General features: G+C 69.3%; 85 protein-coding genes, 2 tRNA genes and 1 other RNA gene. 53 read left to right on the top strand and 35 right to left on the bottom strand.

Annotation, left to right across the window (positions count from 1 at the left end; translation table 11 throughout):
* Window positions 1-85: 85 nt before the first annotated feature.
* The 9 genes from ABH936_RS13075 to ABH936_RS13035 form a co-directional block, all read right to left on the bottom strand.
* Window positions 86-823, bottom strand: coding sequence for a PD-(D/E)XK nuclease-like domain-containing protein (locus tag ABH936_RS13075; protein ID WP_404603454.1), 738 nt, complete (start codon window positions 821-823; stop codon window positions 86-88).
* A 174-nt stretch (window positions 824-997) separates the two neighbouring features.
* Window positions 998-1,204, bottom strand: coding sequence for a hypothetical protein (locus tag ABH936_RS13070; protein WP_404603452.1), 207 nt, complete (start codon window positions 1,202-1,204; stop codon window positions 998-1,000).
* Between the two features lie 2 nt (window positions 1,205-1,206).
* Window positions 1,207-1,350: a hypothetical protein gene (locus ABH936_RS13065; protein ID WP_404603451.1), complete on the bottom strand. Its 144-nt coding sequence runs from the start codon at window positions 1,348-1,350 to the stop codon at window positions 1,207-1,209.
* Window positions 1,351-1,360: 10 nt separating this feature from the next.
* Window positions 1,361-1,486, bottom strand: coding sequence for a hypothetical protein (locus ABH936_RS13060; protein WP_404603450.1), 126 nt, complete (start codon window positions 1,484-1,486; stop codon window positions 1,361-1,363).
* A gap of 91 nt (window positions 1,487-1,577) precedes the next feature.
* Window positions 1,578-1,835 carry a hypothetical protein gene (locus ABH936_RS13055; RefSeq protein WP_404603449.1) on the bottom strand — a complete coding sequence of 86 codons (258 nt, stop codon included), beginning with the start codon at window positions 1,833-1,835 and terminating at the stop codon, window positions 1,578-1,580.
* On the bottom strand, window positions 1,832-2,074 hold the full coding sequence (locus tag ABH936_RS13050) for a helix-turn-helix domain-containing protein (RefSeq protein WP_074040729.1): 243 nt from the start codon (window positions 2,072-2,074) through the stop codon (window positions 1,832-1,834). Before ABH936_RS13050 ends, ABH936_RS13055 begins: the two co-directional genes overlap by 4 nt.
* Window positions 2,067-2,420 (bottom strand): hypothetical protein, encoded by a 354-nt coding sequence (locus ABH936_RS13045; protein ID WP_404603448.1) that lies wholly within the window; start codon window positions 2,418-2,420, stop codon window positions 2,067-2,069. The genes ABH936_RS13050 and ABH936_RS13045 overlap by 8 nt, the downstream gene beginning before the upstream one ends.
* Before the next feature lies 1 nt (window position 2,421).
* A complete protein-coding gene (locus ABH936_RS13040) occupies window positions 2,422-3,270 on the bottom strand; it encodes a hypothetical protein (protein ID WP_074040727.1) in 849 nt (282 codons plus the stop codon).
* A 14-nt stretch (window positions 3,271-3,284) separates the two neighbouring features.
* Complete coding sequence (locus ABH936_RS13035; protein ID WP_404603447.1) at window positions 3,285-4,091, bottom strand: ParB N-terminal domain-containing protein; 807 nt, start codon at window positions 4,089-4,091, stop codon at window positions 3,285-3,287.
* Between the two features lie 101 nt (window positions 4,092-4,192).
* On the opposite strand from ABH936_RS13035, the gene ABH936_RS13030 reads away from it, so the two are divergent.
* The gene (locus tag ABH936_RS13030) at window positions 4,193-4,474 is read left to right on the top strand and encodes a hypothetical protein (protein WP_404603446.1); all 282 of its coding nucleotides are present in this window, start codon (window positions 4,193-4,195) and stop codon (window positions 4,472-4,474) included.
* A gap of 47 nt (window positions 4,475-4,521) precedes the next feature.
* On the opposite strand, the gene ABH936_RS13025 is transcribed toward ABH936_RS13030, so the two are convergent.
* Window positions 4,522-4,764: a helix-turn-helix domain-containing protein gene (locus ABH936_RS13025; protein WP_404603445.1), complete on the bottom strand. Its 243-nt coding sequence runs from the start codon at window positions 4,762-4,764 to the stop codon at window positions 4,522-4,524.
* A 111-nt stretch (window positions 4,765-4,875) separates the two neighbouring features.
* On the opposite strand from ABH936_RS13025, the gene ABH936_RS13020 reads away from it, so the two are divergent.
* Window positions 4,876-5,277 (top strand): helix-turn-helix domain-containing protein, encoded by a 402-nt coding sequence (locus ABH936_RS13020; RefSeq protein WP_404603444.1) that lies wholly within the window; start codon window positions 4,876-4,878, stop codon window positions 5,275-5,277.
* Window positions 5,274-5,651, top strand: a complete 378-nt coding sequence (locus tag ABH936_RS13015; protein ID WP_404603443.1) for an ImmA/IrrE family metallo-endopeptidase — start codon at window positions 5,274-5,276, stop codon at window positions 5,649-5,651. The genes ABH936_RS13020 and ABH936_RS13015 overlap by 4 nt, the downstream gene beginning before the upstream one ends.
* A gap of 71 nt (window positions 5,652-5,722) precedes the next feature.
* On the opposite strand, the gene ABH936_RS13010 is transcribed toward ABH936_RS13015, so the two are convergent.
* Window positions 5,723-6,184: a hypothetical protein gene (locus ABH936_RS13010; RefSeq protein WP_404603442.1), complete on the bottom strand. Its 462-nt coding sequence runs from the start codon at window positions 6,182-6,184 to the stop codon at window positions 5,723-5,725.
* A 169-nt stretch (window positions 6,185-6,353) separates the two neighbouring features.
* Between ABH936_RS13010 and ABH936_RS13005 the strand changes: the two genes are divergently transcribed.
* The 3 genes from ABH936_RS13005 (at window position 6,354) to ABH936_RS12995 (ending at window position 8,089) form a co-directional block, all read left to right on the top strand.
* A tRNA-Ile gene (locus tag ABH936_RS13005) sits at window positions 6,354-6,427 on the top strand.
* Window positions 6,428-6,639: 212 nt separating this feature from the next.
* Window positions 6,640-7,362 carry a potassium channel family protein gene (locus tag ABH936_RS13000; RefSeq protein ID WP_404603456.1) on the top strand — a complete coding sequence of 241 codons (723 nt, stop codon included), beginning with the start codon at window positions 6,640-6,642 and terminating at the stop codon, window positions 7,360-7,362.
* Between the two features lie 217 nt (window positions 7,363-7,579).
* A complete protein-coding gene (locus ABH936_RS12995; protein ID WP_404603441.1) occupies window positions 7,580-8,089 on the top strand; it encodes a DUF3145 domain-containing protein in 510 nt (169 codons plus the stop codon).
* 74 nt (window positions 8,090-8,163) lie between these two features.
* On the opposite strand, the gene ABH936_RS12990 is transcribed toward ABH936_RS12995, so the two are convergent.
* The 7 genes from ABH936_RS12990 to aceE all read right to left on the bottom strand — a co-directional run bounded on the left by ABH936_RS12990 (window position 8,164) and on the right by aceE (window position 17,896).
* A complete protein-coding gene (locus ABH936_RS12990) occupies window positions 8,164-9,582 on the bottom strand; it encodes an acyl-CoA carboxylase subunit beta (RefSeq protein WP_006944206.1) in 1,419 nt (472 codons plus the stop codon).
* On the bottom strand, window positions 9,579-10,832 hold the full coding sequence (gene fabF / locus ABH936_RS12985) for a beta-ketoacyl-ACP synthase II (protein ID WP_006944307.1): 1,254 nt from the start codon (window positions 10,830-10,832) through the stop codon (window positions 9,579-9,581). The genes ABH936_RS12990 and fabF overlap by 4 nt, the downstream gene beginning before the upstream one ends.
* A gap of 89 nt (window positions 10,833-10,921) precedes the next feature.
* Window positions 10,922-11,170 (bottom strand): acyl carrier protein, encoded by a 249-nt coding sequence (locus ABH936_RS12980; RefSeq protein ID WP_006944284.1) that lies wholly within the window; start codon window positions 11,168-11,170, stop codon window positions 10,922-10,924.
* A 116-nt stretch (window positions 11,171-11,286) separates the two neighbouring features.
* Window positions 11,287-12,270, bottom strand: a complete 984-nt coding sequence (locus tag ABH936_RS12975; RefSeq protein WP_404603440.1) for a beta-ketoacyl-ACP synthase III — start codon at window positions 12,268-12,270, stop codon at window positions 11,287-11,289.
* Window positions 12,267-13,433, bottom strand: a complete 1,167-nt coding sequence (locus tag ABH936_RS12970; protein WP_338127080.1) for an acyltransferase domain-containing protein — start codon at window positions 13,431-13,433, stop codon at window positions 12,267-12,269. Before ABH936_RS12970 ends, ABH936_RS12975 begins: the two co-directional genes overlap by 4 nt.
* A gap of 96 nt (window positions 13,434-13,529) precedes the next feature.
* On the bottom strand, window positions 13,530-14,828 hold the full coding sequence (locus ABH936_RS12965; RefSeq protein WP_404603439.1) for a PucR family transcriptional regulator: 1,299 nt from the start codon (window positions 14,826-14,828) through the stop codon (window positions 13,530-13,532).
* Between the two features lie 305 nt (window positions 14,829-15,133).
* Entirely contained in the window at window positions 15,134-17,896 is a 2,763-nt protein-coding gene (aceE, locus tag ABH936_RS12960; protein ID WP_241725475.1) for a pyruvate dehydrogenase (acetyl-transferring), homodimeric type, read from the bottom strand.
* Window positions 17,897-18,195: 299 nt separating this feature from the next.
* Here aceE and ABH936_RS12955 point away from each other — a divergent pair, with 299 nt between their 5' ends.
* From ABH936_RS12955 to ABH936_RS12925, 7 genes are all read left to right on the top strand, one after another.
* A complete protein-coding gene (locus ABH936_RS12955; RefSeq protein ID WP_006944308.1) occupies window positions 18,196-18,615 on the top strand; it encodes a DUF3052 domain-containing protein in 420 nt (139 codons plus the stop codon).
* A gap of 34 nt (window positions 18,616-18,649) precedes the next feature.
* On the top strand, window positions 18,650-19,111 hold the full coding sequence (locus ABH936_RS12950) for a peroxiredoxin (protein ID WP_241725474.1): 462 nt from the start codon (window positions 18,650-18,652) through the stop codon (window positions 19,109-19,111).
* 103 nt (window positions 19,112-19,214) lie between these two features.
* Window positions 19,215-19,287: transfer RNA gene (locus tag ABH936_RS12945), tRNA-Val, on the top strand.
* A 1-nt stretch (window position 19,288) separates the two neighbouring features.
* Window positions 19,289-20,140, top strand: coding sequence for a Nif3-like dinuclear metal center hexameric protein (locus ABH936_RS12940; protein WP_241725473.1), 852 nt, complete (start codon window positions 19,289-19,291; stop codon window positions 20,138-20,140).
* Window positions 20,137-20,874, top strand: coding sequence for a zinc ribbon domain-containing protein (locus ABH936_RS12935; protein ID WP_241725472.1), 738 nt, complete (start codon window positions 20,137-20,139; stop codon window positions 20,872-20,874). The genes ABH936_RS12940 and ABH936_RS12935 overlap by 4 nt, the downstream gene beginning before the upstream one ends.
* 96 nt (window positions 20,875-20,970) lie before the next feature.
* Window positions 20,971-22,212, top strand: coding sequence for a bifunctional RNase H/acid phosphatase (locus tag ABH936_RS12930; RefSeq protein WP_404603438.1), 1,242 nt, complete (start codon window positions 20,971-20,973; stop codon window positions 22,210-22,212).
* Window positions 22,213-22,339: 127 nt separating this feature from the next.
* The gene (locus tag ABH936_RS12925) at window positions 22,340-23,539 is read left to right on the top strand and encodes an O-succinylhomoserine sulfhydrylase (protein ID WP_404603437.1); all 1,200 of its coding nucleotides are present in this window, start codon (window positions 22,340-22,342) and stop codon (window positions 23,537-23,539) included.
* A 67-nt stretch (window positions 23,540-23,606) separates the two neighbouring features.
* Here ABH936_RS12925 and ABH936_RS12920 read toward each other — a convergent pair whose 3' ends face one another.
* Together ABH936_RS12920 and ABH936_RS12915 are read right to left on the bottom strand one after the other, a co-directional pair.
* Window positions 23,607-24,725 carry an SLC13 family permease gene (locus ABH936_RS12920; protein ID WP_404603436.1) on the bottom strand — a complete coding sequence of 373 codons (1,119 nt, stop codon included), beginning with the start codon at window positions 24,723-24,725 and terminating at the stop codon, window positions 23,607-23,609.
* Window positions 24,726-24,761: 36 nt separating this feature from the next.
* Complete coding sequence (locus ABH936_RS12915) at window positions 24,762-25,508, bottom strand: YaaA family protein (protein WP_259879369.1); 747 nt, start codon at window positions 25,506-25,508, stop codon at window positions 24,762-24,764.
* A gap of 137 nt (window positions 25,509-25,645) precedes the next feature.
* Here ABH936_RS12915 and ABH936_RS12910 point away from each other — a divergent pair, with 137 nt between their 5' ends.
* Window positions 25,646-27,127: an RNB domain-containing ribonuclease gene (locus ABH936_RS12910; RefSeq protein WP_404603435.1), complete on the top strand. Its 1,482-nt coding sequence runs from the start codon at window positions 25,646-25,648 to the stop codon at window positions 27,125-27,127.
* A 148-nt stretch (window positions 27,128-27,275) separates the two neighbouring features.
* Window positions 27,276-27,646, top strand: an RNA gene (gene rnpB / locus ABH936_RS12905) — RNase P RNA component class A.
* Between the two features lie 92 nt (window positions 27,647-27,738).
* On the opposite strand, the gene ABH936_RS12900 is transcribed toward rnpB, so the two are convergent.
* On the bottom strand, window positions 27,739-27,876 hold the full coding sequence (locus ABH936_RS12900; protein WP_404603434.1) for a hypothetical protein: 138 nt from the start codon (window positions 27,874-27,876) through the stop codon (window positions 27,739-27,741).
* A gap of 96 nt (window positions 27,877-27,972) precedes the next feature.
* On the opposite strand from ABH936_RS12900, the gene ABH936_RS12895 reads away from it, so the two are divergent.
* Window positions 27,973-29,217, top strand: a complete 1,245-nt coding sequence (locus ABH936_RS12895) for an MFS transporter (RefSeq protein ID WP_404603433.1) — start codon at window positions 27,973-27,975, stop codon at window positions 29,215-29,217.
* Window positions 29,218-29,271: 54 nt separating this feature from the next.
* Here the strand turns inward: ABH936_RS12895 and ABH936_RS12890 are convergent, their stop codons facing one another.
* Window positions 29,272-30,732: a GuaB1 family IMP dehydrogenase-related protein gene (locus tag ABH936_RS12890; protein WP_006944164.1), complete on the bottom strand. Its 1,461-nt coding sequence runs from the start codon at window positions 30,730-30,732 to the stop codon at window positions 29,272-29,274.
* 187 nt (window positions 30,733-30,919) lie between these two features.
* On the opposite strand from ABH936_RS12890, the gene ABH936_RS12885 reads away from it, so the two are divergent.
* Both ABH936_RS12885 and ABH936_RS12880 read left to right on the top strand, forming a co-directional pair.
* Window positions 30,920-31,576, top strand: coding sequence for an MBL fold metallo-hydrolase (locus ABH936_RS12885; protein WP_404603432.1), 657 nt, complete (start codon window positions 30,920-30,922; stop codon window positions 31,574-31,576).
* Between the two features lie 284 nt (window positions 31,577-31,860).
* Entirely contained in the window at window positions 31,861-33,054 is a 1,194-nt protein-coding gene (locus ABH936_RS12880; protein ID WP_239303722.1) for a peptidoglycan bridge formation glycyltransferase FemA/FemB family protein, read from the top strand.
* A 509-nt stretch (window positions 33,055-33,563) separates the two neighbouring features.
* Here ABH936_RS12880 and ABH936_RS12875 read toward each other — a convergent pair.
* The 7 genes from ABH936_RS12875 to map all read right to left on the bottom strand — a co-directional run bounded on the left by ABH936_RS12875 (window position 33,564) and on the right by map (window position 39,421).
* Window positions 33,564-34,043, bottom strand: a complete 480-nt coding sequence (locus ABH936_RS12875; protein WP_239303720.1) for a hypothetical protein — start codon at window positions 34,041-34,043, stop codon at window positions 33,564-33,566.
* A 7-nt stretch (window positions 34,044-34,050) separates the two neighbouring features.
* Window positions 34,051-34,530: a hypothetical protein gene (locus tag ABH936_RS12870; protein ID WP_239303718.1), complete on the bottom strand. Its 480-nt coding sequence runs from the start codon at window positions 34,528-34,530 to the stop codon at window positions 34,051-34,053.
* A 278-nt stretch (window positions 34,531-34,808) separates the two neighbouring features.
* Window positions 34,809-35,603: a class I SAM-dependent methyltransferase gene (locus tag ABH936_RS12865; protein ID WP_239303716.1), complete on the bottom strand. Its 795-nt coding sequence runs from the start codon at window positions 35,601-35,603 to the stop codon at window positions 34,809-34,811.
* On the bottom strand, window positions 35,600-36,328 hold the full coding sequence (locus ABH936_RS12860) for a 4a-hydroxytetrahydrobiopterin dehydratase (protein ID WP_239303714.1): 729 nt from the start codon (window positions 36,326-36,328) through the stop codon (window positions 35,600-35,602). The genes ABH936_RS12865 and ABH936_RS12860 overlap by 4 nt, the downstream gene beginning before the upstream one ends.
* 222 nt (window positions 36,329-36,550) lie before the next feature.
* A complete protein-coding gene (locus ABH936_RS12855) occupies window positions 36,551-37,162 on the bottom strand; it encodes an Lrp/AsnC family transcriptional regulator (protein ID WP_038571076.1) in 612 nt (203 codons plus the stop codon).
* A gap of 463 nt (window positions 37,163-37,625) precedes the next feature.
* Window positions 37,626-38,390 carry a polyphosphate--glucose phosphotransferase gene (ppgK, locus tag ABH936_RS12850; protein ID WP_006944296.1) on the bottom strand — a complete coding sequence of 255 codons (765 nt, stop codon included), beginning with the start codon at window positions 38,388-38,390 and terminating at the stop codon, window positions 37,626-37,628.
* A 143-nt stretch (window positions 38,391-38,533) separates the two neighbouring features.
* On the bottom strand, window positions 38,534-39,421 hold the full coding sequence (gene map, locus ABH936_RS12845) for a type I methionyl aminopeptidase (protein ID WP_239303710.1): 888 nt from the start codon (window positions 39,419-39,421) through the stop codon (window positions 38,534-38,536).
* 81 nt (window positions 39,422-39,502) lie between these two features.
* Between map and ABH936_RS12840 the strand changes: the two genes are divergently transcribed.
* Window positions 39,503-39,682, top strand: coding sequence for a methionine aminopeptidase (locus ABH936_RS12840; RefSeq protein WP_239303708.1), 180 nt, complete (start codon window positions 39,503-39,505; stop codon window positions 39,680-39,682).
* 191 nt (window positions 39,683-39,873) lie between these two features.
* Window positions 39,874-41,136, top strand: a complete 1,263-nt coding sequence (locus tag ABH936_RS12835; protein ID WP_404603430.1) for an MFS transporter — start codon at window positions 39,874-39,876, stop codon at window positions 41,134-41,136.
* A 45-nt stretch (window positions 41,137-41,181) separates the two neighbouring features.
* Here ABH936_RS12835 and panB read toward each other — a convergent pair whose 3' ends face one another.
* Window positions 41,182-42,018, bottom strand: a complete 837-nt coding sequence (gene panB, locus ABH936_RS12830; protein WP_239303704.1) for a 3-methyl-2-oxobutanoate hydroxymethyltransferase — start codon at window positions 42,016-42,018, stop codon at window positions 41,182-41,184.
* 211 nt (window positions 42,019-42,229) lie between these two features.
* Between panB and ABH936_RS12825 the strand changes: the two genes are divergently transcribed.
* The 10 genes from ABH936_RS12825 to ABH936_RS12780 all read left to right on the top strand — a co-directional run bounded on the left by ABH936_RS12825 (window position 42,230) and on the right by ABH936_RS12780 (window position 54,925).
* Window positions 42,230-44,521 carry an immune inhibitor A domain-containing protein gene (locus ABH936_RS12825; protein WP_404603429.1) on the top strand — a complete coding sequence of 764 codons (2,292 nt, stop codon included), beginning with the start codon at window positions 42,230-42,232 and terminating at the stop codon, window positions 44,519-44,521.
* 99 nt (window positions 44,522-44,620) lie between these two features.
* Window positions 44,621-45,955: a type I glutamate--ammonia ligase gene (glnA, locus tag ABH936_RS12820; protein WP_074040717.1), complete on the top strand. Its 1,335-nt coding sequence runs from the start codon at window positions 44,621-44,623 to the stop codon at window positions 45,953-45,955.
* Complete coding sequence (locus ABH936_RS12815) at window positions 45,952-48,942, top strand: bifunctional [glutamine synthetase] adenylyltransferase/[glutamine synthetase]-adenylyl-L-tyrosine phosphorylase (protein ID WP_404603428.1); 2,991 nt, start codon at window positions 45,952-45,954, stop codon at window positions 48,940-48,942. Before glnA ends, ABH936_RS12815 begins: the two co-directional genes overlap by 4 nt.
* Window positions 48,943-48,985: 43 nt before the next feature.
* Window positions 48,986-50,365 carry a histidinol dehydrogenase gene (gene hisD / locus ABH936_RS12810; protein ID WP_038568593.1) on the top strand — a complete coding sequence of 460 codons (1,380 nt, stop codon included), beginning with the start codon at window positions 48,986-48,988 and terminating at the stop codon, window positions 50,363-50,365.
* Window positions 50,362-51,492 (top strand): histidinol-phosphate transaminase, encoded by a 1,131-nt coding sequence (locus ABH936_RS12805; RefSeq protein ID WP_038568590.1) that lies wholly within the window; start codon window positions 50,362-50,364, stop codon window positions 51,490-51,492. Before hisD ends, ABH936_RS12805 begins: the two co-directional genes overlap by 4 nt.
* Complete coding sequence (gene hisB / locus ABH936_RS12800; protein ID WP_051805944.1) at window positions 51,489-52,130, top strand: imidazoleglycerol-phosphate dehydratase HisB; 642 nt, start codon at window positions 51,489-51,491, stop codon at window positions 52,128-52,130. The genes ABH936_RS12805 and hisB overlap by 4 nt, the downstream gene beginning before the upstream one ends.
* 3 nt (window positions 52,131-52,133) lie before the next feature.
* Window positions 52,134-52,787 (top strand): hypothetical protein, encoded by a 654-nt coding sequence (locus ABH936_RS12795; protein ID WP_051805941.1) that lies wholly within the window; start codon window positions 52,134-52,136, stop codon window positions 52,785-52,787.
* Window positions 52,784-53,404: an imidazole glycerol phosphate synthase subunit HisH gene (gene hisH, locus ABH936_RS12790; RefSeq protein WP_038568589.1), complete on the top strand. Its 621-nt coding sequence runs from the start codon at window positions 52,784-52,786 to the stop codon at window positions 53,402-53,404. The genes ABH936_RS12795 and hisH overlap by 4 nt, the downstream gene beginning before the upstream one ends.
* Before the next feature lie 43 nt (window positions 53,405-53,447).
* Complete coding sequence (gene priA, locus ABH936_RS12785; RefSeq protein ID WP_038568587.1) at window positions 53,448-54,188, top strand: bifunctional 1-(5-phosphoribosyl)-5-((5-phosphoribosylamino)methylideneamino)imidazole-4-carboxamide isomerase/phosphoribosylanthranilate isomerase PriA; 741 nt, start codon at window positions 53,448-53,450, stop codon at window positions 54,186-54,188.
* Entirely contained in the window at window positions 54,185-54,925 is a 741-nt protein-coding gene (locus ABH936_RS12780) for an SseB family protein (RefSeq protein ID WP_038568585.1), read from the top strand. Before priA ends, ABH936_RS12780 begins: the two co-directional genes overlap by 4 nt.
* 134 nt (window positions 54,926-55,059) lie before the next feature.
* Here the strand turns inward: ABH936_RS12780 and ABH936_RS12775 are convergent, their stop codons facing one another.
* The 5 genes from ABH936_RS12775 to ABH936_RS12755 form a co-directional block, all read right to left on the bottom strand.
* Entirely contained in the window at window positions 55,060-55,353 is a 294-nt protein-coding gene (locus ABH936_RS12775) for a DUF3349 domain-containing protein (protein ID WP_038568583.1), read from the bottom strand.
* Between the two features lie 4 nt (window positions 55,354-55,357).
* Window positions 55,358-55,651, bottom strand: coding sequence for a hypothetical protein (locus tag ABH936_RS12770; protein WP_404603427.1), 294 nt, complete (start codon window positions 55,649-55,651; stop codon window positions 55,358-55,360).
* Window positions 55,648-56,916 carry an inorganic phosphate transporter gene (locus ABH936_RS12765; protein ID WP_038568580.1) on the bottom strand — a complete coding sequence of 423 codons (1,269 nt, stop codon included), beginning with the start codon at window positions 56,914-56,916 and terminating at the stop codon, window positions 55,648-55,650. The genes ABH936_RS12770 and ABH936_RS12765 overlap by 4 nt, the downstream gene beginning before the upstream one ends.
* A gap of 298 nt (window positions 56,917-57,214) precedes the next feature.
* A complete protein-coding gene (gene lpdA, locus ABH936_RS12760) occupies window positions 57,215-58,615 on the bottom strand; it encodes a dihydrolipoyl dehydrogenase (protein WP_038568578.1) in 1,401 nt (466 codons plus the stop codon).
* A 115-nt stretch (window positions 58,616-58,730) separates the two neighbouring features.
* Window positions 58,731-59,696, bottom strand: coding sequence for a sugar-binding transcriptional regulator (locus ABH936_RS12755; RefSeq protein ID WP_051805940.1), 966 nt, complete (start codon window positions 59,694-59,696; stop codon window positions 58,731-58,733).
* Between the two features lie 132 nt (window positions 59,697-59,828).
* Here ABH936_RS12755 and ABH936_RS12750 point away from each other — a divergent pair, with 132 nt between their 5' ends.
* The 23 genes from ABH936_RS12750 (at window position 59,829) to tyrS (ending at window position 84,865) form a co-directional block, all read left to right on the top strand.
* Window positions 59,829-61,202 carry an ABC transporter substrate-binding protein gene (locus ABH936_RS12750; protein ID WP_404603426.1) on the top strand — a complete coding sequence of 458 codons (1,374 nt, stop codon included), beginning with the start codon at window positions 59,829-59,831 and terminating at the stop codon, window positions 61,200-61,202.
* Between the two features lie 104 nt (window positions 61,203-61,306).
* Window positions 61,307-62,185, top strand: coding sequence for a carbohydrate ABC transporter permease (locus ABH936_RS12745; protein WP_404603455.1), 879 nt, complete (start codon window positions 61,307-61,309; stop codon window positions 62,183-62,185).
* Entirely contained in the window at window positions 62,185-63,072 is an 888-nt protein-coding gene (locus ABH936_RS12740; protein ID WP_404603424.1) for a carbohydrate ABC transporter permease, read from the top strand. Before ABH936_RS12745 ends, ABH936_RS12740 begins: the two co-directional genes overlap by 1 nt.
* Window positions 63,072-64,568 (top strand): mannitol dehydrogenase family protein, encoded by a 1,497-nt coding sequence (locus ABH936_RS12735; RefSeq protein WP_404603423.1) that lies wholly within the window; start codon window positions 63,072-63,074, stop codon window positions 64,566-64,568. The genes ABH936_RS12740 and ABH936_RS12735 overlap by 1 nt, the downstream gene beginning before the upstream one ends.
* A gap of 152 nt (window positions 64,569-64,720) precedes the next feature.
* Window positions 64,721-65,737 (top strand): NAD(P)-dependent alcohol dehydrogenase, encoded by a 1,017-nt coding sequence (locus ABH936_RS12730; RefSeq protein ID WP_404603422.1) that lies wholly within the window; start codon window positions 64,721-64,723, stop codon window positions 65,735-65,737.
* 65 nt (window positions 65,738-65,802) lie between these two features.
* Window positions 65,803-67,215: a xylulokinase gene (locus ABH936_RS12725; RefSeq protein ID WP_144694460.1), complete on the top strand. Its 1,413-nt coding sequence runs from the start codon at window positions 65,803-65,805 to the stop codon at window positions 67,213-67,215.
* A 72-nt stretch (window positions 67,216-67,287) separates the two neighbouring features.
* Window positions 67,288-68,532 carry an MFS transporter gene (locus ABH936_RS12720; protein ID WP_144694458.1) on the top strand — a complete coding sequence of 415 codons (1,245 nt, stop codon included), beginning with the start codon at window positions 67,288-67,290 and terminating at the stop codon, window positions 68,530-68,532.
* 281 nt (window positions 68,533-68,813) lie between these two features.
* Window positions 68,814-69,497: a translation initiation factor IF-3 gene (infC, locus tag ABH936_RS12715; protein WP_338810909.1), complete on the top strand. Its 684-nt coding sequence runs from the start codon at window positions 68,814-68,816 to the stop codon at window positions 69,495-69,497.
* A 106-nt stretch (window positions 69,498-69,603) separates the two neighbouring features.
* A complete protein-coding gene (rpmI, locus tag ABH936_RS12710) occupies window positions 69,604-69,798 on the top strand; it encodes a 50S ribosomal protein L35 (RefSeq protein WP_006944255.1) in 195 nt (64 codons plus the stop codon).
* A 69-nt stretch (window positions 69,799-69,867) separates the two neighbouring features.
* Window positions 69,868-70,242, top strand: coding sequence for a 50S ribosomal protein L20 (rplT, locus tag ABH936_RS12705; RefSeq protein WP_038568564.1), 375 nt, complete (start codon window positions 69,868-69,870; stop codon window positions 70,240-70,242).
* A gap of 55 nt (window positions 70,243-70,297) precedes the next feature.
* Complete coding sequence (locus tag ABH936_RS12700; RefSeq protein ID WP_038568562.1) at window positions 70,298-71,110, top strand: RNA methyltransferase; 813 nt, start codon at window positions 70,298-70,300, stop codon at window positions 71,108-71,110.
* Window positions 71,111-71,172: 62 nt separating this feature from the next.
* Window positions 71,173-72,270: a phenylalanine--tRNA ligase subunit alpha gene (gene pheS, locus ABH936_RS12695; protein ID WP_038568560.1), complete on the top strand. Its 1,098-nt coding sequence runs from the start codon at window positions 71,173-71,175 to the stop codon at window positions 72,268-72,270.
* Between the two features lie 4 nt (window positions 72,271-72,274).
* Window positions 72,275-74,806 carry a phenylalanine--tRNA ligase subunit beta gene (gene pheT, locus ABH936_RS12690; RefSeq protein WP_038568558.1) on the top strand — a complete coding sequence of 844 codons (2,532 nt, stop codon included), beginning with the start codon at window positions 72,275-72,277 and terminating at the stop codon, window positions 74,804-74,806.
* Window positions 74,807-74,913: 107 nt separating this feature from the next.
* A complete protein-coding gene (argC, locus tag ABH936_RS12685) occupies window positions 74,914-75,960 on the top strand; it encodes an N-acetyl-gamma-glutamyl-phosphate reductase (protein ID WP_006944230.1) in 1,047 nt (348 codons plus the stop codon).
* Complete coding sequence (locus tag ABH936_RS12680; protein ID WP_006944305.1) at window positions 75,960-76,370, top strand: ACT domain-containing protein; 411 nt, start codon at window positions 75,960-75,962, stop codon at window positions 76,368-76,370. The genes argC and ABH936_RS12680 overlap by 1 nt, the downstream gene beginning before the upstream one ends.
* Entirely contained in the window at window positions 76,367-77,518 is a 1,152-nt protein-coding gene (argJ, locus tag ABH936_RS12675; RefSeq protein ID WP_038568556.1) for a bifunctional glutamate N-acetyltransferase/amino-acid acetyltransferase ArgJ, read from the top strand. The genes ABH936_RS12680 and argJ overlap by 4 nt, the downstream gene beginning before the upstream one ends.
* Entirely contained in the window at window positions 77,515-78,447 is a 933-nt protein-coding gene (argB, locus tag ABH936_RS12670) for an acetylglutamate kinase (protein WP_038568554.1), read from the top strand. The genes argJ and argB overlap by 4 nt, the downstream gene beginning before the upstream one ends.
* Window positions 78,444-79,685 carry an acetylornithine transaminase gene (locus ABH936_RS12665; protein ID WP_081873675.1) on the top strand — a complete coding sequence of 414 codons (1,242 nt, stop codon included), beginning with the start codon at window positions 78,444-78,446 and terminating at the stop codon, window positions 79,683-79,685. Before argB ends, ABH936_RS12665 begins: the two co-directional genes overlap by 4 nt.
* A complete protein-coding gene (gene argF / locus ABH936_RS12660; protein ID WP_006944188.1) occupies window positions 79,682-80,614 on the top strand; it encodes an ornithine carbamoyltransferase in 933 nt (310 codons plus the stop codon). Before ABH936_RS12665 ends, argF begins: the two co-directional genes overlap by 4 nt.
* Window positions 80,611-81,192, top strand: a complete 582-nt coding sequence (locus ABH936_RS12655; RefSeq protein WP_038568552.1) for an arginine repressor — start codon at window positions 80,611-80,613, stop codon at window positions 81,190-81,192. Before argF ends, ABH936_RS12655 begins: the two co-directional genes overlap by 4 nt.
* An 80-nt stretch (window positions 81,193-81,272) precedes the next feature.
* Window positions 81,273-82,706 carry an argininosuccinate lyase gene (gene argH, locus ABH936_RS12650; RefSeq protein ID WP_038568550.1) on the top strand — a complete coding sequence of 478 codons (1,434 nt, stop codon included), beginning with the start codon at window positions 81,273-81,275 and terminating at the stop codon, window positions 82,704-82,706.
* A 140-nt stretch (window positions 82,707-82,846) separates the two neighbouring features.
* Window positions 82,847-83,485, top strand: a complete 639-nt coding sequence (locus ABH936_RS12645; protein WP_038568548.1) for a DNA-3-methyladenine glycosylase — start codon at window positions 82,847-82,849, stop codon at window positions 83,483-83,485.
* Window positions 83,486-83,602: 117 nt separating this feature from the next.
* Window positions 83,603-84,865, top strand: coding sequence for a tyrosine--tRNA ligase (gene tyrS / locus ABH936_RS12640; protein ID WP_038568546.1), 1,263 nt, complete (start codon window positions 83,603-83,605; stop codon window positions 84,863-84,865).
* Window positions 84,866-85,258: the final 393 nt, after the last annotated feature.

Below are 85,258 nucleotides of genomic sequence, written 5' to 3'. Positions count from 1 at the left end.
GGAGTAGTTCTTCCTGGCCATGGTTCTTCGATCATCTCGCTTCCCCAGCACCAGGTGCTGGATTCAGCGTGTCCAAGAACCGGGGTCAGGCCCCTTCGGCGTAGAGGCGGATAGCCTTCTCGTTCATCGCGCGGCCCCACTCGACCACTTCGGAGTCGTTGAGAACTTCGGCTACGGATACGAGGTGAGGCTCCGCCTTCTCTGCGTAGATCAGGTAGAAGTCAGCGCCCGGCTTCCCATTAGCAGCGAGGAGGTCGATGTACCACGCGACCTGCATTCCGTAGCGGAACTTCACCATCGACATGTCGACGGCGTCTGGTGCCGCGCTGGCAGCCGTCTTGACGTCGACGACGACTGGGGTTCCGTCGACTTTTCCGGTGAGCCAGTCGGCGCGTCCGCGGAGGACGACCCCGGTCGCCTCATGGATGGCGTAGAGCGATGACTCGGCCTGGCCTCGATAGAGGAGCTTGCAAGCGTCCGGGTGCGCCTTCACCGCGCCTGCGAGTGCGACGGCGCGTTCGTGCTCGGCGGTGAGGATGGGCGCGACGCCGTCAGCGTGGGCCTGCTCCTTCGCCTCACGGGCATCCTTCGATCGCCACGAGTCGAAGTCAAGGACGCGATACCCGGCGCCCTTTCCGAGGATGAGTTCGTGAGCGACGTGCCCGAAGTCGTACTCGTCCTTGTGCACCGGGTTGTCCTGCTGCCATCGGTAGCGGGCGGGGCAGTCGAGGAGAACCTTCGCGCCGCTGACGGAGAGGCTGCGACGGTCGCCGTGGTAGTCGCTCTCGGGCACATCGTGAATGCCGCTGGTGTGCTGGATCATGCTGCGACTCCTGTCCGCTCGAAGAGGCGTGCGAGGTCGTGGCGGCCGGCGCGCCGTAGGGCGCGGCTCATCGCGGCGAGGTCATGTCGAGGCGCTGGGCGATGCGCCAGGGATGCTCACCGGTGGAGAGCATGAAGTCGACGTCCTCGATGAGGATGTGGGGTCTGTCGTCGCTCATGCGGCGCTCCTTTCGGGGTAGGCGAGGACGGTGCAGGTGGCGTGGGTGCCGAGGCCGTCGCGGGTGTAGCGGGTGGCGGCGACGGGGTGGACGCCGATGGAGTCGAGGAAGCGGCGGACGCTTGGCTCGCTGTCGCGGGCGGTGGCGGTGAGGTCGCGTGTGTCGCCGGGGCGGTGTGGGATGCGGACGTGGAGGGTGAACATGGTCAGTCCTTGAGGTGGCGCGGCTGGTATGCGGATGCTTCGGCGGGGCGCGTGGGTTGGCAGGCGTGGCCGAGCTTCCAGCGCAGCGCGGGGATGATGGGGGCTGTGTGCGCGGTGCGGCATGTCGCGCAGGTGACGGTGATCATTCGGTGCCTCCTAGTCGCAGTCGCGGTAGTCGTCGGGGTCTGGGTGGTCGGCGTCGGGGCGCTCATCGAGCCAGTCGGTCAGCGCGTCGTATTCGGCGGGGTGGTGGTCTGCGGGGCCGAACTCGCGGGGGCTCATTCGTGCCACCACCAGTCGCCGAGCGCGTCGAGTCCGGCCATGAGCCCGAAGATGAGGGCGGGGGAGGCGAGGGCGAGCCACGCGTCGATGGTCATGAGTCGTACTCCGTGCAGTCCTGGCACAGTCCGGCGGCGACGGTCGGCGTGTGCTGGCAGACGGTGCACGGGATCTCGCTGTCGGCCATCATCTGCAGGGCGCGGGAGTGCGCGACGGTGACGGATGCGGGGTCGACGAGGAGTGTCATCGCCTCGAGCTGTTCACGTGTCACGAGCACGTCGCGCCCGTTCAGGTCGAGCAGGAGCTTTGCGGTGCCCTTGTCGTCGACGACGCTCATGCTGGGGGTTGTCATGACGCACGCTCCAGTTCGGCGCGGTTCGGGGTGCCGTACTGGCGGCGCCACTCGAACAAGTCCTCGCACGTGATCGACCACTTCGTGCCGGGATGCTGCACCGCCGGCAGCTCGCCCGACTTGATCGCCGCGAAGATCACCCGCTCCGACGCCGCGTGACACTCGGCCGCGTCCTGGATGCTGTGCAGCGCCTTCCCGCACGGGCTGACAAACGGCTCCTGGGTCTTCTGCTTAGGCACTGGGGGTCTCCTTGATGACGGTGAGATGGCGGCGCTGCAGCTGCTTCGAGCAGTCGGGGCAGGTCGTCCACCAGTAGGTCGTTGCGGTTTCGGGGCTGACGAGGCCGAACCGCTTGCTCTGCGGCATGTCAATGCCGCACACGGTGGCGGTGGGCATGTCGGCGACGGCGAGGCCGCATCGTTGGCATCGCTCGTTCCGGCACCCGAGGCCCTCGTCGAGAAGCTCGGGCGGGCAGTCGCACTGGTCCATCCACAGCTCGGGGTGCTTGCCGGCCCACTCGACGTCGGCTTCGCGCGCTTGCTGCTCGCACTGCTCGGCGAACTCGGTGGGGGTGAGGGCGCCCATGTCAGATCGCCTCGGGGAATGCTTCGCCGGACTTGTGGCGCAGGATCTTGATCTTCTTGCCCTGGCGCCACGCGTTCCATGCCTTGATGAACCAGGCGAGGACTTCGCGCTGCTCACCGGACAGGCGCGTCGATCCTTCGACGGACAGTCGGTTGCGCAGGACGAGGATCGGGTCGCCCGCGTCGAGGCCTGCTCCGGTGCGCAGGAGCTGGAAGAACAGGTCTGCGTCCTTGCGGCTTTTCTGCGAGAACATGTAGTGCGCGAGGCCGAGGGTTGAGGCGGCGCAGCGCACGCCGTGACCGTTGCGCACGTGCTCGGCCATGGCGGCGGAGTCCTTCACCTCGGGGTGCGCTTCGAGGTAGGCCTGCATTTCGCGTTTGGTGGGTGCGAAGCTGTTGTTGTGCAGGTTGCCGCGTTCGAGCATGACGGCGCGTCGCAGGATGCTGGCGGTCGTCTTTGCCTTGTAGCCTTCCCCGGACAGTTCGAGGACGTTCGCCATGGTGCGTTTGCGGCCGTCGTCCATGGTGTCCTGGGTGGAGTTGGGCAGGTTCCACACGATGCCGAGGTCGAGGCTGATGCCGGATTTGACGATCGCGGCGAGGCGGTGTTGTCCGTCGAGGAGTGTTCCGTCGGCGGCGAAGCGGATGTTGTCGCCGTTGTAGACGAACGTGCCGTTGCTCATGTCGCGGGCGAGTCGGTTGATGTGGCGCTCGCTCATGTTGCGGTTGTTGTTGTTGCGGTGGTCGAGGACGCTTTGCGCCCAGTCGGGTGTGGCGACGATGAAGCCTTGCTGGGGGCCGATGACTTTGGCGCGCTTCCAGGTGACGGGGTTCATGGCGTAGCTGGACATGGGTAGACTGCCTTTCAGATTTCAGGGATGGAATCGATGACCTGGTGGAGCAGGTCGCTTGCTCGGAGAAGGTCGCTGCGGTTCGCTGTGGCGACCTTTTCCGCGTTCTGGGGGAATCGGTCGTCTTGGGTGAGGCGTCCGAGTCGTTCGGTGACCTTTGTGAGGTCGTAGGTGGCGCGCCAGAATGCGTCGGGTAGGGGCGCGCGGCGCGGCGTCTGCGGTTCGGGGCGCGTGTACTGCTTGCCGTCGGGGCTGGAAGCCGAGTGGGCTGGGGCAGGGTCTGCGTCTGGCGTATCGAACCCGGCGTCCGCGAGCGCGGTGTCGAGGTCAGCCTGGTCGGTGACGTAGTCGGTGACGTAGTCGGCGGCGGGGGTGGGCCGCGTCGCGGGGCGCTCACGTCCATCGGCGGAGAGGCGCGTCTCCGACTGGCTAATTTCGCCAGTCGACTCAAGGGAGTCGCGGATCGTTCCGACCGTGGTGTGGTGCGCCCCGACGCGCTCGGCGTGCTGCCGGTTCGAGAGCTGCGGGTCAGCCATCAGCGACTTCGCGATGACCTCGCGCTTCTGCTCGCGGTTGAGGTGGCGCCGGTCGAGGTTGAGGCTGCAGGCGAGGGTGCGCTTGCCCGTCTCGTCGAGGTCGCGTGCCGTGTTGCGAGGGCACGGCAGACCGAGGCGGTCGGCGATCTCCTTGCGGTGGTGCCCGTCGATGACCGAGCCGTTCTCGTCGACAACGATGGGCACCTGAATGCCGTGCTCGCGGATCGACTTCTCGAGCGACGTGTACTCGTCGTCCGAGAGGCGGGGGAGGAACTGGTACAGCATCAGGCGTCACCGCCCGGTGTTGCGTCGCGGGAGCCGCCCGACGCGGCTCCCGCTCCGCTACCTTCAGGAGTTCCACCACCTGAAGAAATGGAGGCCGTGTCATGGATGACACGAGCAATCTGGCCGATCTCGTCATCACTGAGCAGAAGCGACTGCTCGAGGCGTTCGATGCGCTGCGGGATTCTGATGAGTTGTCGCGACGCATGAAGGAGGCGGCGAGGGATGCGGGCAACGACCCGGTGACGAGCGGTCTCGTCGCGATTAGCGCCGCAGTCATGCCCATGATCATTGAGTGTGTGCAGTCCATCGTGAACACTCAGGAACTCTTGGCTGCCGCGTTGAGGAGCGGCGCGCTGAGCGCAGAGCAGAGCCTTCCGCAGTGACCTGTCCATGACCGCCCAGGCCTGGCCCTTGCGCTGGGGCTGGGCGCTCATGCCGTGGCCTTCATCTCGTCGGCGTCGCCGAGCATGAGTGCCTGAAACGTCGTGTCGGTCGCAGCGGCCCAGGCGATCAGTTCGCTCGTGGTGAAGTCCGTCTCGGCGTTCTCTTTGCGGCGGACAGATCGGGGGGCGATGCGCGTCTTGCGGGAAAGCTCTTCTTGGGTGAGTCCGGACCGCTTTCGAGCGAGTCGTGCTCGCTCAGCGATGGCCCGCACCTGCTGTTCGGTGTCCATGTGGACTATCAAAGCGTCCGCATGGACGCTTGTCAACACGCGGGTGCGAATCTGCGAAAATTGTCCGTTACTAATACTCTAGGTGTCCGCAATGGCCTGTATAGTGTCCACATGGACAAGTTGAAACGCCCCACCGACTACGAGTCGGCGTGGAACACAGCCCTAGCTCAGACACTCCTTGCCTGCCGCACCAGCGCGGGCCTCACGCAGCCCGGGTTGGCCGAGGCTGTTGGGATCGAGAAGCAGTCTGTTCGTCGCTACGAGAAGGAAGAGCGCAGTATTCCGGTGCCAAACCTGCTCGCAATGATCGAGGCGATGGATTTGACTGTTGAAGACTTCATGGCCCTGGCCAAGGTGCGCGCCGAGGTGGAGATGCGTCGCAAACAACGCGACGAGCTCGCAGCTCGCCGCGACAAGGCGGGGTTGTCGGTGCCGCCTCGTAACCTCAGGGCTGTTGCCGACTCGAACGTCGGCGCAGACGAAGAGGTTGAGGGGCGACAGGAGGAGCCGTGATCGAGATCGCCGAGTTGGTGCTACGTGCCGAGGCGATGGGGGTGCGAGTCGAGTGGGGGCGTGATCTGCCGGTGCCAGCCGAGTACGACCACGCGCGGCGCGTCATCCGCATGGCTGACGGGCGCGGCGACTGCGTCACGCGATGCAGCCTCGCGCACGAGCTCGGGCACGCCGCGCTGATGCACGAGCCGGGCGGTGACTACCTGGCGCAGGAGCGCAGCGCCAACATGTACGCAGCGAAGCTACTGATCAGCGAGGACGCCTACCGTCGCGCCGAGCGCATCGTCGGGCACGACCCGCGCGCCCTGGCGAAGGAGCTCGACGTCACGCTCGTGATGATCGCCGCATGGAGGATGTGCCACAGGGCCGCGTGACGTTGCGATAGCGACATAGAGACGCGAAAGCGCCCCCGACCTCGAGGTCGGGGGCGCGGCTGTGGGTGGGGTCAGTCGCCGAGAGTGAGCGCGGGGCCCTTCTTGAGGTCGTCGAGCGTGTACGTGGGGCCGTCGCGGTGGCCGATCTTCACCTTGTAGTACTTCGCGGACGGGTCAACGTCCTTGACGGTGAAGGTGAAGCGGCAGTCGTTGCCGTAGTTGCCGTCGCTCTGCAGTTCGCCGGCGCTGAGGTTGCCCAGGCCCATCGTCTTGCCGCCGTCGTCGGTGATGGTGACCTGGCCGCCGCTCTGGATGTCGCTGAATCCTCCGCTGCCGTCGCACTTGTCGCCCTTGGCGGCTTCGGTGCCGTTACTGCCGGAGATGTATTGGGTCTGGTCTTCGATTCCGCTACTGTCGCCGACTTCGGCGTGCAGCGTCATGCTGCCGTTGACCTCGACGGTCTTCGGCTTGTCGTCACCGCAGGCGGCGAGGGCGAGCAGGGGCAGGGCTGCGAGCGCGGCGAGCTTCTTCATGCGCTCAGGGTACGGCTCGGGTGCGTTGCGGGGTGGGTTCGGTGGGCGCCGTTTCGGTAACATCTCCGCATAACGCCGCATAGCGTCCCGCGTAAAGACCAACAGATAGACAACAGCGGTACGCTACAGGCGTAGTTGGTGAGGCGAATTCCGTTGTCTCGCAACGTAAGGGGCGGTAGCTCAGCTGGTCAGAGCAGGGGACTCATAATCCCTGGGTCGCGGGTTCAAGCCCCGCCCGCCCTACTCGGACGTCGTCACGCCGTCACGCCGAGGACGTCGTCATCTCGAGGCGAGCCGCCTTGTCGCAGGGCGTATGTCGGCGGCCGTCGGTGCGCGAGGGTGCGCCTCCCTACGATGGGCGCATGAGCAACGCGCCGTGGGTGAGCACCGGCCCGGCATCATCCGGTGAAGGCGCGCGGGAGTAGTGGCAGGAGACGACGCGCGTCCCTCTCGGCATCCTGGCGCTCGTCTTCATCGCCTCGTATGCCGCACCCATTCTCCGGCCGAGCCTGCCGACCGATGTCATCCTGACGTTCCATGCACTCAACGTCATCACCTACCTCGCGTTCGTCGGTGACTACTTCGCGCGCCTCCACCTTTCCCGCGACCGTCGCGGCTTCCTGCGCCACTCCGGGCTTGACGTGCTCGTCCTCGTCCCGCCCGCGCTGCAACCGCTGCGCACGATGCAGCTCATCGCCCTGCTGCGGCTGCTCGACAAGCGCCTCGGACGCACGCTGCGCGGCCGCATCGTCGCCTACCTCGGGTTCGCGACGCTGACGGTGCTGTTGCTCGGCGCACTCGCCGTCCTCGACGCCGAACGCAAGGCGCCGGGCGCCAACATCCACACCTTCGGCGACGCCCTGTGGTGGGCGACGACGACGATCACGACGGTCGGCTACGGCGAGCACCACCCCGTGACGCCGAGCGGACGTGTCGTCGCCGCCTGCCTCATGTTCAGCGGCATCGCGCTGCTCAGTGTCGTCACGGGTTCGGTGGCCTCATGGATCCTCGATCGCGTCCGCGAGGAGGACGGCGAGGTCGCCGCCGACGACCGCATGCGCGACGAGGTCGAAGCACTCACCCATGAGATCCGAGCCCTGCGCGCCGACGTCGCGGAACTACGGGGCCGGACGGCGTCGCACCGGGCCGCAGCGCCCGAGAGCGACGACACCCTCTGAGCGGGCACTGCGAGACAGCTCGCCCGGACACGCGGCGTGTCGCTCCCACGGGGTGAGCACCGCATGCGCCAGAGTGACAGGTTGATTCTTCGCCACGCCGCACGGGTGCTGGCCTGCAGCGTCGCCATCGTGCACAATGGCGGCACACATCATCGGATTCCTGGGTGTGGCTGAGGTCGTTGGGGAAGACGTCCCTCGCGAACACCAGGAGGTTCGGATGTCGATGACTCGCGTCATGACGCGCGGGGTGGTTTTCGTGCACTCCACCCCCGCTGCGCTGTGCCCTCACATCGAGTGGGCGCTCGAGAGCGTCCTCGGCGCCGACGTCAACCTCGAGTGGACGCAGCAGCCCGTCGCGCCGGGCCTCGTGCGCACCGAGTTCAGCTGGAGCGGCGAACCAGGCAGCGGCGCAAAGCTCGCGAGCGCGCTGCGCGGCTGGGATCAGGTGCGCTACGAAGTCACCGAAGAACCCTCACCCGGCAACGACGGCTCACGCTGGTCGCACACCCCGAACCTCGGCATCCACCACACGTGGACGTCGGCGAGCGGCGACGCCGTCGTCAGCGAAGACCGCCTGCGCAGCGCCCTCGTCGCGAGCCAGGGCGACCCTGAGGAGTTCCGGGCCGAGATGGCCGAGCTGCTCGGCACCGCCTGGGACCAGGAGCTCGAGCCCTTCCGCTACGCCGGCGACGGCGCTCCCGTGCGCTGGCTGCACCGCGTCGGCTGACGCACCACACACGTCGAAGGCCGCTTGCTCTCTGGGGGAGCAAGCGGCCTTCGTCATGCCGGGCGGGCGTCAGATCACAGTGGGATGTTGCCGTGCTGCCCGCGACGCGCGGGTGCGGCGGCCAGTGCCGAAGCGAGCGCTCCGCGCGTCTCGGCCGGCTCGACGACCTCGTCGACGACACCGATCTCCTGGGCGCGTTCCAGTCCACCCGCGAGCACGGCATGCTCGGCGGCTAGTTCCTCCTCGACCCGGGGACGCGCGGCCTCGTCGACCTCCGCGAGCCGGCGACGGTGCAGGATGCGCACGGCAGCGACGTGACCCATGACGGCGACCTCCGCGCTCGGCCACGCGAACACGCGCGTCGCGCCGAGGGAGCGGCTGTTCATCGCGATGTACGCGCCTCCGTACGTCTTGCGCGTCACGAGCGTCACGCGCGGCACGACCGCCTCGGCGAAGGCGTGCAGCAGCTTCGCGCCGCGGCGCACCACGCCGTCCCACTCCTGACCGACACCGGGAAGGTAGCCGGGGACGTCGACGAGCACGACGAGGGGGATGCCGAACGCGTCGCACATGCGCACGAAACGGGACGTCTTCTCCGCGGCGGGGGAGTCGAGGCACCCGCCGAGACGCATCGGATTGTTCGCGATGACGCCGACGGTGCGCCCGCCGAGGCGCCCGAGCGAGGTGACGATGTTGGGCGCCCACTTCGCGTGCAGCTCGACCTGCTCACCCGCATCGTCGAACAGGTCGTCGACGAGGGGGTGCACGTCGTAGGCGCGCTTCGGGTTCTCGGGGAACGTGGCGCCGAGGTCGCGCTCTTCGAGCGATCCGAGGTCGAACTCGCCCTGATTCGCCATGAGCGAGGCGAGCAGACGGCCTCGCTCGAAGGCCTCATCCTCTGTGGCCGTGACGACGTGGACCACGCCCGAGCGTCGACCGTGCGGTTCGGGCCCGCCGAGGCGTGCGGCGTCGACGTTCTCGCCCGTCACCGAGCGCACGACGTCGGGGCCCGTCACGAAGATGCGGCCCTGATCGGCCATGATGACCACGTCCGTCAGCGCCGGCCCGTAGGCGGCACCACCGGCGGCGGCGCCGATGACCACGGAGATCTGCGGGATCTTGCCCGACGCCCGCGTCATGATGGCGAACACCTCGCCGACGGCATGCAGGCTGACGACGCCCTCGGCCAGTCGCGCACCGCCGGAGTGCCACAGCCCGATGACGGGCAGGTTCTCGGCGAGGGCGATCTCGTAGGCCTCGACGATCGCCTTGCACCCCTCGACACCCATCGCGCCGCCCTGCACCCGCGCGTCGGAGCAGAACACGACGACGGGCGTGCCGTCGGCGGTGCCGCGAGCGGAGACGAAGCCGGAGCGCTCGACCTCGGCGATGACGTCGACGCTGCCGGCGTCGAGGAAGTTCTCGAGGCGGCGATACGGGTCGCGCGGGTCGACGTCGGCCTCGGCCGGCGCGGTGGCGGTGAGGGCGTTCATGAGGCGCTCCGAATCGTGAGGGCGACGTTGTGGCCGCCGAAGCCGAACGAGTTGTTGAGGGCCGCGATGTCGCCCTCGGGCAGCGTGCGGGCCTCGCTGCGCACGACGTCGAGGTCGATGGCGGGGTCGAGGTCGTCGATGTTGATGGCCGCCGGAACGAGGCGGTGGTGCACCGACAGCACCGTGATGACGGCCTCCAGCGCGCCCGCAGCGCCGAGCAGGTGACCCGTCATCGACTTCGTCGCGGCCACCGCCATGTGGTCGGCGTCGGCGCCGAACGCGGCGCGGATCGCGTTCGCCTCGGCGACGTCACCGACGGGCGTCGAGGTTGCGTGGGCGTTGATGTGGCAGATGTCGGCGGGCGTCAGACCGGCGGCATCGACGGCCTGACGCATCGCCCGCTTGGCACCGGCACCCTCGGGTTCGGGCGCGGTGATGTGGTGGGCGTCGGCGGACATGCCGATGCTCGCGAGCTCGGCGTAGATCCGCGTGCCGCGCGCCTTCGCGTGCTCCTCGGACTCGAGCACGACGACCGCAGCACCCTCGCCCATGACGAAGCCGTCACGGCCAGTGTCGTACGGGCGGGAGGCGGCCTGCGGGTCGTCGTTGCGCGTCGAGAGGGCCTTCATCGCCGCGAACCCGGCGAACGGCAGCGGGTGCATCGGCGCCTCGGTGCCGCCGGCGATGACGACGTCGGCGCGGCCCGAGCGGATGATGTCGATCGCGAGACCCATCGCCTCGGCGCCGGAGGCGCACGCGGAGACGGTCGTGTGGGCGCCTGCGCGCGCACCGAACTCGAGCGACAGGTTGCCCGCAGAGGTGTTGGGCATGAGCATCGGCACCGTCAGCGGGTACACGCGACGCGGGCCCTTCTCGCGCATGACATCCCACTGGTCGAGCAGCGTCGTCACCCCGCCGATGCCGGTGCCGAACGCGACTGCGAGTCGCTCCGGCTCCACCTCGGGGCTGCCCGCGTCTGCCCACGCCTCGCGCCCTGCGATGAGCGCGTACTGGGCGCTGCGGTCCATGCGGCGCGTCTCGACCTTCGTCAGCACCTCGGCCGGGTCCTGGGCGATCGACGCGGCGAACGTCACGGGCAGCTCGAACTGCTCCAGCCATTCGGCGGGCAGCGCGCGAGCACCGGAACGACCGGCGAGCAGGGCGTCCCACGTCTCGGGTGCGGTGCCGCCGAGCGGGGTCGTCGCACCGATGCCGGTGACGACGATGCGGGCGTCGCGGTTCGGGGTCATGCTGGCTCCTTGGTGGGGCACGAAAGAATGGGGTGCGACGCGCCGCCCGGGCGGGCGAGGTGCCGGGGCGGCGCGTCGACGGGGGCCGTTCAGGCCTGGGCGTTCTTGATGTAGCTGACGGCGTCGCCGACGGTGACGAGGTTCTTGACCTCTTCGTCGGGGATGCGGACGCCGAACTTCTCCTCGGCGTTGACGACGATCGTCATCATCGACAGCGAGTCGATGTCGAGGTCGTCGGTGAACGACTTGTCGCTCTGCACGGAGGCGGCGTCGATGCCGGTCTCCTCGTTGACGATCTCGGCGAGGCCGGCGAGGATCTCCTGCTCGGAAGCAGCCATGGTGTTTCTCCTTGTCGTGACGTCGACCGTTCGTCGATCGACTCCGTCTGCGGTTCTTTCCTTGCCCCGGATGGCCCGCCGAGGCGCGGGAGCTGAATGCTGAGTCGCGGTGCGGCTCAGGGGATCTCGACGACCTGCGCCGCGTAGGCGAGGCCCGCGCCGAAACCGATCTGCAGCGCGAGATCGCCGCTCTTGGCCTGCCCCTCGCGCACGAGTCGTTCGGCGGCCAGCGGCACCGACGCGGCGGACGTGTTGGCCGTGTCGACGATGTCGCGCGCGATGACGACGCGTTCGGGCAGCTTCATCTGCTTGGCCATGGCGTCGATGATGCGGACGTTCGCCTGGTGCGGGATGAACACGTCGATGTCGTCGACGCTCAGGCCCGCAGCGTCGATGGCGCGCAGCGCGACGGGAGCCATGCTCCACACCGCCCAGCGGAAGACGCTGTGACCTTGCATCGTGATCGTCGGGCCGGGCGAGCCGTCCTCGAGCACGTTGGGGCGGATGGCCTCCCACGCCGCGCCGTCACTGCCCCAGATCGTCGGGCCGATGCCGACGTGGTCGCTCGCGCCGACGATCGCCGCGCCCGCGCCGTCACCGAAGATGAAGGCGGTGCCGCGGTCGCTCGGATCGAGCACGGACGTCAGGCGCTCGGCGCCGAGGACGAGGACAGTGCTCGCGCTACCGGACCGCACGAGGTCGGAGGCGACACCGATGCCGTGACAGTACCCGGCGCAGGCGGCGGACAGGTCGAACGCGACGGGGGAGTCCAGCCCTAGTCGATCCGCGAGCATCGGCGCGGCGGCGGGCGTGAACATGTCATGCGTAACCGAGCCGAGGATGACGCCGTCGATCGTCGCCGGGTCGACACCGGAGCGAGCGATCGCGTCGCGCGCCGCCGACTCGGCCATGTCGAGCATCGTCTCGTCGTCGCGCGCGAAATGACGCGTGCGGACACCGGAGCGCTCCTGGATCCACTCGTCGGAGGAGTCGATGGCCTCGACGATCTCGCTGTTCGGCACGAGCCGCTGCGGGCGGTAACCGCCGAAACCGAGGATGCGGGTGTACTGCGCGCCGGTGCGCTGCGCGAGGGCCTTCACTGCGCCTCCTTCGGGTGAAGACGCACGAGGGGCTGGCCGGGAGAGACAGGGTCGCCCTCACTGACGAGCCACTCGATGATGCGCCCGCCGTGCGGCGCGACGACGTTGTACGCGTCGCGCGCCGTGACGACCTGTCCGATCGTCTCGCCGGGGGTGATGGTGTCGCCCTCGTCGAGGGGCGCGCGCTCGATCGTCCCCTTGGCCGGCGCGATGACGAGTCGCCACGCGGGTTCGAGATCGGTGTCGACCTGGCCGTGCTCGCGCACCATGCGGTGCGCCGCGTCGAGGTCGTCGGGGGTCTTGAGCGCCAGGGTCTCGACACCAGGCAGGGCACGCTTGGCGAGGCCCGTCAGGGTGCCGGCCGGCGGCACCTCGATGAGGCCCGTCACGCCCATCGCCTTGAACGTCTCCATCGTCAGATCCCAGCGCACCGGGTTGCTCACCTGGCTGACGAGGCGGCGCAGCACCCGCGTGCCGTCGTGGACGACGAGCCCGTCCTTGTTCGACACGAGGGGGATGCGAGGGTCGTGCGTCGAGATGGCCCGCGCGAAGACACTGAGCCGCTCCACGGCCGGCGTCATGTGCTCGGTGTGGAAGGCACCCGCGACCTGGAGCGGGATGACGCGTGCCTTCGACGGCGGCTCGGCCTTGAGCCGCTCGATCTGCTCGAGGGTGCCGGCCGCGACGATCTGACCGGAACCGTTCATGTTGGCCGGCGTGAGGCCGAGGGCTTCGAGGTGGCTGACGACGTCCTTCGCCTCGCCGCCGACGACGGCGGCCATGCCGGTCGGCGTGACGGCCGACGCCTGCGCCATGCCCGCACCGCGCTCGCGGACGAACACCATGGCCTGCTCGGCGCTCAGGACGCCGGCCGAGGCCGCGGCAGTGATCTCACCGACGCTGTGGCCGGCGCCGACACCGACGGAACGGAATCCGTCGACGGGGTGGGCGAACAGCGCGAGCATCGAGACGAGGCCGCTCCCGACGATGAGGGGCTGTGCGACGGCGGTGTCCTTGATGGTCTCCGCGTCACCCTCGGTGCCGAGGTGGACGAGATCCATCCCGGCGCAGGCCGACAGCCACGCCATGCGGGAGTGAAACTCTGGCAGCTCGAGCCAAGGGCGGAGGAAACCGGGGGTCTGAGAGCCCTGTCCGGGGCACACGATCGCTAGCACCCCTCAACCTTGCCCTGGAGGTGGTGGGCGAGGCGACGAGCGGGCCGACGAACTTCTCCGGTGTGATTTGTAGGAAACCTCCAATCACACCTGGCTGGGTTGCTCCCGTGCGGCGCGAGAGGCGTCCGGCCGGGTGCGCGGGCGGGACCGGGCTGCGTCGAGGTCGGCGTACATGAGGCCCAGTCGGATGGCGAAGGCGTCCTCGGGGCAGGTGAGGTCGTAACCGGTGAGGTCGTGGGTGCGCCCCAGGCGGTAGCGCACGGTGTTCGCATGGACGAACAACTCGCGCGCCGTGGCCTCCAGCGAGCCGAGACGGATGTAGGCGCGCGCCGTCTCGCGCATGACGGAATCGGGCTGGAGCGCGGCCGTCACCCGTGCGGCGAGCGCGCGGCGTGCCTTGTCGTCACCGGAGACGGCGCGTACGGCGAGCAGGTCGTCGCTGTGCACCGGGCGGGGGCAGGAGGTGGCCGCCGGCGCGGCGTCGTAGCCGCGCAGCGCGTCCCGTGCTGAGCGGCCCGCCGCATAGAGGTGCGGCACGCGGGGCCCGCACACGAGGGGGCCGTCGCCGAAGTGGTCGGCGAGCAGTCGCGCCGCGGCGAGCGGGTCGGCGTGTTGGGCGGCCTGAGACGACGTGCTTGCTGCATTGCCTGACGATGTGCCGCTGCGTGGCGTCGCGAGGGTGGCCGCGTCGAGCCCGCCGACGACGGCGATCATCCGCCGTCCTTCGACGGAGACGAGGATCTCGAGCCCGGCATGACGCGCGGCGCGTCGTAGTGGGTCGACGACGCTCGTCTGGCTGCCGAGGGGGCTCGCGCCGACGACGACGGTGACGCCGCGCACCTCGGCCCAGCCGAGGGCATTGACGCGGGAGCCGAGCGTCTCGTCGGGTTCGCCGCGCACGACGGCGTCGACGACGAGCGACTCGAGGCGTGCATCCCACGCGCCGCGCGATTCCGCGGCGCGCGCGTAGACGTGGGCGGCGCCGAACGCGACCTCACGGGAGTAGCGCAGGACAGCTTCGCGCACGGCCGCGCGTTCGTCGGCCCGCGCGAGGGCGGGTGCTTCGTCCTCGACGATCTCGATGACGGTGCGCAGCAGGTCGAGGGTCTGTTCGAGGCTGATGCTGCGCGTCAGTTCGCGTGGTGCGTCGGCGAACACGTCGATGGCGCCGGCGCCTTCGACGTGCGGGTTCTCGAGCCACGACAGGAACGACGTGATGCCGCCGTGCGCGATGACGCCGATCCAGCTGCGATCCTCGGCGCTGAGCGCGGCGAACCAGGCGTGGTCGGCTTCGACGCGCGCCGCGGCCGACGTCGCCATCGCCCCGACGCCGCGGCGCATCGCCGTCAGAGATTCACGCGAGGGCACCCTGGGTTCCGCCATGCCCGTCACCGTAACCGAGCCTTGTGGGAACCCACGAGTAGCAACGACACCGGCCGGCCGACCGACCCCGGAAAGCACGAAGCCGTGCACACTCACGGACGGTGAGTGCGCACGGCTAACGTGCGTGCAGGGGACGTGGACGCGCTCCCGTGGCGCTGTGGCACCTCGGGCCGGGGAGCTTGCGGCTCCGGACCGATGGAAGACGCCGCGAGGGAATCGTCAGGCTTCTCCGCGCACCTTTTGGCGCAGAAGCCCGACGGGCAGAACCGTCGCCCAGTTCTGCCCGTCGCTGTTCGCATTGCCCGTCAGGCTTCTCCGCCGGCGTTGCCGGAGGTGCCGGCCTTGACGTTGAGCAGCTCGTACTTCTCGGCTGCCTGACGCGGGATCGACGGGTCGAGTTCGCCGCGGTCGGCGAGCGACTGCAGGGCGCGCACCGCCATCGACGGGCCGTCGATGTGGAGGAAGCGTCGTGCTGCAGCTCGCGTGTCGGAGAAGCCGAATCCGTCGGCGCCCAGCGAGTGGAATTCACCGGGCACGTACTGGCGGATCTGGTCGTGCACCTGGCGCATCGAGTCGCTCGTCGCGATGACGGGACCGGGTGCGTCCTTGAGGCGCGACGTGATGAACGGCTCGCGGCGCTCTTCCTCGGGGTGGAGGAAGTTGTGCTCGTCGGCCTCGAGGCCGTCGCGGCGCAATTCGTTCCACGACGTCACGGACCAGACGTCGGCGACGACGCCCCAGTCCTCCTTGAGTAGTTCCTGTGCCTCGAGGGCCCAGGCGACTCCGACGCCGGAGGCGAGCAGCTGCACGCGGCGCGCGTCGTCGCCGAGGCCGTCGAACGAGCCGTCCTTGAGCTTGTAGATGCCGCGCTTGATGCCTTCGACGTCGACGTTCTCGGGCTCGGCCGGCTGCACGATCGGCTCGTTGTAGACGGTCAGGTAGTAGATGACGTTCTCGGCGTTCTCGCCATACATCTTCTCCAAGCCGTCCTGCACGATGTGCGCGATCTCGTAGCCGTAGGCCGGGTCGTAGGAGCGGATGGCGGGGTTCGTCGCGGCGAGCACGTGGCTGTGACCGTCGGCGTGCTGCAGACCCTCACCCGTCAGCGTCGTACGGCCCGCGGTGGCGCCGATGAGGAAACCCTTGGCCATCTGGTCGGCGGCCGCCCAGATCGAGTCACCGGTGCGCTGGAAGCCGAACATCGAGTAGAAAACGTAGACCGGCACCATCGGGATGTCGTTCGTCTCGTACGCGGCGCCGACGGCGGTGAACGCCGCGACGGAGCCGGCCTCGTTGATGCCGAGGTGCAACAGCTGGCCCTGCGGGCTCTCCTTGTACGCGAGCATGAGCTCTGCGTCGACGGAGCGGTAGTGCTGCCCGTGCGGGTTGTAGATCTTCGCCGTCGGGAAGAACGCGTCCATGCCGAACGTGCGCGCCTCGTCGGGGATGATCGGCACGATGTGCTTGCCGAACTCCTTGTCTCGCATCAGCTCCTTGAGGATGCGGACGAACGCCATCGTCGTCGCGACCTCCTGCTTGCCGGAGCCCTTCTTCGCGATCTTGTACGCCTCGTCACCGGGCAACGGCAGCTGCGAGCTGCGGCCCTTGCGCGACGGCAGCCCACCGCCGAGCTTCGCGCGACGCTCGAGCAGGTACTTGATCGCCGGGTCGTCGTTGCCGGGGTGGTAGTACGGCGGACGGTACGGGTCCTTCTCGAGCTGCTCGTCGCTGATCGGGATGTCGAGCGAGTCGCGGAACTGCTTGAGGTCCTCGAGCGTCATCTTCTTCATCTGGTGCGTCGCGTTGCGGCCCGCGAAGTGCGTGCCGAGGCTGTAGCCCTTGATGGTGTGTGCGAGGATGACCGTCGGCTGGCCCGTGTGCTCCATCGCAGCCTTGTAGGCGGCGTACACCTTGCGGTAGTCGTGGCCACCTCGCTTGAGCTTCCACCACAGGTCGTCGTCGGACCAGTTCTCGACCATCTTCGCCGTGCGCGGGTCCTGACCGAAGAAGTACTCGCGGACGTAGGCACCGTCATTGGCGCGGATCGTCTGGTAGTCGCCGTCACGCGTCTTGTTCATGATGTTCACGAGCGCACCGTCACGATCCTGGGCGAGCAGCGGATCCCAGCCGCGGCCCCACAGCACCTTGATGACGTTCCAGCCGGCGCCGCGGAAGAACGCCTCGAGCTCCTGCACGATCTTGCCGTTGCCGCGCACGGGGCCGTCGAGACGCTGCAGGTTGCAGTTGACGACGAACGTGAGGTTGTCGAGGCCCTCGTTGGCGGCCCACTGCAGGGCGCCACGCGACTCGACCTCGTCCATCTCGCCGTCACCGAGGAAGGCCCAGACGTGCTGGTCGGAGGTGTCCTTGAGGCCGCGGTCGTTGAGGTAGCGGTTGACCATCGCCTGGTAGATGGCGTTCATCGGGCCGATGCCCATGGAGACGGTCGGGAACTCCCAGAACTCCGGCATGTTGCGCGGGTGCGGGTAGCTCGGCAGGCCGGCGGACTCACCGTCGATGAAGTGGCTCTTCTCCTGACGGAAGCCGTCGAGCTGCTCCTCGGTCAGGCGGCCCTCGAGGTAGGCGCGCGAGTAGATGCCGGGGGAGGCGTGGCCCTGGATGAAGACCTGGTCACCGCCGCCCGGGTGGTCCTTGCCGCGGAAGAAGTGGTTGAAGCCGACCTCGTAGAGCGTCGCGGCGGAGGCGTACGTCGAGATGTGGCCGCCCACGCCGATGTCGGGGCGTTGCGCGCGGTGCACCATGACGGCGGCGTTCCAGCGGATCCAGGCGCGGTACTTGCGCTCCATCTCCTCATCGCCGGGGAACCACGGCTCGGCCTCGGGGCCGATCGTGTTGATGTAGTCGGTCGCAGTCAGCGACGGCACGCCGATCTGCTGCTCGCGGGCGCGCTCCAGCAGCTTGAGCATGACGTAGCGGGCACGGTTGCGTCCGGCTTCGTCGACGAGGCCGTCGAGCGAGTCGAGCCACTCCTGCGTCTCGTCGGGATCGATGTCCGGCAACTGACTGGGAATGCCATTCAGGATCGGGCCGGCTTCCTCAAGCGACACTTAGGTCACGTCCTCTCGTCCACTGCGTCGGCGCTACCTGGCACGCGCCACATGCTCCCATCCTGCCCCCCGTGAGCACCCTGCGCGAAACCGGGACGGGGTTACTCGTGGGTACTCGGTTTGGCGGGCGGGACGAGGGGTTTCGAGGTTCATCAGGCCAGGGCGATCGGGCCCACGAGACGGTCGTCATGAGGGCGCCTTCTTGCAATGCGCGAGACAACCTTGTGGACTACCCTTCGAACAAGGCTGCATCCACCCGGCGTGGGCGCAGCGTCCAGAACAGAAAGTGAGCACAGCACGTGAACCAGACCGCAGGGGCACATCCGGCGGCCAAGATCGGCTTCTCCGCGGACGACATCGTCATGGAGATCGGTTGGGACGACGACGTCGACGAGTCGTGGCGCGAAGCCATCGAGGAGATCGTCGGCTCCGAGATCGAGGACGAGACGTACGACGGCGTCGTCGACTCCGTCCTCGTGTGGTTCCGTGACGGCGACGGCGACCTCACCGACGACGTCGTCGACGCGCTCGCCACGCTGGAGGACAAGGGGTTCGTCCTCCTCATGACGCCGAAGGCCGGCTCGGATCTCGCGATCGACGCCGCGGACGTGCAGGAGGCTGCGACGACCGCCGGTCTCAAGGCCAGCTCGACCTTCAAGGTCGGCGACGACTGGATCGGCACGAAGCTCGTCCAGGGTGGCGCAGCGAAGCAGCGCTGAGCGCGGCCGCCGCACGAGACGAAGAGGGAGTGACATGAGCGGTCTCGAGGTGGGTGCTGCGGCGCCCGATTTCACGCTCAAGAACCAGTTCGGTGAGGACGTGACATTGTCCGGCCTCGTCGCCGAGCGCCCGACGCTGCTCGTCTTCTACCCCTTCGCGTTCTCCGGCATCTGCACGGGGGAGCTGTGCCACATCCGCGACAACCTGCCCCGCTACGACGGTGACGCGATGCAGGTCGTCGGCATCAGCTGCGATGCGATGTTCACGCAGCGCGCGTGGGCGGACGCCGAGGGCTTCGACTTCCCACTGCTCAGCGACTTCTGGCCGCACGGCGCGATCGCGCGCGCCTACGGCGTCTTCGACGACGAGCGCGGGTTCGCCGTGCGCGGCACCTTCCTCGTCGACGCGTCGATGACGGTGCTCTGGTCGCTCATCAACGGCCCCGGCGAGGCGCGCGACTTCTCGCCCGCCCTCGAGGTGGCCGAGAACCTGTGACGCGGCGCGGCGTCGTGGCGCCGCCCCTCGATGACGCCGAACTCGACGTGGCCACGGGGCGGGTAGGATTCAGCTGCATCCGCGCCGTCTCGGCGCGCGCTCAGGGCCCCTAGCTCAGCTGGTAGAGCAACGCGTTTACACCGCGTCGGTCGTCGGTTCGATCCCGGCGGGGCCCACATGAACAACTCCACCACGACCCTCGCGGACGTCACGCGAATCCTCGACGGCTTCTACCCGCCGTCGACGGCTCAGTCGTGGGATGCCGTCGGCCTCGTCACCGGCGACCCGGAGCAGCCGATCGAACGTGTCCTGTTCGCCGTCGACCCGGCGATGAGCGTCATCGACGAAGCCGTCACCGGCGGTTACGACCTGCTCGTCACGCATCACCCGCTGCTCATGCGCGGGGTCAAGTCGGTCGCGACGACGTCAGGCAAGGGGCGCGCGGTGACAGCGCTCGTCGTCGGCGACGTCGCCCTGTACGCGGCGCACACGAACGCCGACGTGGCCACACCCGGCGTCAACGACGCGCTCGCGGCCGCATGCGGCCTGCAGGACGTCGAACCCCTGGTCGAGAGCGAGGGGCAGCCGCTGGGCCGCGTCGGTGACCTGCCTCAGAGCATGACGCTGCGCGCCTTCTGCGAACGCCTCGCCGCGGCGCTACCACCCGCCCCCGTCGGCCTGCGCGTCAGCGGAGAGGCCGAGGCGAGCGTCCAGCGCGTCGCGGTGCTCGGCGGCGCCGGTGACGGCGAGTTCGGCGCGGCACGACGCGCGGGGGCGGACGTCTACGTCACCGCCGACCTGCGTCATCATCCCGCCATCGAGGCGCGCGAGGAGGACGACCCGGCGGCGCCGATGTTCCTCGTCGACGCCGGACACTGGGCCACCGAATGGTTGTGGCTGCAGCACGCCTGCGAGCGTCTCGTGAAGGCCGTGCGCGAGAGCGGCGGCGACATCGAGGTGCACGTCTCGACGACGTGCACCGACCCCTGGAATTTCCTCGTGCCCACGAATGAAGGAGAGATGCAGTGAAGGCAGAACTTCAGCAGCAGTGGAGGCTGCTCGACCTGCAGAAGCTCGACACCCGCCTCGACCAGATCGATCACCGTCTCGCGAACCTGCCGCAGGCGAAGGAGCTCGCGGAGCTGACGAAGAAGGCGGACACCGCGACGGAGGAGATGATTCTCGCGCAGACGGCCGTCATGGACGTCGAGCGTGAGATCGCGCGCAGCGAGGCCGACGTGCAGCAGGTGCGCGACCGCATGGCCCGCAACGAGAAGCGCCTCGCCTCGGGTGAGGGCAGCGCGAAGGATCTGCAGGCGCTGCAGCACGAGACGGACACGCTCGCTCGCCGTCAGGTCGTCCTCGAGGACACCGAGCTCGAGATCATGGAGCGCGCCGAGGGCCTGCGCGAGCGGCTGACGGCGTTCACGACGGTCGCCGACGAGGCCGAGGCCAAGGTCAAGCAGCTCAAGGCGGAGATGGGCGAGGCAGCCAAGGAGCTCGAGACCGAGCGCGCCGAGGTGCAGCGCAAGCGCGACGACATGGCCCCGTCGTTCGCCGCCGACCTGCTCGCGGAATACGACGGCATCCGGGCCCGCAGCGGTGTCGCCGCGGCGGCGCTGCACGGTCGTCGCTGCCTCGGTTGCGGCCTCGAACTCAACCACTCGGATCTGCAGCGCATTCGCTCGAGCGCCGCCGACCAGGTCGTCTACTGCGACGAGTGCGGACGCATCCTCGTGCGCACGGCCGAATCCGACCTCTGACCGGGCAGAGAGTACAGCGCTCGGCGCGTCGCCTCGCGGTGACGGCGCCGGGCGCTGTTCGTCGTCCGAAATGCCTGTGGGCGAAGGAGATTCATCATGACGCGACGTCTCATCGTCGAAGCTGACGGCGGTTCGCGCGGCAACCCCGGCGTCGCCGGGTACGGCAGCCTCGTGCGCGACGCGGACACCGGTGCGCTGCTCGCCGAACGCGCCGCGCCGCTCGGCAAGGAGTCGAACAACGTCGCCGAGTACACCGGCCTCATCGAGGGGCTGCGGGCCGTCGTCGATCATGCCCCGGGCGCTGCCGTGACGGTGCGGATGGACTCGAAGCTCGTCGTCGAGCAGATGTCGGGCCGCTGGAAGATCAAGCATGAGGACATGAAACGCCTCGCCGCCGAGGCCCAGGCGCTCGCGGCGGAGATCTCGAGCGCGGGCGGCGCCGTCACGTACGAGTGGATCCCGCGTGCCAAGAACAAGGACGCCGACAAGCTGTCCAACGACGGCATGGACGGCATCACCGTGCGACGCGACACATGGGGTGACGACGTCGAGCGCGCGTCGCAGGGTGGTGGTGTCGAGCGTGCTGGTGCTGGTGCTGACGCGGATGGCGCCAGTAGCGCGGGCGTGGGTGCGGGCGACCCGAACGGTGGGGGCGAAGTAGGCGGCGAGGCCGTCGTCGAGCCCGACGAGAAGCCGACGGGGCCGGCGGATCTCGGGAGGCCGACGCGCATCGTCCTCGTGCGCCACGGCGTCACCGACTTCACGACGAGGGGGCTGCTCGACGGTCGCGGTGGCGCGGACCCGTCGCTCAGCGCCGAGGGTCGCGACCAGGCACGCCGCGTCGCGGGCGCGCTCGACGGGCTCGTCGGTGACAGCGACGTGCACGTCGTGACGTCGTCGCTCGCCCGTGGGGTCGAGACGGGCACGCTGATCGCCGAACGTCTCGGGGTGACGCCGCGGGTCGAGGCCGACTGGGACGAGCAGGCCTTCGGCGAGTGGGACGGGTTGTCGTTCAAGGAGATCCGCGCCAAGGACGCGGCGGGACTGTCGAAGCTGCGTCACGAACCGACTCACCGCGCGCCGGGCGGCGAGACGCGCGACGAGCTCGACGAGCGCGTCGCTGCAGCCCTCGGGCGGGCGGTGGAACGCGGCGGTGTCGTCATCATCGTGACGCACCGCATCGTCATCATGTCGGTGCTCGCCAAGGTGCTCGATCTGAGCATGGACGGCGCGTGGCGCGTTGCGGCGGCCCCGGCGTCGCTGACCGGCATCGAGGTGTGGCGCGACGGCAACGCGCAGGTCGCGTTCACGAACGACACGCATCACCTGCGGGGCTGACAGAGCCTCAGAGCCTCCGATGCAGGCGTCAAGGGGCGTGCGCCGGCGTCCAAGGCGGGTCGTCCGGTGCGCGGACGATCATCCATCCTGTGTGGCGAGCGGCGCCGAAGATCCATAAGTTGGGGTTATGGATATTCAGCGCGGGCAAGAAGACTGGCGACCCGACACCCTCGCGGTGCGCAGCGGCCTCGCGCGCAGCGGTTTCGAGGAGACGGCGGAGGCGCTGTACCTGACGTCGGGGTTCGTCTACGACTCCGCCGAGGCCGCCGAGGCCGCGTTCTCGGGTGAGAGCGACCGGTTCGTCTACAGCCGATACGGCAACCCGACAACGGCGATGCTGCAGGAGCGGCTCGCCGCTCTCGAGGGAGCCGAGGCGTGCACGGCGACGGCGTCCGGCATGTCGGCGGTGTTCACGGCCCTGGCCGCGCTGCTCGGGGCGGGCGACCGCGTCGTCGCCTCACGCGGGTTGTTCGGCTCGTGCTTCGTCATCCTCGACGAGATCCTGCCGCGCTGGGGCGTCGAGACGGTCTTCGTCGACGGGCCTGACCTCGAGCAGTGGCGCCAGGCGCTGTCGCAGCCGACGACGGCGGTGTTCTTCGAGTCGCCGAGCAACCCGATGCAGGAACTCGTCGACATGCGCGCCGTCAGCGACCTCGCCCATGCGGCCGGGGCGCAGGTCGTCGTCGACAACGTCTTCGGCACGCCCGTGTTCAGCCGGCCGTTCGACCACGGCGCCGACGTCGTCGTCTACTCCGCGACCAAGCACATCGACGGGCAGGGTCGCGTGCTCGGTGGCGCCATCCTCGGCAGGCGCGAGTTCATCGACGGGCCGGTGCAGAACCTCGTGCGCCACACCGGCCCGACGATGTCGGCGTTCAACGCGTGGGTGCTGCTCAAGGGCCTGGAGACGCTGCGGCTACGCGTCGAGGCGCAGGCGGCGACAGCGCTGACGCTGGCCGAGGTGCTCGAGGCACATCCGAAGGTGCCACGTGTCGTGCATCCGTTCCTCGTCTCGCACCCGCAGCACGAGCTCGCGAAACGTCAGATGAGCGGTGGCGGCTCGGTCGTGACGTTCCAGATCGACGGTGACAAGGCGGAGGCGTTCGCCCTGATGAACGCGCTGCGCATCGTCGACATCTCCAACAATCTCGGCGATTCCAAGTCGATGATCACCCACCCCGCGACGACGACGCATCGTCGGATGGGTGCCGACGCGCGGGCCGCGATCGGCATCACGGACGGCACACTGCGCCTGTCGGTCGGACTCGAGGATGCGGGTGATCTGGTCGACGACGTCCGTCAGGCGCTGCAGGTCGCTCTCGGCTGACGGGGGCTGCCGGCGCCGTACGTCATGCTTTTGGGGCCAGCAGGTCAAGCAGCTACGGACCAGTAGCTCATCGCGTCAGGGCGAGGACGGCAAGAGCCGCGGCGGTCGTGATGAACGTCGTCGATCCGGTGAGCAGCAGGTGACGGCGCCAGGACACGGTGACGCCCTCGCGGCGCAGGCGCTCGCGCCACAGCAGCGTCGCCACCGACCCCCACCACGTCAGCCCACTTGCGACGTTGACGCCGATGAGCAGGGCGAGCACACGCGTCGCGTCGTGGGCGGCGGGTTCGAGGGCGAGGTAGGCGGGCAGGTTGTTCGTCGCGTTGGCGAGGCCCGCGCCACTGAGCGTGAGGGCCCAGGCGGGCGCGTCGTCGAGCGTCCGGACGAGCGGGTCGAGCGCGCCGGACCCATGCAGCACCGCGACGGCGACGAACAGGGCCGTCGTGATGAGCAGGCTGCGCCACGGCAGGGTGATCTCGCGGAGACGCTCAGGGGTGAGCAGTGCGAGAGCGAGGAAGCAGCACAGCGCGGCGACGCCGGCCGTCATCCACGGTTCGACGACGAGGATCGCCGCGCACATGAGCAGGGTGATGACGGCGACGCTTCGACGCGCGGATCTTTGCTGCGGCAGTGGTGCTGACGCCGATGTGTCATCGGGCGCCGTGGTGCACGGTGACCGCCGCCCGGGGCGATCGTGCCCGTCGAATGGCCGGAATGCGGGGCGCCAGATGACGGCGGCGCACAGGAGCGGCACGAGCGTCGTCGTCAGTGCGACGGGCCACGCCAGCGCGAGGAAGCCGAGGCTGCTCGTGCTGCCCAGGTGCTCGCGCGCCAGCAGGTTGGTGAGATTGGAGACGGGCAGCCACAGCGAGGCCATGTTCGCGAGCCACAGCGTCGGGAAGGCGAACATCGCGACCGGCGCCCGCAGTCGACGCGCGACGACGACGGCCGCGCTCGTCATGAGCACGGCAGTCGTGTCGAGGCCGAGCAGGGCGGTGACGACGCCGGTGGTGAGCAGGAACAGCAGCCACGTCGCGGGCACGTGACCGCGCCCTACAGTGACGAGACGCCGGGCCAGGTCGTCGAAGACGCCTGCGGCGGAGCAGCATTCGGCGACGATCGTCAGCGCCAGAAGAAACGCGAGAACGCCCGGCACCCGGGCGAGCAAGTCGAGCGCTTCATGCATGAGAACACCGCGTCGTGCACCTGGTGTGGGCAGTCGTCATCGGGCCGTGGCGTCGAGGATCCACGGTTTCGTCGCGCTCTTGGGCGCGGTGAGGGCGACGTCGAACGTCTCGGCGAGCTGCTCGGCGAGGGCTGCCGGCGTGCGCGGGTCACGCGGGTCGGTGACGAGGGCGCGCGTGACGAGGCCACGCGTGTGCTTCGCCATGTGAGTCGCCCCGGGCACCCGGATGTGCACCCAGCGTTTCGCAAGGTCGCCGGATGGCGCCCACGACGCGGCGTACGTCGATGATCGACAGTCGATGACGAGGCCGCGCCCGGCGGCCTCGGTCAAGGGCGCGTCGAGCAGTGGCTTCCAGAAGCTCGCGAGCGGGCCGATGCCCGGCAGGTTGACGGCCATCGACAGCCGGTATGGAGCGACCGCGTCGCGCAGACGCACGGCTCCGTAGAGGGCGGAGGAGATGACGACGCGCCGCCCGGCACGTGTCTTGTCCGCCCCGGTGAGCGAGGCGAGATCGAGCGCGTCGTAGAGCACGCCGGTGTAGAGGCCCGACGCGGGCAGGGCGGGTGCCGTCGTCAGGCGCGTGTTGCGGGCGATGTCGTCGGTGAGGTTGGGGGAGACGCCGAGGGCGGACGCAGCGTCGGGGCGAGCGCTCACCGCCGTCAGGGCGTTGATGACATTGCGGCGCGCGTCGTTCAGTTCGGGGTTGCTCAGCGAGTCGAGGTTCATGGCGCGCCCGCGGGCACGCGTCGCCTTGGTCTCCGACGGCGGCAGAAGGATGATCACCGGCACAGGGTAGTGGGCGAGGCGCTCGGTCACCCGCCGGCGGTGAGTCGCTCGCCTTCGCGCGCGGTGGGGGCAGCCGCGTCGCGTGCCGGTGTGGAACGGGCCATGCCGAGGCGCTCGCCGCGTAGGCTCGGGCCATGCCGAGCACACGCATCCTGCTGCAGAACACCGACGCCTCCGGCGAGCTCGCGCGCTCGTTCGAGGCCCTGCGCGCCGAGAACGAGCTGGCCACCGACTACCCGGCCGACGCCGTGGCCGACGCTCTCGACGCGCTCGCGCACGTCGAGAAACCGGAGCGCGACGAGACGTCCGTGCCGTTCTTCACGATCGACCCGGCCGGTTCGATGGACCTCGATCAGGCCATGCACCTGGAGCGTGACGGCGACGGTTTCCACGTGCGCTACGCCATCGCGGATGTGCCGCTGTACGTGCGTCCCGGCGGCGCTCTCGACGCCGAGACGCGCCGTCGCGGGCAGACGATCTACATGCCCGACATGCGGATTCCGTTGCACCCCGAGGAACTCAGTGAAGGTGCGGCGAGCCTGCTCGAGGGGCAGATCTGCTCGGCGTTCGTATGGGACCTGCATCTCGACGCGCGCGGCGAGGTGACGTCCTCGAGTTTGTACCGCGCGCAGGTCCGCAGCGTCGAACGGCTCGACTACACGCAGGTGCAGGGGAATGTCGACGGCGGGGGCGCGACGGGCGGCGCCGTCGACGAGCGCTTCGCGCTGCTGCGTCAGATCGGTGAGTTACGCGCGCAGCTGGAGATCGAGCGTGGTGGCGCGTCGCTGCCGATGCCCGAGCAGGAGGTGAGCGAGCCGAGCCCCGGCGACTACGAGGTGCACTTCCGCCCACCCGTACCGAGCGAGGACTGGAACGCGCAGATTTCCCTCATGGCGGGCATGGTGGCGGCGCGGATGATGCTCGACGCCGGCATCGGCATCCTGCGCACGATGCCGAAGGCCGACGAGCGCGACGTCGCGCGGTTCCGCCTGCAGGCGAAAGCGCTCGGCGTGGCATGGGCCGAGGACCAGACGTACGGCGCGTTCCTGCGCTCCCTCGATCGTGATGACCCGCACCATCTCGCGCTCGTCCACGAGGCCGTCGGGCTGTTCCGCGGTGCCGCGTACACGCCGTTCGACCGCGACAACCCGGCCATCGCGGCGCCCGAGATCACCGAGCAGGCCGCCGTCGCGGCGCCGTACGCGCACGTCACCGCGCCGCTGCGGCGGCTCGTCGACCGCTTCGGGCTCGTCATCTGTGAGGCCGTCTCCAACGGACGCGAGGTGCCGGCTTGGGCGCGCGAGGCGCTCGTCGAGCTGCCCGAGATCATGAAGCGCACCGACTCGCTGGCGCGCAAGATCGATCGCGCGTGCGTCGACCGCGTCGAGGCGGCCGCGCTGTCGTCCGACGTCGGGGAGACGTTCGCGGCGTTCGTCGTCGAGGACGGAGACCACGGCCACGGCAAGGGCGAGCCGACGATCCAGCTCGTCGACCACGCCGTGGTCGCGACGGTGAAGGTCGGTGACGCTGCGGCCCCTGCGCTCGGTGAGGCGTGTGAGGTGACGTTGACGGGCGCCGACATCGCGACGGGCAAGCTGACGTTCGCACTCGCGTGAGGTACTGACGCCTGGCTGCGTCACATCGTGCTGGGTGCGTCAGGCGTGACCGACTCGGGCGGCATCATGTGACGCAGCTGGGTCGTCGCCCGTCATGGGCCGGTCGGATGCGTCGGCACCCGCAGGCAAAGGTAAGCTTGCGCGCGGATGAGTCGGCCGGGCGGTCGCGTCGAGAGTTCGCTCTCGCCGAGGAAAGTCCGGGCTCCACAGGGCAGGGTGATGGCTAACAGCCACCCGGGGCGACCCGCGGGAAAGTGCCACAGAGAACAGACCGCCACGCTCATGAGCGCGGCAAGGGTGAAACGGTGGTGCAAGAGACCACCAGCGCCCCAGGCGACTGGGGCGGCTCGGTAAACCCCACCCGGAGCAAGATCAGACAGCATGCGTCGAAGCGGCCCGCTGAGCATGTGGGTAGATCGCTCGAGCCCTGCAGCAATGCAGGGCCTAGATGGATGATCGCCGAAGCGATGCCAGCAATGGCGCGCGGAACACAACCCGGCTTATAGGCCGACTCATCCCCCGAACATCGCGGGCTCCAGCCCGCAACAGCAGGCGGGAAGGCGCCATCCGGCAGGAGTGTCGCCTTCCTGCCTGTCGCGATCGTGGGGCCGTCAGTGCGTCGCCGCGCTGCTGCACATGTTGAGCAGCAGCGTGAGCACGATCGAGGCGATGACCGAGAACAGGATCATGCCGAGACACCCGGGCAGGCCCCCGACGGGACGGATCTGGACGCGACGACGTTCGTTCATGGCCTGAAAAGTACACGGTGAGCGCACGGGGCGCTCCCACCCCCAGGGGTGCCCCGTTTGCTTCACCGCCCGTCCCACATCGACGATACTGGCGCGATGACGACACGCATGACGGCCGTGCTCACCGGGCAGGTGCTCAGCTGGCTGGGTGATGCCTTCCAGGTGGTGGCATTGCCCGTGGCGATCGTCGTGGCGGGCGGTAGCGCCGGGCAGATGGCCGCGGCCATCACCGCGACGACGGTGGCACGCCTCGTGTTCACGTTGTTCGGTGGGGTCTGGGCGGATCGGGTGCAGCCACGCATCGTCATGGCCGCCTCGGACGCGGTGCGCGCAGCGTGCGGGCTCGTCCTCGCCTGCTGCTTCTGGGCCGGCGCATGGTCGACGCCGGTCATCGTCGGATGCGCCTTCGTCACCGCGGCTGCCGGTGCGTTCTACGGGCCTGCGTTCATGACGTGGCGGCGCGCCGTGGTGCCGGCGGGGGCGCGTCGGCGCACGAACGGGACCATCACGAGCCTGCGTCAGCTCATGCTCATGTTGGGCCCGGTGCTCGGGGGAGCCGTCGTCGGGTTCGCCGGCGCGGGAGTCGGCTTCGCCGTCAACGCGGCGACGTTCGTCGTCTCCCTGGCGGCGGTGCTCGTCTGGGCGGGTCAGGTCGACACGACGGCGAGCGAGCTCACGGAAGCGGGCGAGGGCACCGAAGTGGATGAGAGCTTCGGCGAGCAACTCGTCGCCGGGTGGCGTGCGGTGCGCTCGCGCTCGTGGCTGCTCTTCGGCTTGCTCGCGGCCGGTTTCTACCACATCGGCAACGGCGCGATCCTCGTGCTGGCACCCTTGCTCGTCGCCAGAGAGGCGGGTGGCGCCCACGCCGTCGGCATCGTCGCCGCCGCCGAGGGGCTCGGTGGGTTTGTCGGCGCAGCTCTCGGGTCGCGCATCCACCTGCGACGTCCGCTCTTCAGCGGGTGGGCGCCGCTGCTGCTCATGCCGTTGTGGGCCTTCAGCTTCGCGGTCTTTCACTCGGTGTGGCCGATCGCGGTGCTCGCCGCCGTCGGATACGCGGGTCTGCTCTTCTACGACGTGCATTGGGAGACGGCCATTCAGCAGGCTGTGCCCGGCGAGCTGCAGGGCCGCGTGCATTCCTGGGACATCCTCATGTCCTTCGTCGCGCTACCGCTCGGTTCGATGCTCGCCGCACCCCTTGCCCAGACGTTCGGCGCCCGCCAGGTCATTGCCGTCGCCGCGTGCTTCCTTCTCATCGCGAGTGTCGTGCCCTTGTTCATCCGCAGCATGCGCGAGTTCACCCTCGAACCGTCGCAGACGGACCAACCCGCCCCATCCCGGTGACGCATCGTGTGCTCGATGCGGCCCGGGTGAGGCCGGCCTGCGCAGGCTCCGCCGTCACCAACTCGTGTGGCGCGGGCGCCCTTCGTCGTAGCCCGAGGCGCTCTGCACACCCACGCGGGCACGTTCGTGGAACTCATCGATCGTCTTGGCGCCCGCGTAGGTGAACGAGCTGCGCACGCCGGCGATGATCGAGTCCATGAGGTCTTCGACACCCGGCCGCTGCGGGTCGAGGTACATGCGCGAGGACGAGATGCCCTCCTCGAACAGCGCCGAACGTGCACGCTCGAACGCACCCTGCGATGACGTGCGGCCACGCACGGCACGAGCCGACGCCATGCCGAACGACTCCTTGTAGAGGCGCCCGTCGGCGTCGCGGTTGAGGTCGCCGGGCGACTCCCAGGTGCCAGCGAACCACGACCCGATCATGACGCTCGCGCCCCCGGCCGCGAGGGCGAGCGCGACGTCACGCGGATACTTGACGCCGCCGTCAGCCCAGACGTGAGCGCCGAGTTCGCGCGCGGCGGCTGCGCATTCGAGCACCGCGCTGAACTGCGGGCGCCCGACACCCGTCATCATGCGGGTCGTGCACATCGCTCCCGGCCCGACGCCGACCTTCACGATATCGGCGCCCGCTTCGACGAGGTCACGGGCACCGTCGGCAGTGACGACGTTGCCCGCCGCGATGGGGATGCGGCGCCCCGAGGACGTCTCGTGAGCGTCACGGGCTGCCCGCACGACGCCGAGCGCGTCGATCATCTTCTCCTGATGCCCGTGGGCGGTGTCGACGACAAGGACGTCGGCACCCGATTCGAGCATCGTCGTCGCCTTGCCCTCGACGTCACCGTTGATGCCGATGGCGACGCCGATCGACAGCTTGCCGTCGGGGTCGAGCGCGGGGGAGTAGATCGTGGAGCGCAGGATGCCGCGTTTCGTCAGGACACCGACGAGGGCGCCGCCCGCCTCGACGACGACGGCGATGTCGCGGTGCGTACGCTCGAGCAGGTCGAACGTGTCGTGCAGGTCGGCTCCGGATTCCACGGTCGTGATGTCGCGCGTCATGACGTCGGCGATGACGCTGAAGCGGTCGACCTCGAGGCAGTGCGCCTCGCTCACGAGGCCGAGGGGGCGGCGGTCGTCGTCGATGACGACGGCGACGCGGTGTGCGCGTTTGCCGAGCAGCGCGAGCACGTCGCTGACGGGGGCGTCCGGCGCGATCGTCACCGGCGTCTCGTAGGTCGGGTGGCTCGCCTTCACTTGCCGGATGGTCTCCTGAACGGCTGCGATCGGAATGTCCTGCGGCAGGACGGCGACCGCGCCGCGCCGGGCGACCGTCTCGGCCATGCGGCGACCCGAGATCGCCGTCATGTTTGCGACGACGAGCGGGATCGTCGTGCCGACCCCGTCGTTCGTCGTGAGGTCGACGTCGAGACGGCTCGTGACGCGCGAGCGCGACGGCACCATGAAGACGTCGTTGTACGTGAGGTCGTAGGCCGTTTTTCCGGTGATGAGTTCCACGTCACTCACCCTAGGCTGACGCGCCGACAACCGCGGAATTGCGGGGTCTTTCTTGTTCGAGGCGGCCTTCGCCCGAATGCCCGAACGGATGCCTGCCCGGCGTCGTGTGGGGCCGGCAGCTGGCCACACGGCCCGCCGCGACCGTCCCGAGCAGACGCGGGGGCGGCGGCGGGCCTACGGTTGAGGCATGAAGCTCACGCATCACGGTCACTCCTGTATCGAACTCGACGCCGGCGGCGTTCGCGTGCTGTTCGACCCCGCCACGTTCAGCTCGTTCGACGACGTCAAGGGCGTCGACGCGATCGTCGTCACGCACCAGCACGCCGACCATCTCGACCCCGACGCCATCGACAGCCTGCGGGCCGAGAACCCTGATGCGGTGTGGTTCGCCGAGCCGCAGACGGCACAGTTGCTCGCGGACAAGGGCGTCGAGGCCACCGCGACGAAGGCCGGCGAGACGTACGACGTCGCGGGCGTCACGCTCGAGGGCGTCGGTTCGACGCACGCCGAGATCCACCCCTACATCCCGCGCGTCGGCAACGTAGGCATCGTCGTGAGCGCGCCGGGTGAGCCGCGCGTCTTCCATCCCGGTGACTCGCTCGAGGGGCGCCCCGAGAACATCGATCTTCTGTGTGTGCCGCTCGCCGCGCCGTGGTCGGCCGTCAAGGAGACCATTGCCTTCGTCCGCGCCGTCGCGCCGCAGCACGTCGTGCCGATCCACGACCAGATCATCGCCCCCGCCGCGCGCGGCATCTTCCTGAACCACGTCGCCGACTTCGGCCGCGACGGCGGCGTCGACGTCATCGATGTGCCCGTCGGCGACAGCGTCGAATTGCCCGCTTGACCCGCCAGGGATGACGCGGGTGGTGCGATCGGCGGCAGGCCGCATCAGTGCTGCCGATGACGCCGTGTGCGGACACGTGCTGAATGAATGGGAGCCGCTAGCTGGTCTCCCGGCAGCGCTGGGCGGGGAGATCAGGCTGTCGTCGCACGAAAGTGCAGCCGACGGCGCTCGCTCGGTGGGATAGTCCCCGGCGAGTGCCCGACAGGCGTGGCCGCCGACGCGACGTGTCGCGGTTGGGGCGTCGGGCTTTGTGGGGTGTCGGCGCCTGCCGATAACCTGGGCGCATGACGCTCTCGGTGACTTCGTGCCACGACCGCGACGAGTGGGATGCCCTCGTCAACTCCTCCGGCGGCCACCCGCTGCAGTTGTGGGGTTGGGGCGAGCTGAAGTCGCAGTACGAGTGGTCGGCCGACCGCGTCGTCGTGCGTGACGGTGACGACGTCGTCGGCTCGGCGCAGGTGTTGCTGCGCCGCCTGCCGGCCCCGTTCAAGTCGCTCGCCTACGTGCCGCGTGGCCCGCAGGCCGCCGAGGCAGACCGCGCGCGTGTCGTCGCGGCGCTCGCGCAGTACGTCAAGAACACGCACGGCCCGATCGGCCTGACGATCGAGCCCGACTGGGAGGCGCCGTTCGCGCCGCTCGAGAAGGGCGCGTCCGACGACGAGATCGCGTCCCTCGTCGCGCGGCCGACGTCCGGGTGGCTCGCCGACGTCGAGGCTGCGGGGTACGTGCGCAGTGACAACACCGGGCTCATCCCGCACACGCTGATCGTCGACGTCACTCGTGACGAGGACACGATCATGAAGGAGCTGAGCAGCTCCACCCGTCAGAACGTGCGCAAGTCGTTCAAGGCCGAGAACGTCCGGTTCGGTCTCGTCACCGAGCAGGCCGATCTCGATCAGGTCCTCGTGATCAACAAGGAGACGGCGAAGCGCGCGAACTTCGCAGTCCACTCCGACCTCTACCACGAGCAGATCCGCGACTTCATGGGCCCCGCCTCGCAGCTCATCGCGGCGTGGGAGGGCGACGAGGTCGTCGCGTTCGTGTGGCTCGTGGTCTCCGGCAAGACCGCGTTCGAGCTGTACGGCGGCGTCAGCCCGCGTGGCATGAAGCTGCGCCTCAACTATGGCCTCAAGTTCTGGGCGATGACGCACGTCAAGGCGCAGGGCGTCGAACGTTATGACTTCAACGGGCTCCTCAATGACGGCATCAGCGACTTCAAGCGCCAGTTCGCCAAGCACGAGGACATGCTCGTCGGCACGTACGACAAGTCGCTCTCGCCGATGTTCCCCGTTTTCGCGACGGCCCTGCCCGTGGTGCGCTCGACGCTCAAGCGCGGCGTGCCCGCGGCGAAGAAGACGGCTGTGTCGCTCAAGAACGACCCGAAGGGGACGCTCGTCGGCGCCGCAGCGGGCGCCCGCTCCAAGGCATCTGACGTTCGCGCCAAGCGCGCTGACGCAGCGTGGCACCGCCTCGACTGACGCCGACCTGACCCGCGACGACCCGCCTGATGTCCCATCGGGCGGGTCGTCGGTTATTCGACGTGTGGCGAGCCGGAGTTTGCGCGGCGGTCGACTGCCTGTTCTGCGCATGCCTTGTCCTGCGCGGCCGAACGCCGCCGCTCCTTGCCGGTCGTCGGGGCCGGCCGCGGCGGGGGCCAGCTGGCTGACCCTCGCGTCGGACGGCGAGGAGCGCTCGTTCGGCTCAGTTCACTGATTCGGCGCCTGCCGGCGATCGTCATCACGGCAACCGGCATTGGCTGACTGACTTCCTCGGCGCGTACGACGGCGGTTGCCACCGAGCGACTTGTCGACTCGTGTGCCCTGCCACGTCGCTTCCGCTCGACCCACCTCGAGGCCGAACGGCGACGTCGCCATCGGCTGCCCAGAAGCCTCAAGATCGCCTGCCGGGCGTTGCCGCTGATTTCGCGAGGCCGTCCGCCACGATGCGGGAAGCGGCGAAGCCTCGCGCGCGTGATTTCCGCGGCCCACTATGCCGCGTGGAAGCGCGGCGCGGCCTTTTCGATGTGACAGCCCGGGTAGGTGAGCCACAGGTGGAGTGTCGTGCTGACGCGGCTGTTCTCCAGTGCGAGGTCGAGAAGCGCCTTGACGCGCAGCGATCCGGCCGGGGGAGCCGCTCCGGGCGGGCTGTTCTCGCGCAACGACCGCGCGCGTTCCTCGATGACGGCGTCGAGCGCCACCGCGTCGCCCGTGTCGAGGGTGACGTGCAGTTGCGTCAACGCGTCGAAATCGAGGTGCGGAGTGAACCAGACGGCGTGTTCACGGGCGGTCTCATCAGGGTCGCGCTGTTTCGCGAGACCCTGCCGGTGGAGCAGGGTGAGCGCCCGCGCATGTGCCGCGTCGGCTCCGAGGCGGTGGGCGCCGGCCTTCGTCAGGTCGGCCTCGATGCCGGACGCGACCTCGGGCTCGAGGTGCTGCAGCTCGTGCAGGATGGCGCGCACCGCAGGCATGCGCGCGTCACCGTGTGCAGCTGCTCGAGCGACCGCGGGTGCGGCTGCGTAGTGCGGCGACGTCATCGGACATCGCCGCGACCGTACCGGGTTGCATCCCGAGCACCGCAGCGAGGTGGGCGGGGGCGAACTCGCCTGGCCCGAGCGGGTACGACTCGTCAGCACGTGCGAAGCGTTCGAACTCAAGATGATCCTGAGCCCGCACCGTGTCGTGATGAGCATGTGCGGTGAGGTCGACGACGGTCTGCGCCATCCGGGTGACCATGCGCGCCGCCTCTGCCGCTCGCTCGAGGTCGCGGCGGGTCGCCGCGAGGGTTGCGCACTGGTCGTCGAGGGTCACGCCGTCGTCCGCATCGGACGTCAGCGCGGAACCGCTCGCGAGCGCCCGGTCTGCCGCCACGCGCGTCAGTGCCTGCCATGTCTCGACGAGTTCGTCGCCGGGCAGGCAGGTGAGCGCCTCGAGGCTCTCCCGCACGATGCTGTCCATGCTGCATTATCGCACATATGTTCGAATGACGGAAGATTGTTGCACGCCGGGTTGACCGGTCGAAGCCGGGCTGGTCCGTACCTTTGCGAGAAACCCCCAGCGGATCGGCTGCCCCTCGCCAGCCATGGTGCCGTGCAGCGACCCCAGCAATGCCGAGCGCAGCGGGCCTATGACTGAGTCAACGTCCGCTGTCGGTCACGGGGTGGCCCGTCCTGCCGCCGACCCTATTGCGCCGAGGAAACGCCACGCGTCATCGCACGGTCAGGCCCACCGGAGGTTCACGAAATGCGCCCGGTCGCCAGCACGGCGCGAGCATCGAAGGTCAGCGTCCCCTCGGCACTCATCGTGCGGGCCGTCTCGAAGAAGAGCTCCCGCATCCGGGCCCTCACCTCGGGTGATTGAGCGAGGTACGTCATGCCCGGCGTCGCCACGCCGGCCGTGATGCCCGCCCACAGGTCCTCGGGCGTCACCGTCCACGTCCAGCTGATGTCGGTGGATCGGACATCGTCGAGCCCCGCCGCGGCGAAGAGGGAACCGAGGCCCCGGCGGGTTCGCTCGAAGTCCTGATCGGCAGGTAGGGACTGGTCAGGCAGCGGCGTCAGATCGGGGAGGGAGAGCATCTCGCGGAGCAAGGGGCCGAATCCTGCGCCACCGGCGGGCCAGATCGTCGCCGCCACGATCCCGTCACGACGGCAGACGCGGGACAGCTCGCGCATCGACGCGCACGGTGCCTCGACGTGATTGATGACGAAATTGGCCGTCACGATGTCGAAGCTGCCGGAGCAGAAAGGGAGTTCAGGCAGCGCTGCTTTCAGAGTGGCCACGCCGGGTGCCGAAGAGCGGGTGAGTTCGCACATCGTCGCGTCCGCGTCGCACGCGACGACCGCACGACCGGTCTCTGACGCGGCAGCGGCCAAGCGACCGTCGCCGCACCCGACGTCGAGATGGCGCACGACGTCGTCGCTGTGGCCGCGCTGGTCATTCGTTGCGGCGAGGAGCGGCCCGGTGGCGCCCGCGCAAGCCCGTGCAAGCGATCGGCGGTAGCCCTCCGCGACGTCGGCCCAGTCCCTCATCGCCCGGCGGGCGTGCAGATGCAGTGACGGTTGCCGTCGGCGTCCTCGACGACCCAGAACGACGGGGCGTGGGCGTCGCTGACGAGGCGGCCGCCGGCATCGAGAACGGCTGCCAGCCGCTGCTCGGCGGCCTCCGCCGCCACCCAGACGTCGAAGTGCCAACGCTGCTCGTGATCCGCCGGCGGGAGCTGGGAATCGCCGGCCGCATCGCCATCGGGGGAGTCCGCATCATCCGGGGCCTGCCACCACACCGTCGGCGTCTGGCCGCTCGGGTCGACGGGCTCACCGTCACGCAGCGGCGCAGCGAAGAGCGCCGAGTAGAACGGAGCGACCTCGTCCGCGTGTGCAGTGTCGAGCCCCGGATCGATCTGGGTGAGACCGGCCACGTCCGGTTCGAGGCCCAGGTGCGCCGCGTGCTCGGCGCTCAACCTCGCCATCCGTAGATCGCGGCTCGTGATGCCGCGGACGTCATGGCTGACGAGGCTCACGATGACGTCCCCGTACGTCAGGGTGACGTCGGGATGGTGATCCCACCGTTCCGCCGACTCGCCGATGAGGTTCACCAGCCGCAACCCCGTCGCGAAGTCGCCAGTGCGGTAGCGCGCCCGCAGTGACCCCATGATCTGCGCCCACCCGGCCGGGGCCTGCGCGGCCACCTCCGCCGCCGTCAGGGTGCGCATCGGATCGGGCCGCCCACCGGGACGCTGCGTCATGTCGTCGCTCATGGCTCCAGTCGACCACACCCGCGCCCGTGCTGGGAGCGTGTCGGTCGCCTCGGTTCCGCGGTGCCCAGGACCGCGGGCGACTGCGTGAGGTGCAGCGTCGGCTCCCACGCTTGACCGCCGGAACTGCCAGCAGCTCCTCGAGCACGTGGCTCGGTTCCACACCGCGATGCGCCTCACGCACTCACGACGTCGTCGCCCGCCCCGTCGCCCCGTCCCGCCGCCTCACCCCCGCCGGTCGCGCGCAGACGTCGGTTCGTCGATGCCTTCGCGCAACAGCGGGTCGATACGGTAGGGGATGACGCGGCGCAGGTAGACGCTCGTGCGGGTTCGAGTGACGCCGGGGCACAGGCGGATCTCCTCGCTGACGCGATAGAGGTCGTCAGGGTCGCGCGCGACGACGCGCACGAGCAGGTCCGTCTCGCCGGCCGGCGCGAAGCACTCGAGCACCTCGGGGATTTGCGCCAACCCGTCGATCGCGCCCGAGATGTCGTGCTGATCCAGCTCGACCGCCACCATCGCGCTCATGGGCCGTCCGAGCGTCGCCGGGTCGACGCGCGCACTGTTGAGTCGCAGGATGCCGCGCTCGCGAAACCGCTCCAGCCGCGCGTGCACCGTGCCGCGCGCCAGGCCGCAACGCTGCGCGAGCGCCATCGTCGTCATACGCGGGTCCTCGTCGAGAGCGAGCAGGAGCAGCCGATCCGTCTCGTCGAGCTGCGGCGGTGAGGTCGGGCGCGGCGACCCAGATGACGTCGCGGTCGCGGACGTCGTCGCCGTGCCTGGCGCCGTGTCTGTTTGTCGAGCTGCGCCGCGTCGGGCGGGGGAGCGTCGATCCATGATCATCCTCGTTCCAGTCGTGACGCGTGCTCAGCGCACCGCATCCATGGCCTGAAGCACAGTCCAGTGCGCTGCACCGCGCAGGTCGCACCGGCAGTTCACGCCCACCCGAGCCTGACGCCGGAAGGGCCCGGTGCGTGCTGACCTGGGCGTCGTGGCCAAGCAACGACGCATGACGCCCCGCCACCTTGATCATAGTGACCAATCGAGGCCGTGGGTGTTGCGCAGCATGATCGACATTGCAAGAGTTGAGGCATCGCGTTCGACGCGCTCACCACCCCGAGTGCGCGAACCGGCAGGTGACTCGGAGCCCCACCACGGCCCGAAAAGCCGCGCACCACCACCCTGGGTGAGCACGCCACGAAGCGACCGAGGCCGGCTCCCGCACACTGCGGGAAGCCGGCCTCGTCGTCATCAGGCGAGTTCTCGGGCGCGCCTACGCACAGCACCCGAGCAGCGTCATCTACTTCACGTGCCGATCGTGCGCGAGGCGCGCTGCGCCGACGATGCCGGCGGCGTTCTCGAGCTTGGCGGGCACGATGGGCGTGCGGATGTCGAGCAGTGGCAGGAACTTCTCGGCCTTCTTCGACACGCCACCGCCGACGACGAACAGGTCGGGCCACAGCAGGTTCTCCAGCGAGGTGTAGTACTTCGTGAGTCGCTTGGCCCACTTGCCGTACGACAGTTCCTCGCGCTCCTTCGCCGAGTGAGCGGCCCGCGTCTCGGCGTCGTGGCCCTCGACCTCGATGTGGCCGAGCTCAGAGTTCGGTACGAGCACACCGTCGTTGATGACGGCGGTGCCGATGCCGGTGCCGAGCGTCGTGACGAGCACGAGCCCGTCCGTGTCCTTCGCCGCGCCGTAGAAGTTCTCTGCAATGCCGGCCGCGTCGGCGTCGTTGACCACGAGCACGTCGCGCCCGATATGCGCCGAGATGAGCTCTTCGGCGTTCGTCCCGATCCACGCCTTGTCGATGTTCGCGGCCGTACGCACGACGCCGTGCTGCACGACGCCGGGAATCGTCACGCCGATCGGTTCGTCGCCGATCATGTCGGCGAAGTGCTCGACGATCTGGGCGATGACGTCCGCGACAGCGTCAGGCGAGGCACCCGCGGGCGTCTCGAAACGGATGCGCTCCGAAGCGAACGCGCCCTTGTCGAGGTCGACGGGGGCACCCTTGATGCCGGTTCCGCCGACGTCGATGCCGAGGGGATAGGACGTGCGGGTCATGCTCGGGCTCCTTGATCAACTGCAGGGGAATCGCACTGCACGGGACGGGGCCACCGACATCTCGCGTGCGGCGACGAACTCGTCGACAGCCTAACCGCGCGGCCCGTCAGCCCTCGTGCGCAGGCGCTGGGCCTGCAGGAACGTCAGTCGAGGCTGGTGAGGATCTGCGGGCCCGTCTCGGTGATGACGAGGGTGTTCTCGAACTGCGCCGAACGCGAGCCGTCGGCCGTCACGACCGTCCAGCCGTCGTCCCATGTCGGGGCCGACTCGCCCGAACCCAGGTTGAGCATGGGCTCGACCGTGAAGACCATGCCCACCTCGATGACGTCGTCGTAGTGGGGCGCCGCGTCGTAATGCGGGATGATGAGGCCGTTGTGGAACTCGGTGCCGATGCCGTGGCCCGTGTAGTCACGCACGACGCCGTAGCCGAACCGCTTCGCGTACTGCTCGATGACACGGCCGATGATGTTGACCTGCCGCCCCGGCTTCGCGGCGCGGATGCCGCGCATCATCGCCTCCTTCGTGCGTTCGACGAGCAGGCGCGATTCGTCGTCGACGTCGCCGCACAGGTATGTCGCGCAGTTGTCGCCGTGCACGCCGTCCTTGTAGGCCGTGACGTCGAGCTTCACGATGTCGCCGTCCTCGAGCACCGTCGAGTCGGGGATGCCGTGGCAGATGACCTCGTTGACGCTCGTGCACAGCGACTTCGGGAAGCCGAGGTAGTCGAGCGTCGAGGGGTAGGCGCCGTGGTCGAGCATGTACTCGTGGGCGATGCGGTCGAGCTCGTCGGTCGTGACACCGGGGGCGACGGCCTTGCCCGCCTCCTCCATCGCGCCCGCGGCGATGCGCCCGGCGACGCGCAGGCGTTCGATCGTCTCCGCGTCCTTGACGTACGACTCGAAGCCCTCGCGCGCCTCGTCGCGCCCGACGTACTCGGGGCGGGCGATCTTCTGAGGCACGCTGCGGCGCGGGCTGATCGTGCCCGCGGTGATCGTGCGGCCGGACGTGGTCGTGGAGCGCGTCGTCGTCATAGGGTTGAGTCTAGAGGCCGGGTCCGACAGGGCTCGGCGCCCGCACAAGACGCGCCCGCAGGCGCGAGGAGGTGAGCCGTCATGGCCTACTGGTACAACGTCAACACCGGTGCCGTGGAGCAGGGGGAGGAGACCAACGCCAAGAGCGACATGCTCGGCCCCTACGCCACCGAGGCCGCGGCGCGCGACGCCATCGAATCCGCGCACAAGCGCAGCGAGGAGTGGGACGCCGAGGACCGCCGTTTCAACGGCGACGACTGACGCACCCATCCGCGCGCGACGGGCCGCATCCCACGAGGGATGCGGCCCGTCGTCATGATCTGGCGCGGCGTGATGCGGCTGATCCGACGCGCATCTGGCCAGGAATGTCACCGTTGCCTGCCGGGTAGGGCCGCCCATGAACCCCACGTGAGACGCTGACGCGCCCCACGCCATCGACGCATAGCATCGCAATGCAACGACGGGTGCGAAGAAGGGGAGCACAGGTGAGCGAGCTCGGGTTCGATCTGCGGCGGCTCGCGATCCCCGCCTATGGCCCGACGCTGCTGTTCGGTGCCGCTGAGGGCGCCATCCTGCCCGTCATCCCCTCGACGGCCGTGGCGCGCGGCGCGTCGGTGGCGCTCGCGGCTTTCGTCGCGATGCTCATCGGGCTCGGCTCGCTCGTGTCGAACATCCCCGCCTCACTCATCACGCAGCGCCTCGGCGAACGTCGCGCGCTCGTGCTCGCGGGCGTCGTCACGGCCGCGGGATGCCTGCTGTGCCTCGCGCCGAGCCTCGTCGCGCTCATGCTCGGTGTCGTCATCATCGGCATGGCGTCGTCGGTCTACATGCTCGCGCGCCAGAAGTACCTGACGGAGGCCGTGCCGCCCACGCACCGGGCGCGCGCGTTGTCGCTGCTCGGCGGCGTGGGTCGCATCGGCATGTTCGTCGGCCCCCTCGTCGGCGCCGCCCTCATCGGAGTGTTCGGCGGGCGTTCCGTCTTCGTCCTCGCCATCGTCTTCCTCGCGCTCGCGACGTGGTGCGCGCTGCTCATGGAGGATGTCGAGCGGGCCGGAACCGGGCCCGTCGAACGGGTCTCCACCCGCACCGTCGCACGCTCGTTCGCGCGCGTACTGCTGACGGTCGGGCTCGGCGTCCTGCTCGTGTCGGCCGTGCGCGCGACACGGCAGGTCGTCATCCCGCTGTGGTGCACGCACATCGGCCTCGACGAGCAGTCGACGAGCGCCATCTACGGGATCGCGGGCGGCATCGACATGCTCGTGTTCTACCCGGCCGGCAAGGTCATGGACGTGCGGGGGCGCGCCGCCGTCGCCGTACCGTCGATGCTCATCATGGCCGCAGCCCTCGTCGCGCTGCCGTTCGCCCACACCTTCGCCGCGGTGCTCGCCGCGAGCTGCGCGCTCGGGTTCGGCAACGGCATCCGCTCTGGCATGGTGATGACGCTCGGCGCCGACTTCTCGCCCGACGTCGGACGCGCGCCGTTCCTCGGCCTGTGGCGCCAGCTCAGTGACACCGGTTCGACGATCGGGCCGCTCGCCCTGTCCGGCATGACGGCGCTGGCCGGCCTGAGCGCCGCCGTCGTCGTGAACGCGATCTTCGGCGTCCTCGCCGCCGCGATGCTCGCCTACTGGCCCGCCAAGCTCATGCGCGCCGGATGGGGTGCCGCCCGGCCCGAACCTGACGCCGCCGACTCAGCACCCTCACACCAGCGCTGACATACCCGATCCTCTCGCGTCCCGCGCGAACGACGAGCGCGGGCGTCAGCTCTCGAAGCTGTGCTCGGGCGCCGGGAACGTGCCGGAGGCGACGTCTTCGCGGTAGGTGCGCGCCGCGTCGAGCAGCACGCTGCGCACGTCGGCGAACTTCTTGGCGAAGCGCGGATAGCGGCCGTCACGTAGGCCGGCGAAGTCGGTCCACACCAGCACCTGACCGTCGCATCCGGCGCCGGCGCCGATGCCGATCGTCGGCACGCGCAGCGCGTCCGTCACCTGCTGCGCGACGGGCGCCGGCACCATCTCCATGAGCACGCAGAAAGCCCCCGCGTCCTGCAGCGCCCGCGCCTCGGCCACCATCCGCTCGGCGTCGTCGCCACGGCCCTGGACTCGGTACCCGCCGAGCGTGTGCTCACTCTGCGGCGTGAACCCGATGTGCGCGATGACGGGGATGCCGCCGCGCACGAGATGCTCGACGGTGGGCGCCATGTGCGCCCCGCCCTCGAGCTTGACGGCGTGCGCGCGTCCCTCTTTCATGAGTCGCGCGGCGCTCGCGAACGCCTGCTGCGGCGATTCCTGGTAGCTGCCGAACGGCAGATCCGCGACGACGAGGGCGTGCTGCGCAGCACCGCTGACGGCACGCACGAGGGGAATGAGTTCGTCGAGGGTGACGGGCAGAGTCGTGTCGTAACCGAGCACGTTGTTGCCCGCCGAGTCGCCGACGAGGAGCGTCTCGATGCCGGCCTCGTCGAAGATCTCGGCCGTGTACATGTCGTAGGAGGTGAGCATCGAGAAACGCTCACCGCGCTCCTTCAACTGCTGCAGCGTGACGGTGCGGATGCGCTTGCGTTCGGCGGTGCGGTACGGGGCGGCCTCTTCGGTCATGGCCCCAGCGTAGTCAGCGGCCGCCGCGCGTTGACCTGCCCCGCGACGACGAAGCGGCGCGCCGTAGCACTTTTCGTTATGCAAACGTTGTGAACCGCATCACCATTTGCTGAGTGAAGGCTGGGTATGTTCCCAGTGTTCACGTGCTGGACGTGGGCGCCCTTCTGCTCCTGGAGTACTCATGACACATCGTCGTTCGAACACGCCGCGGATGGCCGCGGCTCTCGTCGGCACGGTGACGGCCTTCGGTCTCATCGCAGCCCCGGTCGCCTCCGCCAACAACGCCCCGCCCGCAGACGAGGGCCAGACCCGCGTCGGCAAGTCCGACGACCGTCCGAACCCGCTCGCGGAGAAGAAGGCCGACCTGCGCGACGCCGCCGTCAGCGCTCTCGTCACGGGCAAGGCCGCCACGAAGAAGGTCAACGGCAAGCGCGTCATCGAGGTCAAGGGCAAGGACAAGAAGGGCAAGACGAAGCCGCGTTACGTCCAGTACGACGTCAACCAGAAGGCGAACATCCTGAGCTTCCTCGTCGAGTTCGGCGACCAGACGAAGCCCGCCACCGGTGGCACGCCCGGCCCGCTGCACAACAAGATCGCCCAGCCCGACCGCAAGATGGACGGCGGCGCGACCGACAACAACAGCACCATCTGGAAGGCCGACTTCAACCGTCAGCACTACTTCGACATGATGTTCGGCGGTTCGGAGTCGTTCAAGGACTTCTACTCCAAGCAGTCGAACGGCCGCTTCGACGTCGAGGGCGACGTGAGCGACTGGGTCAAGGTGCCCTTCAACGAGGCGCGCTACGGCCACAACCCCGTCTCGGGTGACGGAACGAGCGAGGCCGAGGGCTCCTGGTCCTTCATCGCCGACAGCGCCACGGCGTGGGTCAACGCGCAGAAGGCAGCGGGCAAGAGCGACGCCCAGATCAAGGCGTACCTGCAGGGCTTCGACAAGTGGGACCGTTACGACTTCGACGGCGACGGCAACTTCGACGAGCCCGACGGCTACATCGACCACTTCCAGGCCATCCACGCCGGCGAGGGCGAAGAGGCCGGCGGTGGTGCCCAGGGAGATGACGCCATCTGGAGCCATCGCTGGTACGCGTACCAGAACCTCGCGGGCAAGGCCGGCCCGTCGCAGAACAAGCTCGGTGGTGTGCCGCTCGGCGACACGGGCCTGTGGATCGGTGACTACACGACCGAGCCGGAGAACGGTGGTCTCGGTGTCTTCACGCACGAGTTCGGTCACGACCTCGGCCTGCCGGACCTGTACGACACGACGAACAAGGCTCAGAACGACGTCTCGTACTGGTCGCTCATGAGCGCCGGTTCGTGGCTCGGCGACGGCAAGACCGACATCGGTTCGCGCCCGGGCTACATGGGTCCGTGGGAGAAGCTGCAGCTCGGCTGGCTCGACGCCACGAAGGTGAGCTACGGCAAGAGCAAGAAGGTCCAGATCGGTCCGAGCGACCGTGACTCGGCGACGCTCGGCCAGGCGGCCCTGATCAACCTGCCAGACAAGACGATCACGACGACGTACAACAAGCCCCAGTCGGGGGCCAACGAGTGGTGGGGCGGCAGCGCCGACAACCTCAACTCGACGTTGACGCGTTCGATCGACCTCACGGGCAAGAAGTCCGCGAGCGTGACGACGGCCGCCTGGTACGACACCGAGGAGGGCTACGACTTCTTCTACGGCGAGGTCAGCACCGACGGTGGCGCCACCTGGGCGCAGGTGGGCAAGGAGGTCTCCGGTGAGAAGAAGAACTGGAGCGACCTCACGTACGACCTGAGCGCTTACGCGGGCAAGAAGGTCGACTTCCGCTTCCGCTACGCGAGTGACGGCGGCGTCCACGGGGCGGGCCCGTTCCTCGACGACATCCGCATCGTCGCCGACGGCGCGACACTGCTGTCGGACGACGTCGAGAAGGGCACGAACGGCTGGGTCGCGAAGGGCTTCACCCTCTCATCGGGCACGACGAGCGAGAAGAAGACGCACTACTACCTCGCAGAGAACCGTCAGTACAACGGCTACGACCGCTACCTCGAGACGGGTCCGTACAACTTCGGTTACCTCAAGCAGCAGGCCGAGCGTGTCGAGCACTTCGCCTTCCAGCCCGGTGTTCTCATGTGGTACGTCGACAACGAGTACGCGAACAACAACGTCTCCGAGCACCCCGGCCACGGCCAGGTGCTGCCCATCGACTCGCACGCGCAGGCGATGAAGTGGAAGGACGGCACGCTCGTGTCGAACAAGCTGCAGCCCTGGGACGCGGTGTTCGGCTCGTCCTCGATGCCGTCGCTGACGCTGCACCGCAACGGTGATGCCACGACGTTCCCGCAGAGCAAGGGCGTGTCGACGTTCGACGACACGAAGGCGACGAACTACTACGACGCCTCCAACCCGACGGGTTCGACGCTGACGGCAGGCAGCGGCGTCCAGGTCACCGTCAGGGGTGTGAGCAAGGACAAGGCGCACCTCGACGTGCTTTTCCGCCGCTGACGCGCTGCGGCGAGCGGCTGAGTCCGACATGTGAGCGGCCCCGGGGATCATCCCCGGGGCCGCTCGTCGTCGGGTGACGCGGTGAGGCAGGATGGCGTCATGAACCGTCAGCAAGAGTTCGTGCTCCGCACGATCGAGGAACGTGACATTCGATTCGTGCGTCTGTGGTTCACCGACGTGCTCGGAACCCTCAAGTCGGTCGCCGTGGCGCCGGCGGAACTCGAGGGGGCGTTCGCCGAGGGCATCGGCTTCGACGGTTCGTCGATCGACGGTCTCGCGCGGGTCTACGAGGCCGACATGCTGCTGCGCCCGGACGCCTCGACGTTCCAGGTGCTGCCGTGGCGCGGCGAGAACCCCGGCACTGCGCGCATGTTCGCCGACATCCTGCTGCCCGACGGCACCCCGAGCCTCGCCGACCCGCGTGACGTGCTGCGCCGCTCGCTGACGAAGGCCGCCGACCTGGGGTTCACCTTCTACACCCATCCCGAGATCGAGTTCTACCTGTTCGAGAAGGACCTTGACCACGGCCGTCCCGTGCCGGTCGACTCGGCCGGGTTCTTCGACCACGTGCCGCACGGCACGGGCCACGACTTCCGGCGCGCCGCCATCACGATGCTCGAGAACATGGGCATCTCCGTGGAGTTCAGTCACCACGAGGGCGGGCCTGGGCAGAACGAGATCGACCTGCGCTACGCCGACGCGTTGTCGATGGCCGACAACATCCAGACGTTCAAGGCCGTCATCAAGGAGGTCGCGCTCGAGCAGGGCATCTTCGCGAGCTTCATGCCGAAGCCGATGGCAGGCCAGCCCGGCAGCGGCATGCACACGCACCTGTCGCTGTTCGAGGGTGACACGAACGCGTTCCATGAGCCGGGTTCGCCGTATCAGCTCTCGCGCACGGGCCGCCAGTTCGTCGCCGGCCTGCTGCACCACGCGCCGGAGTTCACGGCGATCACGAACCAGTTCGTCAACAGCTACAAGCGCATCTGGGGCGGTTCCGAGGCGCCGGCGCACATCTGCTGGGGGCACAACAACCGCAGCGCGATGATCCGCATCCCCATGTACAAGCCCGACAAGGGCCAGAGCACGCGCATCGAGGTGCGCACCCTCGACGCAGCGTGCAACCCCTACCTGGCGTACGCCGTCATGCTGGGCGCGGGCCTCAAGGGCATCGAGCAGGGCATGGAGCTGCCGCCCGAGGCCGAGGACGACGTGTGGACGCTCACCGAGCGCGAGCGTCGCGCCATGGGCATCCGACCGTTGCCGGCCTCGCTCGACGAGGCGATCCGCACGATGGAGGAGAGCGATTTCGTCGCCGAGGTGCTCGGCGAGCACGTCTTCGACTTCGTGCTGCGCAACAAGCACAACGAGTGGGCCGCCTACCGCGACCAGGTGACCGAGTTCGAGATCAAGCAGGATCTGCGCCGGTTGTGAGTCGTACGCAGCAGACCAAGAGTTCCGCGGCCTGGCGCAAGGCGGGCTACACCGACACCGAACGCGCCGGCTCGCTGGCCCAGGAGGTCGCCGACCTCGTCCCGACCGACGTCCTGCTCGACGTCACGGGCGCGGTCGCCGACCCCGACCAGGCGCTGCTCGCGTTCGTTCGGTTGCGCGAGGCGCTCGATGCTCCCGGCCGGCGCGCGCTGACGGAGGCGCTGACGCAGCCGCTCGCACGAGCGCGCTTGTTCGGCGTGCTCGGCGCCTCGAGCGCCCTCGGTGATCACCTCGTCGCCAAGCCCGAGCAGTGGCGCGACGTGGTCGCCGCGGAGCGTCGCGACCAGGCGGCGTTCGCTCAGGCGCTCATCGCCGAGATCGACGGGCGTGACGACGACGTCAGCGCCTACGACGCGCTGCGCGTGGCCTACCGTCGTCAGCTCGTGCAGATCGCGGCGCTCGACGTCACCGACGTCCCCGCCAATGTCCTGCCCGCGACGGCAGCGTCACTCGCCGACCTCGCGGGTGCCGCGCTCGAGGCGGGGCTGCACATCGCGACGCAGAGCGTCGAGGGCGCCGAGCAGGCCCGACTCGCCGTCATCGGCATGGGTAAGACCGGCGGACGCGAGCTCAACTACATCTCCGACGTCGACGTCATCTTCGTCGCGGAGCCCGCGGACGAGGTCGACGAGGACGTCGCCCTGCGCGTCGCGACGGAGCTCGCGACCGAGCTGATGCGCGCGTGCTCGGCGAGCACGGGGGAGGGTTCGCTGTGGCAGGTCGATGCTGCGCTACGCCCCGAGGGCAAGCAGGGCCCCCTCGTGCGCACCGTCGCGAGCCACCGCAACTACTACGAGCGCTGGGCGAAGGGCTGGGAGTTCCAGGCGCTCCTCAAGGCGCGCCCCATCGCGGGCGACCGTGAGGTCGGCGAGGCCTACATCGCCGCGATGCGGCCGATGGTGTGGCAGGCGAGCAAGCGCGAGAACTTCGTCGAGGACGCGCAGGCGATGCGCCGTCGCGTCGAGTCGCACGTGCCCGTCAGCGAGCAGGCACGCCAGATCAAGCTCGGCCCGGGCGGTCTGCGCGACATCGAGTTCTCCGTGCAACTGCTCCAGCTCGTCCACGGACGCACCGACGAGCGGGTGCGCGCCCGCTCGACGCTCGACGCCCTCGAGGCGCTCAGTTCGTGGGGTTACGTCGGGCGCACGGATGCCTCGGCGCTCGACCGCTCCTACCGTCAGCTGCGAGTGCTCGAGCACCGCATCCAGCTGAGCAAGATGCGCCGCACCCACCTCATGCCGACGTCGAGCGCCGACCTGCGCCGCCTCGGACGCGGCGTCGGGCTGATGAGCGACCCCGACGAGGCCGTCGCCGCGCACTGGCAGGAGCTCGCACGCTCGGTGCGCCGCCTGCACGAGAAGCTGTTCTATCGGCCCCTGCTGTCGGCCGTCGCGCGTCTCGACGACGACGAGGCGAAGCTGTCGGACGAGGGCGCCCGTGATCGTCTCGCCGCGCTCGGCTACGCCGACCCGAGCGGCGCGCTGCGCCACCTGCAGGCGCTGACGTCGGGGCTGTCGCGACGCGCCCAGATCCAGCGCACGCTCATGCCCGTCATCCTGCAGTGGCTCGCCGACGGCCCGACCCCCGACGCCGGGCTGCTCGCCTACCGCCGCATCAGTGACGAGCTCGGCACCTCGCACTGGTACCTCAACACACTGCGCGAGGGCAGCACCGCGGAACTGTTCGCCGAAGTGCTGTCGAAGTCGCGCTACGTCTCGGAACTGCTCGAACGCGCGCCCGAGAGCGTCAAGCTGTTCGCCGACCCTGCGCTGCGCGTGCCGCGTGACGAGAAGGCGATCAGCGCGACGATGACGTCCGTCGCCGGTCGCCACGACGACGTCGACAAGGCGATGCTCGCGGCGCGCACCGTCCGCCGCACCGAGCTGACGCGCATCGCCATCGCCGACGTGCTCGGCGAACTCGACCTCGAGGGCGTCGAGAAGGCCCTCACCGACGTCATGGCCGCGACGCTGCAGACCGGGCTCGACCTCGCATGGCGCGCCGTCTGCGATGACGCGGACGCACGCCTCACCGACGTCACGATCATCGGCATGGGACGCTTCGGTGGGCGCGAGCTCGGCTACAGCTCCGACGCCGACGTCATGTACGTCCACCGCCCGCGCGACGGCGCCGACGCCGGTGCTGCGCAGGACCAGGCGCTCGCCGTCGTCACCGAGTTGCGACGCCTCGCGGGGCTCGCCGGGCCGGACCCGAAGCTCGAGATCGACGCCGCGCTGCGTCCCGAGGGCAAGCAGGGCCCCCTGGTGCGGTCCCTCGACTCCTACGCCTCGTACTACGAGCGCTGGTCGGAGGGCTGGGAGGCCCAGGCGTTGCTGCGCGCCTACCCGCTCGCCGGCGACGCCGACCTGGGCCGCGCCTTCGTCGACCTCGTCGATCCGCTGCGCTGGCCCGAGGGCGGCATCAGTGACGCCGCGGTGCGTCGCATCCGCACGCTCAAGGCGCGGATGGAGGCCGAGCGCATTCCCCGCGGGGCCGATCCGCGCACCCACTTCAAGCTGGGGCGCGGCGGGTTGTCCGACGTCGAGTGGTGCGTGCAACTGCACCAGTTGCAGCACGCCCACGCCCACCCACAGTTGCGTCGGACCGGCACGATCTCGACGCTGCGGCTGCTCGCCGAGCTCGAGCTCATGGACGCCCACGACGCCGAGGTGCTCGCCGACGCGTGGACCTTCGCCTCCCGGGTGCGCAACGCCTCGGTGCTGTGGCGCGGCCGCCCCGTCGAGTCGCTGCCGAGCGATCTACGCGACGCGGAGGGCATCGCGACGCTGCTCGGACTGCCCGCCGGTGACGGTCGTCAGCTCGGCGAGGAGTACCGCAAGGTCTCGCGGCGCGCCCGGCTCGTCGTCGACCGCGTGTTCTACGGTGAGGATCCTCACAACAGCACCGGACCGAGCTTCCGACGCTGAGACGGGCGGGCAGGCGCTCGATGCCGCCGCCTAGAATGGAGCGGTGATTTCGCGTCGTGACCTTCGTGGTTCAGCCCTGACCTCCCTCGATGCACGCGGCCTGCGCGATGCGCTGCCGCGTGCGCAGTTCGACATCGAGGCGGCCCTCGACGTCGTGCGCCCGCTGTGCGAGCAGGTGCGCCATGACGGGGCCGACGCGCTGCGCGAGCTGGGGGAGCGATTCGACAAGGTGCGTCCGACGCACCTGCGGGTGCCCGCGGAGGTGCTCGCCGCCGCCGAAGCGCAGCTCGACCCCGCGATCAAGGACGCGCTCGTCGAAGCCATCCGCCGCGTGCGCATCGTCCACGCCGCGCAGGCCCGCGAGGACGTCACGACGCAGGTGAGCGACGGCGGCAGCGTCACCGAACGCTGGATCCCCGTCGAGCGCGTCGGGCTCTACGTGCCCGGCGGCCTCGCCGTCTACCCGAGCTCGGTCGTCATGAACGTCGTGCCCGCGCAGGTCGCGGGCGTCGACTCGGTCGCCGTCGCGAGCCCGCCGCAGGCGCAGAACACCGGTGAGTTCGCCGGTTACCCGCACCCGACGATCCTCGCCGCGTGTTCCCTGCTCGGTGTCGACGAGGTGTACGCCGTCGGCGGCGCGCAGGCCGTCGCGATGTTCGCGTACGGCGCACGGGAGAAGGACGGCACGAGCGTGTGCGAGCCCGTCGACCTCGTCACCGGCCCGGGCAACATCTACGTCGCAGCCGCGAAGCGCCTGCTCAAGGGCCTCATCGGCATCGACGCCGAGGCGGGCCCTACGGAGATCGGCATCCTCGCCGACGACACCGCGGACGCCGAGCACGTCGCCGCCGACCTCATCAGCCAGGCCGAGCACGACAACCTCGCGGCCTCCGTCCTCGTCACCGACTCGACGCGCCTCGCCGACGACGTCGAGGCAGCCCTCGAGCGCCGCGCCCGCGCGACGAAGCACAGCGAGCGCGTGCTCACGGCCCTCGGCGGTCCGCAGTCGGCCATCGTCCTCGTCGACGACGTCACGGCCGGGCTGCGCGTCGTCGACGCCTACGGCGCCGAGCACCTCGAGATCCACACCGCCAACTCGCGCGAGGACGCGCTGCGCGTGCGCAACGCGGGTGCCATCTTCGTCGGCACCTACTCGCCCGTCAGCCTCGGCGACTACGCCGCCGGGTCGAACCACGTCCTGCCGACCGGCGGGTGCGCCTGCCACTCGAGCGGGCTGTCGGTGCAGTCGTTCCTCAAGGGCGTCCACATCGTCGACTATTCGCGCGACGCCCTCGCGGAGGTCGCGGATGTCGTCGTCACGCTCGCGAACGCGGAGGACCTGCCGGCGCACGGCGAGGCCGTGACGGCGCGCTTCGAGCGTCGGGACGAGGCAGAGGCCGGGACGGAGAACGCGCCCGCATGAGCGAACCCACGATCACGCAGCTGCTGCGCGAAGACCTGCGAGGCCAGAGCGCGTACGGCGCGCCGCAGCTCGACGTGCCCATCGCGCTCAACACGAACGAGTCGTCCTACGACGTGCCGGAGACGGTCGTGCGCAGCATCGTCGAGCGAGTCGAGAAGGCCGCGGGCGGGCTGAACCGCTACCCGGACCGCGAGTTCACCGAACTGCGTGCGGCCCTCGCCGACTACCTCGATCGCGTGACGGGCGTCCGGTTGCCCGTCGAGCAGATGTGGGCCGCCAACGGCAGCAACGAGGTGCTCAGCCACATCGTGCAGGCCTTCGGTGGCCCGGGCCGCGTCGCGCTCGGCTTCACGCCGAGCTACTCGATGCACCCGATCATCGCGCGCGGCGCGGGAACGACATGGGTCGACGGCCTGCGCGATCGTCGTGAGGGCGTCCACGACCTCGACGTCGACCTCGCAGTCGAGCAGGTGCGCGAGCACCGTCCGAACGTCGTGTTCGTCTGCACGCCGAACAACCCGACGGGCACCGCGGTGAGCAACGACGTCGTGCGCGCCATCTACGACGCGGCGCCGAACGCCGTCGTCATCGTCGACGAGGCGTACGTCGAGTTCGCGCGCCCGGGCACGCCGAGCGCCCTCGAACTGCTCGCCGATCACCCGCGCCTGATCGTCAGCCGCACGATGAGCAAGGCGTTCGCTTTCGCCGGCGCGCGCGTCGGTTATATGGCCGCCTCGCGCGAGATCTGCGACGCGATGCGTCTCGTGCGTCTGCCCTACCACCTGTCGTCGGTGACGCAGGCGACCGCGCTGGCGGCCCTCGACCACGCCGACGAGATGCTCGCCATGGTCGATGCGATCAAGGCCCAGCGCGACCGCATCGTCGAGGCCGCGCGAGTGGCAGGGCTTACGCCGACGCCGAGCGATGCGAACTTCGTCCTCATCGGTGGTCTCACCGACGCGCACGCCACGTGGCAGGCCCTGCTCGATCGCGGCATCCTCGTGCGCGACGTCGGCATCGCGCACCACCTGCGCATCACGGCCGGCACGCCCGCCGAGACGGACGCCGTCATCGCGGCCCTCACCGACCTCGCCCCCACGCACGCCCTCCAGGAGGAGAAAGCATGAGCGACGCGACCGACTTCGTCATCCCCGACGTGCCCGCCGACCACCGGACGGCGCTCATCGAGCGCACGACGAAGGAAGCCTCGATCAGGCTGTGGCTCGACCTCGACGGTACGGGCACGTCCGACATCCGCACCGGGGTGCGCTTCTACGACCACATGCTCGACTCGCTGAGCAAGCACAGCCTCATCGACCTGCGCATCCGCGCCAGCGGCGACCTCGACGTGGACGCTCACCACACGGTCGAGGACACCGCGATCGTGCTCGGCCAGGCCCTGCGCGAAGCGCTCGGCGACAAGTCGGGCATCTCGCGTTTCGGGGACGCGAAGGTGCCGCTCGACGAGGCGCTCGTCGAGGCGGTCGTCGACGTCGCGGGCCGCCCGTACGTCGTCCACACCGGTGAACCGGACGGCCAGATCTACGCGGTCATCGGGGGCAACTACATCGGCTCCCTGACGCAGCACGTCATCGAATCGCTCGGCTACAACGCGGGCATCGCGCTGCATGTCAACGTCATCTCCGGGCGCGACCCGCACCACATCGTCGAGGCCCAGTTCAAGGCGATCGCCCGCGCGCTGCGCGCCGCGATGGCGAAGGACCCGCGCGTGCAGGGAATCCCGAGCGCGAAGGGTGCTCTCTGAGTCATGCCGAGACTAGGTCGGCAGTCGAACTTCACCGGCGCGCTCGACGCCGTCGTCGTCGTACGCGGGGACGCCGAACGTGTCGCCCGCTGGGTCGAGCAGGGCACCGTACCCGCGTACGTCGTCGACCTCGACGGGCCGTGGTGCGCCGTCGTCGCGGCGGGCCCTGGGCATGCGGCCGCGCCCTTTGACGACGCCGCGACGGTGCTCGTCGCCCGCCCCGTTCCGCAGATGATGCGCCCGGCCGCCGGGTTCTTCGTCCACGGCGACGACGCCGTCGTCCTCGTTCAGCCACGACGGTGGCGCTCCCTGCCGCGTTGGTTCGTCGTGCGACGCGGTTTCGGGGTCGTGCGCGCGGCGCTGCCGCAGGCGAGCCTCGCGGATCTGCTCGCGGTGGGGGAGAAATCGCACCCCGAGACGCTCGAACGCGTCCTCGCGCAGCGCGGCGCCGAGCCGATCGAGGTGCTGCGTGGCGTCATGGTCGCCCTCGGCATCCCCGCCGGTCATCTGCTCGCGCTGCATCCGCGCGCGGCGATCGAGGCCGATCTCGTCGAACCTGATGCGAAGGCCGTACGACGCTTCGACAAGCACACCCGCGAGGAACGCGAAGAACGGCGAGAGATCGAAGGGCACGCCCTGATGGAGGACAAGCGATGAAGAAGGTCGTCGTGCTCGACTACGGCAGCGGCAACATCCACTCCGCCGTGCGCATGCTCGAACGCATCGGCGCCGACGTCGAACTCACCGCCGATCCCACGTCCGTGGCGCGCGCAGACGGGCTGTTCGTGCCCGGCGTCGGCAACTTCCACGCGTGCGCCGCGGGGCTCGTCGCCGCGGGCGGGCGTGAGCTCATCGCAGAGCGACTGACACGTCAGGCCCCCGTGCTCGGTATCTGCGTCGGCATGCAGGTCATGTTCGACGGCTCGAGCGAGCCGTCGCCGTCACCGGTCGACGGGCTGGGGCTGTGGCATGGTCGAGTCGAGCGTCTCGACGCCCCGGTCGTACCGCACATGGGCTGGTCGCAGCTCGAACCGGCGCCCGGCAGTCGACTGTTCGCCGGTGTCGAGGACGAACGGTTCTACTTCGTCCACTCGTTCGCGGCCCCCGCGACCGTCGCCGACCTCAACTCGGGCGCCCGCGTCACGCTCGCGACGCACGGCGCCCCCTTCGCCGCGGCCATGGAGCAGGGTGCGCTGAGCGCCACCCAGTTCCACCCCGAGAAGTCGGGTGACGCCGGCGCCGCGCTGCTGACCAACTGGCTCGACACCCTCTGATGCCATGCCCAGCCACCCCGATCCGACGGCTCGAAGGAGCACCATGACCACCGAACCCCGCCTCGAACTGCTGCCGGCCGTCGACGTCGCCGGAGGTGAGGCCGTCCAACTCGTCCAGGGCATCGCCGGGACGGGCGGCCAGTTCGGCGACCCCGTCGCCGCTGCACTCGCGTGGCAGGAAGCGGGCGCCGAGTGGCTGCACCTCGTCGACCTCGATGCCGCGTTCGGACGCGGCGAGAACCGCGGCCTGCTCGCCAAGATCGTCGGCACGCTCGACATCAAGGTCGAGATGAGCGGCGGCATCCGTGACGCCGAGTCACTCGAGGCTGCGCTCGCCACGGGCTGCCGTCGCGTCAACCTCGGCACCGCAGCCCTGGAGAACCCCGAGTGGACCGCTGCCGCCATCGCCGAGCACGGCGACCGCATCGCCGTTGGCCTCGACGTGCGCGGCACCACCCTCGCCGCCCGCGGCTGGACGAAGGAGGGCGGCGACCTGTGGGAGACCCTCGCCCGCCTCGACCGTGAGGGCTGCGCGCGCTACGTCGTCACCGACGTCGCGAAAGACGGGATGCTCGCCGGCCCCAACACCGCGCTGCTGCAGCAGGTGTGCGAGCGCACCGACCGCCCCGTCGTCGCCTCCGGCGGCGTGACGACGCTCGACGACCTGCGCGCGCTGCGCGAGCTCGTGCCGTGCGGGGTCGAAGGCGCCATCATCGGCTCGGCCCTCTACAAGGGCACGATGACGCTCGCCGACGCCCTCGACGTCGCGGGGCGCCCCGAGTGAGCGGCCCGGGGTCGAGCGACACGGGGCCGAGCGACACGGCCGGCATCCCGTTCAGCGGCCGCGAGGTGACGAGCACCGGTTTCGACGACGACCGCGGCCAGGCCGATGCGGCTCTCATGGCGGCGCTGGCGAGTGGTGACGAGGAGGCGTGGGTCGCAGCGTTGGCCGAGAGCAGGTTGCTCGTGCCGATCGTCGCCGCCCCCACCGAGGTCGACACGAGCGGGGAGCACGCCGTCGAGAAGTCGACCGACATGGCTGTCGTGACGCTGACCGCGCCGGACGGTACAAAGGGCCTGCCCGTCTTCACGAGCCTCGAAGCGCTCGCCGCCTGGGATCCGGCGGCCCGGCCGTCACCCGTCAAGGCCGCGTTCGCGGCGCAGGCGGCCATCTCAGAGGAATGCGACGTCCTGCTGCTCGACATGGCCAGCGAGCACCGCGTCGTCGTGCGCGCGAGCATGGTCTGGGCGCTCGCGCAGCAGCAGGCCTGGGTGCCCGCCTACCGTGACACGCACGTGCGCTCCGCCATCGGGCAGGCTGTGCGCGTCGAGGAGGCCGTGCTCGCCCAGGAATGCGTCGACGGGGGGGAGGGCGTGCTGCGGCTACGTCTCACACTCGCACCGGGGCTGAGCCAGGACGAGGTCCGCGCGCTCGCCACACGCGTCGGCGAGCGGCTGGCCGCCGACGGTGAGACTCGCGCCCGCATCGAAGCTCTCGCCTTCGAGTTCGTCGCGGCGTGAGGCGCGGGTGGCACTGAAAACCCCGGAAGAGCCGGGGGCAAATGACCCAGGGGCCGGACGGTGAGATCTCACCGTCCGGCCCCCTGCGTCATGCGTCGGCGCGTCGACACCTGGCGTGCGGTCTGACGTCGTGCTCAGTCGAACTCGTCGTGCAGCGGGAACCCGCACTCGTGCAGGTGGTCGAGCACCCGGTCCATCTCCTGTGGGCTGGGCAGCTCCTGGGTCACCTTCGTGATGCCGACACCCACATCGACCCGGTCAGCGGGCACGAGCCCGTCGGCGACGAGGTGGTTGCCCAGTTCGTGCATCTCCTCAGGAGAGAGCCGGCGCCGCATGAGCGCGAGCAACGGCTGGTAGTCGCGCTCCGGTACCCCCGTGGGGTAGCTGACGCGCAGCCAGTTGACGATGCGCTCGAGGGCTGGGTTCATCGCCTCACTTCTTCTCGGCGAAGGTCGGGAACACGTGCTCGAACGACACCTTGTAGCCGAAGCCCGACGCGATGATGATGGCGAGGCCCAGCGCCACCGCGACGGCGACGAGCGTGAAGCAGAGCAGGCCGACGGGCTTGCCCCAGGACTTGGCGCTCTCGCCGGTCGTGAGAGCGCCTTCACCGGCGGCGAAGCCACGCACGCCGAAGGCGAACAGGGCAGGCACGCCTGCACCGAGGACGATGGCGACGAGAAGCACCTTCCAGGCGCTCTCGAACGCGAGGGAGAGAGTGTTCATCGGGAACCAACCTTGGTCGCGGGGTGGACGGTGTTGCGGTCGGACTCGGCCACGACGTCGGGGATGTGCGTCGCCGCGAGGTCCTGCGGGTCCCACTCCTCGTTGACGTTGGTGTGGTCGACCGGCGTCTTGCGCGAGTGGTAGAACATGTAGGCCGCGAACGCGCACAGGATGGCGAAGACGACGATGCCGCCGGCGCCACCACCGATGACGTCACCGAGGTACCACATGAGCGCACCGACGACCGCGGCGGCGGGCAGGGTGATGAACCAGGCGAGCACCATGCGTCCGGCGACACCCCAGCGGACCTCCGCGCCCTTCTTGCCCAGGCCGGTACCGAGGATCGAACCCGTCGCGACGTGCGTCGTCGACAGCGCGAAGCCGAGGTGGCTCGAGACGAGGATGACGGCGGAGCTGGCCGACTCGGCAGCCATGCCCTGCGGCGACTCGATCTCGACGAGGCCCTTGCCGAGCGTGCGGATGATGCGCCAGCCGCCGAGGTAGGTGCCGGCCGCAATGGCGAGCGCACAGGCGAACTTCACCCACAGCGGGACGCTGTGCGTGTCGGTCCAGGAGCCGTAGCCGATGAGGGCGAGGGTGATGACACCCATCGTCTTCTGCGCGTCGTTGGTGCCGTGAGCGAGCGAGACGAGCGAGGCGCTGCAGATCTGACCCCAGCGGAAACCACGCTCGGACTCGGCGTGACTGACCTTCTTCGTGATGGCGTAGATGAGCTTCGTGCCCAGCGCCGCGACGACCGCCGCGATGAAGGGCGACAAGAACGCGGGGATGATGACCTTGCCGACGACACCGTCGAGCTTCGAACCGTCACCCGTCCACTTGACGCCCGCCATGCCGATCGCGGCGATGGCCGAACCGATGAGACCACCGAACAGTGCGTGGCTCGAACTGCTCGGGATGCCGAGCAGCCACGTGAGCAGGTTCCACACGATGCCACCGACGAGGCCGGCGAGCACGATGAGCAGCAGGGCCTGGCCGTGGTCGGCGAGGAACTCCGGTTTCGGAGCGCCGTCCTTGGCCTGGATCTTGATGACTGCGTTGGTGACGGTGAGGGCGACCTCGACCGACAGGAAGGCACCGATCAGGTTGAGGATGCCGGACAGGGCGACTGCCACCTTGGGCTTGAGGGCACCGGTGGCGATGGACGTCGCCATCGCGTTGCCGGTGTCGTGGAAGCCGTTGGTGAAGTCGAACGCCAGTGCCGTGACGATGACGAGCACGAGGAGAATGAACGAGAAATCCACACGGCAAGTGTGCAACCGCGCAGTGGCCGCCGAGTGCGCTGTACGCAAACGGGTGTTGGCACTGCGGGAAATTCGCGGGAGCGCCCGATATCTGTTCACCGGAAGTTCACCTCCCGTGCGGCGATTCTTTGCCGGACGGGCACGCGCAAGGGCGCCCCGGGGTCTCGCCCGGTTGACGCGGGCGGCCGGCTCGACCACGTGACGCAACGAGACCGCCGGGTCCGGAGCATGAGCTCCGGACCCGGCGGTCTCGAATCGATCGCGCTGAGGTACAGCCGCGATCAGTGGATCTGCGCGATCAGAGGTTGATCATGTGCCCGGCGATGCCGTGCACGGCTTCCTTCACGGCCTCTCCCAGCGTCGGGTGGGCGAAGATGTTGCGCGAGACCTCGTCGGCCGTCAGATCCCACTGCTGCGCGAGCGTCAGCACCGGGAGCATCTCGGTGACGTCGGGGCCGATCATCGCGGCGCCGAGCAGTTCGTCGTGCTTCGCGTCTGCGATGACTTTGACGAAGCCCACGGCCTCGCCGAGGCCCTGTGCCTTGCCGTTCGCGGAGAATGGGAACGTCGCCGTCTTGACGTCGTAGCCCTTCTCCTTGGCCTGAGCCTCGGAGTAACCGAACGAGGCGACCTGCGGCTGGCAGTACGTCGCGCGCGGGATCATGTCGTAGTTGATCTCCATCGTCTCGACGCCCGCGATGGTCTCGGCGGCGACGATGCCCATGGCCTCGGCGGTGTGTGCGAGCATGAGCTTGGCCGTCACGTCACCGATGGCGTAGACCTTGTCGACGTTGGTGCGGCCGCGCCCGTCGATCTCGATGGCGCCGCGCTCGGTGAGCTTGACGCCGAGATCCTCCAGGCCGTAGCCCTCGACGCGCGGCTTGAAGCCGAACGCCGACAGCATCTTGTCGGCCTCGAGCACCTGCGAGTCGCCGCCCTTGGCGGGGGAGACGGTGACCTTGACGCCGGAGCCGGTGTCCTCGGCCTTCTCGACCTTCGTGCCGGTCATGACCTTGATGCCGAGCTTCTTGTACTGCTTGAGCAGCTCCTTGGACACGTCCGCGTCCTCGGTCGGCACCATGCGGTCGGCGAACTCGACGATCGTCACGTCGACGCCGAAGTTCTTCATGACGTAGGCGAACTCGACGCCGATGGCGCCCGAACCGCCGATGATGATGGAGCCCGGCAGCTCCTCCGAGAGAATCTGCTCCTCGTAGGAGACGATGTTCTTGCTGAGGTCGACCCCGGGCATCGTGCGCACGGTGGCGCCCGTCGCGATGATGAGGTTGTCGTAGGTGACGCTCTGGGTAGAGCCGTCCTCACCCTTCACGTCGATGGAGTGGTCGGCCTTGAGCGTGCCGTGACCGTTGATCTCCGTGATCTTGTTCTTCTTCATCAGGTAGTGAACACCCTTGACGATGTTCGACGAGACCTGACGGGAACGCTTGTGCGTGGGCCCGAACGCCATCGTGGCGTCGCCCTCGATGCCGAACTTCTCCTTCTCGTGCGTGAGCACGTGCGCGAGTTCGGCGTTCTTCAGCAGAGCTTTCGAGGGGATGCACCCGACATTGAGGCAGACACCTCCCCAGTACTTCTGCTCGACAACGGCGGCGCTCAGGCCGAGCTGGGAGGCGCGGATAGCCGCGACGTACCCACCCGGGCCGGCGCCGAGGACGACGACATCAAAATGATTGGCCACGAGGCAGAGCCTAGACCCATCGGGGCGCAGGGTGTGAGTGCAGGTAGTTACTGGCGGGTAGAAGTTTGCGGTGCCCGGTCCCGACCGTTCCCGTGCGCCTCGCGGCGCGTGGGGCTCAGTCGTCCGTCGCCTCGGTGTGCTGCGCGAGCAGCTGCTGCGCCAAGGGCGTGTCGACGACGATCGAGGTGAGGTAGCCCCCGCGGATGCCGGCCGCGACGGCCGCGGCGCGCGCCCGACCGTGCGACAGGGCCACGACGTGGGTGATGAGCCGCAGGTCGTCGGGGCGCATGCTGACCAGACGTGCCGTCAGGCCCGCGTGCACCGGCGCGCCCGTCACGTCGAACAGGGAGCCGGCGATCTCGCCGACGACCTGCAGGCGCGCGAGATCGTCGCGCTCGTCGTCGCTCGCGAGGTCGAACAGGGTGCTCTCGCCACTGCTCCACCCGCCGACGCCGACGAGTGCGAGGGAGCAGTGCTTGGCGTCGTCGAGGGTGCCTGCGACGCTCGCCTGAGCGCGGATGACGGCGGCCGCAGCGGCGTCGTCGGCAACGAGCGGTGCGTAGAAGACGCGGGGTTCTCCGCCGGTGAGGCGGGCGGCGTCACGCACGACGTCGACGGGGGAGGATTCGTACGCCGGCAGGTCGAGGGCCCCGGAGAGCTGGACAATCGGCACGGGTGGCAGACCGTCGAAGTGGCGCACCGCCTTGGCGACCATCCGGCTCCATGGCAGCCCGATGACGTCGGTCGGCTGCGCGAGGCGCCGCATGAGGTCGGCGCCGCGGCGGGCGAGCTCGTCCTGCGCGGCGTCCGTCTCGAGTTCCTCGACGTCGACGACGACGGCGTGTGCGAGCCCGAACGCGTCGCGCAGGCGGCGTTCGAGGTGCTCGCACCCGGCGCCGGGGTCGACGACGTCGATGCGGACGATTCCCTGGTCGCGGGCCTCCTCGAGCAGGCGCGCCACCTTGAACCGACTGATGTCGAGCTCTTCGGCGATGGCCACCTTGGAGGCGTCGTCGAGGTAGTAGCGACGTGCTGCGTGGACCATGAGGCGCTGATGCTGCGGTGCGCTCGCGTCGACCATGGGAACTCCCGGCGTTCGTAGCGTGAATCGTGGGTTGACATTGTGTGTCGAATCACACTTTACTCATATGTGCCTGCTAGTGCTCAAGTGAGCATGGTGCTCGTTCGAGCATTGCACACCAGGCACGACGACATGGGAGGTTTCGTGGGACGACGACGAAATGGCATCGCCCTCCTCGCCGCGACAGCACTGGTGGGCGGTTCTACGACCGCGTGCGCGGGCTGGGGTGGCGGGGTCTCATCGGGTGGCAAGGACAGCATCAACGTCCTCATGGTCAACAACCCGCAGATGATGGACTTGCAGAAGCTCGCGCCGGAGTTCGAGAAGGAGACGGGGATCCACGTCAACTTCACGGTGCTGCCGGAGGACGACCTGCGTGACAAGACGAGCCAGGAGTTCAGCGCCCAGGCCGGTCAGTACGACGTCGCGACGTTGAGCAACTTCGAGATCCCGATCTACGCGAAGGCCGGTTGGGTCGCGGATCTCACGAGCCACGTCAAGGCCGACACCGAGTTCGACCAGGACGACATCCTCGCTCCCATGACCAAGGCGCTCAGCGTCGACGGGAAGATCTACGGCGAGCCGTTCTACGGCGAGTCGAGCTTCCTCATGTACCGCAAGGACATCCTGGCGTCGAAGGGCATCACGATGCCCGCGAACCCGACGTGGCCGCAGGTCGCCGACATCGCCGCCAAGGTCGACGGCGCCCAGCCGGGCATGCGCGGCATCTGCCTGCGTGGTCAGCCAGGATGGGGTCAGCTGTTCGCGCCGCTGACGACCGTCGTCAACACCTTCGGGGGCACCTGGTTCACGAAGGACTGGCAGGCGCAGGTCGACTCGCCCGAGTTCGAGCAGGCGACGAACTTCTACGTCGACCTCGTCAGGAAGCACGGTGAGGCCGGAGCGCCGCAGGCGGGCTTCACCGAGTGCCTCAACAACACCCAGCAGGGCAAGACGGCGATGTGGTACGACGCGACGTCGGCCGCCGGTTCCCTCGAGGCCAAGGGCTCGCCGGTGGCCGGGAAGATGGGCTACGCGCCGGCTCCCGTCGTCAAGACGAAGAACGCCGGTTGGCTGTACGCCTGGTCGTGGGCGATCGAGCAGAAGTCCGAGAAGAAGGACGCCGCCTGGAAGTTCGTCTCGTGGGCCTCGGGCAAGAAGTACGAGAAGCTCGTCGGCGAGAAGATCGGCTGGTCGTCGGTCCCCTCCGGCAAGCGCGCCTCGACGTACGAGATCCCCGAGTACGTCGCCTCCGCGAAGGCGTTCGCCGAACCCGCGAAGAAGGCCATCGAGTCGGCTCAGCCCGACAACCCGGGCGTCCAGCCCCGACCCGCCGGCGGCATCCAGTTCGTCGACATCCCCGAGTTTCCGGCCCTGGGCACCCAGGTCAGCCAGGAGGTCAGTTCGGCCATCGCCGGCAAGCAGAGCGTCGACGCGGCGCTCGAGACGGGCCAGGAGCTCGCGAGCGACGTGGCCGAGGACTATCGCAAGCGTGAACGGAAGTGAGTGACGTGAGCACCAACGCGCTCGCACGAGGGGGCGAGGACGACTTCGAGCACCGCGACCCCGACAACCACGATCTCGAACCGGCTCCGGGCGGCAAGACAGCCCTGGCCAGGACGGGAGCCTGGGCGCGCCGCGCGCCGCTGCTGCCGGCGCTGATCTTCATGATCATCGCGACGCAGCTGCCGTTCGTCGCGACCATCGTCATCTCGATGATGCGCTGGAACGCGTATTACCCCGATGACGTCGGATTCGCCGGCTTCGACAACTTCGTCACGGTGTTCACGAACGTCAACACCCGCAAGGCGATCTGGGTGACAATCCTGCTCACGGTCATGGTCGTCATCATCAGCCTGCTGCTCGGGCTCGGCATCGCGCTGCTGCTCGATCGCAAGTTCAAGGGCCGCGGCATCGTCCGAACCCTCATGATCACGCCGTTCCTCATCGTGCCCGTCGCCGCGGCGCTGCTGTGGAAGCACGCGCTGTTCAACCCCGAGTACGGCCTGTTCAACGGATTCCTCAAGATGGTTCTCGGCGACGATGCTCCGCAGCCGGACTGGATCACGAACAACCCGCTGCTCGCGGTGGCGGCCTCGCTCATCTGGCAGTGGACGCCGTTCATGATGCTCATCCTGCTCGCGGGTCTGCAGTCGCGCCCGATGGACGTCGTCGAGGCCGCGCGAATCGACGGTGCGTCGAACTGGCAGATCTTCAAGCACATGACGCTGCCGCACCTGCGCCCGTACATCGAGCTGAGCACCCTGCTCGGCGCGATCTACATCGTGCAGAACTTCGACGCCGTCTTCACGATCACCTCGGGTGGTCTCGGCACGGCGAACCTGCCGTACCTCATCTACCAGACCTTCTATCAGGCCCACGACTACGGTCAGGCCTCCGCAGCCGGTGTGATCGTCGTCCTCGGCACGATCATCATCGCGACGGCCGCTCTGCGCACCGTCCTCAGCCTCTTCAAGGAGGAGAACTGATGAGCACTCCCTCCTCCGCGGCCGCTGCACCCGCCGCGACGCCGAAGTCCTCCGGGTCCGCGGACACGCCGAACCCGAAGAAGAGGTCGGGCGCCCTGCTCGGCGTCCTCGCCTGGATCATCGGCCTGCTGTTCGTCCTGCCCGTCGTGTGGATGGTGTGGATCTCGTTCCACTCAGAGAACGACGCGGCCACCAACCCGCCCAAGTTCGACGCTCCCTTCTCGACGGAGGGCTACAAGAACTTCTTCGACTCGAACCCGTGGCCGTCCCTGGCGAACTCGCTGACGGCGAGCGTCGTCTCGACCCTCATCGTCCTGCTGCTCGCCCTGCCTGCCGCGTACGCCCTGTCGATCCGTCCGGTGAAGAAGTGGTCGGACGTGCTGTTCTTCTTCTTGTCGACGAAGTTCATGCCCGTGGTCGCAGCGCTGCTGCCGATCTACCTGTTCGCGCATAAGGTCAACCTGCTCGACAACATCTGGCTTCTCATCCTGCTGTACACGTCGATGAACCTGCCGATCGCGATCTGGATGCTGCGCAGCTTCCTCGCCGAGGTTCCGACCGAGATGCTCGAGGCCGCCCAGGTCGACGGCGCCGGTCTCGTGCGCACGCTGCGTGAGGTCATCGCGCCGGTCGTCATGCCCGGCATCGCCTCGGCCGCGCTCATCTGCTTCATCTTCAGCTGGAACGAGATGCTGTTCGCCCGCGTGCTCACCGGTACGGTGGCGGAGACCGCGCCCGTGTTCCTCACGGGCTTCGTGACGAGTCAGGGCCTATTCCTCGCCAAGGTGTGCGCCGCGTCGATCGTCGTGTCGCTGCCCGTCCTCGCCGCCGGTTTCGCCGCGCAGGACAAGCTGGTCCAGGGCCTGTCGATGGGAGCTGTCCGCTGATGGCCGTCCGCCTTTTGCAATCCACGTTGGCCGAGCTGCCGGAACAGGTGGCGCGCCCCACCTACGACCGCGCGAAGCTGACGACGGGCATCGTCCACTTCGGCGTCGGCGGCTTCCACCGCGCGCATGAGGCGATGTACCTCGATCGCCTCATGAACGACGGCGAGGCCCTCGACTCGGCCATCACGGGCGTAGGGGTGCTTCCGCACGACAAGCGCATCGTCGACACCCTCAATGCGCAGGACGGGCTCTACACCCTCGTCCTCAAGCACCCGGACGGCACCCGCGAGCCGCGCGTCATCGGCTCGATCCAGAAGATGCTGTTCGCGCCCGACGACCCCGACGCGGTCATCGACCTCATGGCGAGTCCCGAGGTCAGGATCGTCTCGCTGACGATCACCGAGGGCGGCTACCTCGTCAACCAGGTGACGGGGGAGTTCGAGGCATCCAACCCGGGCATCCAGCACGACCTGGCCGACGGGGCGTCACCGCAGACGGCGTTCGGGCTCATCGTCGAGGCGATCCGACGCCGTCGAGACGCGGGGCTCATGCCGTTCACCGTCATGAGCTGCGACAACCTGCCGGGCAACGGCGAGATCGCGCGGCGCATGATGACGGCGTACGCCGAGCTGAAGGACCCGTCGATCGCGCAGTACATGCGCGATCACGTCGCGTTCCCGAACTCTATGGTCGACCGCATCACGCCCGTCACCGCGCCGGAGGACATCGCCGAGCTCGCCGACACGTTCGGTGTCGCGGACGGCTGGCCGGTCGTGTGCGAACCGTTCGCCCAGTGGGTGCTGCAGGACGAGTTCACCGACGGGCGCCCGCCGTTCGAGGATGCCGGGGTCCAGATCGTCGACGACGTCGAACCGTACGAGTTGATGAAGCTGCGCCTGCTCAACTGCGGCCACCAGACGCTCTGCTACGTCGGCTACCTCGCCGGTTACCGCTACGCGCACGAGGTGTGCAGGGACCCGTTGTTCGTCGACTTCCTGCTCGGTTACATGGAGAAGGAGGGTTCGGCGACGCTGCCGGAGGTGCCCGGGGTCGACCTCGACGCCTACCGTCACGAGCTCATCGCGCGGTTCGCCAACCCCGAGGTGCGCGACACGCTCGCCCGGCTGTGCATGGAGAGCAGCGACCGCATCCCCAAGTGGCTCGTGCCGGTCGTCAAGCACAACCTGGCGCACGGCGGCGAGATCGACCGCTCGGCCCTTGTCATCGCGTCATGGGCGCGCTACGCCGAGGGCGCCGACGAGCAGGGCGACCCGATCGACGTCAACGATCGCGCCAAGGAGGCCGTCATGGCGGCCGCGGCCGCGCAGCAGGACGACAAGCTCGCCTTCCTGCGCAACCCGGACTTCTTCGGCGACCTCGTCGACGACGAACGATTCAAGACGGCCTACGTCGCGGCACTCGACTCGCTGCACGAGGTCGGAGCCCGAGCCACGCTCGAGGCCCGCGCCGCCCAGGACGCCCGCCCCGGCGCGTGAGCCGGCACGGTGACGTCGGGGTGACCTGACGAGGCGTGGTCGGCGCCGCCGGCATCGTGCCTGCGGCGCCGGCCGCGTCGGAGCCCTCGGGGGTGAATGCAACCCCAGGACGACAGACGAGACCGGATGACGTGTGACGAGAGGAACCCCCCATGCGCGTGCTCGAACTGAGCGCACCCGAGACGCTCACCCTGACCCAGCGTGACGTGCCGACGCCCGGCCCCGGCCAGGTGCTCGTGCGCATGACGTGCGTCGGTGTGTGCGGCAGTGACACGCACTACCTCACGCATGGGCGCATCGGCAGCTACGCCGTCGACTACCCGATGGTGCTCGGGCATGAGGGTGCCGGTGTCGTCGAAGCGGTCGGTGAGGGCGTCGACGCCTCGCGCATCGGCGAGCGCGTCAGCATCGAACCCGGCGTGCCGTGCCGCACGTGTGCGCAGTGCCTTGCCGGCGCCTACAACCTGTGCCCTGACATGGTGTTCCACGCGACGCCGCCGTACGACGGCTCGCTCGCCGAATGCATCGTGCACGACGCCGCCTTCGCGCATCCGGTGCCCGACGGCGTGAGCGACGAGGCGGCCGCGATGGTCGAACCGCTGTCGGTCGGATTGTGGGCCTGCCGCAAGGCCGACGTGACGCTCGGCGATCGCGTCCTCATCACCGGCTGCGGCCCCATCGGGCTCATGTGCCTGCTGGCCGCCCGGGCGCGCGGCGCGCGTGACATCACCGTCGTCGACCTCAACCCCGAACGCCTCGAGCGTGCCCGGGCGCTCGGCGCGCGGGTCGTCGACTCACGTCACGAGAGGTTCGACGAGCGCGAGTACGACGTTCTGCTCGAGTGCTCCGGGGTCGCCTCCGTCACGCTCGCCGGGATGCGGGCCCTGGCGCGAGGCGCTCGCGCCGTGCTCGTCGGGATGGGCGGCGACACCGTCGAACTGCCCCTGTCTGCGCTGCAGGAGCGTGAGGTCAGCGTCACCGGGGTGTTCCGCTACGCGAACACATGGCCGCAGGCGCTCGCGATGCTTGCGGGCGGCGTCGTCGAGGTCGACGATCTCGTAACGGGGCGTTTCGACCTCGCCGACGGCGAGCAGGCCCTGCGCGCGGGCCTCGACGACCCGGCATCCGTCAAGGCCATGATCTATCCGAACGGACTGCCGACGGTCTGATCTCAGCGTACGGTTGCCGCCATCCGAACCGCGCGTCGCCCCGGCGACGCCTGAGAAGGGAAACCATGTCATCTCGACTCGTCGCCGGAGTGGATTCGTCCACGCAATCGACCAAGATCGTCGTCTGTGATGCCGAGACGGGCGCCGTGGTGCGCACCTCGCGCGCGCCTCACCCCGACGGCACGAGCGTCGACCCCGAGGTGTGGTGGCGCGCTTACGAGGACGCGACGGCGGACGGGATGCTCGACGGCGTCGAGGCGATCGCCGTCGGCGGTCAGCAGCACGGCATGGTCGCCCTCGATTCGGACGGCGCCGTCGTCCGAGAGGCGTTGCTGTGGAACGACGTTCGCTCGGCGGGCGCGGCGCGTGAGCTCGTCGACGAGCTCGGGGGAGCGGGTGCCTGGGTGGATCGGCTCGACGTCGTGCCCGTCGCGGCGTTCACCGTCGCGAAGGTGCGGTGGCTGCGTGATGCCGAACCGGACAACGCCGCCCGCCTCGACACCGTCGTCCTGCCGCACGACTGGCTGACGGGGCGCATCCTGGAGGCCGGCGGCGGCTTGCGAGGATGGACGACCGACCGCGGCGACGCGAGCGGCACCGGGTACTGGTCACCCGTCACCGGCGAGTACGACGCCGACATCCAGCGTCTCGCCCTGGGCCGCGAGTTCGGCGTCCCGCGCGTCCTCGGCCCCGCCGAGCCCGCAGGCGTCACAGACGCGGGCCTCGTCGTCGGGGCGGGCACGGGCGACAACATGGGCGCGGCGCTCGGTCTCGGCCTGCAGCCCGGCGACGTCGTCGTCAGCCTCGGCACGTCGGGCACCGTCTTCGCCGTCCACGACACGCCGACGCGGGACGCGAGCGGGCAGATCGCCGGGTTCGCCTCGGCCGACGGGCGGCACCTGCCGCTCATGTGCACCCTCAACGCAGCCCGCGTGCTGACGACAGGTGCCCAGCTGCTCGGCGTCGACCTCGACGAGTTCTCCCGCCTCGCGCTCGCGGCACCCATCGGCGCGCAGGGCCTGACGTTGCTGCCCTACCTCGACGGTGAGCGCACGCCCGACCTGCCCGACGCCACGGGCACGCTCGGCGGCCTCACCCGCGCGAACGCGACGCCGGAGAACCTTGCACGCGCCTGCGTCGAGGGGATGCTCGCGAACCTCGTCGCGGGCGTCGAGGGGCTGAAGCAGCACGGCCTGAGCGCGCGACGCATCGTCCTCATCGGGGGCGCTGCGGCTTCAGCGGCGGTGCGCGAGATCGCACCGATCCTGTTCGGGTTGCCGGTGCACATCCCGGCGCCCGGGGAGTACGTCGGCATCGGCGCGGCGCGCCAGGCGGCGTGGGCGCTGGCCGGAGGTGACGAACCTCCGGCCTGGCAGGTCGCCTATGACCACGAACTCGAGGCCATGGACGACGACGTCACCGCCGGACGCGCGGTCTACGAGCGCTACCTACGTCTGCAGAGGCAACTGCGCGGCTGAACGGGCAACCTCGAGGCGGTGGACGAAAGGGGTTCGCCCACCACCGCACGCCCGTGACACCATGACGCCACCATGCCCGCCACCCGTTACCGCCGCGTTCTTGCCAACCGCCGCACCCGCCAGCTGCTGCTGCTCGGCTTCGCCATCCGCATCCCGACGTTCGGGGTGTCGGTGCTGCTCACGATCCACGTCGTCGAGACGCTGCACCGCACCTGGTCGCAGGCAGGTCTCGTCGCGGCGGCCTCGACCCTCGCCGTCGCGCTGTCGGGGCCGTGGCGCGGGCGCCTGCTCGACACCCTCGGGCTACGCCGGGTCGTCGCGCCGTCGATCCTCGTCACGGCCGGGTGCTGGGCCGTGGCGCCCTTCGTCGGCTATGCACCGCTGCTCCTGCTCGCGGCACTGGCCGGGCTGTTCGCCGTGCCGACGTTCACCGTCATCCGTCAGGGCATCATCGCCGCGACGAGCGACGAGGATCGCCGCACGGCGCTCGCGACCGACGGCATCATCGTCGAGCTGTCCTTCATGCTCGGGCCCGTCATCGCGATCGCTCTTGGCGGTCACTTCCCGACGTCGTGGGTGATCTTCTGCCTCGAGATGGCCTCCGCGGCGCTCGCGGCGCTGCTGTGGTGGATCGACCCGCCGATCCGGCAGGCGCTCGACGAAGAGGCTGCCGCGGACGTCGACCTGCCACGCGAACGCTGGGTGACGCCGCGTTTCCTGGCGGTGTGCCTCGTCGGGTTCGCGGCCGTCGTCGTCCTCAGCGGCAGTGACGTCTCGTTCGTCGCCGCAGCCCGTCACTTCGACGCATCCGCCCAGCTCGGCCTCGTGCTGGCCGTGTGGGGGCTGGGCTCCGTCCTCGGTGGGCTCGTCTACGGCGCGATGACGTCGCCGCCGCCCATGTTCGCGCTGCTCGTCCTGCTCGCCCTGACGACGGCGCCGATCGGCTTCGCCCACGGCGTGCTCGGGCTGTGCGTGTGGGGTTTCGTCGCAGGCCTGTTCTGCGCGCCGACGATGACTGCGTCCGTCGATGCACTCACGCGCGTCGTCCCCGAACGGGTGCGCGGCGAGGCGATGGGGTGGCACGGTTCGTTCCTCACCCTCGGCGGTGCGCTCGGTGGGCCGCTCGCAGGCGTGTTCATCGACCGTCACGGCTTCGCGGGCGGTTTCGCGTCCGTCGGGCTGACGGGGGCGGCCATCGCCGGCCTCGGCGCCGTCATGGTCGGGGCGCGACGGGGGCTGCGGTCACGACGGGCCGGTCTGCCGGCGTCTTCACAGGCGCAGGGCACCGACGTCGAACCCGCCCGCCGCGCCGATTAGGGCGGAGCCAATCCGGCTGCTATCGTGATTGGCACCAGCCGGACGTTCGCATGGCCTCATCGAGGCAGTGAAAGCGCTCGGTGCGCAAGAGGGGCTTCGGTCTCCACCCTCGGTCTCCTTCGGGAGGCAGGGTCTTGGTCACGATGCACGACGAGGCACCCGCCTCGATGGCGACGGAACAATCATCGCGTCGTGCGTGTTGAACGAAGACTTCTTGCGCTCGCAGGAAGTCTTTTTTGTTGCCCGAACATCGTCGGTGGCCGGGCACACCGCAACAACTCGTGAACATCACACTCGTGAAGGAGCAGGCCATCAGCGCTGAGCCACGCATCAACGACCGAATCCGAGTCCCGGAAGTTCGGTTGGTGGGCCCCAATGGTGAGCAGGTGGGCATCGTCCGAGTCGAGGACGCGCTGCGCCTCGCCGCCGAGGCCGACCTCGACCTCGTCGAGGTGGCCCCCCAGGCCAAGCCGCCCGTCGCCAAGCTCATGGACTTCGGCAAGTTCAAGTACGAAGCGGCCATGAAGGCGCGCGAGTCGCGCAAGAACCAGGTCAACACGGTCATCAAGGAGATCAAGCTCCGACCGAAGATCGACCAGCACGACTACGACACCAAGAAGGGTCACGTCGTCCGGTTCCTGTCGGCCGGTGACAAGGTCAAGGTCACCATCATGTTCCGCGGCCGTGAGCAGTCGCGCCCCGAGCTCGGCTTCCGCCTCCTGCAGAAGCTCGCTGAGGACGTGCAGGAGCTCGCGTTCATCGAGAGCGCGCCGAAGCAGGACGGGCGCAACATGGTGATGGTGCTCGGCCCGACGAAGAAGAAGGCCGAGGCGCGCGCCGAGGACCGTCGTCGTCGTGAGGCCGAGAAGGCAGCCAAGGCCGCCCCGGAGCCGCAGGCCGAGACGCCTGTCTCGAGCGAGGCCCCCGGGGCCGAGCAGGTCGCGGCCGAAGAGGCTGCGAAGTAACACCCCCTTCACCCTCGGGTGGAGAACCCTCGTCCCGGGTGATCGGGCGAGGCAGTCAGACAGCCGACGCGCACACGAGCGCGTCGAGGTAGCGAAGGAGTCGGCCATGCCGAAGATGAAGACGCACTCCGGTGCGAAGAAGCGTTTCCGCGTCACCGGTAAGGGCAAGATCATGCGTCAGCGCGCCCGCCACGTGCACAAGTTCGAGGAGCGCGCCAAGCGTCAGTCGCGTCGTCTCGTCAACGACGTCGTTCTCGCGCCGGCCGACGAGAAGAAGATCAAGCGCCTTCTCGGCCTCTGAGCCGTCCACACCCCCAACTAACTTCGCGGCAGGCGCCAGGCGCCGCCGCCCCACTCAAGGAGTGATCACGTGGCACGCGTGAAGCGGGCAGTCAACGCCCAGAAGAAGCGTCGTACCGTTCTCGAGCAGGCCAGCGGCTACCGCGGCCAGCGCTCGCGCCTTTACCGCAAGGCCAAGGAGCAGGTGACGCACAGCCTCGGTTACGCCTACCGTGACCGTCGCGCCAAGAAGGGCGACTTCCGTCGCCTCTGGATCCAGCGCATCAACGCTGCGGCTCGCCTCAACGGCATGACGTACAACCGCTTCATCCAGGGCCTGAAGGTCGCGGGCATCGAGGTCGACCGTCGCATGCTGGCCGAGCTGGCCGTCAACGACGCCCCGGCCTTCGCCAAGCTCGTCGAGATCGCCAAGGCGAACGTCCCGGCCCAGACGCCGGCTGCCTGATCCAGGCACCTCTTTCGCACCGAACGCCGCTCCACGCCGAAGGGCTCGCTCGACCATGATCACGAACGTCCGTTCCGATCGGGTCAAGCAGGTCAAGGCGCTGGGGCGGCGTTCTGCACGTGACAAGGCCGGGCTGTTCCTCGTCGAGGGGCGCCAGGCCGTGCGCGAGCTCATCCGGTTCGCGCCGATGTCGATCCGCGACGTCTACCTCGACGCCGAGGCCACCGAGCGTCACCCCGACCTGCGCGAACTCGCCGGGGAATGGGCTGACGGCGCCCCAGCAAACGTGCGGCGCTTCGTCCACGACTGCTCGCCGCAGGTGCTCGCCGCGATGTGCGACACCGAACAGCCGCAGGGCATCATCGCCGTCGCCAGGCCGATCGATCGCCCACTGGCCGACGTGCTCGCGGGCTCGCCGAAGTTCGTCGTCATCTGCACGAACGTGCGCGACCCCGGAAACGCGGGCACCGTCATCCGAGGTGCCGACGCGACGGGGGCGGACGCCGTGATCCTCAGCGACGCGAGCGTCGACCTCTACAACCCGAAGCTCGTGCGTTCGAGCGTCGGCTCGCTGTGGCACCTGCCGATCTCGCGCGGGTCGTCGATCGAGGAGATCTTCGCCGCCTGTCGCGCCGCAGGGCTGACACTGCACGCCGCCGACGGCGTTGGCGAGACACTGCTGCCCGACGTCGACCTCGCCACCCCGCACGCGTGGGTCATGGGCAACGAGGCATGGGGCCTCGAGCCCGAGGTGCGCGAGCAGTGCGACGACGTCGTCCGCGTGCCGATCTACGGCCACGCCGAGTCGCTCAACCTCGCGATGGCCGCCACCGTCTGCCTCTACGCCTCGGCTGCCGCCCAGAACTGAGCACCCCTCGCCCGCGCGGACGCGTGGGAATGGGTTTGCGCGCACTCGATAGACTCGGGCGCATGTCTGGCCCCAACACGAACTACGACCCCGTCGAGGTCGCTGCCCTCGCCCCAGAGGTGGTCGAGTCCAACGTCACCGCCGCTCTCGCCGCCATCGCCGCCGCGTCCTCGCTCGAGGAGCTCAAGGACGTGCGCACGGCGCACGCGGGTGACAAGTCCCCGTTGGCGCTGGCCAACCGCGAGATCGGCGCGCTGCCGCCGTCGGCGAAGGCCGAGGCGGGCAAGCGCGTCGGCCAGGCACGTGGCCGTGTGGGCGCCGCGCTGAAGACTCGCCAGGGTGAACTCGAGGCCGAGCGCGATGAGCGCATCCTCACCGAAGAGGCCGTCGACGTGACGACGGCGACCGCGCTGCGTCGCCCCGTCGGCGGGCGTCACCCCGTCGAACTCATGCAGCAGCTCATGGTCGACCTCATGGTCGGCATGGGGTGGGAGGTCGCCGAGGGGCCCGAGGTCGAGGCCGAGTGGTTCGTGTTCGACGCCCTCAACTTCGACGAGGACCACCCCGCGCGCCAGATGCAGGACACGTTCTACCTCGACCCCGCCGACGGCGGCCTCGTCATGCGCACGCACACCTCGCCCGTGCAGGCACGCTCCATGCTCGATCGTGGGGTGCCGCTCTACATCGTCGCGCCCGGCAAGGCGTACCGCACCGACGAACTCGACGCGACGCACCTGCCCGTCTTCCACCAGATGGAGGGCCTCGCGGTCGACAAGGGCATCACGATGGCGCACCTCAAGGGCACGCTCGACCACCTCGCGACGCAGTTGTTCGGTGAGGGCATCACGACGCGCCTGCGCCCCAACTACTTCCCGTTCACCGAGCCGAGCGCCGAGATGGATCTGCGGTGCTTCGTCTGCCGCGGGGAGGACGCGGCCTGCCGCACCTGCGGCGGCACCGGCTGGATCGAGTGGGGCGGCTGCGGCATGGTCAACGAGAACGTGCTGCGCGCCTGCGGCGTCGACCCGGCCGAGTACAGCGGTTTCGCGTTCGGCATGGGCGTCGAACGCGCCCTGATGTTCCGCACGGGCGCATCCGACATGCGCGAGATGATCGAGGGCGACGTCCGCTTCGACGCCCAGTTCGGCTTGGAGGTCTGAGACAATGCGAGTTCCCATCGAATGGCTGCGCGAGTACGTCGACGTGCCCGAAGGGGCAACCGGCCTGCAGGTCGCCGCGGACCTCGTGCGCGTCGGACTCGAGGAGGAGGCCATCCACGGCGGCGGCATCACCGGCCCCCTCGTCGTCGGCCGCGTGCTGACGAAGACGCCCGAGGAGCAGAAGAACGGCAAGGTCATCAACTGGTGCACCGTCGACGTCGGTGACGCGAACGGCACCGGTGAACCTCAGGGCATCGTGTGCGGCGCGCACAACTTCGAGGTCGGCGACACCGTCGTCGTCGCGCTGCCGGGTGCCGTGCTGCCGGGCGGCTTCGCCATCAGCGCCCGCAAGACGTACGGTCACCTGTCGGCCGGGATGATCTGTGCCGCAGATGAACTGGGCCTGCCCGACGACGGCTCGGGCGGCATCATCCTGCTGCCGCAGCGCCTCGGTGTCGACGCCTCGTCGCTCACGCCGGGCCAGGACGCACTGCCGCTGCTCGGGCTCGACCGCGAGACCGTCGAGGTGAACGTCACCCCCGATCGCGGTTATTGCTTCTCGATGCGCGGCATCGCGCGCGAGTACGGCCACGCCACCGGCGCGAGCTTCACCGACCCGGTCGATGCGCTGACGACGAGGGCGCCGGCAGCGAACGACTTGGGTTACCCGGTGCGCGTCGACGACCCCCAGGGGTTGCGTGGCGCGGTCGGCTGCGACCGGTACGTCGCACGCGTCGTGCGCGGCATCGACCCGAACGCTCCGGTGCCCGCGTGGCTCGCGACGGCCGTCACCGAGGTGGGCATGCGCTCGATCTCGCTGCCGGTCGACGTCACCAACTACGTCATGATGGCGCTCGGCCAGCCCCTGCATGCGTTCGATCTCGGGGCGCTGGGCGAGGAGATCGTCGTGCGACGCGCCCGCGCGGGGGAGAAGCTGACGACGCTCGACGGCGTCGAGCGCACCCTGTTCGCCGAGGATCTGCTCATCACCGACGGCGGTGCACGCCCGCTGGCGCTGGCCGGCGTCATGGGCGGTTCCGACAGCGAGGTGAGCGACTCGACGACCGACGTCCTCATCGAGGCCGCCCACTTCGACCCGGTCTCCGTCGCCCGCACCGCGCGCCGCCACAAGCTCGGCAGCGAGGCGTCCAAGCGCTACGAGCGTGGCGTCGACCCGCAGATCGCGGCAGCCGCGGCGCAGCTCGCCGTCGAACTGCTCGTGCAGTACGGCGGCGGCGTCGTCGACGACGGCGTCACCGACCTCGACACGACGCGCGCGCCGCAGCCGATCGACTTCGACCCGCAGCAGCCGACGCGGCTCGTCGGTGTCGCGTACTCCGACGACGAGGTCGCCGAGAGCCTTGACGCCGTCGGGTGCCGGGTCGAGCGCAACGAACCGTTGTGGAGCGTGACACCGCCCACGTGGCGCCCCGATCTGACGAGCGGGCCCGACCTCGTCGAGGAAGTGGCGCGTCTGCGCGGGTATGACGCCATCCCATCCGTCCTGCCGCGACCCCTCGCCGGGCGTGGGCTGACGGCGTCGCAGCGCCACCGCCGCAACGTGGCGAATGCGCTCGCGATGGCCGGCCTGACGGAGATCATCTCGCTGCCGTTCGTCAGTGATGACGTACACGACAAGCTCGGCTTCGCAGCCGACGACGCGCGGCGCACGAGCGTGCGCCTGACCAACCCGCTGTCGGACGAGCTGCCGCTCATCCGCACGAGTGTTCTCGCCACGATGATGGATTCGCTCAAGCGCAACGTCGCGCGCGGGTTCAAGGACGTGGCGCTGTTCGAGATCGGTCTCGTCGTCGCCGGTGAGGCGGGCCACGCGCCGACGTCACCGGTCGGCGTGCACCCGGCGCCTGAGGTGCTCGACGCGATCCGCTCGGCCGTGCCGGCGCAGCCGCGCCACGTCGCCTGGGTCGCCGCCGGTGACAGCGAGCGCAAGGGCTGGTGGGGTGCCGGGCGCGGCGCGGACTGGAGCGACGCGATCGCCGTGGCGCTGCAGATCGGGCGCGTGCTCGGCGTCGACCTGACGATCGAGCAGACGCAGGTGGCGCCGTTCCACCCGGGACGCTGCGCGAGCATCGCGCTGCCGGACGGCACCGTCATCGGCGCGGCGGGCGAGCTGCACCCCAAGGTCGTCGCGGCGTTCTCGCTGCCGGCCCGCACGGTCGGGGGCGAACTCGACCTCGACGCGCTGTCGGCGTACGCCGAGCGCCCCGGTGTCGCTTCGAGCATCGCGACGTTCCCGCAGGCGCATTCCGACGTCGCGCTCGTCGTCGACGCGTCCGTCCCTGCGGCTCGCGTCGAGACGGCGTTGCGCTCGGGGGCCGGTGAACACCTCGAGTCGGTCGCGCTGTTCGACATCTACACGGGCGATCAGGTCGGTGAGGGCAAGAAGTCCCTCGCGTACCGCCTGTTCTTCCGTTCCCCCGAGCGGACGCTGACGACCGACGAGGTGAACGCGGCACGCGACGCGGCAGTGCGCGCCGTCGACGAGAGTGTTGGAGCGAGCCTGCGCGGCGCCTGATTCCGGCATGATCGACAGGGTGGGGGCGGCGTGACGCCGTCTCCACCCTGTGTGCATGAGTATGACCTAAAAGTGCATGGGTATGCGATCTGCGCTAGGCTGGGGGCATGGTCACAGCAGCTGTCGCCGGGGCGAGTGGATATGCGGGCGGGGAGATCCTGCGCCTCTTGCTCGCCCATCCCGACGTCGAGATCGGCGCACTGACGGCGGGTTCCTCCGCCGGTTCGCGCCTCGGCGATCATCACCCGTCGTTGTTCTCCCTCGCCGAGCGACCCGTGCTTGCCACGAACGCTGACGCCCTCGCCGGCCACGACGTCGTCTTCCTCGCACTGCCGCACGGGCAGAGCGCTGCGCTCGCCGCGCAGCTCGACGCAGACGTCGTCGTCATCGACTGTGGCGCGGATTTTCGGCTCGAGCGCGAGAGCGACTGGCAGCGTTTTTACGACACGCCCTACGCGGGGTCCTGGGCCTACGGGATGCCCGAACTCGTCTCGAAGGGCGTCAAGCGGCGCGAGCAGCTGCGCGGCGCGCGCCGCGTCGCCGTCCCCGGGTGCTATCCGACGGCCGTCTCGCTCGCTCTCGCGCCGCTCGCGGCGGCGTCCCTCATCGCGCTCGACGACGTGGTCGTCGTCGCGTCCTCGGGTGTCTCGGGGGCCGGCAAGGGCCTCAAGCCACACCTGCTCGGCGCCGAGGTCATGGGGTCGATGAGCCCGTACGGCGTCGGCGGCGGGCACCGTCACACGCCCGAGATCGCGCAGAACCTGCGTCTCGCCGCCGGCGGTGAGCGCGAGGTGACGCTGTCGTTCACGCCGACGCTCGCCCCCATGCCGCGCGGCATCCTCGCGACGTCGACGGCTCGGCTGGCGCCCGGCACGACGGCTGATGACGTCGCGCGCGCCTTCGCCGAGGCCTATGCCGACGAACCCTTCGTCGAGCTCCTGGCTGCCGGGTCGTGGCCCGCGACCGGTTCGGTGCTCGGGTCGAACGTCGTCACCCTGCAGTTCGCGCTCGACGAGGTGGCGGGGCGCGTCGTCGTCACCTCCGCCGTCGACAACCTGACGAAGGGGACGGCCGGTGCAGCCGTGCAGTCGATGAACCTGTCGCTCGGCCTGGGCGAGACCACGGGCCTGCCGCTCGCGGGGGTGAGCCCCTGATGGTCGCGTTCGGAGCTCGGTTCACCCTCATCGCCCACCCCGAGGAGCTGTCGTACGTGCGCCTCGGCGCGCAGGAGGTCGTGCCCGAATGGGCGCTCACGGACGCGCCGCTCGTCTCCGTCAGTGCGACGGCGTCGGAGACGTCGGTGCTGTGCCTCACCTCAGCGATCCCGCGGGACGCGGTCGTGCGTCAGCAGGGCCCGTTCCACGTGTTCGAGGTCGAGGGTCCGCTCGACTTCGCGCTGACGGGTCTGCTCTCGGCCATCGTCGCGCCGCTCGGCGAGGCCGACGTCACCGTCTTCACCGTCTCGACGTTCGACACCGACTGGATCATGGTGCCGACGTACGAATCCGCGCGCGCTCGTGAGCTGTGGGCTCGTGGCGGGCACATCATCAAGGAGAAACCATGAGTGTCACCGCTGCCGCAGGCTTCCGCGCGGCGGGCGTGACGGCGGGGCTGAAGCCCAGCGGGCGCCCCGACGTCGCCCTCGTCGTCAACGACGGGCCCGAGCACGTCGTCGCCGCCGTGTTCACCTCGAACCGCGTCGAGGCGGCGCCGGTGACCTGGTCGCGCCAGGTGGTGACGGACGGGCGCGCCGACGTCGTTCTGCTCAACTCCGGTGGCGCCAACGCCTGCACCGGGGCGCAGGGTTTCCTCGACACGCACCGCAGTGCCGAACTCGCCGCCGTGGCCGTCGGTGTGAGCGCCGGTGACGTCGTCGTCTGCTCGACGGGCCTCATCGGTGAGTTGCTGCCGATGGACAAGATCGAATCCGGTATCACCGCGGCGGCCGGTTCGTTGAGCGCTGACGGCGGGGAGGACGCCGCGACCGCCATCATGACGACGGACACGGTCGCGAAGGAGTGCACCGGGTTCGGTTCCGGCTACACGATCGGCGGCATGGCGAAGGGCGCCGGCATGCTCGCGCCGTCCCTCGCGACGATGCTCGTCGTCATCACGACCGACGCGGTCCTCACCGCCGAGCAGGCCGACGAGGCGCTGCGCGCGGCGACGGCGATGTCGTTCGATCGTATCGACTCGGACGGTTGCCAGTCGACGAACGACACTGTCGTGCTCATGGCCTCGGGAGCGAGCGGGGTGAGCCCGCAGATGGGGGAGTTCACGGCCATTCTCACGCAAGTCTGCGTCGACCTGGCCGAACAGCTCATCGCCGACGCGGAGGGCGCCGCGCACGACATCACGATCGACGTCCAGGGCGCCGCCAACGTTGACGATGCACTTGAGGTTGCACGTTCGATAGCCCGCAACAACCTCTTCAAGTGCGCCGTGTTCGGCAACGATCCCAACTGGGGGCGGGTTCTCGCGGCCGTCGGGACCACCTCGGCCGCGTTCGAGCCGGCGCAGCTCGATGTCGCGATCAACGGCGTCATGGTGTGCCGCAGCGGCGGGGTCGGTGACGACCGCTCTGGCGTCGACATGTCTCAGCGTGAAGTGAAGGTCGAGGTGTTTCTCCACGCCGGTGACGCCGACGCCACCGTCCTGACGAACGACCTCACGCACGACTACGTCCACGAGAACTCGGCGTACAGCACATGAGCGGGACGGAGCACGAGACGACCCAGCCTCGCGACCTCTCGTCGCTCGCCTCGGCGGGCCTCAAGGCGGGCACCCTCGTCGAGGCGCTGCCGTGGCTGCAGAAGTATCAGGACGCTCTCGTCGTCGTGAAGTATGGCGGCAACGCCATGACGGACGACGCCCTCAAGCGTGCCTTCGCCGAGGACATCGCCTTCCTGCGTTACGCCGGGCTACGCCCCGTCGTCGTCCACGGCGGAGGCCCGCAGATCGCCGCGATGCTCAACCGGCTCGAAATGAAGAGCGAGTTCCGCGGCGGCCTGCGCGTCACGACGCCCGAGACGATGGAAGTCGTGCGCATGGTGCTGACGGGCCAGGTCTCGCGCGAACTCGTCGGCCTCATCAACAATCACGGCCCGATGGCGTTCGGCCTCTCCGGCGAGGATGCAGGCCTGTTCGGCGCCCGCCGCCGCCCCGCCATCGTCGACGGTGAGGCCGTCGACGTCGGCCTCGTCGGTGATGTCGAGATGGTCGACCCGCAGATCGTGCGTGACCTCGCGCACTCGGGGCGCATCCCCGTCATCTCGTCCGTGGCGCCCGACCTCGAGCGCGAGGGGCAGGTGCTCAACGTCAACGCCGACACCGCCGCGAGTGCTCTCGCCGTCGCGCTCGGCGCGCACAAGCTCGTCGTGCTCACGGACGTCGAGGGGGTCTACGCGAACTGGCCGGACGAGTCGTCGCTGCTGTCGAAGCTGCCCGTCGACGAGGCCGAACGCATGCTCGCGACGGTCGACTCGGGCATGGTGCCCAAGCTCGAGGCCTGCATCCGCGCCGTGCGCGGGGGCGTGCCGCACACCCACGTCGTCAACGGGCGACGCCCGCACTCCATCCTGCTCGAGATCTTCACGGACGAAGGGATCGGCACGATGATCACCTCAGGAGGACGCCGATGAACCCGGCCGACCATGACGCCCCGGCGTCCACGATGCCGACGCACGGGGATCTGACGCAGCGCTACGGCGCCTCCCTCATGGGGGTCTTCGGGGCGCCCGGGCTCGTCCTCGAGCGCGGCGAGGGCGCCGTTGTTCGCGACGTCGAGGGCCGCGAGTACCTCGATCTGCTCGCCGGTATCGCGGTCAACGTTCTCGGCCATGCCCACCCGGCGCTCGTCGCCGCGGTGAGCGAGCAGGCGGCGAAGCTCATCCACGTGTCCAACTTCTTCACGACGCGCCCGCAGATCGAGCTCGCCGAACGCTTGGTCGCCGCGTCGGGTGGCGACGCCGACACGCGCGTCTTCTTCTGCAACTCCGGCGCCGAGGCCAACGAGGCGGCGTTCAAGCTGGCGCGCCGTACCGCTCGCCCCGGTGTCGTCGTCGCGGACGGCGGCTTCCACGGCCGCACGCTGGGCGCGCTGTCGCTCACCTCCAAGCAGGCCTACCGCGAGCCGTTCGAACCGCTGGTCCCGGGCGTCACTCGCGTGCCCTACCACGACGTCGAGGCGCTACGGGCAGCCGTCGACGACACGGTGGGCGCGGTGATCCTCGAACCCATCCAGGGTGAGGCGGGCGTCATCGAGGCCTCGCCCGAATACCTGCGCGCGGCCCGCGAGGTGACGCGCGAACGCGGGGCGTTGCTCATCATCGACGAAGTGCAGACGGGCGTTGCACGCACCGGCGAGTGGTTCGGGTTCCAGACGATCGCACCCGAGGTCATGCCGGACGCCATCACGCTCGCCAAGGGCCTCGGCGGCGGTGTGCCGATCGGTGCGCTCGTCACCTTCGGTGCCGCCTCGACGATGTTCGAGGCCGGCCAGCACGGTTCGACGTTCGGCGGCAACCCGCTCGCGTGCGCCGCGGGCGTCGCCGTCATGCGCACGATCGAGGACGAACGCCTGCGCGAACAGGCGCGGCGGCTGGGGGAGCACCTCGTCGCGGCTGTCGAGAACCTCGACGACGAACGCGTCGTTACCGTCCGCGGCCGCGGCCTGCTGCGCGGCATCGTGCTGCGCGACCCGCTCGCGCAGCGTGTCGTCGTCCGAGCCCGCGAGGCGGGTTTCATCATCAACGCGACGGGCCCGGACGTCATCCGCCTGGCCCCGCCACTCGTCATCACGGGCGAGCAGATCGACACCTTCGTCGCCGCGCTGCCCGGCCTGCTCGATGCCGCCGAGACCGAGGAGAACGCCTCATGACCCGCCACTTCCTGCGTGACGACGACCTGAGCCCCGCCGAGCAGGCCGAGGTGCTCGCGCTCGCGGCGACGCTCAAACGAGACCGGCACGCCAAGCAGCCGTTCGCGGGTCCCCAGGGCGTCGCCATCATCTTCGACAAGCCGACGCTGCGCACGCAGCTCAGCTTCAGCGTGGGGGTCGCCGAGCTCGGCGGGCACCCGATGATCGTCGACGGCAAGCTCGCGCAGATCGGCACGCGTGAGTCGATCCACGACGTCGCGAAGGTGCTTGGGCGCCAGGTCAGCGCGATCGTGTGGCGCACCTACGGCCAGGACCGCCTCGAGGAGATGGCCGAGCACGCGGGCGTGCCCGTGGTCAACGCCCTGACGGACGCCTTCCACCCCTGCCAGATCCTCGCCGACCTGCTGACGGTCGCCGAACACAAGGGCAGCGCTGCCGGTCGCAAGGTCGCCTACGTCGGTGACGCTGCGAACAACATGGCCCACAGCTACCTGCTCGGTTTCGCGACGGCCGGCGCCGACATCACCGTCGCCGGCCCGCACGGGTACGGCCCGGATCCGGCGATCCTCGAGCGCGCCAAGGAGATCGCCGCGACGACCTGCGGCGGCGCGCATGCGAGCGAGGACGCCATCGAAGCCGTGACGGGCGCGGACGTCGTCATCACCGACACGTGGGTGTCGATGGGCATGGAGGACGAGGCGAGCACGCGCAAGGGCGAGAGCAATCCGTTCAGCGCCTTCAGCGTGACGAGCGAGCTGATGGCGCACGCGGCGCCTGACGCGATCGTCATGCACTGCCTGCCGGCATACCGTGGTTTCGAGATCGCCGCGGACGTCATCGACGGCCCCGCCTCGGTCGTGTGGGACGAGGCGGAGAACCGGCTGCATGCGCAGAAGGCGCTGCTGACGTTCCTCGCGGAGCACGCATGATGGCGCAGACGAAGGGTGCGCGCCATCAGCGCATCCGCGAGATCCTCGGGCGCGAGTCCATCCGGTCGCAGACGGATCTCGCCGAGCGGCTGCTCGCTGACGGCGTCGACGTCACGCAGGCGACGCTGTCACGTGATCTCGTCGAGCTCGGCGCGGTCAAGGTGCGTCAGGGCCGCACGCTCGTCTACGCCGTGCCCGGCGAGGGCGGTGACCGCACGCCTCGGGCGGGCGCCGCGCGCACCGAGGCGGTCCAACGATTGCGCCGGCTGTCGGGCGAGTTGCTCGTGACAGCGGAGTCGTCGGCGAACCTCGTCATCCTGCGCACCCCGCCGGGCGCGGCGAACTTTCTCGCCTCGGCGATCGACCACGCGGAGTTCACCGACGTCCTCGGCACGATCGCCGGCGACGACACGATCATGGTGATCTGCCGCGACCCGCAGGGGGCGGCGCCCGTCGCCAAGCGCTTCCTGGAACTCGCCGGCCGTACGGACGATCTCGCCTCCGCCGACCACGATGACGACGCCCAGGAAAGCGGCGATCCCGACGCCGGTTCTCGCGGCGACATTCGCGGCGTCTGAGCCCTCGAGCCCTGCTCCAACCGTTCCAATCTCCCCGGCGCCCCGCGCCCGATCCATCCGATGAAGGAGAGGTTCACCCCATGACCCAGCCCGACGCCCGCCTCAGTCTCTGGGGAGGTCGCTTCGCCGGTGGCCCGGCGGATGCGCTCGCCGCGCTGAGCAAGTCGACGCACTTCGACTGGCGCCTCGCGCCCTATGACATCGCCGGTTCGCGGGCGCACGCGCGCGTGCTGCACCGCGCCGGTCTGCTCGACGACGAGGCGCTCGCGGCCATGCTCGCGGCGCTGCAGCAGTTGCTCGACGACGTCGAGTCGGGCGCGTTCACGCCGGCGCAGGAGGACGAGGATGTGCACACGGCGCTCGAGCGCGGCCTCATCGAGCGCGCCGGCGCGGACGTCGGCGGTCGCCTGCGGGCCGGACGTTCGCGCAACGATCAGGTCGCGACGCTGTTCCGCATGTACCTGCGTGATCACGCGCGCTCGGTCGCGGCGCTGCTGCTCGACGTCGTCGACGCGCTCGTCGCGCAGGCGCAGACGCATCTCGGTGTCGCGATGCCGGGGCGCACGCACCTGCAGCACGCGCAGCCCGTGCTGCTGAGCCACCACCTGCTCGCGCACGCGTGGGCGTTGCTGCGCGACGTCGAGCGCTTCGGCGACTGGGATCGACGCACCGACGCCTCGCCGTACGGCTCGGGCGCGCTCGCGGGGTCGTCGCTGGGCCTCGACCCGGCCTCGGTGGCCGACGATCTGGGCTTCTCGCGCCCCGTCGAGAACAGCATCGACGGCACCGCGTCGCGTGACTTCGTCGCCGAGTTCGCGTTCGTCGCCGCGATGTCGGCGGTCGACATCAGCCGCATCGCGGAGGAGGTGGTGCTGTGGGCGACGAAGGAGTTCAGCTTCGTCACCCTCGACGACGCGTTCTCGACCGGCTCGAGCATCATGCCGCAGAAGAAGAACCCCGACGTCGCCGAGCTGGCGCGCGGCAAGGCGGGCCGTCTCGTCGGGGATCTCGCAGGCCTGATGACGACGCTCAAGGCGCTCCCGCTCGCCTACAACCGAGATCTGCAGGAGGACAAAGAGCCGGTCTTCGACGCCGTCGACACCCTCGAGCTGCTGCTGCCGGCCTTCGCGGGCATGACGGCGACGCTCACCTTCCACCCGGAGCGTCTCGAATCCCTCGCGCCGCAGGGCTTCTCGCTCGCCACCGACATCGCCGAGTGGCTCGTGCGCGAGGGCGTGCCGTTCCGTATCGCGCACGAGGTCGCAGGGGAGTGCGTGCAGGCGTGCGAGCAGCGCGGAATCGAGCTGTGGGATCTGAGCGACGATGACCTCGCCGCCATCAGCGAGCACCTGACGCCGGGTGTGCGCGAGGTGCTGAGCGTGCCCGGTTCACTCGCCTCCCGCAACGCGACGGGCGGGACGGCTCCCGACCGCGTCGCCGAACAGCTCGAGGCCGCGCACGCGAAGTCGAGCGAACTGCATACCTGGGCGAGCCGACCCATCGACATCCGCTGACGCTCGACATCCGCTCACGCTGACGCACGATGTTGCCCGGGTTTCGGGGGCCGACGCCCCCGAAACCCGGGCAACATCGCGTCCGGGGCCGCACACCGAGGGAGGTGGCCCGAATCGAGCGGGGGCGACACAATGTCGGCGTGCCAGATCTCGACTCATCGTTCTTCGCCCATCCGCCCGTCGACGTCGCGCCGAAGCTCTTGGGCCTCACCATCTCGCACGCGGGGGTGACGCTGCGTATCACCGAGGTGGAGGCCTACCATGGCGCCGTCGACCCGGGTTCGCACGGCTTCAAGCGCCGCACCGACCGCAACTCCGCGCTGTTCGGCCCGCCCGGCACCTGCTACGTCTACATCAACTACGGCATCCACCGGGCCCTGAACCTCGTCTGCGGGGCTGACGGAGAGTCGGCCGGTTGCCTCGTCCGTTCTGGCGAGATCATCGACGGCCTCGACCGTGCGCGGGAGCGGCGCATGGCGAGTGCACGCGAGGGCGCGCCGATTCCCAAGGACGCCCATCTCGCTCGTGGCCCGGGCAACCTCGCGAAGGCGCTCGCGATCGAGCCGATCCTCGGCGGCACTCCCGTCGTCGGGCCGGATGCCCAGGTCGTCGTCCGTCGACCGGACGGCCACGTCGCGCCCGAGTACCTCACCGGCCCGCGTGTCGGCGTGAGCGGGCCGGGCGGTGAGGGCGAGAGCTTCCCCTGGCGCTTCTGGATCCCGGGCGAGCCGAGCGTATCCGCCTACCGCGCCGCGGTGACGCGGGTGCGCAAGCGCTGACGCAGCCCGTTGCAGCGGCGCCCTCCACGCAGCAGGCGCGCCGGATCGGGCGGTCGTGGGAGACTCTGGGGTGGGTGCGTGATCCGCGCAACCGAAGCATCTGACGAAAGGGACGACGTGAGCAACATCCTCGACGAGCTGCAGTGGCGCGGAGCGGTGGCGCAGACCACCGACGAGACGCAGCTGCGTGACGCGCTCGCGAACGGACCGCTCACGGTGTATTGCGGCTTCGACCCGACGGCGCCGTCCCTGCACTTCGGCAACCTCGTCCAGCTGATCCAGCTGCGACGGCTGCAGCGCGCCGGGCATCGCGTCATCGTCCTCGTCGGAGGTTCGACGGGTCTCATCGGTGATCCGCGCCCCAGCGCGGAGCGCGTGCTCAAGACGAAGGACCAGACGGCGCAGTGGGTCGCGCGCATCCGTGAGCAGGTGCAGCCGTTCCTCGACTTCGACGGCGACAACCCCGCCATCGCGGTCAACAACCTCGACTGGACTCAGGGCATATCGGCCCTCGACTTCCTGCGTGACTACGGTAAGCACTTCCGCGTCAACGGGATGATCAAGAAGGACGCCGTCGCGGCGCGCCTCAACTCCGAGCAGGGCATCAGTTACACGGAGTTCAGCTACCAGATCCTCCAGGCCCTCGACTACCTGCACCTGTTCCGCGAGTACGGCTGCACCTTGCAGCTCGGCGGCTCCGATCAGTGGGGCAACCTCATCGCCGGCTCTGATCTCATCCGTTCGGTGGAGGGCAAGAGTGTGCACGTGCTCACCTCGCCGCTGCTCACGGACGCGTCCGGGCAGAAGTACGGCAAGTCGGAGGGCAATGCCATCTGGCTCGACGCGCAGATGACGAGCCCGTACGCCTTCTACCAGTACTTCCTCAACGTCGAGGATTCCGAGGTCATCAAGCTCATCAAGTTCATGACCGATCGGACGAAGGACGAGATCGCGGAGCTCGAACGCGCCGTGGCCGAGGAACCCTTCAAGCGAGTGGCGCAGAAGACGCTGGCGGCCGACGTCACGACGCTCGTGCACGGTGAGGCGGCGACGGCCGGCGCCATCGCGGCGAGTGAGGCGATGTTCGGCAAGGGTGACGTGACGGCCCTCGACGCGCGGACGCTGCGTGACGCCGTCGCGGAGTTGCCCGGGGGAGAGGTTTCACCGGGTACCACCCTGACGGACGCGCTCATCGCGGTCGGCATCGCGGAGTCTCGCAATGCGGCCCGGCGTCTCATCGGGGACGGCGCCATCTCCGTGAACAACGCGAAGCTCGACGACCCGGAGCACGAACTGAGCGCTGACGACTTCCTCCACGGCGTGGCCGCGATCATCAAGCGTGGGCGCAAGCACCAGGCAGCCGCGCGGCTCGCGCACTGACCGAGACGACAACGGGGGCTCACCATGACGGTGGGTCCCCGTTGCGCATCCCGGGGTGGTGGCCGCACCCGGGCTGTCGATTTGGCAGCACCCGCCGCGCTGTGTAATGTTCTCTGAGTCGCCGCGAGCGGGGAGCTGGAAACAGCGACTCACTCGGACGGCTCTTGGTCACCAATTCGACTGGGACGCAACGAATTACAGCGATGTGGTTCCAAGCGCCGAGTTGAAGTCGGGGAGCGAGGGTGGTAAGGTTGACGAGTTGCCCCGAGCGGGGTGGGAAACGAAAAGGGTTCCTGCTTCGTGTGGTGTGCGATGGTGTTTTGAGAACTCAACAGCGTGCCGATGTGATCATCGCCAAACATTTTAGTGGCACTTATGGAGTGTCGCGTGTTT

Origin of the sequence: Dermacoccus sp. GAS27A (assembly GCF_044909235.1) — a bacterium.
Taxonomy (GTDB): Bacteria; Actinomycetota; Actinomycetes; order Actinomycetales; family Dermatophilaceae; genus Dermacoccus; species Dermacoccus nishinomiyaensis.
The sequence above is the reverse complement of the archived record's forward strand: the minus strand, read 5'-3'. Positions and strand labels throughout refer to the sequence as shown.

What these genes read in the sequence shown, in the direction of transcription:
- ABH936_RS13075 (WP_404603454.1), bottom strand. Translation starts at nt 823, where the DNA reads ATGATCCAGCACACCAGCGGCATTCACGATGTGCCCGAGAGCGACTAC.
- ABH936_RS13070 (WP_404603452.1), bottom strand. Translation starts at nt 1,204, where the DNA reads ATGTTCACCCTCCACGTCCGCATCCCACACCGCCCCGGCGACACACGC.
- ABH936_RS13065 (WP_404603451.1), bottom strand. Translation starts at nt 1,350, where the DNA reads ATGATCACCGTCACCTGCGCGACATGCCGCACCGCGCACACAGCCCCC.
- ABH936_RS13060 (WP_404603450.1), bottom strand. Translation starts at nt 1,486, where the DNA reads ATGAGCCCCCGCGAGTTCGGCCCCGCAGACCACCACCCCGCCGAATAC.
- ABH936_RS13055 (WP_404603449.1), bottom strand. Translation starts at nt 1,835, where the DNA reads ATGACAACCCCCAGCATGAGCGTCGTCGACGACAAGGGCACCGCAAAG.
- ABH936_RS13045 (WP_404603448.1), bottom strand. Translation starts at nt 2,420, where the DNA reads ATGGGCGCCCTCACCCCCACCGAGTTCGCCGAGCAGTGCGAGCAGCAA.
- ABH936_RS13040 (WP_074040727.1), bottom strand. Translation starts at nt 3,270, where the DNA reads ATGTCCAGCTACGCCATGAACCCCGTCACCTGGAAGCGCGCCAAAGTC.
- ABH936_RS13035 (WP_404603447.1), bottom strand. Translation starts at nt 4,091, where the DNA reads ATGCTGTACCAGTTCCTCCCCCGCCTCTCGGACGACGAGTACACGTCG.
- ABH936_RS13030 (WP_404603446.1), top strand. Translation starts at nt 4,193, where the DNA reads ATGGATGACACGAGCAATCTGGCCGATCTCGTCATCACTGAGCAGAAG.
- ABH936_RS13025 (WP_404603445.1), bottom strand. Translation starts at nt 4,764, where the DNA reads ATGGACACCGAACAGCAGGTGCGGGCCATCGCTGAGCGAGCACGACTC.
- ABH936_RS13020 (WP_404603444.1), top strand. Translation starts at nt 4,876, where the DNA reads ATGGACAAGTTGAAACGCCCCACCGACTACGAGTCGGCGTGGAACACA.
- ABH936_RS13010 (WP_404603442.1), bottom strand. Translation starts at nt 6,184, where the DNA reads ATGAAGAAGCTCGCCGCGCTCGCAGCCCTGCCCCTGCTCGCCCTCGCC.
- ABH936_RS12995 (WP_404603441.1), top strand. Translation starts at nt 7,580, where the DNA reads ATGTCGATGACTCGCGTCATGACGCGCGGGGTGGTTTTCGTGCACTCC.
- ABH936_RS12990 (WP_006944206.1), bottom strand. Translation starts at nt 9,582, where the DNA reads ATGAACGCCCTCACCGCCACCGCGCCGGCCGAGGCCGACGTCGACCCG.
- fabF (WP_006944307.1), bottom strand. Translation starts at nt 10,832, where the DNA reads ATGACCCCGAACCGCGACGCCCGCATCGTCGTCACCGGCATCGGTGCG.
- ABH936_RS12980 (WP_006944284.1), bottom strand. Translation starts at nt 11,170, where the DNA reads ATGGCTGCTTCCGAGCAGGAGATCCTCGCCGGCCTCGCCGAGATCGTC.
- ABH936_RS12965 (WP_404603439.1), bottom strand. Translation starts at nt 14,828, where the DNA reads ATGGCGGAACCCAGGGTGCCCTCGCGTGAATCTCTGACGGCGATGCGC.
- ABH936_RS12950 (WP_241725474.1), top strand. Translation starts at nt 18,650, where the DNA reads ATGAGCGGTCTCGAGGTGGGTGCTGCGGCGCCCGATTTCACGCTCAAG.
- ABH936_RS12940 (WP_241725473.1), top strand. Translation starts at nt 19,289, where the DNA reads ATGAACAACTCCACCACGACCCTCGCGGACGTCACGCGAATCCTCGAC.
- ABH936_RS12930 (WP_404603438.1), top strand. Translation starts at nt 20,971, where the DNA reads ATGACGCGACGTCTCATCGTCGAAGCTGACGGCGGTTCGCGCGGCAAC.
- ABH936_RS12925 (WP_404603437.1), top strand. Translation starts at nt 22,340, where the DNA reads ATGGATATTCAGCGCGGGCAAGAAGACTGGCGACCCGACACCCTCGCG.
- ABH936_RS12920 (WP_404603436.1), bottom strand. Translation starts at nt 24,725, where the DNA reads ATGCATGAAGCGCTCGACTTGCTCGCCCGGGTGCCGGGCGTTCTCGCG.
- ABH936_RS12910 (WP_404603435.1), top strand. Translation starts at nt 25,646, where the DNA reads ATGCCGAGCACACGCATCCTGCTGCAGAACACCGACGCCTCCGGCGAG.
- ABH936_RS12900 (WP_404603434.1), bottom strand. Translation starts at nt 27,876, where the DNA reads ATGAACGAACGTCGTCGCGTCCAGATCCGTCCCGTCGGGGGCCTGCCC.
- ABH936_RS12895 (WP_404603433.1), top strand. Translation starts at nt 27,973, where the DNA reads ATGACGACACGCATGACGGCCGTGCTCACCGGGCAGGTGCTCAGCTGG.
- ABH936_RS12885 (WP_404603432.1), top strand. Translation starts at nt 30,920, where the DNA reads ATGAAGCTCACGCATCACGGTCACTCCTGTATCGAACTCGACGCCGGC.
- ABH936_RS12880 (WP_239303722.1), top strand. Translation starts at nt 31,861, where the DNA reads ATGACGCTCTCGGTGACTTCGTGCCACGACCGCGACGAGTGGGATGCC.
- ABH936_RS12875 (WP_239303720.1), bottom strand. Translation starts at nt 34,043, where the DNA reads ATGCCTGCGGTGCGCGCCATCCTGCACGAGCTGCAGCACCTCGAGCCC.
- ABH936_RS12870 (WP_239303718.1), bottom strand. Translation starts at nt 34,530, where the DNA reads ATGGACAGCATCGTGCGGGAGAGCCTCGAGGCGCTCACCTGCCTGCCC.
- ABH936_RS12865 (WP_239303716.1), bottom strand. Translation starts at nt 35,603, where the DNA reads ATGAGGGACTGGGCCGACGTCGCGGAGGGCTACCGCCGATCGCTTGCA.
- ABH936_RS12860 (WP_239303714.1), bottom strand. Translation starts at nt 36,328, where the DNA reads ATGAGCGACGACATGACGCAGCGTCCCGGTGGGCGGCCCGATCCGATG.
- ABH936_RS12855 (WP_038571076.1), bottom strand. Translation starts at nt 37,162, where the DNA reads ATGGATCGACGCTCCCCCGCCCGACGCGGCGCAGCTCGACAAACAGAC.
- ppgK (WP_006944296.1), bottom strand. Translation starts at nt 38,390, where the DNA reads ATGACCCGCACGTCCTATCCCCTCGGCATCGACGTCGGCGGAACCGGC.
- map (WP_239303710.1), bottom strand. Translation starts at nt 39,421, where the DNA reads ATGACGACGACGCGCTCCACGACCACGTCCGGCCGCACGATCACCGCG.
- ABH936_RS12840 (WP_239303708.1), top strand. Translation starts at nt 39,503, where the DNA reads ATGGCCTACTGGTACAACGTCAACACCGGTGCCGTGGAGCAGGGGGAG.
- ABH936_RS12835 (WP_404603430.1), top strand. Translation starts at nt 39,874, where the DNA reads ATGCAACGACGGGTGCGAAGAAGGGGAGCACAGGTGAGCGAGCTCGGG.
- panB (WP_239303704.1), bottom strand. Translation starts at nt 42,018, where the DNA reads ATGACCGAAGAGGCCGCCCCGTACCGCACCGCCGAACGCAAGCGCATC.
- ABH936_RS12825 (WP_404603429.1), top strand. Translation starts at nt 42,230, where the DNA reads ATGGCCGCGGCTCTCGTCGGCACGGTGACGGCCTTCGGTCTCATCGCA.
- glnA (WP_074040717.1), top strand. Translation starts at nt 44,621, where the DNA reads ATGAACCGTCAGCAAGAGTTCGTGCTCCGCACGATCGAGGAACGTGAC.
- ABH936_RS12805 (WP_038568590.1), top strand. Translation starts at nt 50,362, where the DNA reads ATGAGCGAACCCACGATCACGCAGCTGCTGCGCGAAGACCTGCGAGGC.
- hisB (WP_051805944.1), top strand. Translation starts at nt 51,489, where the DNA reads ATGAGCGACGCGACCGACTTCGTCATCCCCGACGTGCCCGCCGACCAC.
- ABH936_RS12795 (WP_051805941.1), top strand. Translation starts at nt 52,134, where the DNA reads ATGCCGAGACTAGGTCGGCAGTCGAACTTCACCGGCGCGCTCGACGCC.
- hisH (WP_038568589.1), top strand. Translation starts at nt 52,784, where the DNA reads ATGAAGAAGGTCGTCGTGCTCGACTACGGCAGCGGCAACATCCACTCC.
- priA (WP_038568587.1), top strand. Translation starts at nt 53,448, where the DNA reads ATGACCACCGAACCCCGCCTCGAACTGCTGCCGGCCGTCGACGTCGCC.
- ABH936_RS12775 (WP_038568583.1), bottom strand. Translation starts at nt 55,353, where the DNA reads ATGAACCCAGCCCTCGAGCGCATCGTCAACTGGCTGCGCGTCAGCTAC.
- ABH936_RS12770 (WP_404603427.1), bottom strand. Translation starts at nt 55,651, where the DNA reads ATGAACACTCTCTCCCTCGCGTTCGAGAGCGCCTGGAAGGTGCTTCTC.
- ABH936_RS12755 (WP_051805940.1), bottom strand. Translation starts at nt 59,696, where the DNA reads ATGGTCGACGCGAGCGCACCGCAGCATCAGCGCCTCATGGTCCACGCA.
- ABH936_RS12750 (WP_404603426.1), top strand. Translation starts at nt 59,829, where the DNA reads ATGGGAGGTTTCGTGGGACGACGACGAAATGGCATCGCCCTCCTCGCC.
- ABH936_RS12740 (WP_404603424.1), top strand. Translation starts at nt 62,185, where the DNA reads ATGAGCACTCCCTCCTCCGCGGCCGCTGCACCCGCCGCGACGCCGAAG.
- ABH936_RS12735 (WP_404603423.1), top strand. Translation starts at nt 63,072, where the DNA reads ATGGCCGTCCGCCTTTTGCAATCCACGTTGGCCGAGCTGCCGGAACAG.
- ABH936_RS12730 (WP_404603422.1), top strand. Translation starts at nt 64,721, where the DNA reads ATGCGCGTGCTCGAACTGAGCGCACCCGAGACGCTCACCCTGACCCAG.
- ABH936_RS12725 (WP_144694460.1), top strand. Translation starts at nt 65,803, where the DNA reads ATGTCATCTCGACTCGTCGCCGGAGTGGATTCGTCCACGCAATCGACC.
- ABH936_RS12720 (WP_144694458.1), top strand. Translation starts at nt 67,288, where the DNA reads ATGCCCGCCACCCGTTACCGCCGCGTTCTTGCCAACCGCCGCACCCGC.
- rpmI (WP_006944255.1), top strand. Translation starts at nt 69,604, where the DNA reads ATGCCGAAGATGAAGACGCACTCCGGTGCGAAGAAGCGTTTCCGCGTC.
- ABH936_RS12700 (WP_038568562.1), top strand. Translation starts at nt 70,298, where the DNA reads ATGATCACGAACGTCCGTTCCGATCGGGTCAAGCAGGTCAAGGCGCTG.
- pheS (WP_038568560.1), top strand. Translation starts at nt 71,173, where the DNA reads ATGTCTGGCCCCAACACGAACTACGACCCCGTCGAGGTCGCTGCCCTC.
- pheT (WP_038568558.1), top strand. Translation starts at nt 72,275, where the DNA reads ATGCGAGTTCCCATCGAATGGCTGCGCGAGTACGTCGACGTGCCCGAA.
- argC (WP_006944230.1), top strand. Translation starts at nt 74,914, where the DNA reads ATGGTCACAGCAGCTGTCGCCGGGGCGAGTGGATATGCGGGCGGGGAG.
- ABH936_RS12680 (WP_006944305.1), top strand. Translation starts at nt 75,960, where the DNA reads ATGGTCGCGTTCGGAGCTCGGTTCACCCTCATCGCCCACCCCGAGGAG.
- argJ (WP_038568556.1), top strand. Translation starts at nt 76,367, where the DNA reads ATGAGTGTCACCGCTGCCGCAGGCTTCCGCGCGGCGGGCGTGACGGCG.
- argB (WP_038568554.1), top strand. Translation starts at nt 77,515, where the DNA reads ATGAGCGGGACGGAGCACGAGACGACCCAGCCTCGCGACCTCTCGTCG.
- ABH936_RS12665 (WP_081873675.1), top strand. Translation starts at nt 78,444, where the DNA reads ATGAACCCGGCCGACCATGACGCCCCGGCGTCCACGATGCCGACGCAC.
- argF (WP_006944188.1), top strand. Translation starts at nt 79,682, where the DNA reads ATGACCCGCCACTTCCTGCGTGACGACGACCTGAGCCCCGCCGAGCAG.
- ABH936_RS12655 (WP_038568552.1), top strand. Translation starts at nt 80,611, where the DNA reads ATGATGGCGCAGACGAAGGGTGCGCGCCATCAGCGCATCCGCGAGATC.
- argH (WP_038568550.1), top strand. Translation starts at nt 81,273, where the DNA reads ATGACCCAGCCCGACGCCCGCCTCAGTCTCTGGGGAGGTCGCTTCGCC.